102 protein-coding genes and 1 tRNA gene (2 of these 103 only partly in view) are annotated in these 115343 nt (G+C 58.0%); 46 read left to right on the top strand and 57 right to left on the bottom strand.

Annotated features, from left to right (window positions below):
* Both EYC79_RS19195 and EYC79_RS19190 read right to left on the bottom strand, forming a co-directional pair.
* Window positions 1–684: the beginning of a Na/Pi cotransporter family protein gene (locus EYC79_RS19195; protein ID WP_062440261.1), read on the bottom strand. It extends 969 nt beyond the left edge of the window; only the first 684 of its 1653 coding nucleotides appear in the window; the start codon lies at window positions 682–684; its stop codon lies off the left edge, out of view.
* Window positions 685–874: 190 nt separating this feature from the next.
* Window positions 875–1336 (bottom strand): tRNA (cytidine(34)-2'-O)-methyltransferase, encoded by a 462-nt coding sequence (locus EYC79_RS19190; RefSeq protein WP_130979138.1) that lies wholly within the window; start codon window positions 1334–1336, stop codon window positions 875–877.
* A gap of 415 nt (window positions 1337–1751) precedes the next feature.
* Here EYC79_RS19190 and EYC79_RS19185 point away from each other — a divergent pair, with 415 nt between their 5' ends.
* From EYC79_RS19185 to EYC79_RS19175, 3 genes are all read left to right on the top strand, one after another.
* Window positions 1752–3608, top strand: coding sequence for an ABC transporter ATP-binding protein (locus EYC79_RS19185; protein WP_062426380.1), 1857 nt, complete (start codon window positions 1752–1754; stop codon window positions 3606–3608).
* Between the two features lie 209 nt (window positions 3609–3817).
* A complete protein-coding gene (locus tag EYC79_RS19180; protein ID WP_245495320.1) occupies window positions 3818–5746 on the top strand; it encodes a methyl-accepting chemotaxis protein in 1929 nt (642 codons plus the stop codon).
* A 167-nt stretch (window positions 5747–5913) separates the two neighbouring features.
* Window positions 5914–7776, top strand: coding sequence for an ABC transporter ATP-binding protein (locus EYC79_RS19175; RefSeq protein ID WP_130979128.1), 1863 nt, complete (start codon window positions 5914–5916; stop codon window positions 7774–7776).
* A gap of 60 nt (window positions 7777–7836) precedes the next feature.
* Here the strand turns inward: EYC79_RS19175 and EYC79_RS19170 are convergent, their stop codons facing one another.
* Window positions 7837–8772, bottom strand: a complete 936-nt coding sequence (locus tag EYC79_RS19170) for an endonuclease/exonuclease/phosphatase family protein (RefSeq protein WP_130979126.1) — start codon at window positions 8770–8772, stop codon at window positions 7837–7839.
* 309 nt (window positions 8773–9081) lie between these two features.
* Here EYC79_RS19170 and petA point away from each other — a divergent pair, with 309 nt between their 5' ends.
* The 5 genes from petA (at window position 9082) to EYC79_RS19145 (ending at window position 12984) form a co-directional block, all read left to right on the top strand.
* Window positions 9082–9660, top strand: a complete 579-nt coding sequence (gene petA / locus EYC79_RS19165) for a ubiquinol-cytochrome c reductase iron-sulfur subunit (RefSeq protein WP_062426384.1) — start codon at window positions 9082–9084, stop codon at window positions 9658–9660.
* A 13-nt stretch (window positions 9661–9673) separates the two neighbouring features.
* Window positions 9674–10957: a cytochrome b gene (locus tag EYC79_RS19160; protein ID WP_062426385.1), complete on the top strand. Its 1284-nt coding sequence runs from the start codon at window positions 9674–9676 to the stop codon at window positions 10955–10957.
* A gap of 21 nt (window positions 10958–10978) precedes the next feature.
* The gene (locus EYC79_RS19155) at window positions 10979–11890 is read left to right on the top strand and encodes a cytochrome c1 (protein WP_062441072.1); all 912 of its coding nucleotides are present in this window, start codon (window positions 10979–10981) and stop codon (window positions 11888–11890) included.
* A gap of 73 nt (window positions 11891–11963) precedes the next feature.
* Complete coding sequence (locus EYC79_RS19150; RefSeq protein WP_130979124.1) at window positions 11964–12356, top strand: GFA family protein; 393 nt, start codon at window positions 11964–11966, stop codon at window positions 12354–12356.
* Between the two features lie 85 nt (window positions 12357–12441).
* Window positions 12442–12984 (top strand): adenine phosphoribosyltransferase, encoded by a 543-nt coding sequence (locus tag EYC79_RS19145; RefSeq protein ID WP_062598686.1) that lies wholly within the window; start codon window positions 12442–12444, stop codon window positions 12982–12984.
* An 18-nt stretch (window positions 12985–13002) separates the two neighbouring features.
* Here the strand turns inward: EYC79_RS19145 and EYC79_RS19140 are convergent, their stop codons facing one another.
* The 9 genes from EYC79_RS19140 to EYC79_RS19100 form a co-directional block, all read right to left on the bottom strand.
* Window positions 13003–13620 carry a class I SAM-dependent methyltransferase gene (locus tag EYC79_RS19140; protein ID WP_130979122.1) on the bottom strand — a complete coding sequence of 206 codons (618 nt, stop codon included), beginning with the start codon at window positions 13618–13620 and terminating at the stop codon, window positions 13003–13005.
* 30 nt (window positions 13621–13650) lie between these two features.
* Window positions 13651–14118, bottom strand: a complete 468-nt coding sequence (locus EYC79_RS19135) for a MaoC family dehydratase (RefSeq protein WP_130979121.1) — start codon at window positions 14116–14118, stop codon at window positions 13651–13653.
* Window positions 14115–14570, bottom strand: coding sequence for a MaoC family dehydratase (locus EYC79_RS19130; RefSeq protein WP_245495319.1), 456 nt, complete (start codon window positions 14568–14570; stop codon window positions 14115–14117). The genes EYC79_RS19135 and EYC79_RS19130 overlap by 4 nt, the downstream gene beginning before the upstream one ends.
* A gap of 367 nt (window positions 14571–14937) precedes the next feature.
* Window positions 14938–16041, bottom strand: coding sequence for a redox-regulated ATPase YchF (gene ychF / locus EYC79_RS19125; protein WP_062426390.1), 1104 nt, complete (start codon window positions 16039–16041; stop codon window positions 14938–14940).
* 118 nt (window positions 16042–16159) lie between these two features.
* Window positions 16160–16780 carry an exopolysaccharide biosynthesis protein gene (locus tag EYC79_RS19120; protein WP_062426391.1) on the bottom strand — a complete coding sequence of 207 codons (621 nt, stop codon included), beginning with the start codon at window positions 16778–16780 and terminating at the stop codon, window positions 16160–16162.
* 154 nt (window positions 16781–16934) lie between these two features.
* Window positions 16935–17651, bottom strand: coding sequence for an aminoacyl-tRNA hydrolase (pth, locus tag EYC79_RS19115; protein WP_130979119.1), 717 nt, complete (start codon window positions 17649–17651; stop codon window positions 16935–16937).
* Window positions 17652–17738: 87 nt separating this feature from the next.
* The gene (locus EYC79_RS19110; RefSeq protein WP_245495318.1) at window positions 17739–18467 is read right to left on the bottom strand and encodes a substrate-binding periplasmic protein; all 729 of its coding nucleotides are present in this window, start codon (window positions 18465–18467) and stop codon (window positions 17739–17741) included.
* Window positions 18468–18487: 20 nt separating this feature from the next.
* Entirely contained in the window at window positions 18488–20884 is a 2397-nt protein-coding gene (locus EYC79_RS19105) for a sensor domain-containing protein (protein ID WP_130979118.1), read from the bottom strand.
* Window positions 20885–21158: 274 nt separating this feature from the next.
* Complete coding sequence (locus tag EYC79_RS19100) at window positions 21159–21788, bottom strand: 50S ribosomal protein L25/general stress protein Ctc (RefSeq protein ID WP_113261775.1); 630 nt, start codon at window positions 21786–21788, stop codon at window positions 21159–21161.
* A gap of 281 nt (window positions 21789–22069) precedes the next feature.
* Between EYC79_RS19100 and EYC79_RS19095 the strand changes: the two genes are divergently transcribed.
* Window positions 22070–23029, top strand: a complete 960-nt coding sequence (locus EYC79_RS19095) for a helix-turn-helix domain-containing protein (RefSeq protein ID WP_130979116.1) — start codon at window positions 22070–22072, stop codon at window positions 23027–23029.
* A 159-nt stretch (window positions 23030–23188) separates the two neighbouring features.
* Window positions 23189–24706, top strand: a complete 1518-nt coding sequence (gene adh, locus EYC79_RS19090; protein WP_062440297.1) for an aldehyde dehydrogenase — start codon at window positions 23189–23191, stop codon at window positions 24704–24706.
* Here adh and EYC79_RS19085 read toward each other — a convergent pair.
* Entirely contained in the window at window positions 24676–24906 is a 231-nt protein-coding gene (locus tag EYC79_RS19085; RefSeq protein ID WP_112360300.1) for a hypothetical protein, read from the bottom strand. The genes adh and EYC79_RS19085 overlap by 31 nt on opposite strands.
* 29 nt (window positions 24907–24935) lie before the next feature.
* Between EYC79_RS19085 and EYC79_RS19080 the strand changes: the two genes are divergently transcribed.
* Both EYC79_RS19080 and EYC79_RS19075 read left to right on the top strand, forming a co-directional pair.
* Window positions 24936–26450, top strand: a complete 1515-nt coding sequence (locus EYC79_RS19080; RefSeq protein ID WP_112360299.1) for an ArnT family glycosyltransferase — start codon at window positions 24936–24938, stop codon at window positions 26448–26450.
* Window positions 26440–27318 carry a phosphatase PAP2 family protein gene (locus tag EYC79_RS19075; RefSeq protein WP_165457078.1) on the top strand — a complete coding sequence of 293 codons (879 nt, stop codon included), beginning with the start codon at window positions 26440–26442 and terminating at the stop codon, window positions 27316–27318. Before EYC79_RS19080 ends, EYC79_RS19075 begins: the two co-directional genes overlap by 11 nt.
* A gap of 7 nt (window positions 27319–27325) precedes the next feature.
* Here EYC79_RS19075 and EYC79_RS19070 read toward each other — a convergent pair whose 3' ends face one another.
* The 8 genes from EYC79_RS19070 to lgt all read right to left on the bottom strand — a co-directional run bounded on the left by EYC79_RS19070 (window position 27326) and on the right by lgt (window position 34065).
* On the bottom strand, window positions 27326–27634 hold the full coding sequence (locus EYC79_RS19070) for a type II toxin-antitoxin system RelE/ParE family toxin (RefSeq protein ID WP_130979113.1): 309 nt from the start codon (window positions 27632–27634) through the stop codon (window positions 27326–27328).
* Window positions 27635–27913, bottom strand: a complete 279-nt coding sequence (locus EYC79_RS19065; RefSeq protein WP_130979111.1) for a type II toxin-antitoxin system ParD family antitoxin — start codon at window positions 27911–27913, stop codon at window positions 27635–27637.
* Between the two features lie 98 nt (window positions 27914–28011).
* Window positions 28012–28944, bottom strand: coding sequence for a ribose-phosphate pyrophosphokinase (locus tag EYC79_RS19060; protein WP_062426401.1), 933 nt, complete (start codon window positions 28942–28944; stop codon window positions 28012–28014).
* 269 nt (window positions 28945–29213) lie between these two features.
* Complete coding sequence (locus tag EYC79_RS19055; protein ID WP_130979109.1) at window positions 29214–29918, bottom strand: hypothetical protein; 705 nt, start codon at window positions 29916–29918, stop codon at window positions 29214–29216.
* Between the two features lie 78 nt (window positions 29919–29996).
* Window positions 29997–31148, bottom strand: coding sequence for a M24 family metallopeptidase (locus EYC79_RS19050; RefSeq protein WP_062598675.1), 1152 nt, complete (start codon window positions 31146–31148; stop codon window positions 29997–29999).
* A 1-nt stretch (window position 31149) separates the two neighbouring features.
* Window positions 31150–31944 (bottom strand): peptidoglycan editing factor PgeF, encoded by a 795-nt coding sequence (pgeF, locus tag EYC79_RS19045; protein ID WP_130979107.1) that lies wholly within the window; start codon window positions 31942–31944, stop codon window positions 31150–31152.
* Window positions 31945–32137: 193 nt separating this feature from the next.
* Window positions 32138–33238, bottom strand: a complete 1101-nt coding sequence (locus tag EYC79_RS19040; RefSeq protein ID WP_130979106.1) for a class I SAM-dependent methyltransferase — start codon at window positions 33236–33238, stop codon at window positions 32138–32140.
* A 5-nt stretch (window positions 33239–33243) separates the two neighbouring features.
* The gene (lgt, locus tag EYC79_RS19035) at window positions 33244–34065 is read right to left on the bottom strand and encodes a prolipoprotein diacylglyceryl transferase (protein WP_112360350.1); all 822 of its coding nucleotides are present in this window, start codon (window positions 34063–34065) and stop codon (window positions 33244–33246) included.
* 300 nt (window positions 34066–34365) lie between these two features.
* Here lgt and EYC79_RS19030 point away from each other — a divergent pair, with 300 nt between their 5' ends.
* The 4 genes from EYC79_RS19030 (at window position 34366) to EYC79_RS19015 (ending at window position 36875) form a co-directional block, all read left to right on the top strand.
* Complete coding sequence (locus tag EYC79_RS19030; RefSeq protein WP_062426406.1) at window positions 34366–34629, top strand: accessory factor UbiK family protein; 264 nt, start codon at window positions 34366–34368, stop codon at window positions 34627–34629.
* Window positions 34630–35091: 462 nt separating this feature from the next.
* Window positions 35092–35592, top strand: a complete 501-nt coding sequence (locus EYC79_RS19025; protein WP_062440311.1) for a type III secretion system chaperone family protein — start codon at window positions 35092–35094, stop codon at window positions 35590–35592.
* Window positions 35593–35600: 8 nt separating this feature from the next.
* Window positions 35601–36416, top strand: a complete 816-nt coding sequence (gene proC / locus EYC79_RS19020; RefSeq protein WP_418123512.1) for a pyrroline-5-carboxylate reductase — start codon at window positions 35601–35603, stop codon at window positions 36414–36416.
* Window positions 36417–36533: 117 nt separating this feature from the next.
* Window positions 36534–36875 carry a tRNA-binding protein gene (locus tag EYC79_RS19015; RefSeq protein ID WP_111846840.1) on the top strand — a complete coding sequence of 114 codons (342 nt, stop codon included), beginning with the start codon at window positions 36534–36536 and terminating at the stop codon, window positions 36873–36875.
* A gap of 32 nt (window positions 36876–36907) precedes the next feature.
* Here the strand turns inward: EYC79_RS19015 and EYC79_RS19010 are convergent, their stop codons facing one another.
* The 4 genes from EYC79_RS19010 to EYC79_RS18995 form a co-directional block, all read right to left on the bottom strand.
* Window positions 36908–38287, bottom strand: a complete 1380-nt coding sequence (locus tag EYC79_RS19010) for an ATP-binding protein (protein ID WP_130979102.1) — start codon at window positions 38285–38287, stop codon at window positions 36908–36910.
* A gap of 50 nt (window positions 38288–38337) precedes the next feature.
* Entirely contained in the window at window positions 38338–39048 is a 711-nt protein-coding gene (locus tag EYC79_RS19005; RefSeq protein WP_062426411.1) for a response regulator, read from the bottom strand.
* A 2-nt stretch (window positions 39049–39050) separates the two neighbouring features.
* Window positions 39051–39548, bottom strand: a complete 498-nt coding sequence (locus EYC79_RS19000; RefSeq protein ID WP_062426412.1) for a MarR family winged helix-turn-helix transcriptional regulator — start codon at window positions 39546–39548, stop codon at window positions 39051–39053.
* A 227-nt stretch (window positions 39549–39775) separates the two neighbouring features.
* Complete coding sequence (locus tag EYC79_RS18995; RefSeq protein ID WP_113266872.1) at window positions 39776–40378, bottom strand: DUF1236 domain-containing protein; 603 nt, start codon at window positions 40376–40378, stop codon at window positions 39776–39778.
* A 234-nt stretch (window positions 40379–40612) separates the two neighbouring features.
* On the opposite strand from EYC79_RS18995, the gene EYC79_RS18990 reads away from it, so the two are divergent.
* The gene (locus EYC79_RS18990; RefSeq protein WP_130979100.1) at window positions 40613–41311 is read left to right on the top strand and encodes an MBL fold metallo-hydrolase; all 699 of its coding nucleotides are present in this window, start codon (window positions 40613–40615) and stop codon (window positions 41309–41311) included.
* Between the two features lie 89 nt (window positions 41312–41400).
* Here EYC79_RS18990 and EYC79_RS18985 read toward each other — a convergent pair whose 3' ends face one another.
* From EYC79_RS18985 to EYC79_RS18975, 3 genes are all read right to left on the bottom strand, one after another.
* Window positions 41401–41616 carry a cold-shock protein gene (locus EYC79_RS18985; protein ID WP_003494703.1) on the bottom strand — a complete coding sequence of 72 codons (216 nt, stop codon included), beginning with the start codon at window positions 41614–41616 and terminating at the stop codon, window positions 41401–41403.
* Between the two features lie 429 nt (window positions 41617–42045).
* On the bottom strand, window positions 42046–42948 hold the full coding sequence (locus EYC79_RS18980; protein WP_130979098.1) for a DMT family transporter: 903 nt from the start codon (window positions 42946–42948) through the stop codon (window positions 42046–42048).
* Between the two features lie 242 nt (window positions 42949–43190).
* Complete coding sequence (locus EYC79_RS18975; RefSeq protein WP_130979096.1) at window positions 43191–43454, bottom strand: hypothetical protein; 264 nt, start codon at window positions 43452–43454, stop codon at window positions 43191–43193.
* Window positions 43455–43901: 447 nt separating this feature from the next.
* Between EYC79_RS18975 and EYC79_RS18970 the strand changes: the two genes are divergently transcribed.
* Complete coding sequence (locus tag EYC79_RS18970) at window positions 43902–45104, top strand: pyridoxal phosphate-dependent aminotransferase (protein WP_062426417.1); 1203 nt, start codon at window positions 43902–43904, stop codon at window positions 45102–45104.
* Window positions 45105–45152: 48 nt separating this feature from the next.
* On the opposite strand, the gene EYC79_RS18965 is transcribed toward EYC79_RS18970, so the two are convergent.
* Window positions 45153–45656 carry a GNAT family N-acetyltransferase gene (locus EYC79_RS18965; protein ID WP_205654437.1) on the bottom strand — a complete coding sequence of 168 codons (504 nt, stop codon included), beginning with the start codon at window positions 45654–45656 and terminating at the stop codon, window positions 45153–45155.
* A 33-nt stretch (window positions 45657–45689) separates the two neighbouring features.
* On the bottom strand, window positions 45690–46802 hold the full coding sequence (locus tag EYC79_RS18960; protein WP_130979094.1) for a calcium:cation antiporter: 1113 nt from the start codon (window positions 46800–46802) through the stop codon (window positions 45690–45692).
* A 275-nt stretch (window positions 46803–47077) separates the two neighbouring features.
* Here EYC79_RS18960 and EYC79_RS18955 point away from each other — a divergent pair, with 275 nt between their 5' ends.
* Window positions 47078–47350 (top strand): DUF2188 domain-containing protein, encoded by a 273-nt coding sequence (locus EYC79_RS18955; protein WP_062426420.1) that lies wholly within the window; start codon window positions 47078–47080, stop codon window positions 47348–47350.
* A gap of 121 nt (window positions 47351–47471) precedes the next feature.
* On the opposite strand, the gene EYC79_RS18950 is transcribed toward EYC79_RS18955, so the two are convergent.
* A complete protein-coding gene (locus EYC79_RS18950) occupies window positions 47472–48416 on the bottom strand; it encodes a LysR family transcriptional regulator (protein WP_062440343.1) in 945 nt (314 codons plus the stop codon).
* A gap of 102 nt (window positions 48417–48518) precedes the next feature.
* Here EYC79_RS18950 and EYC79_RS18945 point away from each other — a divergent pair, with 102 nt between their 5' ends.
* On the top strand, window positions 48519–49544 hold the full coding sequence (locus tag EYC79_RS18945) for an NAD(P)H-binding protein (RefSeq protein ID WP_130979092.1): 1026 nt from the start codon (window positions 48519–48521) through the stop codon (window positions 49542–49544).
* A gap of 23 nt (window positions 49545–49567) precedes the next feature.
* On the opposite strand, the gene EYC79_RS18940 is transcribed toward EYC79_RS18945, so the two are convergent.
* From EYC79_RS18940 to trxB, 4 genes are all read right to left on the bottom strand, one after another.
* Complete coding sequence (locus tag EYC79_RS18940; RefSeq protein WP_111846848.1) at window positions 49568–50680, bottom strand: alkene reductase; 1113 nt, start codon at window positions 50678–50680, stop codon at window positions 49568–49570.
* A gap of 49 nt (window positions 50681–50729) precedes the next feature.
* The gene (locus EYC79_RS18935; RefSeq protein ID WP_062426423.1) at window positions 50730–51020 is read right to left on the bottom strand and encodes an ArsR/SmtB family transcription factor; all 291 of its coding nucleotides are present in this window, start codon (window positions 51018–51020) and stop codon (window positions 50730–50732) included.
* A gap of 568 nt (window positions 51021–51588) precedes the next feature.
* Window positions 51589–52485, bottom strand: a complete 897-nt coding sequence (locus EYC79_RS18930; RefSeq protein WP_062426425.1) for a LysR family transcriptional regulator VtlR — start codon at window positions 52483–52485, stop codon at window positions 51589–51591.
* Window positions 52486–52509: 24 nt separating this feature from the next.
* Window positions 52510–53484, bottom strand: coding sequence for a thioredoxin-disulfide reductase (gene trxB / locus EYC79_RS18925; RefSeq protein ID WP_113178051.1), 975 nt, complete (start codon window positions 53482–53484; stop codon window positions 52510–52512).
* A gap of 238 nt (window positions 53485–53722) precedes the next feature.
* On the opposite strand from trxB, the gene EYC79_RS18920 reads away from it, so the two are divergent.
* Complete coding sequence (locus EYC79_RS18920; protein ID WP_062426426.1) at window positions 53723–54190, top strand: Lrp/AsnC family transcriptional regulator; 468 nt, start codon at window positions 53723–53725, stop codon at window positions 54188–54190.
* 21 nt (window positions 54191–54211) lie between these two features.
* Here the strand turns inward: EYC79_RS18920 and EYC79_RS18915 are convergent, their stop codons facing one another.
* Window positions 54212–54952 (bottom strand): glycosyltransferase family 2 protein, encoded by a 741-nt coding sequence (locus EYC79_RS18915; protein WP_130979090.1) that lies wholly within the window; start codon window positions 54950–54952, stop codon window positions 54212–54214.
* 209 nt (window positions 54953–55161) lie between these two features.
* Here EYC79_RS18915 and EYC79_RS18910 point away from each other — a divergent pair, with 209 nt between their 5' ends.
* Together EYC79_RS18910 and EYC79_RS18905 are read left to right on the top strand one after the other, a co-directional pair.
* Window positions 55162–55923, top strand: coding sequence for a glycosyltransferase family 25 protein (locus tag EYC79_RS18910; protein ID WP_162693840.1), 762 nt, complete (start codon window positions 55162–55164; stop codon window positions 55921–55923).
* A gap of 47 nt (window positions 55924–55970) precedes the next feature.
* Window positions 55971–56834 (top strand): alpha-1,2-fucosyltransferase, encoded by an 864-nt coding sequence (locus EYC79_RS18905; RefSeq protein ID WP_111846853.1) that lies wholly within the window; start codon window positions 55971–55973, stop codon window positions 56832–56834.
* Between the two features lie 226 nt (window positions 56835–57060).
* Here the strand turns inward: EYC79_RS18905 and EYC79_RS18900 are convergent, their stop codons facing one another.
* From EYC79_RS18900 to gmd, 5 genes are all read right to left on the bottom strand, one after another.
* Complete coding sequence (locus EYC79_RS18900) at window positions 57061–57906, bottom strand: glycosyltransferase family 10 domain-containing protein (RefSeq protein ID WP_130979088.1); 846 nt, start codon at window positions 57904–57906, stop codon at window positions 57061–57063.
* A 72-nt stretch (window positions 57907–57978) separates the two neighbouring features.
* On the bottom strand, window positions 57979–58923 hold the full coding sequence (locus EYC79_RS18895; RefSeq protein ID WP_130979086.1) for a hypothetical protein: 945 nt from the start codon (window positions 58921–58923) through the stop codon (window positions 57979–57981).
* Between the two features lie 83 nt (window positions 58924–59006).
* On the bottom strand, window positions 59007–60185 hold the full coding sequence (locus EYC79_RS18890) for a DegT/DnrJ/EryC1/StrS family aminotransferase (RefSeq protein WP_130979085.1): 1179 nt from the start codon (window positions 60183–60185) through the stop codon (window positions 59007–59009).
* A complete protein-coding gene (locus EYC79_RS18885; RefSeq protein ID WP_130979083.1) occupies window positions 60166–61107 on the bottom strand; it encodes a GDP-L-fucose synthase family protein in 942 nt (313 codons plus the stop codon). Before EYC79_RS18885 ends, EYC79_RS18890 begins: the two co-directional genes overlap by 20 nt.
* A 31-nt stretch (window positions 61108–61138) precedes the next feature.
* Window positions 61139–62194, bottom strand: coding sequence for a GDP-mannose 4,6-dehydratase (gmd, locus tag EYC79_RS18880; protein WP_130979081.1), 1056 nt, complete (start codon window positions 62192–62194; stop codon window positions 61139–61141).
* Between the two features lie 234 nt (window positions 62195–62428).
* Between gmd and EYC79_RS18875 the strand changes: the two genes are divergently transcribed.
* The 4 genes from EYC79_RS18875 (at window position 62429) to EYC79_RS18860 (ending at window position 66322) form a co-directional block, all read left to right on the top strand.
* Window positions 62429–63241, top strand: coding sequence for a glycosyltransferase family 25 protein (locus EYC79_RS18875; RefSeq protein ID WP_165457077.1), 813 nt, complete (start codon window positions 62429–62431; stop codon window positions 63239–63241).
* A 149-nt stretch (window positions 63242–63390) separates the two neighbouring features.
* On the top strand, window positions 63391–64425 hold the full coding sequence (locus tag EYC79_RS18870) for a glycosyltransferase (RefSeq protein WP_130979078.1): 1035 nt from the start codon (window positions 63391–63393) through the stop codon (window positions 64423–64425).
* A gap of 9 nt (window positions 64426–64434) precedes the next feature.
* Entirely contained in the window at window positions 64435–65226 is a 792-nt protein-coding gene (locus tag EYC79_RS18865; protein ID WP_130979076.1) for a glycosyltransferase family 25 protein, read from the top strand.
* 52 nt (window positions 65227–65278) lie between these two features.
* The gene (locus EYC79_RS18860; protein ID WP_130979074.1) at window positions 65279–66322 is read left to right on the top strand and encodes a glycosyltransferase; all 1044 of its coding nucleotides are present in this window, start codon (window positions 65279–65281) and stop codon (window positions 66320–66322) included.
* A 75-nt stretch (window positions 66323–66397) separates the two neighbouring features.
* Here the strand turns inward: EYC79_RS18860 and EYC79_RS18855 are convergent, their stop codons facing one another.
* Entirely contained in the window at window positions 66398–67447 is a 1050-nt protein-coding gene (locus tag EYC79_RS18855; RefSeq protein WP_130979072.1) for a glycosyltransferase family 4 protein, read from the bottom strand.
* 32 nt (window positions 67448–67479) lie between these two features.
* Window positions 67480–67956, bottom strand: a complete 477-nt coding sequence (gene greA / locus EYC79_RS18850) for a transcription elongation factor GreA (RefSeq protein WP_062426441.1) — start codon at window positions 67954–67956, stop codon at window positions 67480–67482.
* A 221-nt stretch (window positions 67957–68177) separates the two neighbouring features.
* Here greA and EYC79_RS18845 point away from each other — a divergent pair, with 221 nt between their 5' ends.
* The 3 genes from EYC79_RS18845 to EYC79_RS18835 all read left to right on the top strand — a co-directional run bounded on the left by EYC79_RS18845 (window position 68178) and on the right by EYC79_RS18835 (window position 71846).
* Window positions 68178–69410: a putative DNA modification/repair radical SAM protein gene (locus EYC79_RS18845; protein ID WP_130979070.1), complete on the top strand. Its 1233-nt coding sequence runs from the start codon at window positions 68178–68180 to the stop codon at window positions 69408–69410.
* Entirely contained in the window at window positions 69410–70861 is a 1452-nt protein-coding gene (locus EYC79_RS18840) for a UdgX family uracil-DNA binding protein (RefSeq protein WP_113227142.1), read from the top strand. The genes EYC79_RS18845 and EYC79_RS18840 overlap by 1 nt, the downstream gene beginning before the upstream one ends.
* A 199-nt stretch (window positions 70862–71060) precedes the next feature.
* Window positions 71061–71846, top strand: coding sequence for a YfdX family protein (locus EYC79_RS18835; protein WP_130979068.1), 786 nt, complete (start codon window positions 71061–71063; stop codon window positions 71844–71846).
* 90 nt (window positions 71847–71936) lie between these two features.
* On the opposite strand, the gene carB is transcribed toward EYC79_RS18835, so the two are convergent.
* Window positions 71937–75422, bottom strand: a complete 3486-nt coding sequence (carB, locus tag EYC79_RS18830) for a carbamoyl-phosphate synthase large subunit (protein WP_130979066.1) — start codon at window positions 75420–75422, stop codon at window positions 71937–71939.
* A 259-nt stretch (window positions 75423–75681) separates the two neighbouring features.
* Here carB and EYC79_RS18825 point away from each other — a divergent pair, with 259 nt between their 5' ends.
* Window positions 75682–76350 carry a glutathione S-transferase gene (locus EYC79_RS18825; protein WP_130979065.1) on the top strand — a complete coding sequence of 223 codons (669 nt, stop codon included), beginning with the start codon at window positions 75682–75684 and terminating at the stop codon, window positions 76348–76350.
* A gap of 74 nt (window positions 76351–76424) precedes the next feature.
* Window positions 76425–77324: a KPN_02809 family neutral zinc metallopeptidase gene (gene ypfJ / locus EYC79_RS18820; protein WP_062426447.1), complete on the top strand. Its 900-nt coding sequence runs from the start codon at window positions 76425–76427 to the stop codon at window positions 77322–77324.
* A 66-nt stretch (window positions 77325–77390) separates the two neighbouring features.
* Here ypfJ and EYC79_RS18815 read toward each other — a convergent pair whose 3' ends face one another.
* Together EYC79_RS18815 and EYC79_RS18810 are read right to left on the bottom strand one after the other, a co-directional pair.
* Window positions 77391–79805 carry a YbcC family protein gene (locus EYC79_RS18815; RefSeq protein WP_130979063.1) on the bottom strand — a complete coding sequence of 805 codons (2415 nt, stop codon included), beginning with the start codon at window positions 79803–79805 and terminating at the stop codon, window positions 77391–77393.
* Between the two features lie 5 nt (window positions 79806–79810).
* Window positions 79811–81391: a proton-conducting transporter transmembrane domain-containing protein gene (locus tag EYC79_RS18810; RefSeq protein WP_205654444.1), complete on the bottom strand. Its 1581-nt coding sequence runs from the start codon at window positions 81389–81391 to the stop codon at window positions 79811–79813.
* 122 nt (window positions 81392–81513) lie between these two features.
* On the opposite strand from EYC79_RS18810, the gene EYC79_RS18805 reads away from it, so the two are divergent.
* Window positions 81514–82389 carry a LysR family transcriptional regulator gene (locus EYC79_RS18805; RefSeq protein WP_130979060.1) on the top strand — a complete coding sequence of 292 codons (876 nt, stop codon included), beginning with the start codon at window positions 81514–81516 and terminating at the stop codon, window positions 82387–82389.
* On the opposite strand, the gene EYC79_RS18800 is transcribed toward EYC79_RS18805, so the two are convergent.
* Together EYC79_RS18800 and mcpU are read right to left on the bottom strand one after the other, a co-directional pair.
* Complete coding sequence (locus tag EYC79_RS18800) at window positions 82386–82865, bottom strand: DUF2938 domain-containing protein (RefSeq protein ID WP_130979058.1); 480 nt, start codon at window positions 82863–82865, stop codon at window positions 82386–82388. The two genes, EYC79_RS18805 and EYC79_RS18800, sit on opposite strands and share 4 nt — an antisense overlap.
* 152 nt (window positions 82866–83017) lie before the next feature.
* Window positions 83018–85105: a methyl-accepting chemotaxis protein McpU gene (mcpU, locus tag EYC79_RS18795; protein WP_130979056.1), complete on the bottom strand. Its 2088-nt coding sequence runs from the start codon at window positions 85103–85105 to the stop codon at window positions 83018–83020.
* A gap of 318 nt (window positions 85106–85423) precedes the next feature.
* Between mcpU and EYC79_RS18790 the strand changes: the two genes are divergently transcribed.
* On the top strand, window positions 85424–86827 hold the full coding sequence (locus EYC79_RS18790) for an MATE family efflux transporter (RefSeq protein WP_130979054.1): 1404 nt from the start codon (window positions 85424–85426) through the stop codon (window positions 86825–86827).
* A gap of 59 nt (window positions 86828–86886) precedes the next feature.
* Here the strand turns inward: EYC79_RS18790 and carA are convergent, their stop codons facing one another.
* Window positions 86887–88092 carry a glutamine-hydrolyzing carbamoyl-phosphate synthase small subunit gene (carA, locus tag EYC79_RS18785; protein WP_062426631.1) on the bottom strand — a complete coding sequence of 402 codons (1206 nt, stop codon included), beginning with the start codon at window positions 88090–88092 and terminating at the stop codon, window positions 86887–86889.
* A 326-nt stretch (window positions 88093–88418) separates the two neighbouring features.
* Between carA and EYC79_RS18780 the strand changes: the two genes are divergently transcribed.
* The 4 genes from EYC79_RS18780 (at window position 88419) to EYC79_RS18765 (ending at window position 94930) form a co-directional block, all read left to right on the top strand.
* The gene (locus tag EYC79_RS18780; RefSeq protein ID WP_062440409.1) at window positions 88419–88871 is read left to right on the top strand and encodes a GatB/YqeY domain-containing protein; all 453 of its coding nucleotides are present in this window, start codon (window positions 88419–88421) and stop codon (window positions 88869–88871) included.
* A gap of 400 nt (window positions 88872–89271) precedes the next feature.
* Window positions 89272–91257: a DNA primase gene (dnaG, locus tag EYC79_RS18775; protein WP_130979052.1), complete on the top strand. Its 1986-nt coding sequence runs from the start codon at window positions 89272–89274 to the stop codon at window positions 91255–91257.
* A gap of 495 nt (window positions 91258–91752) precedes the next feature.
* Window positions 91753–93807 carry an RNA polymerase sigma factor RpoD gene (gene rpoD / locus EYC79_RS18770; protein ID WP_062426456.1) on the top strand — a complete coding sequence of 685 codons (2055 nt, stop codon included), beginning with the start codon at window positions 91753–91755 and terminating at the stop codon, window positions 93805–93807.
* Between the two features lie 115 nt (window positions 93808–93922).
* The gene (locus EYC79_RS18765) at window positions 93923–94930 is read left to right on the top strand and encodes a DUF930 domain-containing protein (RefSeq protein ID WP_130979050.1); all 1008 of its coding nucleotides are present in this window, start codon (window positions 93923–93925) and stop codon (window positions 94928–94930) included.
* A gap of 193 nt (window positions 94931–95123) precedes the next feature.
* On the opposite strand, the gene EYC79_RS18760 is transcribed toward EYC79_RS18765, so the two are convergent.
* Entirely contained in the window at window positions 95124–97676 is a 2553-nt protein-coding gene (locus EYC79_RS18760; protein WP_130979048.1) for an HWE histidine kinase domain-containing protein, read from the bottom strand.
* Between the two features lie 298 nt (window positions 97677–97974).
* Between EYC79_RS18760 and EYC79_RS18755 the strand changes: the two genes are divergently transcribed.
* Together EYC79_RS18755 and EYC79_RS18750 are read left to right on the top strand one after the other, a co-directional pair.
* Window positions 97975–98397: a secondary thiamine-phosphate synthase enzyme YjbQ gene (locus tag EYC79_RS18755; protein WP_113266843.1), complete on the top strand. Its 423-nt coding sequence runs from the start codon at window positions 97975–97977 to the stop codon at window positions 98395–98397.
* Window positions 98398–98525: 128 nt separating this feature from the next.
* A complete protein-coding gene (locus EYC79_RS18750; protein ID WP_062426460.1) occupies window positions 98526–98870 on the top strand; it encodes a hypothetical protein in 345 nt (114 codons plus the stop codon).
* Window positions 98871–98998: 128 nt separating this feature from the next.
* Here the strand turns inward: EYC79_RS18750 and EYC79_RS18745 are convergent, their stop codons facing one another.
* A complete protein-coding gene (locus EYC79_RS18745; RefSeq protein WP_111846876.1) occupies window positions 98999–99733 on the bottom strand; it encodes an SIMPL domain-containing protein in 735 nt (244 codons plus the stop codon).
* 180 nt (window positions 99734–99913) lie between these two features.
* On the opposite strand from EYC79_RS18745, the gene EYC79_RS18740 reads away from it, so the two are divergent.
* Window positions 99914–99989: transfer RNA gene (locus EYC79_RS18740), tRNA-Ile, on the top strand.
* 85 nt (window positions 99990–100074) lie between these two features.
* On the opposite strand, the gene EYC79_RS18735 is transcribed toward EYC79_RS18740, so the two are convergent.
* From EYC79_RS18735 to EYC79_RS18725, 3 genes are read right to left on the bottom strand one after another with little or no spacing between them, the layout of a single operon-like run.
* Entirely contained in the window at window positions 100075–102009 is a 1935-nt protein-coding gene (locus EYC79_RS18735; RefSeq protein ID WP_130979046.1) for a hypothetical protein, read from the bottom strand.
* Entirely contained in the window at window positions 102009–102527 is a 519-nt protein-coding gene (locus EYC79_RS23985) for an ABC-three component system middle component 2 (protein ID WP_205654435.1), read from the bottom strand. Before EYC79_RS23985 ends, EYC79_RS18735 begins: the two co-directional genes overlap by 1 nt.
* Complete coding sequence (locus EYC79_RS18725; protein ID WP_245495316.1) at window positions 102520–103641, bottom strand: ABC-three component system protein; 1122 nt, start codon at window positions 103639–103641, stop codon at window positions 102520–102522. The genes EYC79_RS23985 and EYC79_RS18725 overlap by 8 nt, the downstream gene beginning before the upstream one ends.
* Before the next feature lie 333 nt (window positions 103642–103974).
* Here EYC79_RS18725 and EYC79_RS18720 point away from each other — a divergent pair, with 333 nt between their 5' ends.
* The 4 genes from EYC79_RS18720 to EYC79_RS18705 all read left to right on the top strand — a co-directional run bounded on the left by EYC79_RS18720 (window position 103975) and on the right by EYC79_RS18705 (window position 107680).
* Complete coding sequence (locus EYC79_RS18720; protein WP_130979041.1) at window positions 103975–104268, top strand: hypothetical protein; 294 nt, start codon at window positions 103975–103977, stop codon at window positions 104266–104268.
* 4 nt (window positions 104269–104272) lie between these two features.
* Window positions 104273–105523 carry an RDD family protein gene (locus EYC79_RS18715; RefSeq protein WP_130979039.1) on the top strand — a complete coding sequence of 417 codons (1251 nt, stop codon included), beginning with the start codon at window positions 104273–104275 and terminating at the stop codon, window positions 105521–105523.
* A gap of 137 nt (window positions 105524–105660) precedes the next feature.
* Window positions 105661–106950 carry an RDD family protein gene (locus tag EYC79_RS18710; RefSeq protein WP_130979037.1) on the top strand — a complete coding sequence of 430 codons (1290 nt, stop codon included), beginning with the start codon at window positions 105661–105663 and terminating at the stop codon, window positions 106948–106950.
* A 277-nt stretch (window positions 106951–107227) separates the two neighbouring features.
* Window positions 107228–107680 carry a hypothetical protein gene (locus tag EYC79_RS18705; RefSeq protein WP_111846879.1) on the top strand — a complete coding sequence of 151 codons (453 nt, stop codon included), beginning with the start codon at window positions 107228–107230 and terminating at the stop codon, window positions 107678–107680.
* A gap of 164 nt (window positions 107681–107844) precedes the next feature.
* Here the strand turns inward: EYC79_RS18705 and EYC79_RS18700 are convergent, their stop codons facing one another.
* The gene (locus EYC79_RS18700) at window positions 107845–109092 is read right to left on the bottom strand and encodes an AGE family epimerase/isomerase (protein WP_113271487.1); all 1248 of its coding nucleotides are present in this window, start codon (window positions 109090–109092) and stop codon (window positions 107845–107847) included.
* A 189-nt stretch (window positions 109093–109281) separates the two neighbouring features.
* On the opposite strand from EYC79_RS18700, the gene metH reads away from it, so the two are divergent.
* Complete coding sequence (gene metH, locus EYC79_RS18695; protein ID WP_062426466.1) at window positions 109282–113055, top strand: methionine synthase; 3774 nt, start codon at window positions 109282–109284, stop codon at window positions 113053–113055.
* Window positions 113056–113233: 178 nt separating this feature from the next.
* Here metH and EYC79_RS18690 read toward each other — a convergent pair whose 3' ends face one another.
* Window positions 113234–114361, bottom strand: coding sequence for an S-(hydroxymethyl)glutathione dehydrogenase/class III alcohol dehydrogenase (locus EYC79_RS18690; RefSeq protein ID WP_112360256.1), 1128 nt, complete (start codon window positions 114359–114361; stop codon window positions 113234–113236).
* A gap of 88 nt (window positions 114362–114449) precedes the next feature.
* A protein-coding gene (locus EYC79_RS18685; protein WP_062426468.1) for a DMT family transporter crosses the window boundary here: on the bottom strand, window positions 114450–115343 show its 3' portion. Its footprint extends 45 nt past the window's final position; only the last 894 of its 939 coding nucleotides appear in the window; its start codon lies beyond the right edge, outside the window; its stop codon occupies window positions 114450–114452.

The raw sequence follows: 115343 nt of genomic DNA, 5'->3' as shown, positions 1-115343 counted from the left end.
AATGACCGGCGGGATCGCGCCGCCGAGATTGGCGCCAAGAACGAGAACGATGATGAGCCCCGTCGACAGAATGCCGGCCGAAGCCAGCGACAGGATCAGCACGACCATCGCAAGGCTGGAAGAGGAGAAGAAGGCCATGGCTGCCGACAGGAGCAGCGCAACCGGCCAGGCATCGTCGAGCAGGCCGATGAAGGCGCCGAGTGCCGGTGAAGCGCGCATCGGCTCGGTGGCGTTGCTTAAGAGATGCAGCGAGAGCAGCATCAGTCCGACACCGACGAGAGCCGTGCCGCCCCCCTGGCGGGCATTGGAGTTGCCCTTGCGCAGCACGATGCCGGACAGAATGAGGAGAGGCGACAGCCATGCCACACCGGTTGCGAAAATCCAGGCGGTGACGGCGGTGCCGACATTGGCGCCGAGGAGAACGATCTGCGCCATGCGCGGGCGGATCAGATCACGCTCGGCAAAGGAGGCGACGGTGAGTGCGGTCGCGGTCGAACTCTGGAGCGCGATGGTTGCGAAGAAGCCGGAGACGAAGGAGCGGGGCCCGTTGCGGGTGCTGGTGGCAAGGATGGTTCTAAGCTTCAGCCCGAATGCACGCGTGACGCCATCCTTGACCTGCGTCAGACCGAACAGCAGCAGCGCGACCGCTCCGAGCAAATTGACGATAACGATGGTGGATTCCATGAGCGGCCACTCCTTTCCGTCTATTCGGTCATGATCGAAGAATAGCCTTGCACGAGGTCTTCGTCGCCGAGCGCGTGCGGCGGGCAGGAAGAAATCGAGCGGGAAATCTTTCGTTGGCTAACCAACATAGGGACGAAAAGTTCAGTGGTACAGAGGTTTCTGAAACAATCTTTTCAGAATTTCCAGAAATTTATGGCCAAAATGTTTGACGAAGAACTTCGCCGGTGATCATTGCCGCCGACATGGCGACGTTGATCGAACGCTGGCCTTCGACCATCGGGATCAGAACCCGCTCATCCGCCTTGTCATGCACGTGGTCAGGCACCCCGGCGCTCTCCCGACCAAAGAGCAGGATATCGTCCGGTCGGTACTCCACCTTGGTATAGGGCAGGGCAGCCTTTGTGGACGCCAGGACCAGGCGCCGTCCGGTTGTGGCGCGCCATCCCTCGAACCGCTCCCAGTTGACATGGCGAACGAGTGCGGCCGAAGCGATGTAATCCATGCCCGCGCGTTTCAGGTTGCGGTCGGAGATATCGAAGCCTGCGGGCTCGATGATATCGACGCCGGCGCCGAGACAGGCCGCAAGCCGCAGGATCGTGCCGGTATTGCCAGGAATATCCGGTTGATAAAGAGCGATCCTGATGTTGGACATGATGGTGTTCCTGTTTTCGACGAGGTCGAGGCGGTGAGCATGGAGGGCTCTTGATGATCAGTCAAAGGGCGACCTTGATGTCACTGAAACGCCACAACCTGGCGATTGCACGACACAATCTTGGATGTGCAGCTGTTTACATCTGGTCAATGATTATATTTTGAGCTACAAGGCCTCATCTTCAACACCAGCCATAGGAGGTTCAGATGGATCAGCACAATCGATATCGCCTCCCGGCCTTTGTAGTGCCGCTTCAGGCCTAGGTGTGTCTTTGCGGGTCTCCCGCATTTTTCCGATTTAAAATTTCGTCATGTGGCTGTTACGGCCGCGTTCCATGTGTTTTCCCGTTCTGGCGGTGGCGCTTCATGTCCATTGCGCATGTTCTTTCGGGGTATTCTATTCGGAGCTTAGCCTCATGTTTGGCTGGTTTGAAAAACGACTCGATCCATTTCCTTCGTCCACGCCGTCAACGCCGCCGAAGACGCTGATTGCCTTCATGTGGCACTACGTGAAGCCGGCATGGCCATGGCTTCTTCTGCTCGGCCTGATGTCCATGGGCATCGCGATTGCCGAAGCCATGCTCTACAAGTTCCTTGGAAGCATCGTTGACTGGCTCTCCACCGCCAACCGCGAGACCTTCTTTGCGGATGAGGGCTGGCATCTTGTCGGCATGGGTGCGCTCGTTCTGATCGGCTTGCCATTGATGGGCTCGATCCACACCATGACCATGCACCAAACGCTGGCCGGCAATTTCGGCATGATCGCGCGCTGGCGGATGCACCGGTATCTGCTGCGCCACTCCATGACCTTCTTCGCCAATGAGTTTGCGGGGCGCGTTTCGACCAAGGTCATGCAGACGGCGCTCGCCATCCGCGAAGTGGCGTTGAAGATCATCGACGTTTTCGTCTACGCGATCAGCTTCGTCATTTCGATGCTGTTCATGGTGGCGGCCGCCGACTGGCGCCTGGTCATTCCCTTGCTCGCGTGGCTCGGCATCTATCTGTGCATCCTGACCTATTTCGTGCCAAAGCTTGGCCGGTTGGCGCAGGAACAGGCGGATGCGCGTTCGATGATGACGGGCCGCATCGTGGATAGCTACACGAACATCTCCACCATCAAGCTGTTCTCGCATGCGGGGCGCGAGGAGGTTTATGCGCGTGAGGGCATGGACGTGTTCCTTGGAACCGTTCACCGCCAGATGCGCAAGATTTCCGGCTTCAACATGCTGATCGACATCAACAATGCGATCGTCATGTTCTCGACGGCGAGCCTTGGTCTTTACTTCTGGATGCAGGGCTCGGTGACCGCCGGTTCGGTCGCCATTGCCATCAGCCTTGCCATGCGCGTCAACGGCATGTCGCAGTGGATCATGTGGGAAGTGACCGCGCTGTTTGAAAACATCGGCACCGTCTATGACGGCATGTCGATGATGACCAAGCCGCACGATATCGTCGATGCTGCAAACGCACCAAGCTTAAGCGCACACAAGGGCGCAATCCTGTTCGACGACATCCGTTTCCACTACGGAAAGAACAAGGGTGTCATCGATGGGCTGACGCTGGATATCAAGGCGGGTGAGAAGGTCGGTCTCGTCGGGCGCTCCGGTGCCGGCAAGACGACGCTGATGAACCTTCTGTTGCGCTTTTACGATCTGGAAGGCGGCAGGATCACCATTGACGGGCAGGACATCTCGCACGTATCGCAGGACAGCCTTCGCAGCCTGATCGGCGTGGTGACGCAGGATACCTCGCTTCTGCACCGCTCCATTCGCGACAACATCGCCTATGGTCATCCGGGTGCAAGCGACGAGGAGATCATCGCTGCGGCCAAGCGTGCCAATGCCTGGGACTTCATCGAAACGCTGGTGGACATGCATGGCCGCCACGCGCTCGATGCGCAGGTTGGCGAGCGCGGCGTCAAGCTTTCCGGCGGTCAGCGTCAGCGTATCGCGATTGCGCGTGTGTTCCTGAAGAATGCGCCAATCCTCATTCTCGACGAGGCGACCTCGGCGCTGGACTCGGAAGTCGAGCAGGCCATCCAGGAGAACCTGTTTGCGCTGATGGAAGGCAAGACGGTGATTGCGATCGCGCATCGGCTTTCGACACTGACCGAGATGGATCGATTGATCATTCTCGACAAGGGCAAGATCGTCGAGGCCGGAACGCATTCCGAACTGGTGGCCCATGGCGGCATCTATGCCGATCTGTGGCAGCGCCAGTCGGGCGGCTTCATTGCCGATGAGGAGCCGGAGATGAAAGCAGCGGGCGAATAGGAAGTCTCTATAACCTGAGTCCGGCATAATCAGTATACTGAAGTATTGGGTCCCCGCATCATCATGTGGGGACCTTATTTTTTGAAGTGTATTCTCGTTTCTTGATATTTATCAATAACATTATCTTTAAGAATCACTCGTAATAGTAGTGCAATGGTTGGTTTTCGGATGTCAATTCTACTATTGGGGGTGTCATGTGCTTGTTCAGAATGAAAATTAAACTACTTTTGCCTGCACTCTTCACGCTGTTGATTGTCTTGGGGGCGATACAGGGCGGACTGGCAATCTATTCCATGAGCGTCATGAAAGAGGAGGGCACACAGCTGGCGAACCGGCTTGCGCGCACACTTCTCATCGGCGATATGGATCGAAGCTTCGGCGACGTGCGCCGGGAATATGTCGTTCTTCTCAGTGCCAAAACGCCAGACGACGTCCAAAAGGCCTCCGTACCACTTCAGTCCGCGATCGCGGCGCGCCAGGCGGCCTTCGACGCTTATGGTTCGACCGTGGCCGTTCCCGAGATAAAGCATGTCTTCGAGGCGCTTTCAGCGGCTGTCGGCGAGTACGAGAAGGCGGGCAGCGAATTCGTCAGCCTTCTTGCCGCCTCCAAAGTGGATGAAGCGATGGAGCTCAGGACCGCGCGGATGACTCCGGCGGCGGATGCGTCGACCAAAGCCATCAATGCGCTGATTGCCGCGAACAAGGTTCTGACGGCTCAGTCCCATCAGCATCTGAAGGATGCCTCGGACTTTGCTCTGGAAGCCACGATGACGGCTCTCATTGCGGTGAGCATCATTGCGATTGGCGCGGCTCTTCTGTCGCTCTTCCGGATTGCGCGGCCGATCACCGACATTACCGAGGCGATGAATGCGCTTGCGGCGGGCGATACCGCAAGAGACATTCCCCATGGGGAGCGCAGCGACGAGATCGGTGAAATGGCTGCCGCCGTTTGTGTCTTCCGCGCCAATGCGCTGGAGCGTGAGCGACTTGAACGGCAAGCGGAAGCCAATCGCAGTCTCAGCGAACAGGAGCGGGTAGCGCGCGAGAAGCAGAAGGCGAAGGAGGCTGCGGACGTGACGTTGGCGGTGGATGGTCTAGCCGATGGTCTGAAGCACCTTGCCGATGGCGACATGACCTTCCGGCTCGAAACGCCCTTCGTCAGCCAGTTGGATGGTGTGCGGTTGAACTTCAACGAGTCGGTCGAAAAGCTGCAGGCAGCGCTTCGCTCGGTGGGTGAAAATGCGCGAATGATCGATGCTGGCGCCAATGAGATCCGCTCGGCAACCGACGATCTTTCCAGACGCACCGAACAGCAGGCCGCATCGGTGGAGGAAACCGCCGCAGCGCTTGAGCAGGTGACGACGGCGGTGAAGGATTCCGCCGTCAAGGCGGGTGATGCCGGTGAGCTGGTGGCGAAAACCAGAGCCGGTGCCGAACGATCCGGCGAGGTCGTGCGGAAAGCCGTGACCGCCATGACCGAAATCCAGAACTCGTCGAATGCGATCAGCAATATTATCGGCGTGATCGACGACATCGCCTTCCAGACCAATCTGCTGGCGCTCAACGCAGGGGTGGAGGCAGCACGTGCCGGCGAGGCGGGCAAGGGCTTTGCCGTCGTTGCTCAGGAAGTGCGCGAGCTTGCTCAACGCTCGGCAAGTGCGGCGAAGGAAATCAAGACGCTGATCACCAAATCCGGCGAGCAGGTGCGTGACGGCGTGACGCTGGTTGGCGAAACGGGGCAGGCGCTTGAAGCGATCGTGGCGGAGGTTCAGGAGATCAACCGGAACGTGGCAGCCGTCGTCGCCTCTGCCCGCGAACAGTCCACCGGTCTTTCTGAGATCAACTCGGCCGTCAACCAGATGGATCAGGGCACGCAGCAGAATGCGTCGATGGTGGAGCAGTCGAGTGCTGCGACCTATGGCCTTGCAACGCAGGCGGCTTCGCTGATGGCGCTTCTCTCCCAGTTCAAGCTGGAAGAGGGGGCTGTGGCCCGGTCCGTCTCTCAGCCGGTCCAGGCGTCCAACCAGCCGGCGCAACGATCGCCAGCCCGCGCGATGGGCCAGCGACTTGCCTCTGCCTTCACGGGGAGGGGTTCTGCGGCGGTGGCGGTTGCTGAGGACCACTGGACGGAGTTCTGACCTGATTGCGTGCCGATCAGTCCTATAGGCGGGAACATCTCCCGCCTTTTTTTCATTACAGGTGGTCTCCTCTGGCCCAACAACCGATCGATCTTGTGGGGCCGCATTACCGAAATATAATCTGCCCTGTTCTTTGCCCCTCTCAAGAATCCGCCTATACAATCAATATGATCATCACCCGTGTTTTCCACTATTTCGAAAACTGGATCGAGCCCTTCGCCCGCAAGGACGATCTGAGGCCGCCGGAAAGCACATTTGCTTTCATCTGGTTCTATCTCCGTCAGGCCGAGGCACCGTTCTTCGCCATGCTTGTGCTCGGTGGATTGACGGCTGCGATCGAAGCGGCGCTCTTCTGGTTCGTCGGGCGGCTCGTCGATATACTCTCGACCGTCAAGCCGGGCGATGGCTGGTCTGGCCTGCTGGCGAGCCACGGTTATGAGCTGGTCGGGATGCTGTTCCTGATCGCTGTGGTGCGCTTCGTCGTCACCATGCTGACGGCGCTCGTCGATCAGCAGATCATCACGCCGGGTTTCTACAACCTCGTGCGCTGGCAGTCCTATATGCATGTGGCACGGCAGTCGCTGAGCTTCTTCCAGAACGATTTCTCCGGTCGGATCGTCACCAAGGTCTGGTCGGGCGGGCAGGCGGCGGGCGATCTCGTCACATCGCTGATGGAAAGCGTCTGGTTCGTCGGCATCTATTCGGTATCGATGCTCTTCCTGATCGGCGGGCTGGACTGGCGGCTTGGACTGGTGGTGGTGCTCTGGGTCGGCATCTTCTCCATGCTGGCGCGCTATTTCGTGCCGCGCATTCGCTTCCATTCGCGCGAGACCGCGGAAGCTGCCTCCATGCTGAACGGGCGCATGGTGGATGCCTATAGCAATATCCAGACGCTGCGCCTCTTCGGTCGCGCTGATGCCAATGACCGCTATATGCGCCAGGGCTTCGATACCTTCCAGCGCACCACCATGACCTTTACCCGCTTCATCACGGGGGTCAGGGCGTCCATGGCGCTGCTATCGGGCATCATGATCACGTCGATGGCAGCCCTTTGCATCGATCTGTGGCTCTCCGGCAAGATCAGCTCCGGTGCGGTGGCCTTCACGCTTGCCTTGGTGCTGCGGCTCAACTTCCTGCTTGGACGGCTGATGACGCAGTTTAACGGCATCATGCGCAATTTCGGCACGGTGCAGAACGCCGCCGAACTGATCTCGCAGCCGATCGGCCTTGTCGATGCGGCGGATGCAAAGCCGCTCGAGGTGACGACGCCGAGCGTCCAGTTCGATGATGTTAGCTTCCACTATGGACGCGGCAAGGGTGTCATCGATCACCTCAACCTTACCATCGCGCCCGGCGAAAAGGTCGGTATCGTCGGACGCTCAGGCGCCGGCAAGTCGACACTCGTCAATCTGCTTTTGCGCTTCTATGACGTGGAGCAGGGGCGCATCCTGATCGATGGGCAGGATATTGCCCATGTGACACAGGAGACGTTGCGCGCCCATATCGGCATGGTGACGCAGGATACCTCGCTTCTGCACCGCTCCATTCGCGACAACATCATGTTTGGCCGGACGGACGCGACCGAGGAGGAGTTACTGGAAGCCGCACGTCGAGCGCAGGCCGACGATTTCATCGCGCGGCTTGAAGACCAGCGAGGCCGCAAGGGCTTCGATGCCCATGTGGGCGAACGCGGCGTCAAGCTTTCCGGTGGTCAGCGTCAGCGCATCGCGATTGCGCGTGTGATGCTGAAAGACGCGCCGATCCTCATTCTGGACGAGGCGACGTCGGCGCTCGACTCCGAGGTGGAAGCGGCGATCCAGAGCAATCTCGACGCGTTGATGAGGGGCAAGACGGTGCTGGCAATCGCGCATCGTCTGTCAACGATCGCCGCGCTCGACAGGCTGGTGGTGATGGATGCCGGGCGGATCGTCGAGCAGGGTACCCATAGCGAGCTGGTCGCGAGCGGCGGGCTCTACGCGGACCTCTGGGCGCGCCAGTCCGGCGGCTTTCTGGATGCGGAAGAGCTTTAAGCGCTTCCACCCGGTAGAGAAGAGGCGTACTTCAACTCATTGTTTCTATTTGCTGGGGACTTATTCTGCTGCAATCATGAAATCCGCAGTCAGCCCGTAATGGTTGGACCCCAGATTGTTGGGCATGCGCTGGACGCTGATGAGGGTCGCGGGCTTTCGAGCGAAGACATGATCGATAGCGATACCGAACCGTCCGGCCTTGATTGGCCATGTCGCGGGTTCCCAGCTGACTTTCTCCAGCTCTACATTTTCCATGAAGCGACGCATATCCGGAACAACGCTGGCGGAATTGAAATCTCCGCCGAGAATGACAGGGCCTTGCATGCTTCTCAGCACAGATGAGAGATTGAGCAGCTCCTCACCATGGTTCTCATCGAAATAGGGCTTTGTCAGATGCACCTGCGCGAGATTGAGCGTGACACCACCAAGGTCTATCTGGGCAAAACCGGCGCGCTCTGGGCTGACATAGCTGAGTGTCCCGATCCTGGCATCGCGCAAGGGTCGCTTGGACAGCATCAAAAGATCGCAGGATGCTGTGCCCGCACCACAGCCGAGGCGGTGGGGGTAGGTCTGCTGTAGACGCGGCAAAACGCTGCGGAGGGCTGCGGCCTCCATGATGTAAACGACATCGGCTTGAGAGGAGAGGATGGCGTCTGCGATTGATTCGGCGCTTCGTCGATTTTCGCGCAGCACATTGAAAGACATGAGGCGGAAAGGTTTGGCGTCCGCCGGATATTGCCTGTCCGTGACGAAATCATACTGCATGGAAACAGCGTGCGCGGCGAGAACCAACGACCATGCCAGAAGTGCCACGAAGAGGCGCGAGCGCAGGACAAGGAAGCAGATGATGCAGGCAAGAGCGGCCAGCACCGCGATATGTAGCTGGAAGCTGTTGACGAAGGCCAGAAGCCAAAAATCTCTTACATATCTGATGCTTATTGAAAAAAGAGCTGCGATGATCGCCATTGAGGCGATGCAGGTGAGCCGTGCTTTCACGCTTAAATTCCCGTCTTCTCGCGCTCCCGGAGGTCGCTTAGCACGGCCCATGCCCGCACACAATGTTGCTGGATGGACAGCCGGCTGAGAAAAACGGACGAAAAGATGCGGCTCAAGGCGAAATTACGGCAGCTTTGTGTGCTTTCCTCTTGCCAAGGTCGGGCATATTTTGCGATCACACATATAAGCGCGATTTTATCTTCGCGCATGCATGACCAAGACGCTGGGGATGGAGTTTGTCTTGGATCAAATCGGAGCGGGAGGACTCATGCGATTTTCAACGAAATTAGCGCAGAGGATGGTGTAGCGGTGAGCGAGCACGTAAATGACCATGACGCGTCGGGTGAACCCACCCGTCGCGATTTTCTTTACCTTGTGACGGGTATGGCCGGTGCCGTTGGCGCCGCCGCCGTTGCATGGCCTTTCATCGACCAGATGCGTCCCGATGCATCCACGCTCGCACTCGCTTCCATCGAAGTTAATGTTGCCAGCGTCGAGCCTGGCATGTCGCTGACCGTCAAGTGGCGCGGCAAGCCGATCTTCATCCGCAACCGCACTGAGAAGGAAATTCAGGAAGCCAATGCCGTTCAACTGGCTCAGCTGAAGGATCCGGTTGCCCGCAACGCCAACCTTGCGCCCGATGCACAGGCCACCGACATCGACCGCTCGGCCGGTCAGGGCAAGGAAAACTGGATCGTCATGATCGGCTCCTGTACCCACCTCGGCTGCGTTCCGCTTGGTCAGGCGGGCGATTTCGGCGGATGGTTCTGTCCCTGCCATGGCTCGCACTACGATACGGCGGGCCGCATTCGCAAAGGTCCGGCGCCGGAAAACCTGCATATTCCGACCTTCGCATTCACATCCGATACCGTGATCAGAATCGGATAAGGGGACAGATGAAATGAGTGGTCATTCCAGTTACCAGCCATCGACCGGTATCGAGAGATGGGTCGATTCCCGCCTTCCGCTGCCGCGTATGATCTATGACAGCTTCGTGGCCTATCCGGTTCCGCGCAATCTGAACTACGCATACACCTTCGGTGCCATGCTCGCCGTCATGCTGATCGTGCAGATCCTGACGGGCGTGGTGCTTGCCATGCATTATGCTGCTGATACGACGGTCGCCTTCACCTCCGTCGAGAAGATCATGCGCGACGTGAACCATGGCTGGCTGTTGCGCTACATGCACGCCAATGGCGCGTCCTTCTTCTTCATCGCGGTCTATCTGCATATTGCCCGCGGCCTCTATTACGGCTCCTACAAGGCGCCACGTGAAATTCTCTGGATCCTCGGCTGCGTCATCTTCCTTCTGATGATGGCAACCGGCTTCATGGGTTACGTTCTGCCTTGGGGCCAGATGTCCTTCTGGGGTGCGACCGTTATCACCGGCTTCTTCACCGCCTTCCCGCTGGTGGGTGAGTGGATCCAGCAATTCCTGCTCGGTGGCTTCGCTGTCGATCAGCCGACGCTGAACCGCTTCTTCGCGCTGCACTACCTGCTGCCCTTCATGATTGCCGGCGTCGTCATCCTGCATATCTGGGCGCTGCACGTGACCGGCCAGACAAACCCCACGGGCGTCGAGGTCAAGAGCAAGACGGACACCGTTCCCTTCACGCCCTATGCGACGCTGAAGGATGCGCTTGGCGTGTCGATTTTCCTGATCGCCTACGCCTGGTTCGTCTTCTACATGCCGAACTTCCTCGGCCATCCCGACAACTACATCATGGCGGACGCGCTGAAGACGCCGGCCCACATCGTGCCGGAATGGTACTTCCTTCCCTTCTACGCCATGCTGCGCGCCATCACCTTCAATGTCGGCCCGATCGATTCCAAGCTCGGTGGCGTTCTGGTGATGTTCGGTGCGATTGTCGTGCTGTTCTTCCTGCCATGGCTAGATACGTCCAAGGTTCGCTCTGCGGTCTATCGCCCCTGGTACAAGCTGTTCTTCTGGATCTTCGTCGCCAATGCCATCATGCTCGGTTGGCTTGGCTCGCGTCCCGCGGAAGGCCTCTATGTGACGATGTCGCAGTTGGGTACGCTCTACTACTTCGGCTTCTTCCTCCTCATCATGCCTCTTCTCGGCCTGTTCGAGACGCCAAGGCGAATCCCGAATTCGATCACCGAGGCCGTTCTTGAAAAGAACGCCAAGGCGACCACAGACGCGCCTGCCGGCGTGAAGATCTGAGTGCGGGAGAGAATGATGACAATGAAGAAGCTTGTAACGGGCATCGCGCTCATGGCCGCTCTCGGCGGGTTTACCGCCGCCATGGCAGCAGAAGAAGGCCATGACGACCTCGCGTCGAAGGCGACCCATGCGATTGCAGGCGGGCACTTCCCCATCCTGAAGCCGCATGAGGAGACGTGGTCCTTTGCTGGTCCCTTCGGCAAATATGACAAGGGTCAGTTGCAGCGCGGCCTGAAGATCTACAAGGAAGTCTGTTCCGCCTGCCACTCCATGAGCCTGGTTTCCTTCCGTACGCTTGAGGGCCTCGGCTACTCGGAAGATCAGGTCAAGGCTTTCGCTGCGGAATATGAAGTGCAGGACGGTCCGAATGCCGACGGTGAAATGTTCACCCGCAAGGCCGTACCATCCGATCACTTCCCGTCGCCATATCCGAACAAGGAAGCGGCTGCTGCCTCCAATGGCGGCGCTGCCCCTCCGGACATGTCGCTGCTCGCCAAGGCACGCGGTGTTGAACGCGGTTTCCCGCAGTTCATCATCGACATGATCCCGATCGTTGGCGGTTATCAGGAAGGTGGCCCGGACTACATCCACGCGCTGCTGACGGGATATCAGGAGCCGCCAGCCGGCATCAAGAACCCGGATGGTACGGACTATAAGGTTCCGGAAGGCACCCACTTCAATCCGTATTTCGGCAGCGCTACATCGTTGAAAATGGCTCCACCCATCAGCAACGATCAGGTGACCTACGATGATGGTACGCCGCAGACGCTGGAGCAATATTCCAGAGACATCTCGGCCTTCCTCATGTGGGCTGCCGAGCCCCATCTGGAACAGCGTAAGCGCACGGGTTTCATGGTGATGATATTCCTGTTCATCTTCACGGTGCTGATCTACCTCACGAAGAAGTCGGTTTATTCGCGAAAAGAGCACTGATAGCTTTCGCATGATCTGCGTAAGAGCCCCGCGGTCACCCGCGGGGCTTTTTTGTGACCTGTGGGAGCGCTCGATGACGAAAATTCGAACCGGAGGCTGTCTGTGTGGCTCGATCCGCTTTGAAACCAGGGCCGTGCCGCGCAATGCTCACACGTGCTCCTGCGAGGTCTGCCAGCGGCACTCCGGTGCGACCAGCCTCACCTGGGTGGAGTTCAACGCGGACGATGTTGTCAGGATCGGGTCCGGCGGTGCGCCATCGGCCTATCGTTCCTTCGATTATTCCAGCCGCGCCTTCTGCGCCGCTTGCGGCAGCACGCTTGGCGCAATCGACGATGAGCCTGTCGTTGCGCTTGTCTGGGCAAGTTTTGACAATCGTGAGGATCAGGCGTTGCGGCCTCACGCCCATTCCTTCGAGGATGTCTGCCCGGTATGGGCCAAAATACCGAGCATGACGACCGGCGAATAAGGGCCGTACCTTTTTCGTTGGTTCGCCGACATCAACTTGATAGGGTGCGGCAACCTTCCAACCTGCCACATCAACTGGACATATCATGACCGCTATTGCCTCGGAACTTGCTGCCGCCATCCGCTCGATCAACGACTATCCGAAGCCCGGCATCATCTTTCGCGACATCACCACGCTTCTCGGCAATCCGCGTGCCTTCCGCCGCGCCGTGGACGAACTCGTCAATCCCTATGCGGGCACCAAGGTCGACAAGATCGCCGGCATCGAAGCGCGTGGCTTCATTCTGGGCGGCGCCATGGCGCATCAGCTTTCCACCGGCTTCGTGCCGATCCGCAAGAAGGGCAAACTGCCGCACACGACGGTGCGTGTTGCCTACAGCCTCGAATATGGCGTCGACGAGATGGAGATGCATGTGGATGCGGTCCAGCCGGGCGAGAAAGTCATTCTGGTGGATGACCTGATTGCAACCGGCGGAACGGCCGAGGGTGCCGTGAAGCTATTGCGGCAGATGGGCGCCGAGATCGTCTCAGCCTGCTTCGTCATCGACCTTCCCGATCTCGGCGGTCGCAAGAAGCTGGAAGATCTTGGCGTTGAGGTGCGGACGCTCGTGGAGTTCTCGGGGCACTGATCCTGAAGAGGCGACTGCTTAAGTTTTGGTATGGATTTTTTTCAGGACGATCCAAGTCCAAGTAACACCTGAAGCTCGATTGCCTGCTTGAATCGAATCGGTTTCCAAGGCCCGGATTAGGCCGAGCCCTGCCTTCTTCGCCTGGGCGATGGCTTCGTCAGGACGGATTGGGTAGGATGGCCGTCCTGCCGGCGACGGCCCGTGCCGGAGAGACATGATCAGCAGCCCGCCCTCTTCCATCATGCGCGTCAGGACTTCCAAGGCAAGCTGGCGTTGTTCGATTTCGATGTGGTGCCATACCCCGCACAGCGTGATGAGATCAAAGGGCGCATGGGTGAGAGTTTTATCGAGCACTGGCAAGCTGTCACTAAGCCATCTGATTCTCTCGGAAGCATGCAGGCGCATGCCAGGCTCGCGGAGTTCACTGACAGGCTCCACCGCCAATACTTCGTGGCCTTGGCTCGCGAACCAAGCGGCATCGCGACCGGTTCCGGCACCGATATCAGCAATGCGGACAGGACGGATGGGCAGCAAATCCAAAACGGGCGCGTAGACCTCGCGGCAGTCCAAATTATCGAAGCGAGATATGAGTTCAGGGGTCGCTGCCTCTGCGTAGCCTTTCAGAACATCTGTCATCCGCCGGTGATCCTGCCTGCTGCGTTACCTTCACTCGAACTCCAGCACCTTGCTTTCAAACGTGACCACGAGCTCGCCATGCTGGTTGACGCCTTCGTTCAGCGTCGTGTTCAGCAGCAGACCGGGCCGCGAGGCAAGCGGGCGGGCAGCGAGAAGGGTGGCGAAATAGGTGACGTCGTCACCGGCATAGACCGGATGCAACCATTTGAGGTTGGCGATGCCCGGGGAGGGACCGAGCTTTGGCGGCTCGATACCTTCGCTCGTCAGCCGCTTCACTTCCTTCGTCCAGTAATTCAGGAAGCACTTCATCCAGGACGCGCTTGTCTGCCAGCCGGAGGCACACAGACCGTCGAAGACGGAGTTCTTTGCCCCTTCTTCACTCAGGTGGAATGGCTGCGGATCGAATTTTTCGGCATAGCGGATGATCGACTCGGCCGAGAAGTGGACCGTGCCAAGTTCGAGTTTATGGCCCACGGGGTAAAGTTCGGTGAACTTCATGGCTTCGCCTCCGCCGATGTCGCCAGCATGGCATTCAATTCGACAATGCAGACCGTGTCGCCGTGCTGATTTTGCAGTTCATGACGGAGCTTGACGACGCCCCGGTCTGGCCGGGATTTCGCCACGCGGCGTTCGACAACAGTCGAGGAGCCTATCAACGTGTCGCCCGCCAGAACCGGCTTTTTCCATTCGACAAAATCGACGCCAAGTCCGGCGTGGGCGCTCGATTGACCGATATAGCTGTCCACAGTCATGCGCATCAGCATGCCGCATGTGTGCCAGCCGGAGGCGGCGAGGCCGCCCAGAATGCTGGCCTTGCCGGCTTCTTCCGAAAGATGCATGGGCTGCGGATCGAATTCCATTGCGAATTCAATGATCTCTTCCGCCGTCACCGTCTTTGGCCCAAGCGGAAAGCTGCGCCCTGGCGCAAAATCGTCGAAACTATATTTCACGAGCTTACTCCTCCGTCCCTTGATGCTCAGAGCCGGTCCGGACAATCCGACAGGTCGATTTCGCGATGCATGTCGCGCACCTCTGTGTCAGGCTTCCAAACACGTTCCGACTGCAAGCTAACGCAAATGTTCCCTTTACGTAAAGGTCAGATCGGTCGCGGGTTGATGAAAATCGATGATGGGTAAGAGGAGCGGAGGTGCTTGGCATTTGAAGTTGTAAATGATGCTTCCTCTCACGGGGAAGCGCACTTATGTCGAGCGCTACCCACACAAGCCTCGATTAAAGCGCGGGTGACGCAGAGGACGGCAGGAACTTTTGCGGCCGTCCGAGCGCCGCAGGTGTTTCGCCACCTGCGGCGAGACTCGATCAGGTGTTGAAGCGGAAGTGGATAACGTCGCCGTCCTGAACGACATATTCCTTGCCTTCATCGCGGCCCTTGCCAGCTTCCTTGGCGCCGACTTCGCCCTTATAGGCGACGTAGTCGTCATAGCCGATGGTGAAGGCGCGGATGAAGCCGCGCTCGAAATCGGTGTGGATGACGCCTGCGGCCTGCGGTGCCTTGGTGCCGCGAACGATGGTCCAAGCGCGGCATTCCTTTGGGCCTACGGTGAAGTAGGTGATGAGATCGAGGAGGTGGTAACCGGCGCGGATCAGCCGGTCGAGGCCAGCCTCTTCGAGGCCGAGGGCTGACAGGAATTCCTTGGATTCGTCTTCCGGCAGCTGTGCGACTTCGGATTCGATTGCCGCGGAAATGATGACGCACTCGGCCCCTTGCGCCTTTGCCATTTCGGCAACGGCCTTGGTGTGTTCGTTGCCATCGACTGCATCGGCTTCCGCCACGTTGCAGACGTAGAGGACTGGATGCGAGGTCAGAAGGTTCAGGCCCTTGAGGACTTCGATCTCATCGGCTGCCAGCGTCTTCAGAAGAAGGCGGGCGGGCTTTCCTTCGTTGAGAAGCTTGATGACCGCTTCCATGACCGGCAACTGCGCGAGCGATTCCTTGTCCTTGGACGTGGCGCGCTTGCGGGTCTGTTCGACGCGGCGCTCCAGGCTTTCCAGATCAGCAAGCATCAGCTCGGTTTCGATCGTGTCGGCATCGCCGACCGGGTTGATACGGCCTTCGACATGGGTGATGTCGTCATCTTCAAAGCAGCGCAGCACGTGAACGACGGCGTCCACTTCACGGATGTTGGCCAGGAACTTGTTGCCGAGGCCTTCGCCCTTCGATGCCCCGCGCACGAGGCCGGCGATATCGACGAATGAGATGCGGGTCGGGATGATTTCCTTCGAGCCGGCAATGTCGGCCAGAACGCGCATGCGGGCATCCGGCACGGCGACTTCACCGGTGTTCGGCTCAATGGTGCAGAAGGGATAGTTTGCCGCCTGTGCTGCTGCCGTTTTCGTCAGCGCGTTGAAGAGGGTGGACTTGCCGACATTCGGCAGGCCGACGATACCGCATTTGAAGCCCATGGCTTAAACCTGTCTTTGACTTTTGAATTTCCGATTGCGAGCCTTTTGCGGAAACGCCGGAGCAAGGTCAAGTCTTGTTGCAGCAAAGGGCGAGAAATCCGCCCTTTTGCGAGTAGGCTTAAGGCTGTCCGAAGCCGAACCAAGCGGATATCAGCGCCCAGCCACCATAGACGATGCCGATGGAGAAGAGCACCGAGACGATGGCCAGAACCAGTCCGCCCAAGAGCGCGAGGTCATCGCGTTGCGCCAGCGCCAGGGCGATGATCAGCACCGTGATCCCGGGGAGCGTATTGCCGAACGGGATCGGGAGCGCGATGATCACGGCCATCAGAAAAATCACGATGCCGATGAAAGCCGGTCCGGCAAAGCGTGCCAGCATGTGGCCGCGTGGTTTCAAGAGCGCTTCCAGCTTCTCCAGCCGGGGTGCTGCCTTGTCTGCCGTTAGCTCGATGATCGAGCGCGAGACGGAGAGACGACCCAGGACACCAGGCAGAACAAGCCTGCGTGCTCGAAACATCATCTGCAGCGACAGGATCGCCAGTGCCGTGCCGAAGATCATGCCAGCCGGAATACCAGGCGTTGGAATGATCGCCGGAATGGCAAAGACCAGCAGCACGAAGGCGATCGCCTTGTCGCCCAGCCGATCCAGCAGACAGTCGAGCGTGACGCGTTCGGGGAGGTCATGCGGCAGGCGCTTCAGCGCTGCCGCCATGCTTTGATGTGGCGCTTCCTTATCCATGGCGCGCCCAATTCGGGAATGTCACAATCAAATGGCCGATATTGGTCATGCGCAAAGAGATGGGGAGGTCGCGCCGTGTTTCAAGGCGCCATGTCCCCAATCCTGCGTCGGCCTGCCGTCTGATCAGCGCTAAGCCCGGTGAGGACTTTTGTCGTCAGTCCTTCTTGCCGAACATCCTCTTCAGCATCTCGGCCATGGGGCCGGTCTCCGGCAGCTTCTTTGGCTGGGCGTGGTTTCGCGCCTGATGGATGTGCGACTGCGCCGCCGGTTTTGCCGCTTTGATGGGCTTTTCGACTTCGGCCTTCGCGCCGGTCGCAAGGGCCAACTTATTCATAAGCTGGGAGTCTTCACCCTTCACCAACATTGCGGCGTTGTCGGCGATGGCGTCGAGCAGCGGGTCGAGCCATGCCTTGTCGGCCTTGGCGAAATCGCCAAGCACATGACCATGCACGCGGCCCTTGTCTCCCGGATGGCCGATGCCGAGGCGCAGGCGGCGATATTCCTTGCCGCAATGGGCGTCGAGGGATTTCAGGCCGTTATGGCCCCCATGCCCGCCACCGGTCTTGATGCGGGCGCGGCCGGCCGGCAGGTCCAGCTCATCGTGAATGGCGATGATGTCGCCGGGCGCCAGCTTGTAGAAGCGCATGGCTTCGCCGACGGATTCACCCGACAGGTTCATGAAGGTCAGCGGTTTCATCAGCAGGATCTTCTCGCCGGCGATCTCACCTTCTGAGATCTCCGCCTTGAACTTTCTCGACCACGGCGTGAAGGAGGGCAGGCGTTGCAGGGCATCGACAGCCATGAAGCCGATGTTGTGACGGTTGCCCGCATATTGATTGCCGGGGTTGCCGAGGCCTGCAATGATGATCATGGACGAAATTCCGCTTCACTCAAAATCGATACACTTCACCAACGCGAAACGCGGCGGGTGTCAACTTTTTTGTGAGGGCGCGAGCTGTTAGTCGCTGATGATCAAACCGTATTTCTCGTAAATGCGTCTCTGGGTACCGTCGACAATCAGATCGTCCAGCACCTTCTGCATCTTCTCGATCAGGCTGTCCGGTACGCTCTTGTTGCAGGCCATACCAAGCCTCTGCCGGCTGAAGGTGATGACCTCCTCAAAGTCTTTCTGGGGGAGATTCTTTAGCGCGCTTTCCGACATGGGCATCAGGTCGATGCGGCCTGCGGCGAGCTTTGAGAGCGTGTTGTTGAAATCGGCGCTGATGTCGATCCGCGGGAAATTCATCGAGCGGAGCAGGCCTTCGGTGTAGTCGTTGCGCTGTGTTCCGACGGTATATTCCTTGGCATCCTCCAACGTCTTGATGTTCATGACGTGGCCCTGACGCGCAACCAGAACATTGCGATCCGTGTGAATGGGGGAAACCCATTTAAAGCGGGGCTCGCGCTCGGCGGTGCGGGCCGCGGCAAAGACGCAGTGCATGGGTGCGGTCTCTGCCAGCTTTATGGCGCGCGCCCAAGGCATGACCGTCGCTTCATACTGCGTGCCGGTTCGTTCCAGAATGATCTTCAACTGATCCCAGTAGACGCCGCTTGGCTGTCCATCGGCGTCGCGCAGATTGTAAGGCGGATAATATTCCGTCGATAAAAACAGTTTTTCGGCACTGGCCGATGTCGCGGCCAGCAAGCAGGTCGACAGACCGATCGATAAGAGTATTGCTCGTAACACTGCTACCCCTCCCACAGCGTTTATTGCGCGGCTTTCAGCCTTTTTCCATCCTCCAGCGGAACCTGATAGGTTTCGATCAGAGACTGTATCGCGCGCGGTCTGGAAAACAAATAGCCCTGCCCGCAATCCACGCCGATCTCTTGCAGCATCGTCTTCTGCTCTTCCGTCTCGATGCCTTCGGCAATGACGAGGCAGTTCATCTTGTGGGAGATCGCGCTGATGCCTTCCACCAGCATCCGGCTTTTCTTGCTGATGTCGGGCGCATCCTTGCTGATGGAGCGCGTAAAGGACTGGTCGATCTTGACGATATCCACGGGGAAGCGGTTGAGGTAGCTCAGCGACGAATAGCCCGTGCCGAAATCATCGAGCGCAATACGGCATCCAAGCAGGCTGATGGCATTCAGGACGGCGCGCACCTGCGGGTCGTCATGCATCATCACGGCTTCGGTGATCTCTACTACGAGCCGCTGCGGAACGATGCCGTGGTGGTGCAGCAGGCCAGCGATGCGCGTCGGTAGACCGGCCTCAAACTGCTGGGCGGAGAAGTTGACGGCGACATAGGCCTTTTCGAGACCGGGAACGGCCGAGATGTCCGCGAGGTTTCGGATGGAATGCTCAAGAACGCGGTTACCGAGGCGCTTGATGCTGCCATTTTCTTCAGCCACGCCGATGATCGGGCCGGGCGGCAGAATGCCCTTGCGCGGATGGTTCAAGCGCATCAGGGCTTCGAAGCCGCAGGTCACGCCAGTCTGCAAGTTGAGAATGGGCTGGAAGTGTGCCTCAAGCCAGTCTTTCTCGATGGCCTGCTCTATTTCCTGCTCGATCTCTGCCCGCTGGCGCGCTTCGTTCATGATCGTGGCGTCGAAGATCTGGGCGCCATTCTTTCCGGCCCGCTTCTTGGTATACATGGCAAGATCGGAGTGTTGCAGCAGTTCCGAGGCGCTGCGGGCATGTTCGGGATAGATGGCAAGACCGATGCTGGCGCTGAGACGAATGCTCTGACCATGGAAAATGAAGGGGTCGTTGAACATCGCGCCGATCTTCTCGCAGATTTGCAGCGATCGCTCTTCCGCGTCCGACCCCGCAAGCAACAAGGCAAACTCATCGCCACCAAGCCGCGACGCGGAGTCGAGCGGATTGAGAACGCCTTTAAGGCGACCAACGAATTGTTTCAGAACCGCATCGCCTGCGGCATGGCCGAAATTGTCGTTGATGCCCTTGAAGCGATCGAGATCGATGAACAGGCAGGCAAGCTTCGTCTGAGCCGCATCGGCATGCAGTATCTTTTGGTCCAGCATGGCTTCGAAACCCTGGCGGTTCAAAAGCCCGGTCAGGTGATCAGAAATGGCCTGGAGGCCGTTGCGCTGTTCCGACTGACGAAGTTCCGTGACGTCCGTCATCACGCTCAGCACATCTGCGCTGGTCTCCTCGATGCCGGTTTGCAGCGTCTTTTCGGCAATCAGCACATCCATCGAACGCCCATCGGCGCAGATGAAGCGCACAGTGAGCTCGGCCGCGTAGGACTCATCGGTATGGTCGGATGGGCGGTTTTGATGGCGCTGGCGGAAACTTTCGCGATCGTCCGGATGGAGGAAGGCTTCAAAGGCGCAGCCAAGGGAATCCTCGCGACTATAGCCGGTTGCCTTCACCCAATAATCGCTCACCGCTGCGACACGATTTTCGGGATCGAGTGAAAACAGCATGGCCGGGGTGCGGTTGTAGATTTCCGTCGTGCGTCGATGGGCACGCTTGAGCTCGTGCTCTTCCCGTTCGAGCTGCGTCTGCATTTCGTTGAAGCTGAGAGCGAGCCGTCCCATCTCGTCGCGCGAGCGCCAGTCGACATGGTGGCGCGAGCCCAGCCTGCGGGTTGCCTCAATGGCGGCCGTCAGCCGCAGAAGCGGGCGCATGATCATCATCCGGTTGCCGACGATGGCGGCGCCAAACACCGTCAAGATCGCCAGAATGAAGATCGACAGGAAGGATAGCTCGATGCCGTTCAGCGATGAGAACAGGCCGACATTGCGGAAGAAGATCTTGATCGTCCCGACCTTGGTCTCGCCGTCGAGGTTCTTGTAGTAGATGTCACGGCTAAGCGACGACATGTCGTCGCTTCTAGGGTCGCTTGATGTCTGAGTAACGTCGAGCTGGCCGAAACTGTCCCTGACCCGGACCATATAGATCGCAGGGTCGGTAATCAGCGTGCCGGTAATCTGGTTGATGCTTTCGTCATCCAGATCCCAAAGAGGGCGGCCGAGAGCCTGTGCGTTGGCGACGATGAGAATTTCGAGCCGGTCTGCCTGGCTGGAGATCGCGGCATTATAGGATAGGCTGAGCAAAATCGTAAAAAGCGGCGCGACGATAGCCAGCAACGCGCCGGATATGATCACCAGGAATCGCCTTTCTACCGAATGGGTCATCTGCCCTCTCTTGATCCTCAAAAACTCCCGTCCATGCGGTAAAGGCCCAAGCGCCGTGAGGGCGTTTTCGATTGCTCGAGAGCCTTTTCCAGCTGCGGTTGTAGAACCAAAGCTTTGAGGTATCGTTTCGCAGAATGCTTAATCATTCTTGAATTGAGTGGCGGCATTCGAAGCGCGTCAGATGGCGCTGGCGATGTTGTCGCGCGGATGAACTTGCATGCAAAAGGCCCCGCATCTTTCGATACGGGGCCTCTTCAAGAAAACCAAACAGGTCTTATTCGGACTTGTTTTCGCCTTCCGCTTCTTCAGCAGCAGGTGCTTCGTCTTCAACAACGTCGACAACCGGCGGAACGATCGTTGCAACGGTGAAGTCGCGATCGGTGATCGTCGGAACCACGCTCTTCGGCAGCTTGATCTGCGAGATGTGAACGCTGTCACCGACCTTCAGACCTTCGAGGTCGACGGTGATGGCGTCAGGGATCTGGTCCGCAGGAACGTTGGCTTCGATGGTGTGGCGAACGATGTTCAGAACGCCACCGGTCTTGATCTCGGACTTCTCTTCATTGATGAAGTGAACCGGGATTTCGACGGTTACGTTCGAGTTGGCCGAAACGCGCAGGAAGTCCACGTGCATCGTGAAGTCACGAACCGGGTCAAGCTGGTAGTCCTTCGGCAGAACCTTGTACTTCTGGCCGTTGACGTCGATCGTTGCGATCGTCGTCATGAAGCCGCCGCCGTGGATGCGCTTGGTGATTTCGTTGGTCGAAATCGCGATAGAAATCGGGGCCTGCTTGTCACCATAGATGACAGCGGGAATCAAACCGTTGCGGCGAAGTTCACGAGAGGACCCCTTACCAACTCGTTCGCGCGCCTCGGCCTTGAGCTCATAAGTTTCTTTGCTCATGGCATTTCCTTTTCGAGGTTATATGGAGAGTTCAAACCGGCGTGGCCGGGCGAGAACTGGGGCGGCGCTTGCGCCAACCCGACCGCGTTGCCTCCAAGGGTGTCTACACGGATGCGCGCGCTATAGTATAAAGCGGCCTTGAACGCAAGACCGCGGGGGTTTTACATCGGATCACACCCGCTCCACGCGTGGTGACGCTCAAGCGGCGTCGCATGCGACTATTTTACCGTTGAAAGATCGCCACAACCGGCGCACGATAACAGAAGCTTTGGGAGGAGCCTATGTCGAACGATGCCGCACATGCCAATCATGTCTATGAGAGCGCCAACCGTTCATCGGCTGCCGCAAGTTCCCCCATCGTCGCATCCTGGCGACGCTGCATGACGATGCATCATCTGACGCCGGAGGAAAACCGCAAGCCGATCTTCCTGTCGGAAGCGGAATTTCGCAGGGCGCGCGACGAGGCATCTGCTCTTCTGGCGGAAAGCACCGATGAAATCGACCGCATCTTTTCCACCGTCGGCAGGGCCGGGTGCTGCCTGCTGCTGACCGATGCCAAGGGCGTTGCCCTGGAACGGCGCGGTGCTGCGGGCGATGATGACGATTTTCGAAAGGCGGGGCTCTGGTCCGGCGCGCTGTGGAGCGAGGCGAGTGTCGGCACCAATGGCATAGGCACCGCACTTGCCGACGAGCGGCCGGCGGTGGTTTATCGCGACCAGCATTTCTTCAGCTCCAACATCAATCTCTCCTGCACCACAGCGCCGATCCGCGACCACCGGGGGCAGGTGACGGGCGCGCTCGACATTTCCACCTGCCGGGACGACATCAACGAACTGACCTTTTCCATGGTGACGCAGACCGTGCGCGATGCCGCGCAGCGCATCGAGGGCAATCTGTTCCGCCGCGCGTTCCCGGGCGCCCGCATCCTGATCGTGCCGCCTGGCCAATCGACGATGCTGTCGCTGCTGGCCGTCGATCAGGACGATATCATTCTGGGGGCGACCCGCGCTGCACGGCTGGCGCTGCGGCTCGATGATGCGCGGATAGCGCAAGGGATCCCCGCATCGGACGCACTCAAAGAAGAGCGGCATGACAAAGGCAGCGACCTGATGGAAGCCGAGCGCGCTGCTTTAAGACGGGTCCTGGCGCGCACCAATGGCAACGTGACTCAGGCGTCCGAATTGCTGGGGATCAGCCGCGCGACGCTTCACCGCAAGATGAAGAAGCTCTCCGTGCATTGAAACGGAGGCGCAAGCCTTGATTGGCCTGGCCGTTGTCGCAGATGTGAAACACTGTGCACTGCGGAACGGCCTGCCGCCCCTTTGATTTGCCCGATTGTAGGCACAACCTCTCTCCACGCGATCAACCAATGATCGTTGTTCATCAGGGAGGATGAAAACATGAACATCCAGGTTCAGCACAAAGCGGGAGAAACCCCGTTCAAACTGAAATACGGCAACTATGTCGGCGGCCAATGGGTGGAGCCGAAGTCCGGCCGCTACATGGACAATATCTCCCCCGTTACCGGGCAGAAGATCTGCGAAGTGCCGCGCTCCGATGCCAGTGATATCGAAGCAGCCCTCGATGCCGCGCATAAGGCGCGCGCAGCCTGGGGCCGCACGAGCGTCACCGAACGCTCCAATATTCTTCTCAAAATCGCTCAGCGTATCGAGGACAATCTCGATCTGATCGCCCGGGCAGAAACCTGGGATAACGGCAAGCCGCTTCGTGAAACCACCAATGCCGATATTCCGCTGACCATCGATCACTTCCGTTATTTCGCAGGCTGCATTCGCGCGCAGGAAGGGTCGATCGGCCAGATCGACAATGACACCGTCGCCTATCATTTCCATGAGCCGCTCGGTGTCGTCGGCCAGATCATTCCCTGGAATTTCCCGATCCTGATGGCTGCCTGGAAGCTTGCACCGGCACTTGCCGCCGGCAACTGCGTGGTGCTGAAGCCGGCCGAGCAGACACCTGCTTCCATCCTGCTTGTCATGGAATTGATCGAGGATCTTCTGCCGCCGGGCGTGCTCAACATCGTCAACGGGCTTGGCATGGAAGCCGGCAAGCCGCTGGCGCAGAGCAACCGCATCGCCAAGATTGCCTTCACCGGTTCGACCTCGGTCGGCAAGGAAATCATGCGCTATGCGGCGGATAACGTCACCAACATCACGCTGGAGCTCGGCGGCAAGTCGCCGAATGTCTTCTTTGCCGATGTGATGAACGAGGATGATGCCTTCCTCGATAAGGCGCTGGAAGGCTTTGCCATGTTCGCGCTGAACCAAGGCGAAGTCTGCACATGCCCATCCCGCGCGCTGGTGCATGAATCCATCTATGACCGCTTCATGGAAAAAGCCCTGAAGCGGGTGCAGGCGATCAGCCAGGACGATCCGCTGAATGCCTCCACCATGATCGGCGCGCAGGCATCTCAGGAACAGTTCGACAAGATCATGAGCTACCTCGAGATCGGCAAGAAGGAAGGCGCCAAGGTGCTGACCGGCGGCGACAAGAAATCGCTCTCAGGCAATCTGAAGGACGGCTTCTACATCCAGCCGACTGTGTTTGAAGGCAACAACAAGATGCGGGTCTTCCAGGAGGAAATCTTCGGCCCGGTTGTTTCCGTTACCACCTTCAAGACGGTGGAAGAGGCGATCGAAATCGCCAATGACACGGTCTATGGCCTGGGTGCCGGTGTCTGGAGCCGCGACACCAATCTGGCCTATCGCGCAGGTCGGGGTATCGAAGCCGGTCGCGTATGGACCAACTGCTACCATGCCTATCCGGCAGGTGCTGCGTTCGGTGGCTACAAGCAGTCGGGCATTGGTCGCGAGACCCACAAGATGATGCTCGATCACTACCAGCAGACCAAGAACCTGCTGGTCTCCTACAGCCCGAACAAGCTCGGCTTCTTCTGATACCGCGTGAACCCGGTGCCGGCGGCATTTCCGCCGGTGCCAACTCCGGCCATGGCTGGCATAAGGTCCTCAAAAAGTGCCGATGTCATTTGTATCAAGGCGATCTGAGTTGACGTAATAGTGTCATCAATCGGGCGCATATCCTCCTCGATATTGTTGCGTGGATCGATATGCGCCCTTTCTTTTTTTACTTTTTTCATTCCGCTCGCGCCGCCTGTTGGTGCCAATCATGAGCGGTGTTGCCGGACAATTTCACGGCACGGAACGCATCGGCGGGCTGGAAACGGAGCGTTCGCGCTGGGTTGCCATTGCTGTCTTCTCGGTCCTTGGCGTTACCCTGTTCCGCATCATCTGTCTTGCCTTCGACAGGACAGACCTCTTCGTCGATGAGGCGCAATATTGGCTGTGGAGCCGGGAGATGGCCTTCGGGGCCTATTCCAAGCCGCCGCTGATCGGCTGGGTCATTCGCTTGACCACCTGGATTATGGGCGGCGAGGGGACTTTCGACGTCCGTTTGGCGGCGCCAATCCTGCATGCGATGACCGCGGCTGCGATGTTCTATCTGGGGCGGATGATCTACGATGCACGGATCGGCGCGCTGGCGGCGATCATCTACATCACGCTGCCGGGCGTCTCGCTTTCCAGCCTGTTGATTTCCACCGATACGCCGATGCTGCTTTTCATCGTCGTCTCGCTGATCCTGTGGCGTAAACTTTCTGCCATAAGGACTGAAGGCGGGCCGCTGGCCTTGATACTGGCGATCGGGCTTGGCTTTGCTGTTGGCCTTGGATTTCTGTCGAAATACGCCATGGCCTTTCTGTTTCCCTTCGTGCCGCTGGCGGCCTATCTCGACAGGAACTGGCGGGTTCGGTGGTCACATGCTCTGTTCGCGGGAGCGGTCGCCACGCTCGTCGTCACGCCCAATCTGTGGTGGAACTATGCGCATGACTTCGCCACTGCCCGCCACACGGTCTCGATTGCCCACTGGAATGCTGCCGGGCTGAACTTCGGCTCGGCGCTGGGTTTCTTTGGCGCGCAGGCCGGTGTCGTCGGCCCCTTCGTTTTCATCGCCATGCTGATGGCCCTGCGGGATGTGAGAAACCCGACGGTGCGGTCTCTCTGCGCACTCAGCATTCCACTTCTCCTGTTGATGACCGCGCAGGCTCTGATCTCGCGCGCCTTCGCCAACTGGGCCGTCGGCGCCTATGCAGCAGGCCTCCTGCTTGCAACGCCGTGGCTTGCGGCACGACCGCATTGGCTGCGGGCGTCGCTCATTCTCAACACCGTCGCCGCCATCATCCTGCCGCTGCTGACCATCTTCGGTACGGAGTTGCGTCTTCCCAATGGCGATCTGGCGTTGAAGCGCTATCTCGGGCGGTTTGCTCTGGTATCGACAGCGATTGCAGATGCGAGAAGGCTTGACGCTCACGTTCTCGTTGCGTCCGACCGGTCCTTCCTGGCGGAAATGTTCTATCAGTTGAGAGACGACCACCACATTGTGCCACGGGCGTGGAACGAGGGTGTTGAGCCTCCCTCCAGTCACTATGCGCTGCTCTATCCGCTGCAGCCGGGCGAGACGGCCAACGCGCTTCTCCTATCGCGAGCCGACTCGCTTCCCGCCTGCATGAAGGATGAGCCGCCGCAGGCCGAATGGGCCGCGACCGCCGGCTTCATGGAACGCGCTACGGTGGGTCTTTGGAAAATCCCAGCCTCCTGCCTTGAGGGGGCGAACCATGGACCATGACATCCTCCATATGCGGCTCACCATCTGGCTGACGATCGCAACGCTTTGCGCCGTCATCGTCTTCGCGGCTTTCCCCTTCCTGGACCTCAGAATTTCCTCCCTGTTCTTTAACGGGCAGGCTGGTGACTGGGTGGGCCGCAGCCCGGACTTCATGTTCTGGAGAGATGTGTTGCGTCACGGCGGGGAGGCGTTTGCTGTCGTCACATTCCTCATCTTCCTGGGCAACGTCCTGATCGGAACCAAGCAGCAGACCGGCTGGCGGGTCTGGGCGTTCATCTGGGGCAATACGCTGGCCTGCGCCGGACTGCTGGTCAATGGTATCCTGAAGACATGGCTGGGCCGCGCCAGGCCTGACGGCGTGATTGAATTCGGCGGGTTTCAGACATTCACGCCGGCGTTTCAGCTGAGCAATCAGTGCTTCAAGAACTGTTCCTTTTCATCCGGCGAGGCGGCGCTGGTTGCAAGCGTCGTCCTGCCGGTCTGCGTCTTGCTCTGGCCGCAGCTGCCACGCAGCGGCAAGGTCGTCTGCACGGTAATCGCTGCTTTCCTGATCACAGCAACGGCCGCCATGCGCATGGCTGCGGGACGCCATTTCCTCAGTGACACGACGATGTCGATCCTCTTTGCCGCGCTGACGTCCCTTATCCTCTATCGTGTTCTCGCGATTGGGCAGCATCGGCAAGTCTTCACAGTCCGCCCGGTGGTGACGGACGTGCGCGCCATTCTGAACTACTCCCGAATCTACGCGAGACGGTGGCTGGTTATGCTGGTCAGGAAAGGTGTGAAGACGGTGATCGATCTGCGGGCATGGGCGGCGAAGGCAAAGATGTGGCCCTCGCAGCGACACTCAAACGTGGCAGTCGACTAACGCTGCTTCAATCTTTGTTGGCTTGGCGAAATTCTTGTCCTTTGCCAAGAATCCGAAGGATGATGACACTCTCGTCTTCAACGATGAACGCGACGCTGGCGTTTCGCTCAAAGCCGATAATCCGCAGTCCGTCACGAACGTCATCTCTAAGCGTGCCGCGCTCGGGAAACACGGTCAGACCACTCAAGAATTTACCGATGCAGTCAAGATATCTGTCAGCAACGCGGGATGAGCCTGACACGTCAACGATATAGTCGTAGATGCTGACAAGATCGTTTTGCGCCTCGGGAGTGAGACGCACCATATGACGTTTCACTCAACCGCGACCTTCACGCTTGGCGACGCGGGATCGGACGTTTGCTAAGCCTTCCTCGAGCGTAACCGTGCGTGTCGGATCTGATTTGTGAGCATCGTATGCCTCCACGACTTCATCCCGAAGCCAACGGTCCACTGCCGCGTCTTGCGCGGCGAGCGTTCTCAAACCATCGCGGATCACTTCGCTTTCGCTCGCATACTCACCAGACGCTACCTTGGCTTTGACCATTTCCGCCATGTCCAATGGTAGGGTAATGCTGAGGGACTGTGTTGTGCGCATGGTCATCACCTTCATATCGCCATCGGAGAATACACCAAGATAGGAGTGAGTCCTACTCGTTTCCAACGGCGGATGTAGAAGGCGAAGGAGCAGCTAGATCAATCGAAGAGACCCGAAACCGACTGTTCCATCGCCGTGCGGTTGATCGCTTCGCCCAGCAGAGTGGCGGTGGTGATCACGCGGATGTTGTGGGCGGACTGTACGCCGGTGGTCGGCTGGATGCTGTCGGTGATGACGAGTTCGCGCAACTTGGAGGATGCCACGCGGGCGACGGCGCCGCCGGAGAGAACGCCGTGGGTGATGTAGGCGGTGACGCTGGTTGCGCCGTTTTTCAGCAGCGCTTCGGCTGCGTTGCAGAGCGTACCACCGGAATCGACGATGTCGTCGATCAGAATGCAGTCTTTGCCGGAGACGTCACCGATGACGTTCATGACTTCCGACTCGCCTGGTCGATCGCGACGCTTGTCGACGATCGCGAGCAGACAGTCGAGACGTTTGGCAAGCGCGCGGGCGCGAACCACACCGCCGACGTCCGGCGAAACGACCATGACGTTATTGGTGTCGTAGTGTTCCTTGACGTCGCGGGCCAGAATTGGCGCGGCGAAAAGGTTGTCCGTCGGGATATCGAAGAAGCCCTGGATCTGGCCGGCGTGAAGATCGAGCGTCAGGACGCGATCGGCGCCGGCTTCGGTAATCAGATTGGCAACGAGCTTTGCCGAGATCGGCGTTCTTGGACCGGCCTTGCGGTCCTGTCGGGCGTAGCCGAAATAGGGGAGAACGGCGGTGATGCGCTTTGCCGAGGAACGACGCATCGCGTCGATCATGATCAGCAGTTCCATCAGGTGGTCGTTGGCGGGAAAGGATGTGGACTGGACGAGGAAAACGTCCTCGCCGCGTACATTTTCACCGATTTCTACAAAGATTTCCTGGTCCGCAAACCGTTTTACTGTGGCATTTCCCAGGGGAACATTGAGATACTTGCAGATCGCTTCGGCCAGATGCCGGTTCGAATTGCCTGCGAAAACCTTCATGGGTGCCGCCTGTTTTCCATGCCATCGCTTGAGCCCGGGATTTTTAAAGTCTGTTCCGCGGCCACTGCGTCGTTCAACGGGAAGGAATACCCGGCCCAGAAGGGCGCCGGACATGCCGTTTTGCCATGGGCGCCTTAATAGCGCTGTTGCCTGTGAATGCAATAGCCGGAACCGCGTTACCCATGATTTTCGTGAAAACTTTGTGACTCGGCTGTTTTCAATGTCGCTTCAATCGATTGGATCGGCGCAAGCGCCTTCGACCGACTGACTTATCCACGCCCGCTCTGCCGCCATGCCTGGTAATCATCCAGCGTCTTGGCTGCGATCTTCTGCATCACGCCATCGGTGACAGCCGACCATGGGTCGCTTCCGCGCGAGGCCACTGATTCCTGCCCCTGGAGGCGGTGAAGCCGCGCGCCATTGGCATCGAGAATATCCCAGACATAGACGATCGTAACCTTGCTGCCATCTTCGAAGGCGGACAGGTATCCCTTCAGGATGTTGTTGGCCGAGGTATCGGCGGAAGGCAGGATCGTCAGGCCCTTGGCGCGGGCTTCGGCGCCCAGTTGCCTGGAGAGCGGCGTGACGGCCTGGACCGGCGCGCCAATGATCGGCAGGAAGCGAATGCTGGCGCCACCCGACGGCGCAAGCGCTGCCGTCTGCTGCTGCGGTTGGGACGGTGGCTGCTGAGCCTGGCGGCTGACGGGCTGCCCATACTGAACGCCGCTCGTCATCGCCTGGGCTTGCGCCTGAAGCGTGTTCTGTGGCGCATAGGCCGGCACTTGCGAAGCGACGCCAGAACCGGAGCGATCAGCGGCTGCCGCCATCTGGTCGAGATCGCCCTGATTGACGGGGGTCGATGGCGTCTGATTGTGCCCGACATTGACTTGCGGGGTAAGCGCATCGCTGGTGTTGCATGCAGAAAGAGCCATCACGAGGCCCGGAACTGCAAGGAGCGCACCGAGCCTCTTCATGCCTTGTATCTTTTCATCATTGGCTCCGTCCTCCCCAGGATTGCTGTGATTTAAGGGTGGTTTGTGTTTGGAGTCAAATCAGGCGGTCAGCATATCGAGGCTGTGACGGGACAGCGATTGTGGGGCACCCTCGGTCGTCACATAGGTCTGACCGAGCGTCATGGCGATGCCGGCATCGCTGTCCATGATGATCATATGCACGAAGAGTGTCATGTTCGGCAGGATTTCCTGGGTGTTGCCGGCATAGAACATCTGATGCTCCATCCAGGAGGGGGAGAAGCGCGCGCCAAGCGAGTATCCGCAGGCGTTGAGGCGGTGGCGGGTCAAGCCGCGCTCATCCATGATCTTGGCATGCACGTCGAACACATCGCCGAAGGTGTAGCCGGGGCGAAGGACCTCTTCGATGGCCCGGATGTTTTCCGCGCAGGCGTTGTAGAGTTCCTTGTGGCGGAACTCCGGTTCGCCGATGACGACGGTGCGCATCATCGCCGCGTGGTAATGGGCGCTCGCACCTGCCCATTCGAGCGTGATCTGGTCCTTGGCATCGAGCTTGCGGCGGCCGGCCTTGTAGCGGCAAAGAAGCGCATCAGGGCCGGAGCCGATGATGAATTCGTTGGCGGGATAATCGCCGCCGCCGGAAAAGACCGCGCCCTGCATGGCGGCCAGAATGTCGGCTTCATCCGCGCCTGGCTTGATCAGGGCGATGGCCGCATCGAGCGCATCATCGGCAAGCTCTCCGGCGCGTTTGGCATAGGCAATTTCGGCTGGGCTTTTTACCAGGCGAAGCGTGCTGACGAGGTAGGAGGCATCGACGATCTGGCAGAAGCTTGCCAACTGGTTGTCCAGCAGGCGCGCCACGCGACCGGTCATGCCATGCGTATCGAACTCGATGCCGACGCGGCAACCGAGCAGATCCATCTCGCTCATCAGGTTCTTGAGATCGAGCGTCGGATCTGCGTTGAGACGATCCACCCAGATGACGATGTTCTCGATATTCGACGTATGACGGGCCTGACGCAGATCGGCGGAGCGCGTCAAAAGCGACACCGAGCCATCGGCCTTGACGATCAGCGTCTGGAAGAAGCAATAGCCGAAGGTGTCGTAGCCAGTCAGCCAGTACATGCTCTCCTGGGCGAAGAGCAGCACCGCATCCAGCTTTTCCTCTGCCATCTTCTCGATCAGGCGGGCGCGACGGGCCTCGAATTCGGCGGGTTCGAAGTGTAGAGCCATATTACGTCTCCAAAATTGCTATTGCTGAGATCTGCCGCCCGTAATCCGGCTCGGACAGATGCGTGGTCCTGCGGAAGGAAAAGAAACGCTTGTCATCCGGATAGGTGCAGAGATTGAGATTTTCGGCCCGGACGCCTGCCTTGGCGAGGCGATCCATGGTCAGTTGCTTGAGGTCGAAATAGGCATGGCCCTCGTTCTTCGAGGGGGCGAAGTATTGTTCGTAGGTGGGGTCGAGCCGCTTGAGGTCTTCCACACGCTCCGGGCCCACTTCGTAATTCTCCTGTGCGATGGAGGGGCCAAGTGCGGCAACGATGTTTTCGCGGCGTGCGCCAAGCGCGATCATGCTGTCGATGGTGTTTTCCAGAACGCCATGAACCGCGCCCTTCCACCCCGCATGGGCCGCACCGACGACGCTAGCCTGGCTGTCGGCAAAAAGGATCGGCCCGCAATCGGCGCTCAACACGCCAATGATGACGCCGGGCGTCGCCGTCACCATGCCGTCGGCCTGGGGCCTGTCGCCATCATAGGCTTCATCGATCACGACCACGTTAGGGGAGTGGATCTGGTGGACGGTTGCAAGCCGCTCTTCTGGAAGACCGAACCATCTGGCGACGCGGCTGCGATTTTCCAGTACCGACTGGCGCTCGTCTTGCGAGCCGAGACCGACATTCAGACCGCGATAGATGCCTTTCGAAACGCCGCCTTCACGGGTGAAGAAACCATGGCGTATGCCGTTTTCGGATGCCGCCTCAAGCAATGTGCTCTGAACGGGAAGCGGCAGCGTGTCGTCCTGCATGGGGTGTTCAATCCTTTGCGGTGTCGCCGATTTTTCAGTGATGATTCTGAGCGAGTGTTTCCGATGGGCGCATCTCAAAAAGATGCCGTGCGGCAGATGTGCTCTGCTTCGAATTGACCCAATGTTGGCCCAAGCGGACTGCCCGTGTCAATCTCCTCTCAGGCGTCCGGCGCGTTTCCACTTGTCAGCAGGCTCAATCCAGCGCGCGAAATGGCAGCAAATGAAGGGCAGGGCTGGAGACCGCAAGCACCTTGAAAAGCTCGCCCATCTTGCCGGCACCTTCGCCGGCGAGACGGTTGATGGCTTCGGCAATCGCCAGCGTCTGATCCGGCGTCGCGGTGGCCGCCAAAGCCTGTCCGCGTTCCTTGAGCCCGAGGCCATAGAGGAAATCGCCCTGGTGCAGGCAGCCGTTGACATGAACGCCGTTTGCCGTTGCCGTCTTCACCAGGCTTTCGAAATCCACATGGCTGGTCAGATCGGCTTCGCCTGGATGGGCAAGCACGGGATCATATTCATGCATTCTGAGCGCCTGCATGGTGTCGCCATAGCCGGCCACCATATGGCCGTAGTCGATGATCAGCGCGGTGCCGCTGTTGGCTTGCAGCCTTTCACAAAGTGCGGCCATGACGGCCTCGCGCGCAGGCGAATATTCGAAGATCGTGCCGAGCGCCTGACGCTCCGGCTGTGGAGGAAGAAGGTCCGGATCAATGCCTGCGACGCCTGCGGTGAAGATCAGTTCGTCATCCTCATCAAGGCTGACGACCCGTTCCCTGAACCCTTGGGGCGTCTTGACGAACTGGCGGATGGGAATGGCATCGAAGAGTTCGTTGGCTGCGATCAGCAGGAAGCCAGCCGGCACGTCGTCGAAGCTTTCGTGCCAGCTGATCTTGCCCTCATGCGCGGCAAGCGTCTTCTGCTGCGTTTCGGTCAGCAGCGGGCTCGTTTCGATGAGATGCACGCTCATGGCGTCATAGAGGGGGGCGGCGATCCTCTGGATGACCCGCAGCATATCCGCCATCATCGTCCCGCGGCCAGGGCCGATCTCGACAAGCCTGACATTGCCGGGCAGGCCATGACGCTGCCAGGCATGGACCATGAAGACGCCGAGCATTTCACCGAAAAGCTGGCTGACTTCCGGTGCGGTGACGAAGTCGCCCGTCCGGCCAAAGGGCTGGCGTGTCTTGTAATAGCCATGCTCGGGATCTGCCAGGCACAGCGAAAAGTAATCGGTAACGCTTAAGGGGCCGTTGAGCCGAATAAGAGACTTGATGCGACGAGCAAGGGGCGTTGGCATGTCACTTATCCGTTCTGGCGGGCACGGGCAGCAAAGCGTGCCCGCAGGATTGCCCAGACGCCGAGCGCGAACATGGGCGCGGAGAGAACCATTCCCATGGTCAGCCAGTTCCCTGCCAGATAGCCAATCTGCGCATCGGGTTCGCGGAAGAACTCCACGAAAATACGTGACAGCGCATATCCGGCAACGAAGGTGCCCGTCACGGTACCGGGTGTCTTCAGTGCCTTGAAGGCCCATATCAGTACGGAGAGAATGATCAGCAGCACGATGCCTTCCAGCCCGGCTTCGTAAAGCTGGCTTGGATGGCGGGCGAAAGGTCCGCCGGTCGGGAAGACGACGGCCCATGGAACATCCGTCAGACGACCCCACAATTCGCCATTGATGAAGTTGGCAATGCGGCCAAAGAACAGGCCGACGGGTGCAACAGCCGCGATGATGTCGAACATGCTCCAGACGGGAATGGCGTTGCGACGGGCAAAGAGGATCATCGCGATCGTGGTACCCAGGAGGCCGCCATGGAAGGACATGCCGCCATTCCAGATTTCGAAGGCGCGGACGGGGTTTGCCATGACCGCAGGCAGATCATAAAAAAGCACGTAGCCGATACGCCCGCCCAGCACGATGCCGGCTGCCGCCCAGATGATGAAGTCATCCAGATGGACCGGTGTCACGGGCGATTTGTCGCCCGGCCACAGTCGGTCCGTCATGCTCAGTTTGCGTGCGTAATACCAGCCAAGAAGAATGCCGACGACATAGGCGATGCCGTACCAATGAATCGAGATCGGGCCGATGGAAAAGGCGATCGGATCGATGTTGGGAAACGGCATGATCGAAAGCGAGGCAAGCGGTGAAAACAAGTCGCGTATTCCATTCTCTTGTTGTTGTCGAAAACACCGGGTTTTCGCACGGCAGGCAGTATTGGCACGATCTTTCCCGCCGGGCGAAAATGGCGGGTGAAAAGGGAGCGGTCAAGGCGATTCTTTGGCGCTTTCACGACTGTCACAAGTAAGGTTACTGCCCGTCATAATCCCGTTTTTGCTTGCAACGCGCCGAGGGAGTGCCTACCTGAAATGCATGAGCCGGATAGAGCAATATGTTTCTCCGGATGAAGACGAGGACACCGCGCCATGAGCACAACCGGAACGAACCGCATTTTCGATGAATTCGCGAAGCTGATGACTGATGCCGCAGGGGCGGCGCAGGGTGTACGCAAGGAAGTGGAACAGGCGTTTCACGCGCAGGCCGATCGCTGGCTGAACAGCCTCGACGTGGTCAAGCGTGAAGAGTTCGATGCCGTGCGCGAAATGGCGATCAAGGCGCGCGATGAGAACGACGCGCTGCGCGCCAGGATCGAAGCGCTTGAGGCAAAACTTTCCGGAAACGCTTCCTAAGCCAAATCCGATCTTCGATTTTGGACTTCTGTCAGACAGGCCGTGCCCTCAAAAAGGGCGCGGCCTTTTCAATTCGCGTGCTACCAACCGCCAACCTACGCGAGTGCGGATTCGTATAGAAAGAGCAAGCGTTTTCATCAGCATTTTTTTTCACTCTGTGGACACATCCAAAAAGCGCAATCGGCAGAGTCGGTTATGACTCCCAACTGATCCGACGCGCCAAGAGATATCCACGGTTCTCCCCGGAAAATGGGACGACGGGGGGTGGCGCTCGGACTCGCTCGTTATAGACTGATTTTAAATGATGATTCGAAACGAACTCGGTAAGCTCCAGACAGGTTCACTGCGTTAATCTGGCGGCGTCGGGCAATCGTCCTAAACTGATGTACCGGCATTTGTATGTGCGTTTTTGTGCTTTCGTGTGCGAAACAGAACATTCATCTCCGGCTGAAAAGGTGCCGTATGAGCCTAATAGAATTCGAAGTTGAACGTCTCTCCAACCCGGTCGATATGATCGAGTTCGTGGCGGCCGCCAACGATTGGTCTTTCGAGCGCTCGGGCGAGGACGAAATTGCCATGACGGTGGAAGGCCGATGGGCCGACTATCATATTTCGTTTTCCTGGATGGAACAGTTCGAAGCGCTGCATCTCGCCTGCGCCTTCGACATCCGGGTGCCCGACCATCGCGTCAATGAAGTGATCCGGCTTCTCTCGCATGTCAACGGCCAGACGCTCATGGGGCATTTTGACCTGTGGCGCCAGGAAGATGTCATCATCTTCCGTCAGTCGTTGCTTCTGGCAGGCGGTGCCGAGCCGACAAACCAGCAGGTCGAGGTTCTGCTGTCCAGTGCGCTTGAAGCCTGCGAGCAATATTACCAGGCGTTCCAGTTCGTCGTCTGGTCGGGAATGGATGCCAAGGCTGCGATGGATGCAGCCCTGTTCGAGACAGTGGGCGAGGCCTGATACGCGTGCTGTCCTTCGGTTCTAACCCTATCGTTCTCGTCGGCGCCGGCAACATGGGAGGCGCCATGCTTTCCGGCTGGCTGAAGAAGGGCGTTTCCGGCTCTTCGGTGATCGTCATCGATCCGCGCCCTTCCGACGCCATGTCCTCGACACTGAGCCAGGCTGGCGCTCGCCACTGCGAGAGCGCACCGGATGGCGTGACGGCCAGCATTCTGTTTCTGGCGGTCAAGCCGCAATTGATGGATGCGGTATTGCCGGGCTTGAAAGGTCTGGTCGGTGAAGAGACAGTCATCGTCTCGATCGCCGCAGGCAAGACGCTGTCGTCTATCGAGAGCCATCTCGGTGAGGCGGCGACCGTGCGTGCCATGCCCAACACACCCGCCATGGTGGGGCGCGGCGTGACCGGTGCTTATGCCAATGAGCGCGTTTCGTCCGACCAGCGTCAGCTGGTGGAAGAGCTTCTGGAAGTCAGCGGCCCGGTTGAATGGGTTGCGACCGAAGGTGATATCGATGCCGTCACTGCCGTTTCCGGCAGTGGCCCCGCTTATGTTTTCTATCTCGTGGAATGCATGGCAGAGGCAGGTCGCAAAGCCGGCCTGCAGGCGGACCTTGCCATGCGTCTCGCGCGAGAAACCGTCGCGGGGGCTGGTGAGCTTCTTTACCAGTCCTCCGACGATGCATCCAAGCTGCGCCAGAACGTGACGTCTCCCGGCGGCACGACGGCAGCCGCGCTTTCGGTGCTGATGGCCGAAGACGGCATGCAGCCCTTGTTCGACAAGGCGATTGCCGCAGCCAAGACGCGCGCGGAAGAACTGGCGAACTAAAGCATGTCGCGAAAAAGTGGTCACCGGTTTTGCGATAACGATATGCGACAAAACAAGGACTTAAAGCGTAAGGAGCGAATCTGAAAGATCGCGACATGCTTTAAAAGAGGGACGCGGATGAGCGCTGAGATCACCTATGCGGATTTCGAAAAGGTCGATATTCGCGTCGGCACCATTGTCGAAACCGAAGCTTTTCCCGAAGCGCGCAAGCCAGCCTTCAAGCTGAAGATCGATTTCGGTCCCGAGATCGGGATCAAGAAGTCGTCCGCCCAGATCACCGTTCACTACACGCTGGACAATCTGATCGGTCGACAGGTGCTTGCCGTCGTCAACTTCCCACCACGACAGATCGGGCCGTTTCGTTCGGAAGTTCTCACCCTCGGTTTTGCCGATGCCAATGGCGATATCGTGCTCGCTGCCGTCGAGCGCGATGTGCCGAACGGTGAGAAGATGTGCTGAGCGCGCATCGCGCTAAGGTGATTCTGACCCGGTCAGGCTGGAATTTTCACGATCACCCGCAGCCCACCCAGCGGGCTATCGTCCAGCGTCACGTCGCCACCATGGCTTCTGGCGATATCTCTCACGATCGAAAGACCAAGCCCGGTGCCGGATGCATTGAGGTTGCGCGCTTCATCCAGCCGGAAGAAGGGCTTGAAAACATCCTCTCGGGATTCCCGCGGAATGCCAGGGCCGTCATCATCGAAAACAAGGCTGACAGATCGGGGTGCGCGCCGCAGTTCAACGGAAAGCGTCTGCGCGTAACGTTGGGCATTGGCGGACAAATTGCCGATCAGCCGCGAAAAGGCGTTGGGGCGAACGGAAAGATGTGAGACGCCGTTGAGTTGAAACGTCATCGTCTTGCCGACCATGTGGAAATCACTTTGCAGTTTCTGCAGCAATGGCTCCACTTCCAGTGTGCCGACATCCTCTTCCGCATCATCGCGGGCAAAGGCGAGATAGGCTTCCAGCATCGACTGCATGTCATCGACATCCTTGTCGAGGCCTTCTAGATCCGGATTGTCGCTGGCAAGTGCGAGTTGAAGCTTGAAGCGGGTGAGGATGGTGCGCAGATCGTGGCTCACACCGTTCAGCATTGCGGTGCGCTGCTCCATCTGCCGCTCGATGCGTTCTCGCATGAGAATGAAGGCGAGGCCCGCGCGCCTGACCTCATCGGCCCCCTTGGGCGAATAGGCGGTGATCTTCTGGCCGCGTCCGAAGCTTTCAGCGGCTTTGGCCAGTGCCAGGATCGGTCGGATCTGGCCGCGCAGGAAGAGGATGGAAATACCCAGCAAAACAAGCGATGCGCCGACCATCCACACAAGGAAAATATGGGTGTTGGACGCATAGGTCTGGTTGCGACGCGTGAAGATGCGCAGCGTCTTATCGTTCAGCTGGATGCGGATTTCGACCAGCGATCCATTGCCATAGGTATCGATCCAGAAGGGCCTGCCGATCTGGGCTTTGATCTGATCGGCCAGGATGGAATCAAGGATGGAAAAGAAGGGTTGCGGCCGAGCAGGCGGCAGTTCCGTCTTCGGCTCGATATAGACGCTGAGATCCAGCTTCTCGCGTGCAATATTGATGACCCGCTGATAGTCGTCCTTTTCAGGATCCGTCTCGATCAGTTCGATGATGGCGGCAATATCGCGCGTGACGGCAGCAGAGAGGCGCTCTGTCACCAGCTGCCAGTGTCTTTCCATGAAGACAGCTGCGACGACCGCCTGCAATAGGACCATGGGCAGAATGATGATCAGCAGCGAGCGGGTATAGAGCCCGGTGGGTAGCCAGTGCCGCAGCCACCGCACGAAGAAGCGCCACCCTCGTGCCGGGGCGCTGTTTCGGGCGAAACTCATGAAATCGAGGCTTGCCATAAATCACCTGTCCATCCGGCTCTTTTCCGGACGCGCCAGAAGGGTGTGGTTCAATCCACGCTCAGACGGTAGCCGATGCCACGCACCGTCTGCAAATAGACCGGATTGGCCGGATCGTCCTCGATCTTGCGCCGCAGGCGGTTGATCTGCACGTCGATGGTGCGCTCCCCGACATCCGCGTCCGCATCCACCAGTTCATGCCGGGGAATGGTGTCGCCCGCGCGCAGCGCAAAGAGCATCATGATATCCAGTTCGCGGTCCGTCAGCCGGATCATCTCTGCACCGCGTCGAAGCTCCTTCTTGTGGAGGGAGAAGTTGAACGGCCCGAAGATGATCTGGTCGATTTTTGGCGTGTCCGGTGAGGTGTTGCGTCGCAGGATATTGTTGATGCGCAGCACGAGTTCGCGCGGATCGAAAGGCTTGGCAAGATAGTCGTCGGCACCCGCCTCAAGTCCGGCAATCCGCGAATCCGCTTCCGAGCGAGCAGTCAGAAGAATGACCGGCACGGTCTTGTTTTCGTTGAGGGATTTTGTCAACGACAGGCCGTTTTCACCCGGCATCATCACGTCGAGGATGAGAAGATCGAACTGGATGCCCTGCATCTTGCGGCGTGCTTCGGCGGCGTCTGCCGCAGCGGTAATGCGGTAGCCCTTATCGCTCAAGAAGCGCTGGAGAAGATCGCGGATACGCGCATCGTCATCGACGATGAGGAGATGGGGGGCGTCGTCATCCGCTGGCTGTTTTGGTGTGGCTGTGGCCATCGTCATTCTGCTCCCGTCTTTTCGGCGTCGCGCATTCTGGCGAGAAATTCAAGAACGCAGGTCCTTGCCTCCGTCGACATGCCCTCCAAGGCCCGCGCGATGCGGCGCGACTGCGGATCGCTCAAGGCAAGCGCCAGTTCGCGACCTGTCAATGTTGGGTAGAGCCTGCGCTGGCGACGGTCTTCGGGTCCCGCCATTTGGCGGATGTAGCCGTCGTCGATCAACTGCTTCAGCACGCGTGCGAGGCTCTGCTTGGTGATCTGCAGCGTATCGAGAAGATCGGCGACCGTCATGCCGGGGTTTCGGCAGACGAAATAGACCACACGGTGGTGGGCGCGCCCATAGCCTAGCTTCTCCAGAATAGCGTCCGGATCGGAGACGAAATCCCGATAGGCGAAGAAGAAGGCCTCAATCGTGTCGAAGTCGATCTTTGCATCATCGACATGGGGCAGGGCCGGAGCCTGTTTGACGGCAGCCTTTTTCAACGATTGGGCAGGCACTGTTCTTCCTTCACATTACCGAATGTGGACCATCATTATCACGAGATTGGCCCAAATGGTGTCCGACCCAGGCGTCTCTCGATCATTTTCTGTTGCGTTCGATAATATGCCGCAGGTTGAACATCAATGCCGAAGCTCGGCCAAGGCATAGGCAATTGCATGCAAGCAAAAGAGCGCGGGCATGCCGCGCTCTTCACTACTCATACACGGTGGTACTCTACGCGACTTTACTCGTACACATACACCACGCGGCGCGTGCTTGGTTCAACCAGAACGCGGCGATCGTTAACGCGGACGTAGCTGTACTCGTAGTCAGGAATGGTGACGAGTTCCGCGCTGGCAGGAACGGTCGTGCCGATGGCGACATCGCCCTCGACGCGCACGACGTTGCCCGGATGCTGATCGATATAGGTGATGACCTGTTCCGGCGGGTTCACCTCACCGACGCGACCGAGGTTCGGATCGCCTGGGTTCGGCTCTTCTTGCTGAACGCTGGCGGTCTTCTCGTAGGTCACGACCGGAACTTCGATGTCGGCGCGACGCTCGTGCAGAATGACGGGCGAGCCTTCATACATGACGTTCAGATAATCGGCATTGGCCCAGCCGCGAACGCCGTTGACTTCAATACGGCACCAGGCGCTGCCTTCGAGGCATCCGTCAAGAACCGCATTGCTGCCGCGCGTGGCAAGGCCCACTTCCGGGTAATCTTCGCCCGGGCCGGATCGCACGGAAATGTCAGATGCCGTGGTCGCAACCATGGCTGCATTGGCATAACCGGCGATCAAAGCGAAAGCGCCGCCAGCAATCATCAGTTTCAGCTTCTTGTCCATCTGTCTCTCTCCTTTGAAGACTGGGGCAAGAACGCAGCTTTTGCTTTTCCGTTCCCGGAATCGTGAACACTATGTTTGAAAAAGCACTATGCAGCCTGTTGTAAGATACTGATGTTATTGCCCATTTAACATTGTCGACAATGCTTTCGAAGCTTTGCTTTTTTTCACATTTCATTGTGCTATCGCGCATGGGAGTCTATAGGGAGGGCGGTTTTTTGAAAGCAGGAGGTCATCATGGGAAAGTTGCAGGCAGGGATCATTCCGGTCACGCCATTCGAGCAGAACTGCACCATTCTCTTCGATGAAGACACGAAGGAGGGCGTCGTTGTCGATCCGGGCGGAGATGTGGATGTCATCGTTCAGACCGTTGCCGAAAACGGCATCACGCTGAAGGAAATCTGGCTGACCCACGGTCATCTGGATCACGCAGGGGGTGCGAAGGAGTTGAAGGAACGTCTGTCGCTGACGATCACCGGCCCGCATGAGGACGATCGTCCGCTGCTCGAGCGGATTGAAACCCAGGCGCAGAAATATGGGATGACCGGCTTACAGAACGTGCTTCCCGATCGCTGGCTGAAGGATGGGGATGTGGTGTCCTTCGGCGACCACAGTTTCGAAGTCTATCATTGCCCAGGCCATGCGCCCGGCCACGTCATCTACTACAATCGCGCGCAGAGCTTTGCCCATGTCGGCGATGTGCTGTTCAATGGTTCTGTCGGTCGTACGGACCTGCCCGGCGGAAACCACGAGCAGTTGCTCGTCTCCATCCGCGACAAGGTGCTGCCTCTTGGCGACGATGTGGGGTTCATCTGCGGCCATGGTCCGGGCGGGCGTTTCGGTGAAGAGCGGCGCTCGAACCCCTACCTGCAAAATCTAGGACCGATCGGGGCTGCGCCTGCGGCTCCAGGCGGGATTGAGAAAAGTAAAAACTGATAGAGGCGAGGGCACCGCTTCTCAATCAGATCCATAAAAAAACCCGGCATTCCTGCCGGGCTTCAACTAGAAGAGAAAGTCGTTGTGGCTCAGCCAGCAATCTGAAGATTGACGGCCTTGGGGCCCTTGCCGCGACGATCCGGTTCCGTGTCGAAGCTCACTTTCTGGTTTTCTGAAAGACCGGACAGGCCGGAAGCCTGTACAGCAGAGATGTGAACAAAGATATCAGCGCCACCATTGTCTGGCTTGATGAAGCCGAAGCCCTTGTCGGTATTGAAGAATTTAACGGTGCCAGTCTCGGCCATGCATCAGGTCCTTTTCGCTCTGCCCGTGTTCAGCTCCAGGCAGCATTACAGTTTTGCCCGCTAGGGCGTACGGCAGGCAGTTCTTGATGTTTGAGAGATTGAACCATCGCCGTGGAAGTCTTGACGTTCTGATCAACGTTTTGTTGTTCCCACCGCTCGAAGTATTGTCTCCGATGCATCTATTTCTAGGTCTTCCCACGCTCGCAAATTGCCCGAACGGCGATAGAGTGATGTGTTTATTTAAAATTGGCAAGCAAAAGTTTTTAGGCGCCAACCGCGATCAATCGGGGGCGTTTAGACGCGTATAACGCGTGGCGCGGAATTTTTTCCCGTCAGGGCGTGGTTAAGAAAACAAAACCATCGTTAGCATTGGAATTTCCGGCAATTTTCGCTCACAGTGATGAAGACTTCATCAACGCATGGCTGAGTTCAGGCCATTTCGCCAAGTTTTCGTTGGCGTCTTTTCGTAAGTTCCGGCACCAGTTCCACCAGCAAAATGGCCGCAAAGATGATGGCGCAGCCAATGTAACCCGCCGTCGGGATGATCTCTCCCAGAAACAGGGACGCGAAAAGAGCACCGAACAGAGCCTCGGAGGACAGGAAGATCGCTGCTTGTGGCGCGGTGGTATAGCGCTGGCCGATGACCTGGAGAACGAAGGCAAGACCGGACGAGACGAGCCCGACATAGAGGATTTCGCGGATAGAAGCGGCGATCGCCTGGGTGTTGATCGGCTCGAAGAGAGCGCCGATGACCATGCTGAGAGTGGCGCAGACGGAAAACTGGGCGCAGGAGAGGGCAAGCGGTCGATTGCTGGCCATGACGGCACGCCCGGCAAGTGTGATCTGCACAGCCCAGAAGAAGGCGCAGGTGATGCTGAGGAAATCCCCTGTCGTCAAACCGCTGAAGGCGCCGCCCGAGAGCAGGAAGATGCCGATCAGCATCATCGTGGCGCCCGGCCACACCACCCAGTGCGGATAACGCCGATAGATCAGAACGGCGATCACCGGCACGAAGATGACGTAGAGCGCCGTCAGAAAACTGGAATTGGTGACGGAGGTGGTCAGCAATCCCACCTGCTGGGTGGTTGCACCCATGAACAGTGCCAACCCCACCAGACCGAAGGCGCGGTATTCCGCCTTGCTGGGTTTTGAGCCCATACGGCGTGCTTCCATGAGCGCGAAAGGCAGGACCGCAAGGGCCGCAACGGCGAAGCGCAAGCCGACGAACCAGAACGGACCGATGGATTCCATGGCTGTGGACTGGGCGACGAAACCGCCACCCCAGATCGCGGCAGCAAGAAGCAGTACGAGGTTTGCCTGAATGCGCGTCATTCTTCACCATCAAAGAAGCAACGCTCCGTTGCTTCATCGTCTTGTCGAAAAGGCGATCCGTTACCCCTGAGGCCCGGCGAGCAAAAGTGCTCCGTAAAACCGGCGGGGTTGCATGAAGCAGCAGATCTTGACCCTGAAGATGGCGGAGATATCGCTACGTATCGTAGCAGGTGCCTCGGACAGCCATTTCATCGGTGCTCTATCAGCAAGGGCGGGGTTCGGCAAGGCACGGGCAGGCGCGGTCAGTCGCGGTTGCGACGCAGACGGCTTTCGCGAATGCTGCTGAGCGTCAAGAGCACGCCGCCAACCGCCATGGTGCCAAAGCCGAGCACCACGAGGCCGGTGACGAAGATGCGATCCGATGCCTTTGAAATCGGTGCGCTGGCAATGGCCGATGTCGTCATGGGATCGACCGCTTCCGAAGCGTCGGAAGAGGTGGCAAGACCCGCTGCCATGGTGAGAATGACCATGATGGCCGCAAGCGCCATCCAAAGAGAGAACAGCATCTTTTGTATCTTCAGCCGATCTGCCAAATTCCGGTCATTCATAAGCATCGCCGTGGTCCTTGTCTCTTCTGCCCGCGTGCCAAAAAGAGGCTTGGAAGTGGACCCCTTGGAGACCGAATTTCGTCAGTCCGGCGTATTTATTGTGGCGAAAAAAAGACACCAGTTAACGAGAAGTTAAGGCTGGTAAATCTGCCGATTTTTTCGGCGTCTGCCCGTTTGTGGCGTGATGACCGGGCTTGCCTCGACACGATATCTTTCAGGCATGGACGCGGTTTCATGTGGGCGGGGCCAATCGCCCATTCTGCAACAAAGTAAATACGACTCATCGTATCTTTTGATGGGTTTTGACCTTGAAAGACTTTCGGTCTTTCGACATACCACTTGCCGCAGAGGGCGGCGTTCCGCCTGCAACTTCTGTCGATGTCAACTTCAATAGGACCGATAAAAATGGCCTTCCTTGCCGACATTCTCTCCCGCGTAAAGCCATCCGCCACCATCGCCGTTTCGCAGAAAGCTCGCGAACTTCAGGCACAGGGTCGCGATGTGATTGGCCTTGGCGCCGGCGAGCCGGATTTCGATACGCCCGACAATATCAAGGAAGCAGCCATTGCCGCTATCAAAGCGGGCAAGACGAAATACACGCCTGTCTCCGGTATTCCGGAACTGCGCAAGGCGATTGCCGAGAAGTTCAAGCGCGAGAACGGTCTGGACTACAAACCCGAGCAGACGATTGTCGGCACCGGTGGAAAGCAGATTCTTTTCAACGCCTTCATGGCAACCCTTAACCCGGGCGACGAAGTCGTTATTCCAGCACCTTACTGGGTGAGCTATCCGGAAATGGTGGCGATCTGCGGCGGCACGCCGGTTTTCGTCAACACCACGCTGGAAGACAACTTCAAACTGAAGCCGGAAGCGCTTGAAAAGGCGATCACGCCAAAGACCAAGTGGTTCATCTTTAACTCGCCATCCAACCCGTCGGGCGCGGCTTACAGCCACGACGAGCTGAAGGCGTTGACCGACGTTCTCGTCAAGCATCCGCATGTGTGGATCCTGACCGACGACATGTATGAGCACCTGACCTATGGCGACTTCAAGTTCGTGACGCCGGTGGAAGTGGAGCCTTCGCTCTATGACCGCACGCTGACGATGAACGGCGTTTCCAAGGCCTATGCCATGACCGGATGGCGTATCGGCTATGCAGCCGGTCCGCTGCAACTGATCAAGGCGATGGACATGATCCAGGGCCAGCAAACTTCGGGTGCCACGTCGATTGCCCAGTGGGCAGCCGTCGAGGCTCTGAACGGTAGCCAGGACTTCATTCCAGCCAACAAGAAGATCTTCGAAGGCCGTCGTGACCTCGTCGTCTCCATGCTGAACCAGGCCAAGGGCATCAATTGCCCGGTTCCGGAAGGCGCATTCTACGTTTACCCGTCCTGCGCCGGCCTGATCGGCAAGACGGCGCCGTCCGGCAAGGTGATCGAGACCGACGAAGATTTCGTCACCGAGCTTCTGGAAACGGAAGGTGTCGCGGTCGTTCACGGCTCTGCCTTCGGTCTCGGCCCGAACTTCCGCATTTCCTACGCGACGTCGGAGAAGCTTTTGGAAGAGGCGTGCAACCGCATTCAGCGTTTCTGCGCCAATTGCCGCTAAGCCTTGATGGCATTGATAAAAAGAAACCCGGCAGCGATGCCGGGTTTTTTATTGCTCGATGAGTTGGTCGATGTCGTCCCAGGCATAGACGATATTGTCCGAGCGCCAGATCGGTCCCGGGTCGCGAAACTCTGCGATCTTGCGCGCACGTAGCGCTTCGTAAAATCTGCAGGCGGGCTCATTGCCCTTGACGACGCTGAGGGCGACGGCGCCGTAGCCCATCGTTTTGGCGTGAATTGCCAGGTCCTTTAGAAGACGCCTGCCGATCCCTTGCCGTTGGAAGCTGGACAGGATGTAGAGGTTCTTGATCTCTGCACGGGATCCGAAGACCGGGTCCGATGGCTGGCCGATCGCGCCGATGCCGACGACCTCGCCCTTTACCTCCGCCATCAGAACCAGTTGGTGCGGCTCTGCCTCGGACAGTTTCTTCGTCCAGTAACGAAGCCGGTGCTCCTCATTGAGCGCTGCGATGACGGAAGGGGAGGCCAACTCCCGCATCGTCTCCCTCCAGACGTCGACATGGACGCGCGCGATGGCCTGCGCATTGCTCAACTGGGCCCTTCTAACATCGAACAACCTACGTCCTCACAGCCCAAGAAACAGCAGCATGATGAAGGTGGCAAAGAGGATCAGATGCGTCATGCCTTCGATGGCATTGGTTTCCCCGTCATTGAGATTGATGGCAGCAACGATGAGGGTGATGAAGACCATGACCGTCTGGACCGGCGTCATCGCCATGATGAAGGGCTGGCCGGAATAAAGTGCGATCGCTTCCATGACCGGAACGGTGAGGATGACGGTCGAGAGCGAGGCGCCCATGGCAATGTTGACGACAGGCTGCATGCGGTTGCGCAAGGCGGCACGCATGGCAGTGAGGATTTCCGGTGCTGCAGAAATGGTGGCAACGACAACAGCCATCAGGCCCTCAGGCGCGCCGCTTCCTTCCAGCCCATGGGTGAGGAAGGTGGCCATGAATTCCGCCAGAACGCCGATCAGCACCACGCCGACGAGAATGACGCCGATCGAATAGGCGGCCGAATTGTCCTCTTCACTGTCGTCATGCGCATTGCCTTCCGGGGCGGCCTTTTTACGATCTGCGCGTGGGTAGCTGTAGCTGAAGAAATAGCTGTGCGGGCCGACCTGCATTTTGAGGAAGAGGCCGTAGAGTGCGATCATCGCGACAATGGTGAAGGCGGAATAGAGGTGCCACTTCGCTTCTGGTACGAATTCCGGCACGATCATCGAAATGCCCATGGCCGTCAGGATCATCACGCCATAGGTGCGGCCCGAATCGTCATTGTAGGGCTGCTCGCCGTGACGAAGCCCGCCCAGTAGTGCGGCCAGACCAAGGATGCCGTTGATGTCGATCATCACCGCCGAGTAGATCGTATCACGCACCAGGGTAGGGGAGCTCGACTCGCTCATGATGATGGCGAGGATCAGCACCTCGACCGCGACAGCGGACAGGGTAAGGATCATCGTGCCGTAGGGGTCTCCGACCTTCGCCGCGAGGATTTCCGCGTGATGGGCAACCCGCATGGACACCGCGACGATCACGGCAATCAGCGCCGCCGCAACGACGAAGGAGAGTGCCTTGCTTGCTTCCAGCACGCTATGTTCTGCCAGATAGGCGACAATCGCGACTGGAACGGCCAGCAACAGCATGCGCTCCTGCTTCAAAGTGGTGGCGACGGACATCTTTCCTCCAGATCTCAGAGCCGTTCGGGCGAATACCGGCTCCGTTGCTGCAACTTTTCGGCCCTGCCCATTTTCACGCCTAACTGTGAGCAGGCGAAAATGCTTTGGGCCGATGATCTTTTCAGTGACAGGTCGAGAGGCGGGTTTGCACTCTTGGCCATTTGGTAGGATAGTGAGCGCGAGGACATGATAACGAAACCGCGATCTCAGTCCTGAAATGCCTGTTTGCGGTATTGGTTGTCAATCTTCTCCAAGCATAACAGGAGGACATGCGCATGACCAAGGTGTGTTATGAAATCGTCGAGCACGATGGCGGCTGGGCGTACCGAATGAACGGTGCCTATTCCGAAGCCTTCCCCACGCACTCCGACGCCGTCCAGGCTGCGAAGATCGCCGCTGCCGAACAGCAGGTTGGGGGTGAGGACGAGGAAATCAGCTACCAGGACGAACGCGGACGCTGGCACGAAGAGTTCAGTCAGGGCGGCGACAGGCCGGAAGCGGAGGTCGTCGATACCTATGCCCAACGACAGGCTGGCACCCCCGGTTGACTTCTCTCAGGGGGCTTAAAGCGTGTCGCGATCTTTCAGATTCGCTCCAAACGCTTCAAGCCCTTGTTTTGTCGCATGTCGTTATCGCAAAACCGGTGACCACTTTTGTGCGGACCATGCTTTAGCGCTTGGATGATGGCGCTTCGGGATCAGTTGCTTTCAGATGTGCTTTCAGCCCATCCACCAACGCAGTGAAGACCGCACGGCAACGTGGCGAGGTCCGAAGATTTTCGTGCATGGCAACCCAGGTGTGGAGTGCCACTTCGAATTCCGGCAGGATGTGCTTTAGCCTCTCATCACGTTTGGCCAGTCCGATCTGGCACATGCCGATACCCGCACCCGCGCGCACCAGCGCAAGCTGGGCCAGATTGCTATCGGCGCGCGTGGCGAAAGGAATTTGATCGGCGTCGGGGATCGCCGGATTTTCTTTCTTCATGTTCTGAAGAATGGCTCTGATAAAGGGCGTCTTGCGATCGAAGCCGACCAGCCGGTGCCCCTCCAGATCCTCTTTCTTCATCGGCGTTCCCATTTTTTGCAGGTAACTGCTTGTCGCGTGGAAGCCGACGCGAAAATTGCCGACATAGCGCATGACGATTGCATCCTGGACCGGCTCGGTCATGCGAATGGCGATGTCCGCCTCCCGCCGTAGCAGATCCTCGATAGTGTCGGAGAGCGAAAGCTCGATCTCGAGCTTTGGATAGGTGTCCTGCATCGCGGCGATGATGGGTGGCAGGACCTCCACCCCAATCACATCCGAGGCGCTGATGCGCACGGCACCTTCGATCTTGCCGACCTCGCCGGAGGCGGCACGCACAAGCGCCGCTGCGGTGGCAGACAGATTTTCCGCATAGGGCTTCAAGGCAATCGCCGCATCTGTGGGAACAAGGCCGTGGGGCGAGCGGATGAAGAGCTGATAGCCGATCGCTTCCTCAAGAGCACCAATATGGCGACCAACGGTTGGTTGTGTGATGCCGAGCTCTCTTGCAGCCGCTGACAGCGAGCCGTCACGCAGCACGCTGAGGAAGGTGCGGTAGTAATCCCAACTGATTTCGCGATCGACGATCATAATTTTTGTATGGCCGGTAAACGTGTTTAGCTAATACTGTATAGCAATCTTTTCGTCCATGCTCCAGTCCAGAACGGTTGCCTAAAAGGATTGGAGTTCATCATGGCCGAGGAAAAAGAGCGCGAGCAGCAAACAGCACTGGTTCTTGGCGCCCGCGGTGGCATTGGCGGGCACATTACCGAAGCTCTGCTTGGACGAGGCTGGAAGGTGCGGGCGCTCGTCAGGGATAAGGCGCCAACCTCTCACCACCCGATGATGGAATGGTGCGTCGGTGACGTGATGATGGCGGAAGATGTATTGCGAGCCGCGCAAGGCGTCTCGCTCATCGTTCATGCGGTCAACCCACCCGGTTATCGAAACTGGGAGACGCTAGTTCTCCCCATGCTCGATAATGCCATCAATGCGGCGGAGACAGTCGGTGCGCGCGTATTGCTGCCCGGCACCGTCTATAATTTCGGCCCCGATGCGTTTCCCTTGCTGAAGGAGGACAGCCCGCAGAGGCCGACGACGCGCAAGGGAAAGATCCGCGTGGAGATGGAAGACCGCTTGCGCGCGGCATCAACGCGCGGCGTGCCGGTGCTGATCGTTCGCGCCGGAGATTTCTTTGGACCGAAGGCGCGCAACAACTGGTTTAGCCAGGGTCTCATTCAGCCCGGAAAGCCTGTGCGCGCCGTCTCCAATCCGGGAAGACCCGGGATCGGCCACCAATGGGCCTATCTTCCGGATGTGGCGGAGACGATGATGCGTCTGCTCGCGCGTGCCGATGAGCTACCACCCTTCGCTGTCTTTCACATGGAAGGCTTCTGGGATGCGAATGGGCGCCACTTGCCTGCCGCCATCGAGCGCGTCGTTGGGCACCACGTTAAGATGAAGCGCGTTCCATGGTGGTTGTTTCGCATCTGCGCACCCTTCGTCCCGCTGTTCAAGGAAATCCTGGAGATGCGTTATCTCTGGCAAAAGGAAGTGAGGATGAGCAATGAGAAGCTTGTGGGGTTTCTTGGCGACGAGCCGCGCACGCCGATCGATGCGGCAGTCTTTGCGACGCTCGAGGATTTGGATTGCCTTGAGCCATATTCTGCCGGCTCAGGGATGGACCTAGCCCGCAACGAAAGCCGCGCACCCGTTTGAGGTGCGCGGCGTTCAATCTCTGATCAGGCAAGCGCCGGATAGTCGGTGTAGCCTTCCGCGCCGCCGCCGTAGAAGGTTTGCTGGTTCGGTTCATTCAGCGGCGCATTGTCCTTCAGGCGCTGAACGAGATCCGGATTGGCGATGAAGGCCTTGCCAAAGGCAATGGCATCGGCCTTGCCGCTGTCTACGGCTTCGATGGCGGATGCACGGTCGTAGCCATTATTGGCGATCCACAGTCCCTTGCCGCCAGCTTCAACGTAAGCAGCTTTCAGGGCAGCGTAATCGAAAGGCTTGTCGCCCTGCTTGAAATCACGCGGGCCACCGGTTGCGCCTTCGATCACGTGGATGAAAGCAAGGCCTCGGGAGCCAAGCTCTTTCACGACGTAGTTGAAGAGTGGCTGCGGGTCGGTCTCGACAATGTCGTTGGCAGGCGTGACGGGAGACAGGCGAATGCCGGTGCGGCCCGCACCAATCTCCTTGGCAACGATGTCCACCACCTCCAGCAGGAAGCGTGCACGGTTCTCAATCGAGCCGCCATAGTTATCGGTGCGCTGGTTGGTGCCGGACTTCAGGAACTGGTCGATCAGGTAGCCATTGGCGGCATGGATCTCGACGCCGTCGAAACCTGCCTCGATGGCAGCGCGTGCGCCCTTACGAAAATCTTCCAGGATGACCGGAATTTCAGCGGTACCAAGTTCGCGCGGCTCGGATGTTTCGGCGAAGGACCCGGTGCCGTCATCGTTGATGATGTAGGTCTTGGACTTTGCCTTGATGGCGGAGGGGGCGACGGGCTGGCCGCCATGCGGCTGCAGCGAGGTGTGCGAGATACGCCCAACATGCCAGATCTGCGCGACGATCTTGCCGCCCACTTTGTGAACGCCATCGGTGACCTTCTGCCAGCCTTCAATTGCTTCCTGCTTGTAGAGGCCTGGAACATCGGCATAGCCCTGGCCCTGCTGCGAGACGGGTGTGCCTTCGGTGATGATCAGGCCTGCGGTTGCCCGCTGCTCGTAATAGGTGGCGTTGAGGTTGTTCGGGATCGCACCCGGGGACCGATTGCGGGTCAGCGGCGCCATCACGACGCGGTTTGCCAGGGCGATATCGCCAGCCTGCGCGGGTTCGAACAGTTTGGTCATGGTGCTTTCTCTTCCTGTTGATAGGGAGCGCAGCGATTGCGCCAATACGTCAAAGGGTTTCGTTCAGATAGGCCAGAAACTTGGCGATGTTTTCTTCGTCACGTTCATAGAAATTCCACTGGCCAACCTTGCGCGAGCGGACGAGACCGGCCGCCTGCAAGGCTGCGAGATGGGACGAGACAGTGGACTGCGACAGACCACTGATTTCGAATTGATGTGCACATACGCCCATGCTGAAAGGGTGCGCCTGGTTGAAGTGGTTCTCAGGCTTTTTCAGCCAGTTGAGAAACTTCAGCCGCACCGGATGGGCGATGGCTTTCAATGCGTCTTCGGGGTTCATCTCATTCCTGCATATCTAAACATCATGATATTTATATCGAGAATTTTCGATATCAAGGAATGGTGGGAATTTATCTCAAAAAAAAGGCCGCTGGATTTCTCCGCGGCCGACAGTTTTGAAGGTAAAAACCTCCAGAGGGGAACAGCACCGGACAACTGGAAAGCGTCGGGTGCTGATCAAGATATGGAGGCGGAATACGCTGGAAACAAGGGCAATTTCCCTTAATAATGCATTCAAATCCAGAAAATTATTGCGGGTAAAAAAAGAGGGCCGCCGGATTGCTCCAGGGCCCTTGTAATTGTGAAGGTCAAAAAACCTCCAGAGGGGAACAGCTGATGCGGCGGAACTGGGAGGAAAAGCCGCCGTGTGCATCAGCTATGTGCGATATGATGCTTTTATGGGCAGGCTTCAACTCTTTTTTGTGCAAGACAGGCATGCGTGCTGTGCATTGCTTGCCTGTTTTGTCATATTTTCTTCGCAAGGCTGCCACTGCGCCGAGATGAAATTCGGCACTATGGTACCGCTCATCGCCTTGTATTGGTTCATCTTTCAGCCACTGAGTGACGCGTCAGAAGTTCCAGTTGCGGGCCTTTGCCACGATGAAGTCGCGGAAGGCTTTCAGCTTGGCGGCGTTCTTCATCTCGTCCGGGTAGCAGAAATAGGTATCGAAGGATGGAATATCGGCCGGAAGCGACAGCTGAATGAGACCTGGATCGCGTCCCACAATATAATCAGGAAGGCAGGCAATGCCGATTCCCAGCAGACAGGCGCGCTTGATCGAGGTCTGGCTGTTGATCTGCAGGTGGGCAAGCCGGGTGTTGTCGGATGAGCGCCCGGCATTTTCCAGCCAGTTCACGTCCAGAAGGTAGTTGGGTGCAGGCTCGCCAAACGAGATGATCTTGTGGTTGTCGAGATCCTCGATCGACTGCGGCTCTCCATATCGGTTGATATAGGAGGGCGCGGCATAGACGTGCATATGCACGGTGAAGAGCTTGCGCTGAATGAGATCCGACTGCTGTGGCTGGCGCAGGCGGATGGCGCAATCCGCATGACGCATGTTCACGTCCAACTCCTCATTGTCGAGGATGAGCTGGATCGCCATTTCCGGATAAAGCTGGAGAAACTCCTGCACCTTGTCCGTCAGCCAGCCTTGGCCGAGGCCGACGGTGGTGGTGACACGCAGTTTGCCGCTTGGCTTCTCGGTCGTCTCCGTCAGTTGCATCTTGACGGTTTCGAGCTTCAGCAAAACGTCATGCGCAGTTCGATAGAGCAATTCGCCCTGTTCGGTGAGGATCAGGCCGCGCGCGTGGCGGTGAAAGAGCTTGACGCCGACATCCTGCTCCAGCGCGCTGACCTGGCGGCTGATGGCGGACTGGGACAGATGCAGCTTGTCCGCTGCGTGGGTGAAGGATCCAGCTTCGGCAGCCGCATGAAATATGCGCAGTTTGTCCCAGTCCAATGGCATAGGCATGCGGTTTGGTGCCCTTCTTTATTCGGCTGCAACGGCCAGCGGCGCCTGTGCCGCGAGATAACGTTCGGCTTCGAGAGCCGCCATGCAACCCATTCCGGCCGCGGTGATGGCTTGGCGATAGGTATCGTCGGTAACGTCGCCTGCGGCGAAAATGCCTTCGACATCCGTTGCCGTCGAATCCGGTGCCGTCCACATGTAGCCGTTTGGCTTCAGCTTCAGCTTGTCCTTGAACAGTTCGACCGCCGGTGCATGACCGATCGCCACAAAGACGCCGTGGATCGGCATTTCAGTGATCTCACCGCTCTTGGTGTTGCGCAGACGTGCACCAGTGACAGACGGTGGCATGGGTGGCTTGGCCGGCGTGCCGGTGATTTCGGCAACCTCGGTGTTCCACAGGATCTTCACATTCTCCTTGGCGAAGAGGCGCTCCTGCAAAATCTTTTCCGAGCGGAAACTGTCGCGACGATGCACGACGGTGACCGACTTGGCGATATTGGCGAGATAAAGTGCTTCCTCCACGGCGGAGTTACCGCCGCCGACCACGATCACGTCCCTGTTGCGATAGAAGAAGCCATCGCAGGTGGCGCAGGCGGAAACGCCAAAGCCCTGAAAGTGCTGTTCGCTTTCGATGCCCAGCCACTTCGCCTTGGCGCCCGTGGAAATGATCAGCGTGTCGGCTGTCCAGACCGCGCCGGAGTCGGTCTTGACGGTGAAGGGGCGGACAGTGGTCTCGACCTCAGTGACCAGGTCGTTGACGATCTCAGCGCCGACATGCTGCGCCTGCTTCAGCATCTGATCCATCAGGAACGGGCCCTGGATCGGGTCGGCATAACCTGGATAATTTTCCACATCCGTGGTGATCATCAATTGGCCACCCTGCTCCATGCCGGCAATCAGCACAGGCTCCAGCATGGCGCGGGCAGCATAGATGGCTGCGGTGTAACCGGCGGGGCCGGAGCCGATGATCAAAACCTTTGTGTGGCGGGCGGACATGGGACGGTTCCTTTCAACAGGGTGCAGGCAGCCGGATTTGGAGGTGGCGCCAGGATAGATACCCTTCCTGCGCAGCATTTAAGGGTGTCCAGTGCCGATATTCAAGGGCAGCCTTGCATTACCAACAAGGCAGTTGCAACAGAACACGTAATTTTGTGTCGCGAGCACGACGGATTATTGCGAATCCCGTCGCGTGGAGTAGAAGGAAGCACACAACCGCTGACGAAGGAATGCATGCGTGGCCAGCGTCGAACTCGATGCCATCGATCTCAAAATCTTGCGTGAACTGCAGCGCGACGGCCGCATGACCAATGTCGAGCTCGCCGACCGCGTCGGCATCTCTGCGCCGCCCTGCCTTCGCCGCGTGCGCAAGCTGGAAGAGGCCGGCATCATCGAGGGCTACCACGCGATGCTGAATGCCCCCAAGCTCGGCTTCGATCTCGTGGCCTTCTGCATGGTCGGCCTGAAGCGCCAGTCCGAAGCCAACCTCAAAGCCTTCGCCGCCGCCACCGACGGGTGGCCGCTGGTGCGCCAGGCCTGGATGGTTTCCGGCGACAGCGACTTCCTGCTTCACTGCGTGGCCGAAAATCTCACGCAGTTTCAGGATTTCGTCATCGAGGTGCTGACCGCCGACGAGCATGTGGAGACGGTGCGGACGATGTTGACCATCCGGCAGGTGAAGCGGTTGGGATTGGTTGAGGTTTGAGGGGAGTGAACCCCTTCATCGTCAACTTTCAGTTGTTTCCCAGGACGACGTGCTGTTGACGAGCGTCTTTTTTATCTTCCGCTCGTCACGCCAGTTGCGTCCGGTATCCGTGATGACGTAAGGCTTGCGTTCGCCATAAATGAAGTTCTTATAAGGTTTGATAAACTTCTTGAGCGGGCGGTTGACGTCGTTATGAAACTGCTTCTCTGGGTCAAAGCGTTCATCCATCAATGCGCCTGCCTTACGCGCGAAATCTCCTCTGAGAAAGGATGGAGACGTAGTGAAGCAAGGAAATGAAAAGCCCAACTTGAATTTGATTCCTAGCACTTTCCACCGCGGCCACTGGCGATGGTAAGGGCCGTGCTTATAATTCCAGTTTTTGTAGAAGTGATTTAGCGACACCTGTGCGACATCCTTATTGCTAAAGATTTCGAGTATCTCGGCTGAGAAAATTTTCTCGTTTACCACCCAATCATCCTCAAGGTGGAACACAAACGGAGATTGCGTTGAAAGCCAGTTCCGCCTCACTGCAGTACAGAAGTTGGGATTTTCCGGTGTTGTGATATGGGCGTCAGGAAAAAATGAGCGGATAACGTCCTGCGTCCGTTTTTCGTCATCTGTACCACCGAAGATCGGGTCGATGTTTGCGTAAAAGTTCGCGACGTCAAAATTTTCGAACACGGACGCGCTGAAGCTCTGTAGCGTTGTTTTCAGCAGGTCAGGTCGACGGCCGGCAACGAGGCAAATATCGATTGTTGGCATAGCGAAATGTTGTCCTCAATTAGACTTGCTGATTTCGATACCGTTTTAAGTCCGCTTTTGCTGCCCGCGCAACCCGATAGTCGGCCTCGCGAATGGGCTTTGGGGTCGTTTCTGATAGCAAACGGGATAAATTCACAAGTTTTAGGAATACCAATTTTGTCGCTGACGTCTTTGTGCTAGTGGGCGGAATACTCGTTTCGGATTCCCGCATGGAAAAGCTTGATATCGTCGTAGTGAATTTAACTCGTTCCCACGAGCGTCGTACCGCGATGAGGGCACTGTTGGATCCATTAGGATTGCCCTACCGTTTTTTCGATGCCATCGACGGAAGGGCCAAGCCTCACCCGCTCTTCAGCCGTTTCGACCCCCTAAAGTCTGAGATGCGTCACGGATACATTCTGACTCCCGGTGAGTTGGGATGTTACGCAAGCCATTACTTACTTTGGGAACAATGTGTTGCTGAAGATAAACCACTGCTCATTTTCGAAGATGACGTGACACTGAACGACAATTTCCTGAGTGCCTATGAGGTTGCATGTGACAAGATAGAAAAGTACGGTGTCATCCGCTTTTCTCGTCACAAAAGACGGCGCTGGGTCAGGATAGAGAGCCTCTCCAAAGGGCTAGATATCATCCGACTCAAGATCGGGCCTCATGGGACATCATGCTATGCTGTATCTCCAGGCGCTGCGAAACAACTGATTGAGACAGCGAACGTCTGGTTCGAACCGGTTGATTGTCATCTCGATCGTTTTTGGCGTCATGGCATATATTGCTACAATATCGCGCCACCTCCGGTTATACATGCCGCTCAAACAGTGGAGAAGTCCGAGATTTGGGGCGGAACTGCCCGAGATGAGCCGTCGAGCAGATTTCGTTTCCGTCGCAAAGTTTACCGAATTTACGATAAGACACTCCGTTTCATGTGCAATGTTCGCTACTTTGGCCGCTGGCGCAGAATGCCGAAATAGTTCTTCTGCCAGCTTGGTTATATTACCAGAAAGATCGAGAAAAGAGAGTGATCATTACCCGTATCGTTGGTGGTCTCGGCAACCAGATGTTTCAATATGCTGTGGGGCGGGCGCTTTCTATCGAAACCGATCAGACCCTGAAGCTGGATCTGACCGAAATGGAGCGTTACGCGGTACACGCTTTTCAACTCGAGCAATTCGACATCATATATGAAGTCGCGGAACGTGGGGAAATTCCCTATCCGCCCAGAAAGAGTCTGTTCGGAAGACTTGTCACCAAACTAAAAAATAGGGGGCGAATTCCCCAGTTGTTTGAGAAGACCCAATCTTTTGATCCAAACGTTATGAATTGGCGGGGACCTGCTCACCTTTCCGGCTACTGGCAGAGCGAGAAATATTTCGTGCGGCATGCCGACGTTATCCGTCAGGACTTCTCACTGAATCAAAGCTATAGTCACCAGAGACAGAACGTTTTTTCTATGATCCGCAGTGTTGAGGAGCCAATATCCGTCCATGTAAGGAGAGGCGATTATGTCACAAATCAGAGGGCGAACGCTATCCACGGTACCTGCGAGCCGAGTTGGTATGAGAAAGCAATGGCGAGGATGGCCGCCAAGACTCCGAGTCCAACCTTTTTCATATTTTCCGACGACCCAGAATGGGCAAGAGCGAATCTTCCGAGATTTGATGGGGCTGTCTTCGTGGAGCCTCAGGCAGACGGCAGAGATGCAGAAGACATGCATCTTATGGCCGCGTGCCACTCCCACATTATCGCCAACAGCACCTTCAGCTGGTGGGGAGCTTGGCTGAACCCGCGTCAGGAAAAGCACGTGATAGCGCCCGCCCAATGGTTTCGTTCATCAGAGCGGGATAGCACGGATATTGTGCCTTCAAAGTGGGAAAGATTGTAGGCAAACTTCGCGCGCTGCACAAACGAACTCGATATTCTATGTCCGTTTAAGTCATGATATCTTCAGTCCAGTCTTTAAGAGTGAAAACATTCCATTTGCGGTGTACTTTTGGTGCGCGTCGCTTAGAAGGTATTGCCGCGCAGCCTCTATGAATGTTCTCCACTGCGATTCATCGACGCTTCTCAAGAATTCCAAGAGCTCTCCGTCGGAGGAGAATCTCCGGCGATCAATGAATGTATCGATTGGAATCATGTCCTCGATGTCTGGAGCACCCAAAATGGATCGGGACGCAGCCAGCGTGGAAAGCATCAAATATTTTCTCCGTCAAATAGCCGCGCAGATTTTGTGCATTTTCGTAGCATAGATTAAAACGATAATTTGACATTGTCGCCAGTTTGTTCTCAACTTTGCCGCGCCAAGACTTGTATTCCCCGGTCCATCTCGCGCCGTAGTGATCAAAGTCATCTATACAATGCTGTTCTAAGAATTTTATCGTCTCTATTCTAGCGGTGTAGAGTTCGTCAGGATGTGTGGATACCTTATTAGCGGAGAAGTTACAAATAAGCTTTCTATCTTGGAAGTGCGGACTTGGTTGTAGCGGCAAAGCATCGAGCTGTGGAAAGACAAACTCTTTATATCTGCCTCCTAATTCTAGGAGATCTTTGCTCCATGTAAATATAACCGTGAAATCACAGTGATTTTTTCTGTCGTAAGCAAATTCTTCTACGATAGGAGGTTCATATAGAGCAACCGCGATCCTATCTGCTAAGCCTGCTTTTATGCAGCACTGGTAGAATGTTCCCTTGCCCAGCATTTGATTGACGGCTCGTTTGACCCGTTTGGTAAGGCGCATAGGTTTGAAGTCTCTGGGCATGTTTTGAAAGATGACCCAGGCAACATCCTCTAATGCACCGTGATAATTCTCGGGAGTATACAACTCATAGCCGTGCTGTCGAAAACGGGTTTGAATTAGGTGCCATATATTTTGCTCATCGCCTCTAGTGCCAGGCTGGCAAAATATATTCGCCATGTTCTCTTGCTGGGGAGCATAAATAACTGGCCGCAACGTCATGTCCTTGCTCTCATTTCCACGCTACCGAACGCGATCGTATCGCGTAGCCTGCAGCGCCATTCTCATAAAAAACTAGTTTCTCACCGTGCCATGCCACTTGAGAGGCGAACAGGCAGCTTGGCAGATTTTATCTGCTGACAAAGTGAGTAGTGCTCGGGCATATAATTTCACCCGAGAACGACGAGATTTTGCTCTCGTGCGGTCTGCAGCGGAAAATTTTATCTCCGCCATCTCTTCTCGACTAAAGAGGGCATGCTTACGATTTTGCCAAAGTGTCTCGATGTCGCTTGGCGTTGCGTTCCATTTAAACTCATCGAAACGATAGAACTTGTACCGTGGATCTTCCAACGGGAGCAGATCTATGTCTGGACGCTGAACTGGGTTCAGCATGCCGGCGACAGGTAAATGGATGGTTGTTGCGTGCGACAACCAAGCGGCGAGCCACGCGAACGAACTGATCGATACTGCAATCTCGCGAGACCGTCGTAGGGTCTCAAAGTCCTCAACCGCTGTCTGTGGTTTAGAAAAGATAGATTTTGGATAGCGCTCGCGGAGTTTTTCTGCGTAGTAGCTGTTTTCTAACTGCCCGATGAAGACGGGTGCTGCATTGGTATTCTCCAGAACAGCGTCGATGTAGGAAAACGGAATAGGATAGTAATCTTGGTGCGCCGGGGTGAGAATGTCGCCACCACGAATGTGAAACACGACGTGTTCGGAGCCATATCCTTTTACATTGTCGAATCGTGAGCCAATGAGCGGCCGATAAAATTCTGGCGGGGCGTAATTCGACATTCTGAACGAGTGCCCCTTTAACAAAATATTCGACGCGAGCCCTCTGCGAATGATGTCAACGACGTCTTCGTGGTAGATGTAGTTGCCGGTCAGAGCCAGCTCTATCATTTTGTGAGGGTGATTATCTGCCGCTGCATGCAAACCCCATTCTGGGATATGGCAGCCGCTAACATTCACGTCGCCGACGACGCGCTCAATGTTTTTAGCGAGCATGAACTGCAACAATTGATTGGCAGTCCCACCTCTTGGCTGAATTCTCAGGCGACACGCCATAACGTTGGTCCGATCACAGAAGTTAGCCTAGGAATTTAGTTTTTTTGCATTGAAGCCCCAAGGGCGTCGTCAAGCGTCGAGAATTCACTGTCCAGCGGGTAATGATGGTTACCGATGAAGAAGCCTGCGTCGTCGATCCGCTCGGCATTTGTAAGGTCGCCTGCAATCGTATAGTCGAACCATTTCAGCACTTCGTTCTTGGCAAAATTGCCTGCGACGATGGGTCGGGTGTCGACCTTTGCAGCCGTCAGAGCTGAGATCAGATGTTCGCGGCTTACGTTGGCGTCTGGTTCGACAATCATGCTAAAGCCGAACCAGCTACTTTCGCCGATTTCCTTCTGGGTTCTGAGATAGGGAAATTGCTTCATGATCTGGAGGAAACGTTCCGCGTTGTTTCGTCTCTCGCGAACGATCATCGGTAGTTTGCGCAGTTGAGCCAGTCCCAAAGCACCGCTCATTTCGAGAGGGCGCAGATTGTAGCCGGGAAGAACGAAGCGGAAGGCCTCGGTGAAGGGGTCGTCGCTCTTGTCGGTCGTGATTCGGTTCTGCTTCGGCAGATTTCGAGTCCAGCCATGCGCGCGCAGAGCCAGCAGGATGTGATAGATTTCCTCGTCGTCGGTAACGACCATTCCACCTTCCATGGTGGAGATATGGTGGCTGAAGAAGGAGCTATAGGTTCCCATGAGGCCGAAGGTGCCCGTCTGCTTTCCTTCAAATGTTGCGCCCATGGACTCGCAGTTGTCTTCCAACAGAACGATGTCGCGATCGCCTATGATGGTCTTGATCTTGTTGAAGTCGTTGGGATTGCCGAGAAGGTTGACGGCTAATATCGCCCGCGTGTTAGGCGTGATCGCCTGTTCGAGCTTTTCCAGGTCGAAGTTCAAAGTGTCCTTGTCGATATCAACAAAGCGCAACTTCAGCCCATATTGATAGAGCGGATAGTAGGTAGTGCTCCACGATACGGCCGGAACGATCACCTCGGCTCCCGGCAAAAGCGGTGATTCCGATTTGTATCGGAGCGCGCCGATCATCACGAGATTTGCGGAGGACCCGGAATTGACCATGACGCAGTACCGGCTGCCGACATAGTCCGCAAAGGCCTTTTCGAATTCGGCAACCTTCTGTCCCATCGTGAACATGCCGGACTGGATGACCGATTGAATGGCTTCATATTCCTCATGGTCCCAGGCAGAATTAGCGAGCGGATAGGACATTCTGTACTTCCTTGGAAAGATAATAGTCGTAAGTCTTGCGAATGCCGTCATGCAACTTGGTGCGAGGCACCCATCCGAGCTCTGTCTGGCGGGTCACGTCCAGAAGCTTTCTCGCCATGCCGACCGGCTTGGAAAGATCATGGACGAAGCTGCCCTTGAAGCCTATGACCTCTGCGGCTGCGGCGTAGTATTCATTGATCGTATAATCGTATCCAAGGCCAATATTGGTCAGCGCGGGCAGCGCCTCGAAATGGTCGATGGCGAAGAAGATGGCCTCTGCCAAGTCCTCGGCAAACATGAATTCTCTGCGGGCGTTGCCATCGCCCCAAATATCAACTGCTTCTGCACCGCTTTCTTTGGCGGAATGCAGCTTGTGTATGACGGCGGGGATCATATGGGAGACGGCAGGATCGAACTTGTCGAAACGACCGTAAAGGTTGCAGGGAATGAGCGTCTTGTACTGATACTCGCCGTCCTCCCGCGTGACATAGTCGCAAAGTCGAGCGACCGCGCATTTGGCGATGGCGTAACCCTCGTTGGTGTGCTCGAGGGGTCCACCCAGCACCATATCTTCTTTCAGCGGGTCCATGTGGCCGCGCGGATACATGCACGAGCTTCCAAGATTGATCAGTCGCTTGACGCCTGCCGCTCTCGCTGCCCGGACGATATTCTCACCCATGCTCCAGTTTTCTGTCAGAAAACGAACAGGTTCACGAATATTGGCCTGAATTCCGCCGACCCGTCCCGCGGCGTGGACGATAATCGATGGCTGAAGCGATTGGACGAATTCCGCCGTTTTGGCAGCATTGGTAAGGTCAAGGACCTCACTTGTGGGAGCATGGACCTCAGCGCCTCTTTTTGCCGCCTGCTCCAGGATGTTGCGGCCAACCATCCCACGTCCGCCAGTCAGCAAAATCTTCATGTGCTTTCCTTAACAGCCTGGACTTCTCGCTTCACGGCGCACCCGCCATTACGACGAGGTCGCTCTCCACCATTTCACGCACAAGCTCCCGCACACTCGTCTCATGCTTCCAGCCCAGCTTCTCATGAGCCTTCGTTGGGTCGCCGATCAGGAGATCGACTTCCGTTGGGCGGAAGTAGCGGGGGTCGACTTCCACCAGAACCTTGCCGGTTGCGGTATCGATGCCCTTCTCGTTGACGCCTTCGCCTTCCCATCCCAGGGTGAAGCCGGCGTCGGCGAAGGCCCATTCCACGAAGGTGCGGACGGGGGTGGTTTCGCCGGTGGCGAGAACGTAGTCGTCTGGCTTGTTCTGCTGCATCATCAGCCACATGCCGCGCACATATTCTTTTGCATGGCCCCAGTCGCGCTTGGCGTCGAGGTTTCCGAGGTAGAGCTTTTCTTGGCGGCCGAGCTTGATGGCGGCGGCGGCGCGGGTGATTTTTCGGGTGACGAAGGTTTCGCCGCGCAGCGGGCTTTCATGGTTGAAAAGGATGCCGTTTGAGGCATGCAGGCCGTAGGCCTCGCGGTAATTCACCACGATCCAGTAGGCGTAGAGCTTGGCTGCAGCGTATGGGCTGCGGGGATAGAAGGGCGTGGTTTCTCGCTGAGGCACTTCCTGCACGAGGCCGTAAAGCTCGGAGGTGGACGCCTGGTAGAAGCGTGTCTTCTTTTCGAGACCGAGAATTCGGATCGCCTCCAGCAGGCGAAGCGTGCCTATGCCGTCGGCATTGGCGGTGTATTCCGGCGTTTCGAAGGAAACCTGAACGTGGCTTTGGGCGGCGAGATTGTAGATTTCGTCCGGCTGGGTTTCCTGAACGATGCGAATGAGGTTGGTTGCGTCCGTCATGTCGCCATAATGCAGGATGAAGCGTGGGTTTTCCTCGTGCGGATCCTGATAGATGTTTTCGATACGGCCCGTATTGAAGGACGAGGAGCGGCGCTTGATGCCATGGACGATGTAGCCCTTATCGAGCAGCAGTTGAGCCAGATAGGCACCATCCTGACCGGTGACGCCGGTAATGAGGGCTACTTTCACTTTTTCGGACATCGGCTTGCTTTCATCTTTTCTTCGCGCTGGCGCGTCGAGCAGAAGCAGGCGCGCGTTCACGCTGCGATACCGCAAGTCGTCGGCAAAATAAACCGGGAAGTTAATGCCGATGTCTTGAGAGTATCGAGACCGGACCTTGCCGGCGACACATCTTGTGCTGTGATCGTTGAAAAGCCTATAGAGTCGCTGAGCTGCGAAGGCCTTGTTGGACTTCAAGAGTTGGAAGAGTGCGACATGAACCAGGCCATTCCCGTTTTCGTCATCAACCTTGCGCGTCGCGAGGACAGGCTGCAGCGCGTGTCCCATCATCTGGAAGAACGTGGCGTGGCGTTTACCCGCGTCGATGCCTGCGATGCGACGAAGGTGGATGAGGCGGTTCTGGATGGCGTCATTACACCTGCGGGGCCACTCGGTGCGCTGGGCCTTGGCGACCGGTCCTGCACGGTGAGCCATACCTATGCCTGGGAAGCCTTTTTGCAGACAGGCGCGCGGTTCGGTTTGATGCTTGAGGACGATGTGTTTCTCTCGGGCGATGTCGCGAATGCCTTGAGGTCGGATGACTGGATTCCCTCCCATGTGGACGTGATCAAGCTGGAGAAGTTCGGCTCCGGCAGCTCCAAGGTTCTTTTGGGGGATGCCGAGATCAAGGTTCCGGGCACGGAGCGCGCTCTGCACCGTATGTATTCACGGCATGTCGGGGGCGGGGCCTATATTCTGTCACGCCGGGCTGCGCAGATAGCGCTGTCCTATCGCGGACGGATGAGGGTTCCTATCGATCATTTTCTCTTCAATGACACGGTGTCGCCGGTCTTCCGGCAGTTGAAGCCTTTCATCGTCCAGCCGGCAATGGCAACGCAGCGGCACTATGAGTACAACTCCGATATTGCCAAGTTCGGTAAGGCCGCTCGCCCCAAGGGCTGGCGGCTGAAACTGAGAAAGCTGCGTCGGGGCTGGAACGAGATCAGCCAGATCCACCGGCAGCTCGTGGTTTTCTTGACCAAGCGCGGCGCCATCAGAGAGATTTTCTGGAAAGATTCCGCGCCCTGACGGTCATTGGGTCTGTGTAAGCTTCAGTTTCTGGCTACCTTTATTGTGCGCAAGACCGCCAAGCACGCTTTTGCCCGATAAGTCACGTGGACTATTATCGGACGCGGTTATATAGCGCTTAAGCATTGGCCGGGTGCGGAGCGAATTGGATGAGTGCCGAAAGAATTCTTCATATGCATTTCGGCAAGGAGGGTGGTGCCGAGCGCTTTTTCGTCAATCTGGCAACAGCGTTTGGCGATCGTGGCATCGAGCAGCGCTTTATCGTGCGTCCGGGTCGCATCTGGCGCGACGAGATTGCAGCCCTTGGTCCTACCATTGAAAGCGAATATCGCCGCATCTCGCCGAAGGCGCTTTGGCTTCGCTGGCAGGTGAACAAAATCATGCGCGAATGGAAGCCGGATGTGGTCATGGCCTGGATGTCGCGCTCCTCGCGGCTTGTTCCAGCACACGGCAACAGCGTGCGGCTGACGCGGCTTGGCGACTATCCCCGTCATCTCAAGAATTTCCGTAACAACGATCTCATTGTCGCCAATGCGCCCGGCATTGCCGAGGCCTGCGTGCAATTGGGATGGACGAAGCCGGTCAAGGTCGTCTCCAATTTCGTTCGTGAAACCACCATCAAGCCGGTATCGCGTGCCAGCATGGGTACACCGGAAGATGCCTTCCTCGTCGTGGGCACCGGACGGTTCATCCGGCGCAAGGGGTTCGATGTTCTGATCAAGGCCGTGGCGCAAATTCCCGATGCCTGGCTGTGGCTGATCGGCGAAGGCGACAAGCGGGCCGAGATGGAGCAACTGGTGCAGGAACTGGGCATGGCAGACCGCACGCGCTTCACTGGCTGGGTCGAAGAGCCGATGAATTATGTTGCCGCGGGCTCGATCTTCGTTATGCCATCGCGCCATGAGCCGCTTGGCAATGTGGTGCTCGAAGCCTGGCAGGCGGATGTGCCGGTGGTCTCCACCCGTTCCGAAGGGCCGTCCTGGTTCATTCGAGATGGGGAAGATGCGCTCATGTGTGACATCGACGATGTGGATGGCACCCTTGCGGCGATCAATCGCATCCGCACAGATGATCAACTGGCGGTGAAACTGCGAGAGCAGGGCAGGGCGAGGCTCGACGCCGATTTCCGCAAGGATGCGGTGGTGGATGCCTATCTCGATCTGTTCAAGCAGATGAAACGGTAGGGCGTTTTGATGGTCTCCAACTCAAATGACATCCCGGCAAATGCCGATTTCTGCTGCTACGTCATCAATCTGGATGGCAGCACGGAGCGTTTCTCAAAGGTATCGGTGGCGCTTGAGAAAGCCGGTGTTGCATTCGAGCGTCTCTCGGCTTTCGATGGACGCAAGCTGTCCCTCGATACGGTCGCCGATTATGATGCCGCGGCTGCCAGACGCTATATGGGGCGCGAGTTGGTTGGTGGCGAAATCGGCTGCTATTACAGTCACTTGAATGCGGCGAAGGCGTTTCTTCGGACGGACAGATCCTACTGCCTCGTGATCGAAGATGACGCCGCACCGCATGAAGCCCTGCAGGCGATCGTGACGGAAACGATCGGTTTTCTCAATGCGCATGATCCCGAGTGGCGGATCGTGAACATGGGCAATGAGAAGCTCAAAATCTTCCGTCCACTGAAGACCATGAGCTTCGGGAAAAATATATTTACTCTTTGCTCCGCCCACTATTTTCCAATGACGACAGGCGCCATTCTGTGGTCGAGGAAAGGTGCGCAGGAGTTCGTCGATGGACACCGTGTGATCTTCGCGCCGGTTGATAACTTCTTTCGCCATTGGATCACCCGGGTTGGCGGCGGCTATTCTTTCTTTCCACGACCCGTCTCCACCACCGATGCGGTCAGCGATATCGCGCATCCCGGAAAGATATCGAGAAGCCGTAATGCCCGCAGCTTCCTTTATGGTCTGCGCAAACAGCGGCGGCTTATGGTGGACAAGCTGATCGCGACGAAGCGGAAGTATTTTTCGTGAGTTCGAGCCGTTACAATCACCTTACAGTCCAAGCCGGAGAAAGTGCGTTACGATGAGCGTGAAGCGGATCTTTCATCTGCAATTCGGCACGGATGGCGGCACCGAGCAGTTTTTCTTACGCCTCACCCGCGCTTTTCACGAGCGTGGCATAGATCAGCAATTCGCCATCCGGCCGGGCGTGACATGGCGTCACGAGCTTGACGATCGGGGGACGGTGCATGAGGGCTACTATCTTCGCCGCTGGCCCAACTGGTGGCTGCGCACGCAGTTGCTGAAGCGCTCGATGAAGCAGTGGCCAGCCGATGTGGTGATGGGGTGGCGTGCGCCGACGTCGCGGCTGATGCCGGGCACCGGTCATGCCATACGCGTTGTGCGTCTAGGCGATTATCCTCATCACGTCCGCTATTTCGGCAACACCGATGCCATCGTCGGCAATGCACCGAATGTCATCGAACACTGCCGTACACTCGGCTGGCAGGGTAAGACGACGATTATATCCAATTTTCCGGGCGAGGTTCGCACTTCCGTGGTCAAGCGGTCGGATTTTTCAACGCCGGACGATGTTCCTCTGGTTTGCGGTCTTGGCCGCTTCGTGCCGACCAAGGGTTTCGATACCTTGCTGCGCGCGGTCGCGGCGACGCCCCACCTGTGGCTGTGGCTGGTTGGAGATGGTCCGGATAGAGCCGATCTGGAGCGACTGTCGCAGGAACTTGGGATTGCCGATCGCGTCCGCTTCATCGGCTGGGTTTCGGAGCCGGCGGCCTACATCAAGGCGGCCGATATGTTCTGCGTGCCGAGCCGACAGGAGCCGCTTGGCAACGTGCTGCTTGAAGGGTGGAAGGCGGAAGTGGCGGTGGTGTCCACCAAGACCGAGGGGCCATCATGGGCAGCTGCGCATGATGAAAGCGCTCTCTTCACCGAGATCGACGATGTCGAGGGCATGGCGCAGGCGCTCTTGCGTCTGGAAGGGTCGCCCGAGCTTCGAGCGAAGCTGGTTCAAGGTGGGCGAGAGCAACTGGCCGCACGCTTTTCCGCAGAGCGGATCGTCGATCAATATCTGGAGTTTTTCGAGGAATTGCGCAGCAGCAGGCGATGAAGGCCGTCGCGCTGTTCAGCTTACGCTGAGACGGCGCTGTCCAGTATTGCGATCGGAAAAGCGATATTCGGCTGTCTAAACGCGCGCATAGATGTTGCCGAGAGACCGGGCTTCGCCTTCAAGCGCGAAATTTTCCACTGTCGTCTCGCGCGCAGCGGCACTGCTTCGCTGCATCATCTCTGGATCGCTTAAGAAGCCGTTCGTCGCTTCAACCATTGCATCAAGATTGTCGCGGCCAATGACGGTGCCGGTTTCGCCTTCGCGCACCAATTCCGGAAAGGCGCCAACATCCGTGGCGATTACGGGCACACCCGTCGACATGGCTTCCAGAGGGGTGAGGCCAAATCCTTCCCAGCGCTGGGGGGCAATGAAAAGATCGAGCGCGCGGTACCATTCGTTGATGTTGGTATGCTCTCCGACAAAGAGGATGCGGTCGGCAAGGCCTGCCGCTCGCACTCTTTCCTTTAGGCCATTTTCGAAATCCACATGCGGACCTGTCGCGCGTCCGGCAACGATGGCCGACCATTGCGGGTGATCTGGCAGAACGCGGATCATCGTGTCAACGAAGAGATCGGTGCCCTTCTGGTGCCGTATGCGGCCGAAGCAGCCGGCATATTTGCGCTGAGGATCGAGACCGCGAGCCGCCTTGGCCTCAGCCTTATCGGCGGGCGGGGAGAAGCGATCGGTGTCGATGCCGTGCATGATGACCGTGCTCGGCACCTCCAAATAGGAGGCCGTCTGGCTATTGGTGGCTATCACGCCATCCATTCTGGAAATCAGAAACTTGGTCCAGCCAGTGTGCTTACGCTGCGAGGCGGAGGTGAAGACGATCTGCAGCTTCATGCGCAGAATGTCGCGCATGATGATGGCCGGCAGCATTTCTATATTGCGGCGCGCATGCCAGACGCGCGGTCTGCCTGCCGGACCGTTTTGCCAGAGCCGCCACAGATCGCGGAAACGCACATATGGCAGGCTTTCGGGCAGGCCGGGGCCGATGACGGCGATCTTCTGCCCGAGCCGGTTCTGCACCGGCACGAGCTGAATGATCGTGGATGTCACGCCCGAGAGCCTGCGCTTGAAGTTCGGCGCAAGGACGCAGACATCTTTCAGATCGACATGGGGCAAGTGTAGAAGTCTCGCAACAGGAGCGGGGGATTTCAGTTCCAGTTGACGGACAGGATCTCGTAGCCGCGCGAGCCGCCAGGCGCATTCACTTCAATGCTATCACCCACTTCCTTGCCGATCAGGGCGCGGGCAATGGGGGAGGAAATCGAAATGCGACCTTCCTTTACGTCAGCTTCCTGATCGCCAACGATCTGGTAGGTCTTTTCTTCATCGGTGTCTTCATCGATGAGCTTGACGGTGGCGCCAAACTTGATCTTGGAACCGGACATCTTGGAGAGATCGATGATCTCGGCGCGCGCAGTCAGATCTTCGAGCTCGGAGATGCGGCCTTCATTGTGGCTCTGCGCTTCCTTGGCGGCGTGATACTCGGCATTTTCCGACAGGTCGCCATGGGCGCGCGCTTCGGCGATCGCCTCGATGATGCGCGGGCGCTCTTCCTGCTGACGCCAGCGAAGTTCTTCCTGCAACTTGACGTAACCACCCTGGGTCATCGGTACTTTTTCTACCATCTTTTTATTCCTTCACATTCGCACCGCGGTAGTCGCAGACACAAAAAGAAACAGGTTCCGGAGCAAAACTTCGGAACCATGTCAAAATCACAATTTGTCGGACTATATCAGAAGAGCATCCTGAAATGCCAGCAAATTAAAAAGCCCGTTAAAAACAAGCATTTTCAACGTGCTCCGCTTGTGATTTGACTTTTGTCATTGGAACATATAGAGAACATACTATGAAGAAGTCAATCAAAGAGCGGCTTGCAGTTCTCTCCGATGCAGCGAAGTATGACGCCTCCTGCGCGTCCAGCGGGACCTCGAAACGCAACTCGGCGCAAAGCGGCGGGCTTGGGTCGACGGAGGGCTCGGGCATCTGCCATGCCTATGCGCCGGATGGCCGTTGTATCTCGCTTTTAAAGATTCTTCTGACCAATTTCTGCATCTATGATTGTGCCTATTGCATCAACCGTTCGTCCAGCAATGTCGAACGCGCACGCTTTACCGTGGAAGAGGTCGTGTGGCTGACACTGGAATTTTACCGGCGAAACTACATCGAGGGTTTGTTCCTTTCTTCCGGCATCATTCGCTCTTCCGACCACACGATGGAGGAACTGGTGCGCGTAGCAAAGGAATTGCGCGTCACCCATGGCTTCCGGGGTTATATCCACCTGAAGTCCATCCCTGAAGCATCGCCGCGTCTGATTGAAGAAGCGGGGCTTTATGCCGATCGTCTCTCGATCAATATAGAACTTCCGACCGATAGCGGAATCGGCAAGTTCGCGCCGGAAAAGCAGCCCGGCAATATTCGCCGCTCCATGGCGGATATCCGACTGAAGATCGAGGAGGCGGGCGAGCCGACCCTGAAGACGAAGCGGGTGAAGACCTTTGCGCCGGCCGGGCAGAGCACGCAGATGATTGTCGGTGCCGACGGCGCCGACGACGGCACGATTCTCTCGACCAGCGCGCGGCTTTACGGAAGCTATGGCCTGCGGCGCGTCTATTACTCCGCCTTCAGCCCTATTCCGGATTCATCCAAGAACCTGCCGCTCATCAAGCCGCCCTTGATGCGCGAGCACAGGCTCTATCAAGCCGATTGGCTCTACCGGTTCTACGGCTTCGACATCGGCGAGATTACCTCGACGCAACAGAACGGCATGCTCGATCTCGATATCGATCCCAAGCTCGCCTGGGCGCTCGGCAACCGCCAGAAGTTTCCTGTCGATGTCAATTCGGGTGAGAGAGAGATGCTGCTGCGCGTGCCTGGGTTCGGCGTGAAGACGGTGAACTCCATTCTGTCCTCGCGCCGCTTTCGGAGACTGCGCTTGGAAGATCTGGCGCGCTTTGGCGTATCGCTGAAGAAGGTGAAGGCGTTTGTCGTCGCGGATGGCTGGACGCCGGGCAAGTTGACCGAGCGGCCCGACCTGCGCGCCATGTTCACACCGCCACCGGAACAGTTGTCGTTGCTGTGATGTATGCGGTCGAACTGGAGGGCAGGGGCAATTTTGGCGAATGGCGCGATGCCGCGCGTTCGCTTCTTGCGGCGAGTGTGGCACCGAGCGATGTGGACTGGCGGCTGAAGAGCGACCGCGGTACGCGTCTTGATTTCGAGCAGCAGGCCTCTCTACCGGTAGCGAAGACGCCAGCGCAGATCACGGTTCCATCGGCCTTTCTGCCGTTGGCGGAAGCCATCATCTGCCACAGCGATCCGGCGCGCTTTTCTTTGCTGTATCGTCTCCTGTGGCGGCTGCAGCAGGATCGGGCACTCTTGCAGATCAAGGCCGATCCGGATGTTCAAGCGGCCCGGCAAATGGAGAAATCCGTCCGTCGCGACAGCCACAAGATGACCGCCTTCGTCCGTTTCAAGGAAGTGCCGGGCGAGGGCGCGCAAGCACGGCGCTGCTTCATTGCGTGGTTCGAGCCGGATCATTTCATCGTCGAGCGAAAGGCGCCGTTCTTCCAGCGTCGCTTCAACGACATGGATTGGCTGATTGCAACCCCGAAAGGGTCTGCGCGGTGGAATGGTCAGTTGCTTGAGACGTCGCGAGAGCCGGCGGAGCGGCCGGATATTTCCGACGAGACGGACGAGTTGTGGCGCACCTACTATGCCAATATCTTCAATCCGGCGCGGCTGAAGATCAAAGCCATGACGGCGGAAATGCCGAAGAAGTATTGGAAGAACCTGCCAGAGGCCGATCTCATCCCGGAACTTGTCATTGGCGCGGAGGCGCGCGTGCTCGGCATGGCGGCCAAGGCTGCGACGGAGCCGCAGATGTTTCACCATCGCATCCAGGCGGCGGCCGCTGCCAAGCCACAGGAAGTGCTGCCGGATGCAAATACGCTCGCTGGCGTGAAGCGTGAAGCTCAAAGCTGTCAGATGTGCCCGCTCCATTGTGCCGCAACGCAAACCGTCTTTGGCGAGGGGCCTGAGAAGGCGCAGGTGATGATCGTCGGTGAGCAGCCGGGAGATCATGAAGATCTTGCCGGGCGACCCTTTATCGGTCCGGCGGGCAGGGTGTTCGATCAGGTCCTGGGGGAGACGGGGATTGAGCGTCAATCGCTTTATGTGACCAACGCGGTCAAGCATTTCAAATATGAGGCGCGGGGCAAGAAACGCATTCACCAAAGACCCAATGCCGGTGAGGTTGAGCGTTGCCGTTGGTGGTTGACGCGGGAGATCGATCTCGTTCAGCCCAAGCTTATCGTCGCGATGGGCGCAACGGCGGTTTACGCTTTGACGGGGATGAAAGAGACACTGTCGAGCGTTCGCAGCCGGCCGATCCCTATGGAGAATTCGCGCATCCTCTTTGCCACGGTGCATCCATCCTACCTGCTTAGAATTCCCGACCCGGCACGTCAGTCGCAGGAGAGGGCGCTCTTCGTCGAAGACCTGCGCGCCGTGCGGCGATTGTCCGAAGCGTGAGGTGAAGCGTACCCGCGTTGGGTTCTTGCTGCCGCAGTAGAACGGTTCGCCCTTTTCGAAAATGCGCTGTTTCTAAACATTAAAAGCCGTTCATGAAGTAATTGTAATGCGACTATCTCCGTTTTTGGGAGTTTAATCAGCATCAACATCCAACGGTGGTTAGGATGTTGTATGTGGAAGTTATAAAAGGATTTGTATCATGTCTATTCGTAATAATCTTGCTGTTATTCTTGTTGCCGGTACTATGCTCGGCGGAGTTGCTTACACTGCCGAAGCTGCATCGACAACTGCAGCGCAGACGGAAACCAAGGGCGCTGTTGTTCCGAATAAGGCCATCGACAAGGATGTTGGTCGTCTCTCCCAGGACGGCGCACAGGCCTTGGCCGATATTCAGGCGACACGCCTGGCAATCTTCAACGCGAAGCCGGATGAGGCCAAGACCTTCATCAACAAGGCGAAGGACGAGCTGCAGAAGGCCTCCAAGGACGAAGCAGTCTTCATGAAGGCTGAAGCGGATCTGACGAAACCGACCAAGGCACCCGTCGCAGGTGATGCGAAGGCGGATGCAAAGCCCGCATCTGCGACGCCCATCCAATGGCTGCCAGTCGACTCTCAGTTGACGCTCGGTGAAGACTTCAAGGCAACGCCTGAAAAGGTCGCGGCCATTACCGAAGCCAACAAGAGCCTGAAGACCTCCGATCGCCAGGGTGCGCTTGAAAAGCTTGCCGTCGCGGATGTCGATGTCGAGTTCATCACCGCCGCCCTACCGCTCAATCAGACGGTCACCGATGTTGGCAAGGCTGCCGACCTGATCAACCAGGGCAAGTTCTATGAAGCCAATGCGTTGCTGAAGGATGTGACGGATAACGCGATGCTCAACATCGTCGATATCTACGGTCAGCCTTACAAGGCAAAGGCAGAAAAGCCTGCCAATGCTGCAGCGGTCACGCCTTCGACAGACAAGGCCGCTGCTCCAAAGGGCTAATTGCCCTTCCACATACTGAAACGAAAATGGCCTCCCCGGTTGGGGAGGCCTTTGTTTTGAACACTTTACCTTTCGAACGGAAACGGTGCCTTAGAAATAGCTCTGCAGCGGCTTCACTTCGAGATTGCCGGCCTTCAGCGCCTTGATGGCAAGGGCTGCGGCTTCCGCACCGGCCATAGTGGTGTAGTAGGGCACCTTCTGCATCAGCGTTGCGCGACGTAGCGACTTGGAGTCGGAGATCGCTTTGTTGCTGTCGGTGGTGTTGATGACCAACTGGACCTGACGGTTGCGGATGCCATCCTCAATGTGAGGGCGACCTTCCTGCACCTTGTTGATCTTCTCGGCTGCGATGCCTTGCTCCGCGAGGAAACGCTGTGTGCCGCCGGTTGCCAGAACCTTGAAGCCTGCTTCCACCAGAATGCGGATCGCCGGCAGAACGCCTTCCTTATCCTGATCGCGAACCGAGACGAACACCGTGCCGGAGCGCGGCAGGTCGACGCCAGCACCCAACTGCGACTTGGCGAATGCCAGCGCGAAATCGGTGTCGAGACCGATGACTTCGCCGGTGGAGCGCATTTCCGGTCCGAGCAGAATATCGACGCCGGGGAAGCGGGCGAAGGGGAAGACGGCTTCCTTGACGGCGATGTGCTTCAGGTTGCGTGGATCGGGCTTCTCGCCGTAAGCGGCGATCGCCGCGTCGAGCTTCTCACCCGCCATGACGCGGGCTGCGATCTTGGCAATCGGCGCGCCGATGGTTTTGGCGACGAAGGGCACGGTGCGCGACGCGCGCGGGTTGACTTCCAGAACGTAGATGGTGCCGTCCTTGATGGCGTATTGCACGTTCATCAGGCCGCCGACCTTCAGCGCCTTGGCAAGTGCTGCCGTCTGGCGCTCCAGTTCGTCCAGCGTTTCGGGCGAGAGCGAGCGGGCAGGCAGCGAGCAGGCGGAGTCGCCCGAGTGAATGCCGGCCTCTTCGATATGCTCCATGATGCCGGAGACGAAGACGCTTTCGCCGTCGCACAGCGCATCCACATCCACTTCAACAGCATTGGTCAGGTAGCTATCGAAAAGCAGCGGGTTCTTGCCGAGCAGTGTGTTGATCTGGCCGGTCTTGTCGTTCGGATAGCGCTGCTTGATGTCTTCCGGCACGAGGCCTGGAACGGTATCGAGCAGATAGGTCTGCAACTGGCCTTCCGAATGGATGATCTGCATGGCGCGGCCACCCAGAACGTAGGAGGGGCGAACGACCAGCGGGAAGCCAATTTCGGAGGCGACGAGACGCGCCTGTTCGACAGAGTAGGCGATGCCGTTGTTTGGCTGCGCCAGATCGAGCTTCATCAGCAGCTTCTGGAAGCGGTCGCGGTCTTCGGCAAGGTCGATCATGTCCGGCGCGGTGCCGAGGATCGGAATGCCGTTCTTTTCCAGCGCTTCGGCAAGCTTCAGCGGTGTCTGACCACCGAACTGCACGATGACGCCGATGAGTTCGCCCTTTTCCTGTTCCGCGCGCATGATCTCTATCACGTCTTCGGCGGTCAGCGGCTCGAAATAGAGGCGGTCGGAGGTGTCGTAGTCGGTCGAAACCGTCTCCGGGTTACAGTTGATCATGATCGCTTCGAAGCCCGCATCCTTCAGCGCGAAGGCGGCATGGCAGCAGCAATAGTCGAATTCGATGCCCTGGCCGATACGGTTCGGACCGCCGCCGAGGATGACGACCTTCTTGCGGTCGGACACCTGCGCTTCGGAGCGCAGTGCACCGACGAAAGGCATCTCATAGGTGGAGTACATATAGGCGGTCGGCGAGGCGAACTCGGCAGCGCAGGTATCGATACGCTTGAAGACCGGACGCACATTCAGGCTGTTGCGCAGCTCGGCCACTTCCTTCGGGCGCTTGCCGGTCAGAGAAGCGAGGCGGGCGTCGGAGAAGCCCATGGCCTTCAGCATGCGCAGATTTTCGGCGTCGGTCGGCAGGCCGTGTTCACGCACACGCGCTTCCATGTCGACGATCGCCTTGAACTGGGCGATGAACCATGGATCGATCTTGGAGTTCTCGTGCACTTCGGCTTCGGACATGCCCGTGCGCAGTGCCTGGGCAACCATGCGCAGGCGATCCGGCGTCGGCGTGCCAATGGCAGCGCGGATGGCGTTCTTGGAGCCTTCGCCTTCTTCGTAACCGGGGATTTCGATCTCATCGAGACCGGTGAGGCCGGTTTCCATGCCGCGCAGCGCCTTCTGCAGCGATTCGGCGAAGGTACGGCCAATTGCCATCACTTCACCAACGGACTTCATGGCGGTGGTCAGGATCGGCGAAGCGCCGGGGAATTTTTCGAAGGCAAAGCGCGGGATCTTCGTCACGACATAGTCGATGGACGGTTCGAAGGAGGCAGGCGTTGCGCCGCCGGTAATATCGTTGTCGAGTTCGTCCAGCGTGTAGCCGATGGCAAGCTTGGCCGCGACCTTGGCGATCGGGAAGCCGGTTGCCTTGGAGGCAAGCGCGGACGAGCGCGAAACGCGCGGGTTCATTTCGATGACGACGAGGCGGCCATCCTTCGGGTTGACGGCGAACTGGACGTTCGAGCCGCCGGTTTCGACGCCGATCTCACGCAGAACCGCAATCGAGGCATTGCGCATGATCTGGTATTCTTTGTCCGTCAGCGTCAGCGCCGGAGCAACGGTGATCGAGTCGCCGGTGTGAACGCCCATCGGGTCGATGTTTTCGATGGAGCAGATGATGATGCAGTTGTCCGCCTTGTCGCGGACGACTTCCATCTCATATTCCTTCCAGCCGAGAACCGATTCTTCGACCAGAACTTCCGTCGTCGGCGAGGCATCGAGGCCGCCAGAGACGATATCGAAGAATTCCGAGCGGTTATAGGCAATGCCGCCGCCGGTGCCTCCAAGCGTAAAGGACGGGCGAATGATGGCTGGCAGGCCGACATGGTCGATCGCTTGGGCGGCAATTGCCATGGCATGCGCCATGTAGCGCTGCTTGCGGTCCGTCTCGCCGAGGTTCCACTGGTTTTCCAGCTCGTCCAGTGCCTTGTCGAGGTCGGCGCCGGAAAGCTTGCTCTTCACCTCTGCGCGGGCCGCCTCATGCTTCTTGCGGTCGGCGTCCTTGATCTCGGTGGCGTTTGCCAGCATCGAACGCGGGGTTTCGAGACCGATCTTCGCCATGGCTTCGCGGAAGAGGGCGCGGTCTTCGGCCTTGTCGATTGCTTCCGGCTTGGCGCCGATCATCTCGACATTGTAGCGGTCGAGGACGCCCATGCGCTTCAAGGAGAGCGCGGTGTTCAGCGCCGTCTGGCCGCCCATGGTGGGCAGCAGCGCATCGGGGCGTTCCTTGGCAATGATCTTGGCAACCACTTCCGGCGTGATCGGTTCGACGTAGGTCGCGTCCGCAAGGCCGGGGTCGGTCATGATGGTGGCGGGGTTGGAGTTGACCAGGATGACCCGGTAACCTTCTTCCTTCAGCGCCTTGCAGGCCTGGGTGCCGGAATAGTCGAATTCGCATGCCTGACCGATGACGATCGGTCCCGCGCCAATGATGAGGATGGATTTGATATCTTGGCGCTTTGGCATGGCTCTCGTTCCGCTTTCGTGTTGCGCAAAAAACGGCCATGGTGAAACTTCACCGGCCGGGGCGCGCAATTCCAAATCTTTTCAGGCTAGAAGCGGCTTATAGGCAAATGTTTTGGCGAACGGAACCCCGAATCTTCGCTTTCCGACAGGAAAGTTCTCGCGCCGCAAAAGGATCATGCCGGGTGATCCTTCGCGCGTTGTCAAACGTAAGCTTCTTCAACCGCTTAAATCGTCGCCTCCAACCGGATGCAGGATAATCATGATCATCGTTCATTACCTGGAAAATTCCCGCGCGCACCGCATTCTCTGGCTGCTGGAGGAACTTGAGCTTCCCTATGAGGTGAAGACCTACAAGCGCGGGTCGGATATGCGCGCGCCGAAGAGCCTCAAACAGGTCCACCCGCTCGGCAAGTCTCCAGTGATCGAGGATCGGGGCACGGTTTATGCAGAGAGCGGCGCGATCATCGAATATCTGCTCGATACCTATGGAGAGGGCAGGCTGCGGCCGGAGAAAGGCACGGATGGCTATCGGCGCTATCTCTACTGGCTGCATTATGCCGAAGGATCAGCCATGCCGCTTCTGTTGCTCAAGCTTCTCTTCTCGCGCCTGCCGAGCCAGATGCCGTTTTTCTTAAGACCCGTGGCGGGTATGATCTCCAAAGGGGTGGCGGCAAAGCTCATCGATCCGCAACTGATCGACCATGTGGCCTATTGGGAGGCCGAACTTTCCAGGGACGGCTATTTTGCCGGAGACATGCTGACCGGCGCGGATATTGCCATGAGCTTTCCGGTCGAGGCGGCGACGAGCCGAGCGGATGGCGTTGGCGAAACAAAGGCGATCAGGCGCTTTCTCGATACCATACGCGCACGGCCTGCCTACCAGCGCGCGCTTGAGAAAGGCGGAGCCTATATCTACGCGCGCAGCTGACACGAGTACTCCTCTTGCGGGAACGCTTTGCGGTAGTTAGCGTTTAGCGCAAGCATATTGAAGGGGAGATTGCCATGCAGTGGAGAGGGCGCCGCCAGTCGGACAACATCGAAGATAGACGCGGCATGTCGACCGGCGGCATGGGCGGCGGAGGTGGTTTTCGCTTACCGACCGGCGGCCGCGGTGGCGGGATCGGTATCGGTGGTCTTGTCGTTATTTTGCTGATCAGCTGGGCACTTGGCATCAACCCGCTGACTTTGCTCTCGGGCGGTGACACATACTCCGATAGCGGCAGTCAGCAGCAACAGACCGGCACGCGCCCGCAAGGCCAATCCAGTGATGAGACGACGGCGTTCGTCCGCACCATTTTGGCAGAGACAGAAGATACCTGGGGCAAGATTTTCCAGGCCTCCGGGGAAACCTATCAGAAGCCGACGCTGGTTCTGTTCTCCGGCCAGGTTCGCTCTGCTTGCGGCAACGCGACGTCGGCATCCGGCCCGTTCTACTGCCCGGTGGATCGCAAGGTCTATCTGGACACCGACTTCTTCCGCGAGCTTTCGCAGCGTTTCGGTGCCTCGGGCGACTTTGCTCAGGCCTATGTGATTGCGCATGAGGTGGGCCATCACGTCCAGAACCTCACCGGCGTGCTTCCGGAATTCAACCAGCGTCGCCAGTCCATGAGCGAGAGCCAGGCCAACGCGCTGTCGGTGAAGGTGGAACTGCAGGCCGATTGCTATGCCGGCATCTGGGGCAAGTCCACGCAGCAAAAGGGCATCCTCGAAGCTGGCGATCTGGAAGAGGCGCTGAACGCCGCCCACCAGATTGGCGACGATACGCTGCAGAAGAAAACGCAGGGCTATGTCGTTCCCGATAGCTTCAACCACGGCACATCGGCGCAGCGCGTCGAATGGTTCCGCCGCGGGTTTGAGAGCGGGCGGGTTGAGGATTGCGATACATTCTCGGCTGATATTTGAGGGGCTTTCGATAGCTCCACGTCCTCGGGCTCAGCCCGAGGAGGTGGGTGCAAACTTGACTGGCCTTCAGCTCGCCAGCCTCTGCGATGGAGCGTCATTTTCTCCGCCGTCCATCTTCTCCCAAGTTCCACCGTTCCTGTAACGCCATGCAAGCTGGCCTTGATCATCGATGGTGATGAGCGCGAGCCAGCCATTGTCAAACAGCGCGCTCACCTGCGGATGCCGTTGCAGGATGTCGGTGATCGCCTCCTTCGGGGCCTCTAGGGCGACAGTCAGCCGCAGCGGTTCATGGACCAGTTTTTCGCCATCATGCACCGATTGCCAGGGAAGCCCGGCGCGCAGATTGCCGCCATTGCCTTCGACTACGCCGATGCCGCCGACGACATTGTGCAGCAGCTTGTTGCCCGCACCGAAGAGGGAGGGCGCAACCGCCGAGCCGAAATATTGCAGGCTGATCCAGCTTGCGACGACCACAGGTGCGGTCAGGATGAGTTCGAGGATTTTGAAGTCCTCGTCCTTCTGCCAGACGTAGTCATGCAGGAAGGCTTGCCCCTCCAGCGATTTGCCCGCCGTGCGTGCCCGTGGGGCGGCGATGAAGGCGCGGCATCCGGCAAGGCCGAATTCCGGGCGGGTCTCCGACCAGTCGCGGCTTCGCGCATGCAGGTTGTCCCCTGTCGCCCGCGGGAGGTGGCGTGCACGCTCTGCTCTCGTCAGGCGACCAGCATCGGCCAGCCATTTGCGCAGCTGAGCCAGATCTTTCGAAGCGATGTTGCTGTCCAGATCATCTTCGAAGAGCGTGACGGCGTCCGTCGTCGTGTCGTGCAGGCCGGCAAGGAAGATGGTGTCGTCCGGAATGGTGATGCCCTTTGCAGTGAGGGCCTCACGCACCGCCCGATCGTTGATGAGATCGGCCAGCAGACGTGCATTGACATCACCCGCATGGCCGCCGCAGGCGCCGCAATGCAGCGCGCTGGCGTAAGGATTGTTGACGACATTGGCGCCGTGACCGCAGATCAGCACGAAGCGGCCGAAGCCCTCGGTCAGCGACATGGCTTTCAGCACCCTTTCCGCCATGGCTGCCTTCGTTTCCAGGTCGAGGTTTTGGACAAAGCGAGGCTTGGCCTTGTCGAGCTTCATACCCTTGGTGAAACGCAGACCGTCCCGGAGCAGCTTGCCGGCATAGACCGGCCCCATTGCCTCAACGAAAGCGAAGGAGGAGACGGCGGCGAGCTTGAACCGGCCCCAGGCGCGGATGGCCCGCGCACCGAAGCGGGCCTTCTGGTCAGCCCTATGATCGTCATCGACGGCGCTGCAGGTGAAGACGGATGGCTTCAGCAGCACCGGCAGCCGGTGTTCTGCGACATCGGAGGCAAAGCCGTGATGGCTGGCGCCAAGGCCGAAGAAGCCGGCAAAGCCGATCGTGCGGATGGACGGGTCCATGCTTTCGAGCGACCGCCGGAAGACTTCGGAACGGACATCGATGCAGAAGGCTGCCTGCAGTATCGGCCGCTGGTCTGCCACGGTGGCGGTCGAAGGCGCGGCGAGAGCGGCTGCGAGCTTTCTCTGGGCCGCGTGCTCGGCCGCAGACTGCAGAAGGCTGTCGATCTGGATGTCGCGATTGGCGACAACAGACGCTACATGGGCGGTGCGGACCTTCCGCCACTCGGCCTCGATATCCGTCTTGTGCTGCAGGTATAGCGCTTCTTCGAACACCAGCCGGATTGCGAGAAGCTCAAGCGCTGTTGTGTCGACGCCGCCGTCGATTTCGGCCTTGAACTGGATGTGGCGGGCATATTGCGCCCAGCCACCAAGCGTCAGCAGCAGCTGGTGGAAATAGGTGCCCGGCTCTGCGCCAAGCCCAAGCGAAACGGCAGCTCGCTCGATGGCGGCATGCGGCGTTTCGGGGGTGTCCGACACATGGATGCCGAAGCCCTTGAGACCGAGGATTTCCGGGGTGAGGTCATGCGTGGCAAAGGCCCGCCAGGCGGCGTAGAGGCCGTTGCGTCTCGATGCCGCCCAAAGGGCCTGGCCCTGATCGAAAAAGCCCGCAGCGAAAGTTTCGATCCGATCCGAGATCACGCCCGGCCAATCCTGATCCGTCGCCTTCGCCGCAATATCGGCAACGGTTGGCAGAGCCTGGATCGGTGACGCTTCCTTCGAGAGCGCAGCTTTGATCGCAGCCAGATCGATGCTCGGGTCTGCGGCGTTCGTCTGGAGTGCCGCGAGGATGTCCTCATCCGTCATGTCACCCGTGGCAATCTTGTCCGTAAAATGCCTGCGGGGCAAAGCAAGCCGCACACCGCCGATGCGGGCTAGCAGCGCCGCCGTCTGATCAAAGGTCTCGTTTGCCTGGCCGAGGAAAGGGTTGACGGCAACCGTCGCCGTCAAGGGCCAGGCTGGTGGAATGGCCCGCACGGCCTGATCTGCAGCTTTTGCCAGAGCATCGCCGTGAAGTGTATCGACTGGGGTTATGGTGGTCATGAGGCTTACTCCTTCACGGAAGCGGAGGTTGCGGAGCCGGGGAGTTTCCAGCCGCCGAGCAGGCGATCGAAGAGGGCGTTGACGTAAAGCCCATTTGCGAGGTGGACGCGCAGACCCGCTGCTGCCGGATGGTAGGCCCAGAGGGGAAAGAGCGACTGGGCAACCGCCACAAGGCCGAAGGTGACGACGGCGAGCAGCATCAGCGTCCATTCCAATGGGTCGGGCTGGGGCGGAGGCGGGAGCGTGCCGTGCATCAGCGTATCAGCGATCTTCTGCAGGGCGAAATAGGCAGTTGCGGCGAGGACAGCGTAGAGTGATGTCCGCCAGGTGAGCGCCCACGGAGCGGCATCCGCCAGGCCCTGGGCGATCAGATAGGCCACGCCGAAGATCAGGATCGCGCCGAGTGCCAGTGCCTGCGGTGGCTTGTCGGCAAAGCCGAAGAGGAGGCCGATCACCGCATAGATGGCAAGAGCGAGCAGGAAGGCGCGACCGACGGCCTTGGCATTGGGGATGGTGATCGGACCGGGGCGGCGGATCGAGGCAACGGTTTCGATGGCCGAGCCGGAGGCCAGAAAGGAATGAGCCTTGTAGAGCGAATGCGCGACGATGTGCAGCAGGGCAATCGGGAAGAGTGCCAGGCCGCATTGCAGGATCATGAAGCCCATCTGCGCCACTGTCGACCAGGCGAGCGAGGTCTTGACCGCAGACTGGGTCAGCATCACCACACTGCCGAAGATCGCGGTAAAGCCGCCGACCATGACCAGAGCCGCAAGGACGATGGGAGCCTGCAGCATGACATCGGCGAAGCGGATCAGCAGGAAGCCGCCGGCATTGACGACGCCCGCATGGAGAAGTGCAGAAACCGGTGTTGGCGTCTCCATGACCTCCGTCAGCCATCCATGGGTGGGGAACTGTGCGGACTTCAGGAGGGCAGCGACAGCCAGCAATGCTGCAGCGGCGATCGTCAGCGGCAGGCCCTGTCCCTGTTGTGCTTTGAAAAGGATGGTGGCGATGTCACCGGTCTTGAAGGTGACGGCAAGCAGGACAACGGCGCCGATCAGGGCGAGATCGCCAAGCCGCGAGACGAAGAACTTCTTGCGCGCAGCGCGCCTTGCAGCAATCCGCTCCGGATAGAAGATCAGCAACTGGTGGAGCAGAAGACTTGCCGCACACCAGCCGATGACGAGTTGCAGCAACGTGCCGGATTGAACGAGCAGCAAAACCGCGGCAAGCGTTGCCGTCATCCAGCCGGTAAAGGGTCCTTGCCGGGCTTCGCCATCGAGAAAGGTGCCGGCGTAGCGCAGCACCACCCAGCCGATGAAGGAGACGAGCAGAAGCATCACCAGGCTGACGAGGTCGAGCCTCGAGGCGAGCGCCACGTAGCTGTAGCCGATCATCGGGCTCGTGCCGGGTCCGTAGAGAGCGAGGACGAGGCCTGAGAGGAGAGCGACGAGAATGGATGCGAGCGCGGCCAGTTCGGCAAGGTGGATCGCCGCGCGCGGACGAAGACCCGGTGCCTTGAAGGCACTATACGATGCATAGGCGAGAAGAAGCGGCGCGAGGAGCGGTAGAGCGTAGATCACGATAGTTCTCCGGTCTGTGGGCTGCTTGGGGAGGATGAGCAGCGGCGTGTGATAGACCGATTATCAAGAACCGAAGCCCTATAAAAATTCATTGTTTCTCTTAAAACGTTCTATAAAATAGAACGATGTCCGATCTGAATTATCACCACCTCCGCTATTTCCGCGCTGTCGCTCATTACGGCAATCTGACGCGCACGGCAGAGCGGCTGAACCTGTCGCAGTCGGCATTGTCCATTCAGATCAAGCAGTTGGAGGAGCGGCTGGGTCACGCGCTCTTCGAGCGGCGAGGGCGGCAGCTTTACCTGACGGAGGCTGGTCGCATTGCGCTTGACCGCGCCGACACGATCTTTGCTGCTGGCGAGGAGCTGATCGAGACTTTGAAAGAGACCGGGCGCAGCCGTCGCGCCATCCGCATTGGCGCGCTCGCCACGCTATCACGCAACTTCCAGATCGAGTTTTTGCGCCCGATCCTGGGGCGTTCGGATGTCGATATGATTCTGCGCTCGGGTAGTACGAGCGAGCTTTTGGGCGCGCTGGAAACACTGAACCTCGATATCGTTCTCCTGAACCAGCCGCCGATGGCGGATTCCGTCACACCCTTCATCGCTCAACATATCTATCAGCAGCGGGTCAGCCTCGTGGGCAGGCCGTCCTTCGGTAAGCCGGGAGCGACGCTCGCTGATCTTTTGGCCGAACACCCGGTCATCCTGCCGACGCTCGAAAGTAGCGTGCGTACTCAGTTCGAGGCTCTGACCGCGCGGCTTGGCCTCAGTCCTCAGATCGCAGCCGAAGTCGATGACATGGCAATGATGCGTCTTCTGGCACGAGAGGGGGCAGGGCTTGCGGTTCTGCCACCCATCGTCGTCAAAGGAGAATTGGAGGCCGGTACGCTGGTGGAGTTCGATGCGCTGCCGGGCATGGTCGAATCGTTTTATGCGGTGACGATCAAGCGCCGTTTCCCCAACCCGCTGTTGAAGCCGCTTCTGCAGGGTGAGAGTTAGACGATCAGCAACGCAGTGACAAACATACCAAGCGCGAAGATCGTATGAGCAACGAGGTTGAGCGCGCGCACTTTGTTGGGGTTGGGCGTCTTGGAGGCAGCCCACCCGATGCCGAGACCGGGTTGGAGCAGGAACCAGCCGGCACCCACGGTAACGATGCCGACGACGAAGGGTAGCAGGAAGGTCGGGGCCGCAAACCAGCCCGGTGGCACGATCAACGCAAGGATAATGCCGTAGAGAATGCCGACTGCATAATGGGCAATCCAGCCAATCGCGACCTCATTGGCGTGCGGTTCGGCCTTTGCAATGCTGTCGTGGAAGACTTTGCCCTTGGGCAGGTGCCAGAACCAACGGCCGACGGGACCCCAATTGGCGGCCGATTGGCCGAAGGCGCGGTGGAGGATGATCGCCCAGATATCCATGAAGAGCGTACCGCCAATCCCCATTGCCGCGCCGCGCCAGAGAATCTCCCACATCCGTTATCCCTCCCGAATCGTGATGTGGAGAAGATGGCTCGCGCCTCACGGGGAGACAAGGGCAGGCAGACCCTCTGACGTCTGGGTAAAAGAAAAAGGCCCGAAAACCGCTCGCGGTTCTCGGGCCTCGTTTGTCTGGTCTGTGCCGACGATCAGGCGGCCTGGCCGTAGCTTCTGTACTGGCTTTCATTCTGGGAGAGCTTGAACTGTGCAAGCAGCGTCTTCAGGGCCGCGGCTTCTGTCGCGAGGCCGTGGCTCGCGGCCGTCTGTTCTTCCACCATCGCGGCATTCTGCTGCGTTCCCTGGTCGATCGTGTTGATTGCGGTGTTGATCTCCTGCAGACCGGTCGACTGTTCGCGGGTAGCAAGCACGATGGCGTCGATGTGCTTGTTGATCTCCTGTACTTCCGCAACGATGGTTTCCAGCGCCTTGCCGGCATTGCCGACCAGCGTCACGCCGGATTCAACCTGCGTGGTAGACGTGCTGATCAAGGTCTTGATTTCCTTGGCGGCATTGGCAGAGCGCTGAGCGAGTTCGCGCACTTCCTGGGCAACGACAGCAAAGCCCTTGCCTGCTTCACCGGCACGGGCGGCTTCCACGCCCGCATTGAGGGCCAGCAGGTTGGTCTGGAAGGCAATCTCGTCGATGACGCCGATGATCTTGGAGATTTCGTTGGAGGAGTGCTCGATGCCCTCCATGGCCTTTACCGCATCGCCGACGACGACACCGGATTGTTCTGCGTTCTGACGCGCGCGCTCCACCAGACGACCGACCTCTTCGGCCCGCTTGGCCGAATCCTTGACGGTTGTGGTGATTTCCTCAAGCGCTGCCGCGGTCTCTTCGACGGAGGCCGCCTGCTGCTCGGTGCGCTTGGAGAGATCGTCCGCCGAGTGACGGATTTCGCTCGCGCCGGCATCGATGGCATTGGCATTGTGGCCGACATTGACGAGGGCCGCATTGAGCTTGGCTATGGAGGCGTTGAAGTCGGACCGCAGGCGATCGACGCGCGCAACGAAGGGCGTGTTGATGCGATGGTTGAGGTTGCCGTTGGAGAGATGGGTCAGGCCCTCGGCCAGCGCATCGACTGCGAACTGGATATCGGCGCTGTCCTTGGCGGATTGGCGCTCGCGTTCAGCCCGCTCCTGTTCCGTAATGGTGCGGTTACGCTCGGCATCGCCCTCCAGACGCTGGCGCTCCAGCGCATTGGTGCGGAAGACGGCAACGGCGCTGGCCATCGAGCCGATCTGGTCGGTGCGCTCCTGGCCGGGAATGGCGATGTTGAGATTGCCGGCGGCAAGCTGCTCCATAGCGAAGGTCATGCGCGTCACCGGTGTGATGACCACGCGGCTCAAAAGCAGAACCAGGCAGCCGATCATGCCGGCAACGGCGAGAGCCGTGGCGATGATCGCGGCAACACGGAATGTCGAAACGGAGGCGAAAGCGGCCTTGCTGTCGACGACGAAGCCGAGGTGCCAGCTGACCGAGGGCAGACCCTGCACCGGAATGAAGCTGATGATCTTATCGGCACCGTTCAACTGCGTCTGGCTGAGCGCCGTGCTGATCTTCGGCGTGTCTGTCGGGAAGAGATCTGCAAGCGTCTTGGAAATCACGCCCGCGTCCGGGTGGATCAGGATCGTCCCGTCATTATTGACGAGGAAGGCGTAGCCATCCGGGCCGGCATCGATCTTCTTGATCATGTCGACAAGGCTCGTCAGCGTGAAGTCGCTTGCGGCGACGCCTGCGAGCTTGCCGTTGCGCTTTACCGGAATGGCGGCGCTGACGACCAGTTCGCTGGTGGAGGAATCGATATAGGGCTCGGTCAGGATCGGCGCGTTGACCGCAACAGCCGCCTGGTACCAGGGGCGTTTGCGTGGATCGTAGCCTTCCGGCATCTTCTCGTTTGGCCAAGTGGTAAACACACCGGCCTCATCGCCGAAATAGGTGGACTTGAATTCGCGCACCAGAACGTCGTTCTCGAGCGCCTTGTCGAGCGTGACCTGGTCGGCGCCCTTGCTCAGCGCCGAAGCAACCATCTCGGTCATGATGACGCGACCGTTCAGCCAGTTGGCAATGCTGAGTGCCGCTTCTTCACCGGTAGAGCTCACCTTGTCGGAGACAAAGCTGTTGGCGGCGCCGCGCTGGAGGCTGTCGATATAGAGGGAGAAGCCGGCAAAGGCAGCAACGACAAGGCAGGATGCGGAAATGACGATCCGCGTCATCAAGTTCGATTTCGTGGACAAGAGATGGTCCCTCGGATGGCCCGGCGTGACGCCGGATTGACTGTAAACATGCCACTGGCAATTGCGGCGCGCGTCATGCACCCGAGAATTGATTTTCGTCAGTTAAGAAGCGTTAGAGTGAAAACTGTAAACATAAGCTTAAGCTGATGTTTTCCATAGTGCTTCGCGGATCGATCGACTTGATCTTCCGTAACGGCAACGGAAAGCTTGATTTTGAGGCAGTGCGCCTTTTTGTTGCGCAGTTCTGCCAAGTCTTTTATGCATGGCATCGACCGCTTCCAGCATACTCTGGAAGCGGTTTCAGTTTGAGGTGAGATCATGTCTTCGTCGGTAGCTGTCGGGAACGCGTCGCAGGGCGGCAGTTCATGGGCCGCGCATTTGCGCGCTACGCTTGCATTGGGTATTCCGCTCATCGGAGCGCAACTGGCGCAGCTTGGCATCCATACCACCGACATGATCATCGTCGGTCAGCTTGGTGCGGAAAAACTTGCCGCCATGGTGCTGGCCGGTCAGTTCTTCTTTGTCGTCTTCATCTTCGGCTCCGGCTTTTCGGTCGCGGTCGTCCCCATGGTTGCCAATGCCTACGGGCAGGGGGATGCGACGTCTGCCCGGCGCGCGCTTCGGATGGGCATGTGGGTGGCGATTGTCTATTGGCTGCTGGCGCTCGGGATTTTCCACAATGCGGAGCGCATTCTGGTGGCGCTTGGGCAAAATCCGAATGTGGCGAAGCTGACGGGCGATTATCTTGCTATTTCCAAGTTCGGCATGCTTCCGGGCCTGCTTTTCTATGTGATGCGCGGTCTGGTCAGCGCTATCGGGCGTGCGAGCATTGTTCTCTATGCGACGATCGCCATGCTGCTGATCAACGGCGTTCTGGCCTACGCCCTCGTTCTCGGCCATTTCGGCCTGCCCGCCATGGGCATGAATGGCGCTGCCGTGGTGGCCGTCATCGTCAATCTTTTCAGTCTTGTGTTCATCGTCGTCTATATTCAGACCCAGGAGGAAACACGCCAGTACGAGCTCTTCGTACGCTTCTGGAAGCCGGATTGGAAGGCGCTTGGCGAGGTGTTACGTCTCGGTCTTCCCATCAGCATCACCATTCTGGCGGAAGTCACGCTGTTTTCGGCCGCTTCCATTCTGATCGGCCAGATCGGCACGATCGAACTTGCGGCCCATGGTATTGCGCTGCAATTGGCATCGCTTGCCTTCATGATCCCGCTTGGGCTGTCTCAGGCCGCAACGGTGCGTGTTGGCGTTGCCCATGGCAGAGGCGATTATCCCAACCTGATCCGTGCGGCGATCACCGTCTATGCGGTTGCCTGCGTCATTGCGATTTGCGGCGGGATACTGTTCGCGGCGGTGCCTGAAAGGCTCGGCAGCCTGTTTCTCGATGAGCGGCTGCCAGAGGCGCCACAGGTGCTGGCTTATGCGTCGACGCTGATTATCATGGCAGGTCTATTCCAGCTTGTGGACGGTATCCAGGCCGTGGCCGCGGGCCTGTTGCGCGGATTGAAGGATGCACGCGTGCCAGCCCTTCTGGCTCTGATTTCCTATTGGCCGATCGGCTTTGGCCTTGCCTGGACCATGGCCTTTCCACTCGGCTTCGGGGGCGTGGGCGTCTGGTCTGGCTTTGTTGTGGGGCTGAGTGCTGCGGCGATCATGCTGACCACGCGCTTCTATCTGCTGGTGAAGCGTGAGATGAAAGCGGCTGGTAAAGTCTGAAACGAAAACGGCCCGCGTCAAAGCGGGCCGAGCATTATCTGGAGTAAAGCCGAGTCTTATCAGCGCTCTGCGAGGGCCGGTTCGCCCTTCTTCTCACGCAGCAGATTGACGAAGCGGCGGAAGAGGTAGTGGCTGTCCTGCGGGCCGGGCGATGCTTCCGGGTGGTGCTGCACCGAGAAGACCGGCTTGCCGGTGATGCGCAGGCCGCAATTGGTGCCGTCGAACAGTGACGTGTGAGTCTCTTCAACGCCTTCCGGCAGAGACTTCGCATCCACCGCAAAGCCATGGTTCATGGACACGATTTCCACCTTGCCGGTGGTGAAGTCCTTAACCGGGTGGTTTGCGCCATGGTGGCCCTGGTGCATCTTCTCGGTCTTGGCGCCAACGGCAAGGCCGAGCATCTGGTGGCCGAGGCAGATACCGAAGATCGGCAGGTCCGTCTTGATCAGGTTCTGGATGACCGGAACGGCATAGGTGCCCGTTGCAGCAGGGTCTCCCGGGCCGTTGGAGAGGAATACGCCATCCGGCTTCAGCGCCATGATGTCTTCGGCAGAGGTCTGTGCCGGAACGACGGTGACCTTGCAATCCAGACCGGCGAAGAGACGCAGGATGTTGCGCTTGACGCCGAAGTCGACGCAGACGACATGGTACTTGGCGTCCTGCTCACCGAGCGTGCCGTAACCTTCGCCCCAAACCCACGGCGTTTCGCTCCAGACGGAGGACTGACCGGAGGTGGCTTCAATGGCGAGATCGAGACCGACGAGGCCGCTCCAGGCCTTGGCTTCAACCTTCAGCGCTTCGATGTCGAAAACGCCGTTCGGGTCATGGGCGATCACTGCGTTCGGAGCCCCGTTTTCGCGGATCCAAGCGGTCAGTGCGCGCGTGTCGATGCCGCACAGTCCGATGATGCCGCGGCTCTTCAGCCAGTCGTCGAGGTGCTTGGCGGCGCGGTAGTTGGACGGGTCGGTGATGTCGGCCTTGAAGATAACGCCAACCGCGCCGTGGCGTGCTGCCGGCGTCAGGTCTTCGATGTCTTCGTCATTGGTGCCGATATTGCCGATATGCGGGAAGGTGAAGGTGACGATCTGGCCGAGATAGGACGGATCGGTCAGGATTTCTTCGTAACCCGTCAGCGCGGTATTGAAGCAGACTTCCGCCTGAACCTTGCCTGTCGCGCCGATGCCGGTTCCCTCGATCACGGTGCCATCTGCAAGAACGAGCATGGCGGTCGGTTTGCGTGTTGTCCAGGGAGCTGTCTCGGTCATCTCGTTTTCCGTTTCTGCCGGTCCGGCCCGCCTCTTGAAAGGCAGGACGAAAGCGGTCATGTTTTCTCGCGGAGCAAGGACGCGCGAAAGCCTTCGCGTCGTAACCTTCGTTAAATTCTCGTGCAGGTGCCGGAAAATAACGGAAGCGGTCCGTGCGGTCAACCGCGGGGCCGGTGAATCCGCAGGAATTAAAAGCAAGCTTCTTCAAAGACTTGAGCAAAGAGTTTGCCGATTGACGCCTGCTCGTTTATGTCACCCGCACAATTGTTAAGGAAAGTCCTGGGCTGGAAATATCTTCACGTCCGGCTTTCCAAGGAGAAACTGAGATGATCCGCGATACATTCGCAAGCGCCCTGAAAGAAGCCATGAAGGCCAAGGATGCCCTTCGCCTGTCGACGATCCGTCTGGTGCAGACGGCCATCAAGGATCGCGATATCGCCAATCGCGGCGTTGGCAAGGAGCCTGTTTCGGATGAGGAAATCCTACAGATTCTCGCCAAGATGATCAAGCAACGCGAAGAGTCCTCCTCCATCTATGAGAAGGCCGGACGCGAAGAGCTTGCCAAGCAGGAGCGTGACGAAATCGCCATCATCAAGTCCTTCATGCCGGAAGAAATTCCAGAGGCGGAGGTTCGTGGCATCATCGAAGGCGTGATTGCCGAAACCGGCGCGTCGGGCCTGCGGGACATGGGCAAGGTGATGGCTGTTCTGAAGGAACGCTATCCGGGCCGTATCGATTTTGGCAAGGCATCGGGACAGATCAAGGATTTGCTGAAGTAAATCCAGCCACCTGTGTAAGACGATGAAAATAAGAAAGGCAGGGCCTATGTGGGAGCCCTGCCTTTCTTTTATCGGAAGGTGCGCCTGCGGACTGGCGACCTCTTATCGGGCGAGCGGTGGGGGGATTTCGCCCGGGCCTTCCGATGGTACTCATCACTCTCGACCTCATGTCGATGATGAGAGATTGCCACGCGTCTCGCTCCTCTTCAAATTACAAATAGGTAATTTGGGGCGGTTGGTTTCTGCCGCAATTTCGCCCGAAGTTTCGATAGAGCCCCTGCTTTGTGTTCAATGACGGACGCTGTGAATAACGTGTACGAGGACGCGTCAGGCTTGGTATTTGGCAGCCGACAGGCTTATATAGAAGATCGCCGGATGGCCGGCAGAGATTTCAGGTACAATGCGCTTTTCAAACTCCTTCCTCGACGAGATACGCGACCGGGTGAACATCTCCGATGTCATCGGCAAACGCGTGACGTGGGACAGGAAGAAGAGCAACGCCTCGAAGGGCGACTTCTGGGCATGCTGCCCCTTCCATGGCGAAAAGAGCCCGAGCTTTCACTGCGAGGATCGCAAGGGTCGTTACCATTGCTTCGGCTGTGGCGTTTCCGGCGATCATTTTCGCTTCCTGACGGACCTCGACGGCATGGCCTTCCCGGAGGCCGTGCAGCAGATTGCCGATATGGCGGGCGTTGCCATGCCACAGCCGGATGTGCAGGCCGAACGGCGCGAGCGGGAACGGGCTTCGCTTCAGGACGTCATGGAAATGGCGACCCTGTTTTTCCAGGATCAGTTGCAGACGGCGGCAGGGGCGAGAGCGCGCGCCTATCTGCGGGATCGAGGGCTTAGCGGACGCACCATCGAGACCTTCCGGCTGGGTTATGCGCCGGAAAGCCGCAATGCGCTGAAAGAGCATCTTGCGGCCAAGGGGATCACCAAGGAGCAGATGGAGGCCTGTGGCCTTGTCGTGCATGAGAACGTGCCGGTCTCCTATGACCGTTTCCGCGACCGCATCATGTTTCCCATCCTGTCGTCGCGCGAAAAGGTCATCGCCTTTGGCGGTCGTGCCATGGCGGCAGATGCGCTGGCGAAATATCTGAATTCGAACGAAACCGAACTCTTCCACAAGGGCAGCGTCCTTTACAATTTCGCCCGTGCGCGCCGCGCCACGCAATCCGCCGGCACGGTGATTGCGGTGGAAGGCTATATGGATGTGATCGCGCTTTATCAGGCGGGCGTCGAAAATGTCGTGGCGCCACTTGGTACGGCGCTGACCGAAAACCAGCTTGAGCTTTTATGGAAGATGGCGTCGCAGCCGGTACTCTGCTTCGATGGTGACGGCGCCGGTATTCGCGCCGCCAACCGTGCGGCGGATCTGGCGCTGCCTTATATCAAGCCCGGACGCTCGGTCAGCTTCGCGCTGCTTCCCGACGGCAAGGACCCGGACGATCTCGTGCGCCACGAGGGCAGGGCGCCTTTTGATCGCGTGCTTGCCGAGGCGAAGCCGCTGGCTGCGATGATCTGGAGCCGTGAGACGAGCTCGACCGCTTTCGATACGCCGGAAAAACGCGCCGAGCTGGAAAACCGTCTGCGCCAGATCGTGTCGGTGATTGGTGACGAAAGCGTGCGCCGCTTTTACCAGCAGGATATGCGCGACCGGCTGAATGCATTCTTCCAGCCGCAGTTTCAGCGCGGCGGCAACAACATGCCGAACCGCAACTTCGGTCGCGGTGCGCAGCCGAATGGCAGGAATGGACAACGCGGGCAGGGTGCAGCCTATCCAGGCGGCGGCGGGCGGATATCCGATCGGCTTAGCCAGTCCGGTCTGGTCAAGGGCTATCTGACGGCGCCGGCGCTTCGCGAAAGCGTTCTGGCGCTGACCATCGTCAACCATCCGCAACTCTTGCTGGAGGAATATGACGAGATTGCCGCGATCGACTACGAAAACCGCGATCTTCAGCGGCTGTGGTCGCAGGTGCTGACCTATGCGGCGGAGAATGCGGCGGAGCTGTCTCGTACTGGCCTCATGGAGCGGTTGGAGGCACATGGCTTCGACGCGATGGTGAAGGCGATGAACCAGCAGGTGCGCAATGCACGGCTCTGGACCGCGACCGAGCAGGCAGCACCGGAGGATGCGCGTGAGTGTTATATTCAGGCGCTCTCGCTGCACAAGCGTACCAAGGCTCTGCGCTGGCAGATGGTCGATCTCGAACGGGAAATTGCCGAGGCTATCGAGGCTGGAGATAGCGAACGCGTCACTCTGCTGATGCGCGCCCTTTCCGAGGTACAGCTTGAAATCGGCCGGATGGAAAACCAGGAGGCGATCATCGATGGCTTCGGTGTGATGTCGGGCAGGGTGAAGGGTCCAGCTTACGGGCATGGATGAAGCGTGTTTCGATGGTGGAGATCGGCCGCTCAGGCGCTAGCGTCTTGGGTTGTTGCCCACCGTTACCGCAAAATCGCGTGACGCTTTTCGTGCAGCGTGCATTCGTTGTTTCGACGCGCTCAGGCTTGCCTTTTGTAATTATTGCCCTAAATAGGGGATAAGTTGGTGAAGGCCCGCAAAATGTTGCCGCTATGACGGCTTTTTCGGTTTTTAACCCTAGGTCTGGCCGGAAAGGCTTGACGTAACGGGAAATAGCGGGAATCACCATTTCAGGAAAAGTAAGGTGGAATGGACCTTGGCGGATCGAAACTGCATGAGCATGTATTTCCGAATGCACTGTCTTAAGGTTCCTCCGGTAAGTGCCGCGTTTAATCGGCAGTTAAAGATCATTCCGTTAGGTGTTTGACGTGATTCGGGGCTGTCGCCGGAAACCTTTCCAAGGTGGACGGCGTTGGCCCAAGGCGGATGTGAGCGTCAGGGAAAGCGACGAGATAGATGGCAACCAAAGTCAAAGAAAACGAAGAAGCTGAAAACGAACGCGATGGCGCGACGGATGGGCCGCTTCTCGATCTTTCGGATGACGCGGTCAAGAAAATGATCAAGGCCGCCAAGAAGCGCGGCTACGTCACCATGGATGAACTCAACGAAGTTCTGCCATCCGATCAGGTCGATCCCGATCGCATCGAAGACATCATGGCGATGCTCAGCGAAATGGGCATCAACGTGGTCGAGGACGAAGACGCCGAGGAAGCTTCCCCCGAGGCTGACAACGACGATTCCGACAGTGACGAGTCCGAAGGTGGCGAACTTGCGCCTTCGAGCGGCACGGCACTTGCGGCCGCCAAGAAGAAAGAGCCGACCGACCGCACCGACGACCCGGTGCGCATGTATCTGCGCGAAATGGGCTCGGTGGAGCTTCTGTCGCGCGAAGGCGAAATTGCGATCGCCAAGCGCATCGAGGCCGGCCGCGAGACGATGATCTCGGGCCTGTGCGAAAGCCCGCTGACCTTCCAGGCGCTGATCATCTGGCGCGACGAGCTCAACGAAGGCACGACGCTGCTGCGCGAGATCATCGATCTCGAAACCACCTATTCCGGTCCCGAAGCCAAGGCTGCACCGCAGTTCCAGAGCCCGGAAAAGATCGAGGCCGACCGCAAGGCTGCCGAAGAGAAGGAAAAGACCCGCCGCGCCCGTAATCCGGGTGGCGACGACGACGTGACCAATGTCGGCGGCGAAGGCCTGCCGCCGGAAGAGGAAGAAGAGGACGACGACGAGTCGAACCTGTCTCTTGCCGCCATGGAAGCGGAACTGCGTCCGCAGGTCATGGAAACGCTGGACACGATTGCCGATACCTACAAGAAGCTGCGCAAGCTTCAGGATCAGCAGGTCGAGGCGCGTCTGGCCTGCACGGGCACGCTGTCCACCGGCCAGGAGCGTCGCTACAAGGAACTGAAGGATCAGCTGATCACGGCGGTGAAGTCGCTGTCGCTGAACCAGAACCGTATCGACAGCCTTGTCGAGCAGCTCTACGACATTTCCAAGCGCCTGATGCAGAACGAAGGCCGTCTGTTGCGTCTTGCAGAATCCTACGGCGTGAAGCGCGACAGCTTCCTCGAGCAGTATCATGGTGCGGAGCTCGATCCGAACTGGATGAAGTCGATCGCCAACCTTGCAGCCAAGGGCTGGAAGGAATTCGCGCGCGAAGAGAACAACACGATCCGCGACATTCGTCAGGAAATTCAGAACCTGGCGCAGGAAACGGGTATTTCGATTGCCGAATTCCGCCGCATCGTTTCGATGGTGCAGAAGGGTGAGCGCGAGGCCCGCATCGCCAAGAAGGAAATGGTGGAAGCCAATCTTCGTCTGGTGATCTCGATTGCCAAGAAGTACACCAACCGCGGCCTGCAGTTCCTCGATCTCATTCAGGAAGGCAATATCGGCCTGATGAAGGCGGTCGACAAGTTCGAATATCGTCGCGGCTACAAGTTCTCGACCTACGCCACATGGTGGATTCGTCAGGCGATCACCCGCTCGATCGCCGACCAGGCGCGCACGATCCGTATTCCGGTGCACATGATCGAAACGATCAACAAGATCGTTCGGACATCACGCCAGATGCTGCATGAGATCGGTCGCGAACCGACACCGGAAGAGCTGGCTGAAAAGCTGGCGATGCCTCTCGAAAAGGTCCGCAAGGTTCTGAAAATCGCCAAGGAGCCGATCTCGCTTGAAACGCCCGTGGGTGACGAAGAAGATTCGCATCTCGGCGACTTCATCGAGGATAAGAACGCGCTTCTGCCGATCGACGCCGCCATCCAGGCGAACCTTCGTGAAACCACGACCCGCGTTCTCGCATCGCTGACGCCACGCGAAGAGCGTGTGCTGCGCATGCGCTTCGGTATCGGCATGAACACCGACCACACGCTGGAAGAAGTCGGCCAGCAGTTCTCGGTTACGCGCGAACGTATCCGCCAGATCGAGGCGAAGGCACTGCGCAAGCTGAAGCATCCGAGCCGCTCGCGCAAGCTGCGCTCGTTCCTCGACAGCTGATCGGCAGTCGCACAAGATTTAAAACCCGGTCAGACGATGGCCGGGTTTTTTGCTTTCATGCGGTCAAAGTTTTCACGCCGGGGCCGATTTTCGGTCGCTTGAGATGTCAACGCCTATGGAAACACCCCTGAAACAGAACATGCGGCGACCAAGAAACTGGATCATCCCAGCGTCTGTGCTGCTGCATGTTGTGCTCATCGGGGCACTGTATTTCTACGGCGACTATGAGGCTTCTATGCCCGTTGAGCCGGAGAGCGTGAGCGTGGAACTGGTGGACCCTCCGAAGGAGGAGCCGCCACCGCCACCAGAGGAGAAGAAGGCGGAAGAAGCGAAGACGCCGGAACCACCACCACCGCCGCCGCCGCCGGATAATCAGCGCGCGGCCAGCCTTCCCAGCGTTGCCATTCGTCCCGACAAGACGCAGCTTGATGCGCGTGATGAACCAAGGGAACAAACGGACCAAGGCGGGCAGGAACAGAGACAGCCGGGTCAAGGAGCGGCTCCAGAAGCGCAGAACGAAGAGATGGTTGCCAAGCAGGAGCCGCCGGCAACTCCGGTCGCACCTTCACCATCAACGCCAGTGTCTTCCGAAGCTTCTGCAATCCCTGCCAATGCCGCAAATGGTGAGATCGCGGCCTCTCAGAACCCGCCTGTTCAGGATCAGGTTACCACTGTGGTGCCTGTGCCAAGGCCAGATCCAAAAGAACTTAAGCCCTCGCAAGCGGATGCCCCGGCCTCCGGTGAGGGTAATCCAGAGCTGAAGCCCGCAAAAAAGATACTGGCAAGCGGTAAGCGCCCGAAACCGATGCTTAGACAAATCATGGGGAAGTTGCCTCCGCAAGAGCGCGTCGCGCAACTATGTATTGCGGAGACAATGGCTCAAATCAGAGTAAATAAGGGTAGTTTCATCGGATTGCAGCCGCATACGGGCAAAGACTATCCAATCGCTGGCAACCTCATGAACGCCAAGGGTGCGTTCAATGTCGGCAACAATACATGGTTCGCTGTCGACTACCGATGCGAAGTCGACATCGACAAATACATCGTTACGGATTTCCGTTTTCACATCGGTGGCCAGTTTGCACCAGAAGACGTCAAGCGCCTCAAGCTTCCAGAGGGTTGATAGCGTGCAGAGTATTGGTCGGAAGATCCTCAGCGACCCCTGTGAACGGGGCTTGAAGCGAGAATACTACCCTAAAAGTGCCCTATAGCACTGGCCCGAAAATCGGAATCGATTCCTGAAAAGTGCGTTACGCAGATTTTAACAGTGGGACGCGTCCTTCGTGCGTCTAATAGGACGCACGGCACTCTGCGTTTTACGCCTCGACCTTTTTGCCAACAAGCTTGCCGATAGACGACAGCAAGGAATCCTCGTCATAGGGCTTGCGGATGATCGGCACGTGCGCCAGTTCGCCCGGTACCATGATGCCGTCGGCGTAGCCGGTGGCGAACATGAAGGGGATTTCGCGTCTCAGCAACTCGTAGGCCACCGGGATTGAGGTATCGCTGCCAAGATTGATGTCCAGTATGGCAATGTCCGGCTTGGCCGTCTTGAGCTTTTCCAGCGCCATTGCGGACGATGTCGCGGTTTCGATGTCGGTAATGCCATGCTGTTCCAGCATGTACTCCACGTCCATGGCGATCAGCATCTGATCTTCAACGAGAAATACGTTCAACTTTTCCTCCGGGGAATAGGATGCGAAATCGACTTTTCCGCCGATCTGCGTGTCGTTGGTCGTTTCCACGACGCTGACCGAGGCATGGCGCGCGGGGATGAGAATTTGTGCTTCCAAGCCATGGGGCAGATAATCGATGCGGCTCTTGCCGCCGAGGTCGTAGGGAACGCTGCGGCTGATGAGTGCCGTTCCGAAGCCGGTTTTTGCTGGCGGCGTTATTCTGGTGCGGGCTTTTTCCTGCCAGTCGAGCACGACGTCACGCCGCTCGTTGAGGCGCCAAGAAACAGACAACTCCCCGCCGGCATGGGCAAGCGCGCCGTATTTGGCGGCATTGGTGGCCAGTTCATGCAGGACGAGTGCCATGACCGAAAAGGCGCGCGAATCCAGCACCACGGCCGGTCCATCGAGCGTAATCACAGTTTCCGGCGAGCGATGAGGAGAAAGCTCTGCCTCCAGCAGATCCTTCAACATGCCACCACCTTCGCCGCGGACGACCTGATCATGGGCAAAGGAGAGCGCCTGGATGCGTCCCTTGAGCGCCGTCACATATTCCTGCAGGGTGCGGCCTTCCTGGGTGGGGTTGCCCACGAGGGATTTGATAATGGCCAGCACGTTCTTGACGCGGTGGTTCAGCTCTTCGTTCAGCATGCGTTGGCGTACTTCTGCCTGCGCTCTCTCGTCTGCCATCAACTCGCTATGGCGGAATGCCACTTCCACCAGCGCAACGCGGGCCGCTTCTGCAATCTGCCGGTCTTCATCCGTCCAGGGCTGGGCCTGTTTGTGAACGGTTTCCTTCCAGATGGCAAAGCTCTTGCGCGGTGTCAGACGGTCACCCATCGGGCCTGTCTGATAGGATTTTTCCGGATTGCCACCCCAGTTCAGCGTCTGGATCAACTCCTTGCGGAAGAACAGAAGATAATCGTTCTTCACCTGCGAGAGCGAAACGGCCATCAGGCCGGCCGTCACGCCGCTATACTCCTCAGCCTCGGGCAAGTGGTTGAAGAGCGCATGGGTCGCCCACACCTTGCCCTCTGCCACGGAGTGCAGAAGCCTGCCGATGTGCGGAATGGCGGTGTCCGGCGGCGTGCTGCCGACGCTATACCAATTGTCGTTCATCAACAGACCGACGCCGTCGCAGGGCATCAGTGTCTTGAAGTCGTGCAAGTTGTCCGCCAGAAGCTCTTCGATATTCGTCTGGTGGGTGGCAAGACGCAGGAATCGATCGAGTGCTGCGTGCGCGTCCTGCGCGGTCATCAGCTTTTTCTGCTGCTTGAGTGCCTGCAGGTGGAGGGAAAAGAACTCGCCGAACATTTCCGCCGCAATGCGCACCGGCATGGGCAGGATTCGCGGAGAATAATGGTGACAGGCAATCAGCCCCCACAGCTCGCCCTCGACAATGATGGAAATCGACATGGAGGCCGACACACCCATATTGCGAAGATATTCCAAGTGAATGGGCGAGACGCTGCGCAGATGAGCGTAGGAGAGATCGAGATGCTCTCCTGATGCGTCGAGACGCGGGATGACTGGGACCGTTTCACCCTCTGTGTTGGAAATGATGCGCAGCGTGTTCTTGAGATACAGCGCGCGCGCCTGCTGAGGAATGTCGCTTGCCGGAAAGTACTGGCCGAGGAAGCTCTCGAGCGCGGGCTGCTTTGCTTCCGATATGACCTTGCCCGCGCCATCCTGCTCGAAGCGGTAGATCATCACCCGGTCATAGCCGAGCATTGCCTTGATCAGACGGGATGTACGGGAAATCAGACTGTCGACATTGTCGGCTTCGCGAATGCGATCGATCATCAACTGAGCCGTGTGAAGAGGCTGTGCCTCATCGGTCGCTGTTTCCAGCTCTATGATCGTGACGGACTTATAGCGATGGATCGCAACATCATAGGCTCTGCCATTGCCCATGCGAACATTGGGCAGAAGGGCGGCACGGTTGCTGTTTGCCGTCACCGTCAAGGCATTGCGCAGATCGTGCACGGCCGTATTGCCGAAGATTTCTTCGGTCTGGCGCCCGGTCAGGTCGCCTGCTATGCCAAGGAAGGCCTTGCAGTTCTCTGAATAGCGAAGGACTGTGCGCATTGCGTTATCGCACACGATCAAACATCCATGCGGCTGAATGCTGCCTGGAATGTGAATCGGTTCTCTATCGCAGTTTGTGAGATCGACCTTCTCGTCTAAAGGCATCATGGGTCAGTGTTCCAAGCGCAGTGTTATGCTGGACTGCAGGTGGGCCGCTCTTTGAAGGGAAGAGTTGGGCCAGTGGAAATCCCTTGTTATCTCTCTCCCTAAAGGAGAGGGTGCAAAGGTCCCAGAGCCGTTGTCTTGCATTTCGTCAAAAGTGCATATTCCAAGTTCTTCTGCGCTTGCAAGGCAATTCATAGATCGTCTCGTCCGTGGGGTGTGCGTCCAGTACGCACCGACTTTGCCCATAGTGAGCAATAACGGCCAGCTTTTACTTTGGTTCCAGCAGTAGGAAAGAATAATTATGCCGCAAAAGACGATTGAACTGAGCACACGGGGACAGGGTCTTTACGAGTTTACCGATGAAGCTGCCGCGTTCGTCAGGAATGCCGGGATGGAGGAGGGGCTTTTGACGGTGTTCGTGCGGCACACCTCCTGCTCGCTGATCATTCAGGAGAACGCCGACCCGGATGTGCAACGTGATCTCAAGACATTCTTCTCGCGCCTCGTGCCGCCCTCCAGCGATCCGACGATGCGCTGGGTCGTCCATACGATGGAAGGACCGGATGATATGCCGGCGCATATCAAGGCGGCGCTGACGCAGGTCTCGATCGGCATTCCCGTGTCCGCGGGCCGGATGATGCTTGGCACGTGGCAGGGCATCTATCTTTTCGAGCATCGGGATCGTCCGCACCGGCGCGACGTGGTGCTGCATCTTTCCGTTTGAGAGTTTTCCTTGCCTGAACGATGGGTGAATGGCCGGTTCTGATCATGTTCAGCAGGCCTTGATTAGTGTCTGCTCAATCGGTCGGGCGCAAATGCTAGGCCACGGTTTTTAGAAACGGAGCAAGACCCATGATTGGCAACTTTGTAAAAGCAGGTTTGGCAGCCCTTATTGCACTCGGCGGCGTTTCCGCCACAGCCACCAGCGCCTCTGCCGATGGTTTCCGGTACGGCATGTATGTTCAGGATGGCTATCGCCATGGCGGCCACGGTGGTCCGGGTTGGGGCCGTCCGGATCGCGGTCGTGATCGCTGCTCGCCTTGGCTTGCAGAAGAGAAAGCAAGCCGCATGGGCATTCGTCGCGCTCGCGTTGTCGATGTTTCGCCGCGCCGCGTCGTTGTCGCCGGCTTCGATCGCTACGGCCGTGACCGCGTTGTGTTCGCCAATGTTCGTGGCTGCCCGGTCATCCGCCGCTAATTCCTGATCGCTGATCCGATCAGAACAATGCCTCCGTCATGAGAATGGCGGGGGCATTTTTGTTTTGGCCGACGTTTCAGCATCGAGATTAAAGAAGGGGCGCGCTTGGGAGGCGCGCCCTTTCTGATTTATTGCTCGATGGCGAATGTCACATTGACGTTGATGACATAGGTATTTTCGCCTGCGGCAATCGGCACGCTGTCTTCCTTTTGCATGGTGGCGCGCATCATCGGTGCGGGAACCGGCAGTGGGCGAGGGCTGTTCTCGCTGATCTCAAGAACGCGTCCGACCTTCACACCGGCTGCTTCGGCCAGCGTCTTTGCCTTGGCAACGGCGTTCTCCACCGCCTTCTTGCGTGCATCGGTGAAGACCGCTTCCGGATTGTCGTTGGTAAAGGTGATATCGCCACCCTGGTTGATGCCGAGCTTCACCGACGTATCGAGGATCCCGCCGAGCTTGGTCAGGTCGCGCACCCGCACTGTCAGTCCGTTGGTCACCTGATATCCGGTAATTTCGGGCGGAATATAGACACCATCCTTCGGCTCGAACTGCTTATAGACGGGCTGTACCGAAAAATTGGAAGTCTGCAGATCGCGGTCGGCAATGCCGGCCTTCTTCAAAGCTGCCTGAACTTCCGTCATCGCCTTGTTGTTTTCGCTCAAGGCCTCGGCGGCCGTTGGCGCCTGCTTCAGGACACTGAAGGAAAGAACGGCCATATCGGGAGCGGTAGAGGCGTTGCCTTCGCCCGAAACCGTAATCGTCGCTTCGCGCGGCTTGGCGTCTTGCGCAAGGGCTGCGAATGGCGCGAGCGCGGCAAGCGTGACGGAGCCAATAGCGATCGAACGAGCCAGTCTGGATACCATGAAAAAGTCCTCTGTTGATGTCCCTCTACATCCTATGGCTTTAGATTATGAGACTATTACGGCATAGATTGTGTCAGCCGATTTTCAACGGCTTGTCGCACCGGAAAAATTGCGTTAGAGCGAGACCCACGCACCGGCTGGACCATTGCAGCCCTGCGCATCGACGCGTTTTGCTTCGAAGGGCCTGTAGCTCAATGGTTAGAGCCGGCGGCTCATAACCGCTTGGTTGGGGGTTCGAGTCCCTCCGGGCCCACCATTTTTTTCAAACTGATCGGCGGTAATATCGACAATCACCGTTCCAGCCTGAAGCCAGGCGTGAGACCTGCCGTCACGGTATTCTTTTATAACTTGTTTGGGGGACGATCGGGAATGAATCCCCTCCGTTCGCCTGGCTTAGCCCCAAGGCCGGCGAAAATCTGTAGGTTCAGTTTTTCGGCCAGTTCAGGTGGCGGCTCCTTGTTGTCGAGGACGATTATTTGCATAGACGGATCGACAGACGCTAAGCTCTCCCAGAACTTGGGCTCAATCGTGGGCTCAATCCGGCCATCGTCAGCTTCGATGTTCGTTTGACCGCGACCTTGCTTCACAGTCGTCAGCGGAGAGTCGAGAACAATAAATCCCGGATGCGGCTTTCCGCGGCTGCGGCAATATCTCAACAATGCCACCGAAATAGCCGCATGCATTACTGCTCGGAATCCCTTTCCGTGAGCGCGACGGACTTTCCCATTGACCTTTATGTCATATTGGCTCTCCTCGAATTCGACTCTGACGTCGTCTTTCCAAGACCAATCCTTGAGGACCGCTTCGATCTCCTTGCACAGTTCGGTCGTGGCCATGGGATCGAGAGGAGCCCATTTCAGCTTCTTCAGCGGCTCCTCCATAGCCTTTTCAAGTTCCGCCTTCATTCTCTCGAGCTTCGCGGCTTCGGAGCGGTCGGCGCGAGCTGACTGTAGATCAAGCCGTTTATTCACTACGTCGTCCAGCGATGCTTTGGTCTGTTGACGGGCCGGGGCTAAGACGGCGTCTTGTAGTCTGTCGATCTCCTGTAGCCGGGCGGCATCTTCACTTGCGCCATGCTTCCAGTCATCGCGCCTTTGTCGCAGGTCGGAAATCGCGTTCTGCAGATCAGCTTGCAATCCACGTATCTTGGCAGCCTCCGCCGAAGCCGATCCGTAAACCTCTTCAGAGCTGAATTTAGGTCCAAGGTCATCTGGGTGGTCGTGCTCCGCTCCTTCGAGCGATTGTCCGCATAAGGGGCAAGCGTTGGTCTGCAGTCCATCAAGGTAGTAGGAGCCTTCCGCAATGAAATCGAGACGCTGGAGGTCGGACAAATATCTTTCGTCAAGCAGCCTATAACGGGTCAGCATGGCATCGAGGGCGACAACCTGCGTCTCGGACTTCACAAGCGATTGGTAGACAGTTCCCCTCTCGGACTGAAGCCGCGAGCGCTCGGCCGCGTTTCTTTCGAGAGCTTCCGACAATCTGGTGATGGTATCTTCCAGGCGGTTGATACTCTCCTCTTCTTCATCCGCCTTCCGTTCCTTCAAACGAGCGTTCAAAGGCGCAATCAAGTCCGCCAGGAGATCGCGTTGCGCTTGAAGCCGCGCCGAAACAATTTCTCGCTTTTCCTGGGCGACGATGCTGACGTCGTCTTTTCCGGTCAAGAGATAAGAGAACATGCGCTTCTCTGCCGTGTCGCCGAACCCGCCCCGCAAGATGGGGGAGCCTTCCGTGATGATGTCGTTTTCATCGACAAGGAATATCGGTAGCATGGTACGGATTGACAGTCGCTGGGTCTCGCCGCCTGCATTCTTCCGCAGCGTCACTGTCTCAGGCAGTCCGAAGAACGGAAACACCCTCGAAGTGACATCGGGCACAACTGACCGCCCTTGGCGCTTCGAGGCGAGGATTTCCACCTGATTGTCATCCCTGCGAACCCGTTCTTTGTCGGGGCGAGGCGCTTCGAAATTGTCGTCCCCTATCAGGTCGCAGATGGAATGGGAATACGCGAGGACCTCGCCACCCTGGAGACTTCGCTCCAGAGTAAGAACCTCATCCTCAGCATTCCTGAATTCGAGCCAAACTGTCTCGTAGTCGGCAGCTTCATCAATTGTCTTTTTTAGCTCATCTGCACCGAGGACATAGTCAACGAGCCTCGCGAGGTAGCTCTTCCCGGTATCGGAGTCGCCAGAAACCACGTTTGGACCACGATTGAAGCGTATCATCGCGTCAAGCTGGCCCCTCCCGGTCATCCGTATCTCAGCTATTCGCGACATCAGAGAACAATATCCTTCAAGGCTGCAAGGGCATCGAATTCCGCTCCCCACTTTCCCACCTGGTTCGCCATGTAGGCCTGCAGACGGTCATCGGTGTAAGGGTCAAACCTCTCGGCTACCCATTTGGCACGATCCCGCAAACCTTCTGCGTAACTTGTCTTCAGAAGTCCGACAAAAGCGGATGTGAGGTCGGAGCCGGAATAATAGATTCCCCGATCAGTCATGTGCCGGACGACAAGCTCTCTCGCGTACATCAGGGATAGACCGGTATAGACGATCTGCCGCTTTATAATCCATTCCGCTCCGCGGTTCGGCACCGCAGGATGTAGGCTCGGACGCGACCCGTCGACGTCGCCGGAGTGAACGAGGAGGTAGTCATAGCTGATGAGGCGTTGAACATCGAATAGAGCCGGCCTAGATGCCGACAATATGAACAGCAACCGAAAACCGCATTCGACCGGAGTGTTGAACAAGCGCGGTGGTTGCGGTCTTGTTTCAGCGTGCGCGGCGTTAATCATTCTGGCACCATTTCGCTATGCCGTCGTTCGCAAGATGATGGCATATGCCTTCACGATCCAATGGTTCCATGTGAGGCTTGAGAACGTGTGCGTCGATCTCCTGATGTTGGGCGGCTTTGACCGTCGCAGTTAGACGCTCATGACCGCTGGCCGCCTGACCATTGTATGTATGATATAGGCCGTCCCCGAACTTCTTCACCAGATCATGAAAGAATTCGACGTGTTGCATCTGGTCATGAGCGAGGCGTTTGAGTCCCTCAGCGCTGTAAAACGTGATGCGCGAGCGCTCGAACAATGTCGCGGATTTGCGGTGGGTCGCGAAATCAGCTTGTTTTGTCACCGGCGCGGAAATCATCTCGCTAATCACCTCATAAAGCTGCTGAATATACCCGCGCTCCTCCTCCGCGATGGAGGAAGGCGGGGTTGGAGGAGGACCTCTATCACTCAGTTGTTTGCCAAACACTATTTCATGGAAATTAGTGTTGGAGTGTTCTTTGAGTATATCAAGTGGTTGCTTGATCATGACTATCGAGAGGTCGATGCCCTCCACAAACTTCAGTAAGTCGCCTTCAAGCTTGATGACCGATTTACCGACTATCTCCTTAGAGCAATAACTGTCCCAGTTCGCGATCAGCTCGGCCTTCAGATTTTCAGGCTGATCTACTAGGTCTTGGAAATCATTCGTAACCCCTTTGTGGGTTACGAACCAATACTCCTTCGGCATGGAAAATTTGCCGATAGACGCAAAATACAGAACCTTGCCTATTTCAGTTAGGCCGATCTTGGCACCGATCTTTCCTTTATAACGCTTGCATTGGTACAGATGCCAAAACCGATCCGGAGCTCCCGATGCGCCAAACCACACGACGATGTCACGGCCCTTGTCGCCTGCGCCGCCGCGTTGCTGGACATCAGTTACCCCCGCAAGCTTTTCCTTCAGATAACCATGGGCCCATTCGAGTACAAACCGCTCGAACTCATCTGGGCTAAACAGTCCGAGCCTGTCGAGTGGCTTGACTGGAAGACCATAACCGACGCCAACGCCGAGCAACCGGGCGTTAGCACCTGGCCATTTTGTAGGAGCATCAACAGCTTGAAGATCGTCTTTTTGCAAGATTATCCCGCCCGGTATTCTTGATTCGCAACATACCGGCGCTATTCAGTAGGCACAAGCCAGAGATGTGTTGGCGGCGATCTGCAAGTAACCTAATCTCTACGGTCACTTTGAAATAAATCCACACCGCTGTAGTACCCGCGAGCCTTGAGTCCTATTGCAGGATGGTCGTATTTCAGCTGTGACCACTGCCCGTGAGCCTTTTCGTATTCGAGGCCAGCATCAGCTTACTTCCTAAGCTCCTCAAAGGTCCTGACAACCGTTGGGTCGCCCTAGTTCGCCTACGCATTCACCGACAATCATTGGGCCGTCTTTCATCGGAGGCAACTCCTCTTGGGGGTGCTTGGCTCGGAAGTCAGCGGTAAGGATTATCGATTGTGGGAAAAGGGCGTCGCAGGAGCAACGAATGTGACGGCAGAGTCAATCGTTGGTGACGATGGCCCTGAAGAAAATCAATGTTCTCAGGAGGCGCGAAAATCGTCGAATGTGACGAACTACATTTTTCTTTTACTTCAACTGGATAGCGCAAGCATCCTCTCAAGGGATGAGAGCTTTGCCGTAGTTATTCTCGCAGCTTTACGGGTTGCTACCGCCTTGCTAAAGCTTGCTCGGGGAAGCGGGGCATAGCAGCATGACGATCTGGTACTACACTGTTGGGCAGGAACGCGAAGGGCCTGTCAGCAAAGAGCAAGTCCGCGCGTTGATTGCAAGCGGCAAGATTGTCCGCGATGCCTATGTCTGGCGGGAGGGGATGGCGGACTGGGAGATTGTTGGGACGCATCCCGAGTTTGCAGACGCTTTTGTTACGCCGCCTCCGGTTCCAGTCGTGACACCTCCGCCGGTTCCGTCGAAGTCTCAGCCCCTTGGTTCAGGCTTTACTGCCTCGGAGCCAGTTCAGCCAGAGATGGATGCTGCTCCTCGCTTGCGCCCGTGGCCCCGATTCTGGGCGCGAATATTTGATATGTTGCTGATCGGGCCGTTGCTGTCCGTCTGTATCGTCGTCGCTTCAGCCCTGTACGCCCCGCGTCTCTACATGACCATCTTCACCTATGATATGCTCTTCGGCTTCATCATTCTCCCACTTGTCGGCGTCGTGCTGGCGATTTGTATGGCTCTGTTCGGTAACACGCCGGGTAAGGCCATCTTAGGTGTGCGGGTTCCGGTGACGCCGGAAGCCAATCGATTTTCGTTCTATCTCAAGCGCGAGTTCAAGGTGTGGTTCTGGGGCTTTGCCCTTGGCATTCCGGTTGTGTTTTTGATCACCTTCATCGTTCAATATTGGCGCCTGGCCACAGGTCGTCCCGCTGTCTATGACAAGCACAATCTGCCTGTCGTCGCCAATCCGAGCAAACTGCGTCTAACCCTCGGCATTGCACTCGTCGCAGGTCTTTTAGCCGCGAACGTCGCAGGGTGGCGAATGGAGGACAAAGCAGAGGCCGATCTCACGGCTACTCACTATTGGGTCAATCCGGTTACGGGGAACACGGCCACGATCAAAAAACACTGGGAGCTTTTGCCTGACGATCCTGAAGTCCCGAATGCTTTTATCTTCGTTGCCCGCAGGCTGCTGATGGAGGGTCTTTTCAGCTATTTGGAGCTTCCTGCTGAAAACGTCGACCTGCGCGCATATGCTGCCTTTTACGCGGCGCGACTGAAAAACGTCACCTTGACGTCGGATTGGCAGCCGGTTGCGGTGAATCGTGTGCGGGGACTTCGGGCAAGTGGCGTCAGCACCAAGGATGCAAACCAACTGGTAGAGGTGACCGTTGTTGTGGATGGGCGTAATGCGTGGCGGTTATTGATGTTCACCGAGGGCGGCTCGGACTTGCAAACAAGCGAGCGGGAAGACTTTGTCCATGAGCTGTTCGGAACGGCTCGATAGCCCTTCCGATGTGCCCTCCAAGCCCTCACATTCGACCGCATCTTGGCGAAACCCGCCGATCCGAGTTCCGTCATACAAAATTATCGTCCTGCTATGGTCTGCTAAAACGCAGCCGGGAAAACGAGGCGTGAAACGGTATGGCTGACTGGTATTACACCATCGGGCCGAAGCGCGCAGGACCCGTCGACGAGGAGATTATTCGCAGGCTGATCGAGACTGGTCATGTCACCCGCGACGACTACCTCTGGCACGAACAGATGACGGACTGGGAGAAGGCCGGTCTCAATCGCGTTTTTGCCGATAGTTTTGCATCACTGGCCCTCGGGTCTGAGGAACAGCGTGTCGCGCCGAAACCGTTCTTTTTGCCCGCGCGTCCTTGGCGCCGCCTATGGGCAAGGCTTTTCGATCTATTGATGATGTCACCTTTGTTCACGATCGTCGGACACGACATCTTGGTTGCTGCTTACCTCTATTTCCATGGGAACCGACCCGGTCTTCTCCTCGCTGCACTCGTCCTGTATCTAATGCTGATCTCTCTCGCAGCTATGATACCCGCAATAGGCATGGCTTTATTTGGCACCACGCCAGGCAAGGCCATATTCGGCGTATGGGTGTTTGCGCCTCACGAGAGTTTTTGGCCACGTTTCAGATTTTATTTCGGTCGCGAGTACAGGGTGTGGTTTTGGGGGTGTGCGATGGGCATCCCGCCGTTGTTCATTCTCACATTCCTTTTTCAGTACAGGCGACTGAAGGTCGATCTGAACGCGAGCTATGACAGGGAACGCTCGAGTGTGTTGGTGCTTCGGCCAAGCCGCATTGCAGCCTTGATCATGGTGCCGGTTATGCTGCTTCTCATCGGTTGCGCTATTGTAAATGTGAGCGACTATCGCTCCGACGAAAGGATCACTGCGAGCCATGGCGCTCTTCCCGTGCCATCTTACGAAAGTGTCCCCTTCGATCGGATGGTCGTACCGAATTTGACACCGACCGACTCAACCAAAACATGGGTGAATCCCAGGTCGGGCAGGGGCGCCAGGATCAGCAAAATCTGGGAGCACCCTTATAATGACTCCTCTAAAGACACCTTCGTCTTCCGGGCGCCGACGCTGGGGATGACAGCACTGGTTTCCCACGAGCTTATTGGGAATGACGGCGCCGATCCGACGGCTTATCTGAAGGATCTGGAAAGACGCGTCGACCATATTATGAAACCGACCTCCGATTGGGGGGCAGCATATGTCAACGGAGTGCAGATCATGCGGGTATCCGGAATTGCCACGACTGCATCGGAAACACGCGCAGAACTCACGGTTTTCATGAGGGGTGGAAATGCCTGGCTGGCCTTGATAGTGACGCCAGGAAATTCCGAACTGCAGTCGATCGAAAGAAAGAATTTTTTGAGTGCGATATTCGGAACAGTCAATTGAGTGGACGTCCGTTCCCGTTGGCTCCTGGTCGCCCGATCCTGTATGGCGAAGGAAATCCGCCAGTTGTCGCGGATTCAGGCAAGTTACGCCTCATCGTGGCGATCAAGAGCTCAATGGTCTTTTCGGTTCGGAGTGCTCTTGTCACGCCGACTTTACTGCGTCTGCCTGTGCGGCTTCGCGTTTAGGGCTATAAGGGGAGCTTCGTATGCGTTTTGTCGACGGCCTTGGGAGAAAAAACACTGACTGACATCATGTCGTATATCGCGGAGCGTCGTTCATGATCGTCGGCATCGTTCTGACGGTCGCCTTGCTGTTGTTTCTGATCGCTTTCCCGCGACATCTGAAACCTGTTGTGGCGGCACTTGCCGTGGTGTGGGCCTGCCTCGGAGGCTGGGTTTTGTTTGATTGGGTCCGCTCTGGCGAAAGGCTGGAGAAGATCATTGCCACGGCGGCCTATGATCCAACCTGTCGGGATGAGAATGCGCCGATCCGGGTGAGCTTTCAGAATACCAATGATGTGGCGGTCGAGCGGTTGACCTATACGCTGGAAGGTTTTGAGCCTGCCTTCCGTGCGCCGATTTCGCTCGAAGCCTATCAGCCGAACGAAAGGCGGTTGGGGCCGCATGAGAGCTATGCTGCGTGCCGGCCATTTCGGTTGCGCAGCAATGAGCAGGCCGACCCCGCGCGGCTGGAATGGCGTGTGACGGTCAACTCAGCAGATTTCGAGTGAGCTTCCTGATGGCGCGGCGATACGGCATCGGCCCGAGAATCGGACTCGATTTTCGGAAAGCACGATGCGTAGATTCAAAAAGGTAAAGCGTCCTTTGTGCGTCCAATAGGACGCACGGCGCTTTAGAGTCTCTGCGCTTCGCCGTGCGATTTGTCATGCTTCGATCAGAAGCGCGCGCCTTTTTCGGCGATCATCTTCGTCAGGCTGCCATCCGCCGGAAAAAGCGGGATGAGGCAGGCTTGAAGGGCGTGGTAGATGTCTCCCTTGCCGGGGAAGAGAGTGTTGGCCGGAACGAGGTCTTCCGTCAGTTCCTCATGCCAGCCACCGAACTGATGGTCGAGGAATGTGTTGGCGATCGTGCTCCAGATGCGGCGATAGCTATCTTCGTAGAATTCGTCGGCGGGCAGATGCTCGTTGAGGAAGTGTGCCGCACCGGCGGCTTCGCACATCGGCCACCAGAGCTTTTCCGTCTTGGCAGGCGTGTTGTCCCAATCGAGCGTATAGAAGAAACCGCCTTTTTCGCGGTCCCAGCCGAGCGCCATGGACTGGACGAAGAGTGACTTGGCGGCGGTCGGCATCCAGTCGTGCTTGCGCTCACCCAGGATCCAGAGCTGCAGGATGAGGCGCGACCATTCCAGCCAGTGGCCGGGCGTGGAGCCTGAGGGGCGGAACATTTCGTTGCCGCGATAATCCTTGTCCAGCACCCAGTTCTCGTCGAAATGCTCCGGCACGCGGAAGTCGAGCGCGCCAGCGGCGCGGCGGATGATGAGGTCGGCAATGCGTTCGGCCTTGATGAGGTAGGACGTGTCGCCCGTGGCTTCGAAGGCGGCCATCAGGGCTTCGGTGAGGTGCATGTTGGAATTCTGGCCGCGGTAATTCTCGATCGGCGACCAGTCGCGGTGGAACTCCTCATTGATGGCGCCGTGCTTCTCTTCCCAGAATCGGGTTTCGAGAACCTCGGTCACATCGGCCAGCATCGCATCGGCCAGCGGATGACCGACGACCTTGGCGGAGGAGGCGGCGAGCAGCACGAAGGCGTGGCCGTACCCCTGCTTGGTGGCGTCGGCAGGGCCGTTGTCGTCCACCTGCCAGAAATAGCCGCCATGCTCCTGGTCGCGGTGCTTGTCCCAAAGATAGGTCATGCCATGGTCGACAATATCGCCGCAGCCGGGGCGACCGAGCAGGTGTCCGATGGAGAAGCAATGGACCATGCGGGCAGAAGCGTGGATGCCGCGCACCGGATTGTCGGAGGAGAGGGGAGCGCCTTTCCGGTCGAGATCGAAGAAGCCGCCTTTGGGATTGACCGCGCGATACTGGAAGAAGTCGAAGAGGCCTTCCGCCTGCTTTACCAGCCATTGGCGATGCCAGGGCAGCGTGCTCCAATAGGCTTTCGTGCTTTCCGTCTCGGTCATCCGTTCCTCCTTTGATGCGCCGTTGGAGCATACCTATATCTTTGAGGCGCAAGGGTGTCATCCACGGTCGGAATTTCGTAGCTTCCTTTTTAGTCCAGAACCGCGAATGCCGGATGATATGTTGACATAAAGATATCTTTATGTGACTTGATATCTTGCTGATTTGCAAAGAATGAGGAGTGAGTGCCGATGTTGGACGATCTGTTTGGCCCCCTGGGCGGCAAACGCGACGGCGCGGAAATTCTGAAGGCGCTGAAACAGGCGGCTGAAGAGCGCATCCTCATTCTCGATGGCGCCATGGGCACGCAGATCCAGGGCCTTGGATTTGACGAGGACCACTTCCGCGGTGATCGTTTCATTGGCTGTGCCTGTCACCAGAAGGGCAATAACGACCTTCTGATCCTGACGCAGCCGGATGCGATCGAGGATATCCATTTCCGCTACGCCATGGCGGGGGCGGATATTCTGGAGACCAACACGTTTTCGTCCACGCGCATCGCGCAGGCCGATTACGAGATGGAAGGCGCGGTCTATGACCTCAACCGCGAGGGCGCCTTCATCGTGCGTCGCGCCGCCCAACGCGCCGAGCGCGAGGATGGCCGCCGCCGTTTCGTCGCCGGTGCCATTGGCCCGACCAACCGCACCGCGTCGATCTCGCCGGATGTAAACAATCCCGGATACCGCGCCGTCAGCTTCGATGATCTGCGTCTCGCCTATGGTGAGCAGATCGACGGCCTGATCGATGGTGGTGCCGACCTCATCCTTATTGAAACCATCTTCGACACGCTGAACGCCAAGGCCGCGATCTTCGCCTGCGAGGAGCGCTTTGCTGCCAAGGGCATTCATCTGCCAGTGATGATCTCCGGCACGATCACCGACCTTTCCGGTCGCACGCTGTCGGGCCAGACGCCGTCGGCCTTCTGGAACTCGGTGCGTCACGCCAACCCGTTTACCATCGGCCTGAACTGTGCGCTTGGCGCAAACGCTATGCGTCCGCATTTGCAGGAACTGTCGGATGTGGCCGATACCTTCATCTGCGCCTATCCGAATGCCGGCCTGCCGAACGAGTTCGGCCAGTATGACGAAACGCCGGAGATGATGGCGGCACAGGTTGCCGAGTTTGCCCGCGAAGGACTGGTCAATGTGGTGGGCGGTTGCTGCGGCTCGACGCCGGAGCATATTCGCGCCATTGCGGACGCCGTGAAGGGTTTTGAGCCGCGCAAGGTGCCGGAACACAAGTCCTTCATGTCGCTGTCCGGCCTCGAGCCTTTCGTGCTGACCAAGGACATTCCCTTCGTCAATGTCGGTGAGCGCACGAACGTGACGGGCTCTGCCAAGTTTCGCAAGCTGATCACCGCTGGTGATTATACGGCTGCACTTGCCGTCGCCCGCGATCAGGTCGAAAACGGCGCGCAGATCATCGACATCAACATGGATGAGGGCCTGATCGACAGCCAGAAGGCCATGGTCGAGTTCCTCAACCTGATTGCCGCCGAGCCGGATATTGCTCGCGTGCCGGTGATGATCGACAGCTCCAAATGGGAGATCATCGAGGCTGGCCTGAAATGCGTTCAGGGCAAGTCGATCGTCAACTCCATCTCGCTGAAGGAAGGCGAGGAGAAGTTTCTCGAGCAGGCGCGTCTGGTGCGCAATTACGGCGCTGCTGTCGTCGTCATGGCTTTTGACGAAGTGGGGCAGGCCGATACTTACCAGCGCAAGGTTGAAATCTGCACGCGCGCCTACAAGCTCCTGACGGAGAAGGCCGGGATTTTACCCGAAGACATTATCTTCGACCCGAATGTGTTTGCTGTCGCAACAGGTATCGAAGAGCACAATAATTACGGCGTGGACTTCATCCAGGCCACCAAGACCATCCGTGAAACCATGCCGCTCGTGCATATTTCCGGCGGTGTCTCGAACCTGTCCTTCTCCTTCCGCGGCAACGAGCCGGTGCGTGAGGCGATGCATGCCGTGTTCCTGTATCATGCGATCCAGGTCGGCATGGATATGGGCATCGTCAATGCGGGCCAGCTTGCGGTCTATGAGAGCATCGATGCGGAACTGCGCGAGGCCTGCGAGGATGTGGTGCTGAACCGCAACCCCAACGCGACCGAGCGGCTGCTGGAGATTGCCGAACGTTACCGGGGTACGGGTGCCAAGGAAGGCAAGGTTCAGGATCTGTCGTGGCGTGAACTCCCCGTTGAGAAGCGGTTGGAGCATGCGCTGGTCAATGGCATCACCGAATACATCGATGCCGATACGGAAGAGGCGCGCCAGCAGGCGGCCCGTCCGCTGCATGTCATCGAAGGTCCGCTGATGGCGGGCATGAATGTGGTCGGCGATCTCTTCGGTTCGGGCAAGATGTTCCTGCCGCAGGTGGTCAAATCCGCCCGCGTGATGAAGCAGGCTGTTGCCGTTCTTCTTCCCTACATGGAAGAGGAAAAGCGCCTGAATGGCGGCGATCAGCGCAAGTCGGCCGGCAAGGTGCTGATGGCGACGGTGAAGGGCGATGTCCACGATATCGGCAAGAACATCGTCGGCGTTGTTCTCGCCTGCAACAATTACGAGATCATCGATCTCGGCGTCATGGTGCCGACCACCAAGATTCTCGAAACGGCTGTTGCGGAGAAGGTCGATGTCATCGGTCTTTCCGGCCTCATCACGCCGTCGCTGGATGAAATGGTGCATGTGGCCTCCGAGATGGAGCGCATGGGGCTCGACCTGCCGCTTCTGATCGGTGGGGCGACGACGAGCCGCGTTCATACGGCGGTGAAGATCCATCCGCGTTACGAGAAGGGCCAGGCGATCTATGTGACCGACGCCTCGCGCGCGGTCGGCGTGGTTTCTGCACTGCTGTCGGAAGACCAGAAGCCAGCCTATATTGACGGCATTCGCGCCGAATATGCCAAGGTTGCCGATGCGCATGCGCGCAATGAACGCGAAAAGCAGCGCCTGCCGCTGTCGCGTGCGCGCGAAAACGCGCAGAAGGTCGACTGGACGGGCTACCAGCCGGTCAAGCCGCAATTCATCGGTACAAAGACCTTCGAGGGTTACGATCTCGAAGAGTTGTCGCGCTATATCGACTGGACGCCTTTCTTCCAGACCTGGGAATTAAAGGGTCGTTTCCCGGCCATCCTCGAGGATGAGAAGCAGGGAGAGGCAGCGCGTCATCTTTATGCCGACGCACAGGCCATGCTGAAGAAGATCATCGAGGAAAAGTGGTTCCGCCCGCGCGCCGTGATCGGCTTCTGGCCGGCCAATGCGGTGGGAGACGATATTCGTCTGTTTACCGATGAGAGCCGCACCTCGGAGCTTGAGACCTTCTACACGCTGCGTCAGCAGCTTTCCAAGCGCGATGGACGGCCCAATGTCGCACTGTCGGATTTCGTCGCGCCGAAAGACAGCGGCATTGCCGACTATGTCGGCGGCTTCGTGGTGACGGCGGGTATCGAGGAAGTGGCCATTGCCGAACGTTTCGAACGGGCCAATGACGACTATTCATCCATTCTGGTGAAGGCGCTGGCTGACCGTTTCGCAGAAGCCTTTGCCGAGCGCATGCATGAACGGGTGCGCAAGGAGTTCTGGGGCTATGCGCCGGATGAGCGCTTCAGCAGTGAAGACCTTGTTGGAGAGGCCTATGCCGGTATTCGCCCGGCGCCCGGCTATCCGGCCCAGCCCGATCATACGGAGAAGGACACGCTCTTCCGCCTTCTGGATGCGACAAACCAGACGGGCGTGGTGCTGACGGAGAGCTATGCCATGTGGCCTGGATCGTCTGTCTCCGGTCTCTATATCGGCCATCCCGAGAGCTATTACTTTGGCGTTGCCAAGGTGGAGCGGGATCAGGTGGAAGACTATGCTCGGCGCAAGGGCATGCCCGTGAAGGATATTGAGCGCTGGCTTGGACCAGTGCTGAACTATGTGCCGGTGGATGCGGCGAAGGATGTTGAGACGGCGGCTTGATGGGGTGGGTTTGGGTCTTACGTAAAGCGTGAGACGCGACACCCCCCTCTGTCCTGCCGGACAGAGGGCGTATCGTTCCGCCATTTCTGACGTCGAAAAGAAAGAGGGGCCTCGCAGCCCCTCCAAAACCTTCCAGCGCGAAAACCCTTAGCCGACCCCGCGCCAGCCATTTCTCACATCAATAGACGACGACGCCGCGGATGCTTTCGCCCTTGTGCATCAGGTCGAAACCCTTGTTGATGTCTTCAAGCGGCATGGTGTGGGTGATCATCGGGTCGATCTGGATCTTTCCTTCCATGTACCAGTCAACGATCTTCGGAACGTCGGTACGGCCGCGGGCGCCGCCGAAGGCCGTGCCCATCCAGTTGCGGCCGGTGACCAGCTGGAAGGGGCGGGTGGAGATTTCCTGACCGGCGCCTGCAACGCCGATGATGACCGATTTGCCCCAGCCGCGATGCGAGGCTTCGAGCGCCTGACGCATGACCTTGGTGTTGCCGGTGCAATCGAAGGTGTAATCTGCGCCGCCGATCAGGTCGCCATTGCGCTTCGTCATGTTGACGAGATAGGGCACGATGTCACCATCGACTTCCTTCGGGTTGACGAAGTGCGTCATGCCGAACTTTTCGCCCCAGGCCTTGCGCTCAGGGTTGATATCGACGCCGATGATCATATCCGCACCGGCAAGACGCAGGCCCTGAAGCACGTTGAGGCCAATGCCGCCGAGGCCGAAGACGATCGCCGTCGAGCCGATCTCGACCTTGGCCGTATTGATGACCGCACCGATGCCGGTCGTCACGCCGCAACCGATGTAGCAGACCTTGTCGAAAGGCGCGTCAGGGTTGATCTTGGCAACGGCAATTTCCGGCAGGACCGTGTAATTGGCGAAGGTGGAGCAGCCCATATAGTGGTGGATCTTGTCCTTGCCGATGGAAAAACGGCTGGTGCCGTCCGGCATCACGCCCTGGCCCTGCGTGGAGCGGATGGCCGTGCAGAGGTTGGTCTTGCGCGAGGTACAGGAATAGCATTCGCGGCATTCCGGCGTGTAGAGCGGAATAACATGGTCGCCCTTCTTGACCGAGGTGACGCCGGGGCCGACGTCGACGACGATACCGGCACCTTCATGGCCGAGGATCGCGGGAAAGAGACCTTCCGGATCGGCGCCGGAGAGGGTGAAATCGTCCGTGTGGCAGATGCCAGTCGCCTTGACCTCGATCAGCACTTCACCGGTGCGCGGGCCTTCCAGCTGAACGGTCATAACTTCCAATGGCTTGCCTGCCTGAACGGCGACTGCGGCGCGAACGTCCATCGTCTCGTCTCCTTCGTGTTTTTGTCATTCGTGGAAGCACTTTTTGCCCGACGCGGGCCTCATGAACAAGTGCAGTTGCGGCAATTCCTCAAACTTCCGCGACCTCTGTCATCTTGAGGCGGCGGGCGCTCAGCCTTTCGCGCCAGATGATGAAGAGGCCGGATGCAACGATGATGACGATGCCGAGCCATTTGGACGGTGTCGGAAAATCGGAAAACAGCAGGTATCCCAGAATGGTGGCGGAGATGATCTCGAAATACTGAAAGGGGGCAAGCAGCGACACCGGCGCCAGCCGAAAGGCCTTGACCACAAGCAGGTGCATGTAGCCGGAAATCGAGCCGAGAAGGATCAGGAGAACAAGGCCGTGATCCCAGCCGGGGAGGGACATTTCGAAATTAGCATCCCCTAAGCCAGTGCCGATCAAAAGAGCGCCGCCCATGAAGATCGTTCCGGCAATGCCGGCCATGGTCTGCATCACCAGCGGGCTGTCGCCATCACCGATCGCGCGGTTGAGGAAGAGATAGAGGGTGAAGAGGAAAGCGCAGGCGACCGGCAGAAGCGAGGTGAGGCCGAAAAGCTCGAAGCTTGGCTGGATGACGATCATCGCGCCGATGAAACCCACGGCGATGGCGCTCCAGCGCATCCAGCCGACCCGCTCGCCTAGAAACAGCGCCGACATGATGGTGAGCAGGAAGGGCTCGACGAAATAGATGGCGAAGACATCGGCCAGCGGCATGTATTTGACGGCGGCAAAAAATGTCAGGCTCGCGGCGGCATGTAGCACGCCGCGCAGCAGGTTGAGCCAGGGGCGCTTGGCATGGATCAGCGACTTCGGCGACATGAAGAGCAGCAGCGGCAGGGTGCAGACCAGCTGAAAGAAGAAGCGATAGAAGGTGACCTGGCCGGGAGACATGCCGGCATGGGCCATATATTTCGCAATCGCATCCATCACCGGCAGCACGATCATGCAGGCTGCCATGAT

Origin of the sequence: Agrobacterium cavarae (assembly GCF_004310285.1) — a bacterium.
Classification (GTDB): Bacteria; Pseudomonadota; Alphaproteobacteria; order Rhizobiales; family Rhizobiaceae; genus Agrobacterium; species Agrobacterium cavarae.
The sequence above is the reverse complement of the archived record's forward strand: the minus strand, read 5'-3'. Positions and strand labels throughout refer to the sequence as shown.

What these genes read in the sequence shown, in the direction of transcription:
- EYC79_RS19190 (WP_130979138.1), bottom strand. Translation starts at nt 1,336, where the DNA reads ATGTCCAACATCAGGATCGCTCTTTATCAACCGGATATTCCTGGCAAT.
- EYC79_RS19185 (WP_062426380.1), top strand. Translation starts at nt 1,752, where the DNA reads ATGTTTGGCTGGTTTGAAAAACGACTCGATCCATTTCCTTCGTCCACG.
- EYC79_RS19180 (WP_245495320.1), top strand. Translation starts at nt 3,818, where the DNA reads ATGAAAATTAAACTACTTTTGCCTGCACTCTTCACGCTGTTGATTGTC.
- EYC79_RS19175 (WP_130979128.1), top strand. Translation starts at nt 5,914, where the DNA reads ATGATCATCACCCGTGTTTTCCACTATTTCGAAAACTGGATCGAGCCC.
- EYC79_RS19160 (WP_062426385.1), top strand. Translation starts at nt 9,674, where the DNA reads ATGAGTGGTCATTCCAGTTACCAGCCATCGACCGGTATCGAGAGATGG.
- EYC79_RS19155 (WP_062441072.1), top strand. Translation starts at nt 10,979, where the DNA reads ATGAAGAAGCTTGTAACGGGCATCGCGCTCATGGCCGCTCTCGGCGGG.
- EYC79_RS19150 (WP_130979124.1), top strand. Translation starts at nt 11,964, where the DNA reads ATGACGAAAATTCGAACCGGAGGCTGTCTGTGTGGCTCGATCCGCTTT.
- EYC79_RS19145 (WP_062598686.1), top strand. Translation starts at nt 12,442, where the DNA reads ATGACCGCTATTGCCTCGGAACTTGCTGCCGCCATCCGCTCGATCAAC.
- EYC79_RS19140 (WP_130979122.1), bottom strand. Translation starts at nt 13,620, where the DNA reads ATGACAGATGTTCTGAAAGGCTACGCAGAGGCAGCGACCCCTGAACTC.
- EYC79_RS19135 (WP_130979121.1), bottom strand. Translation starts at nt 14,118, where the DNA reads ATGAAGTTCACCGAACTTTACCCCGTGGGCCATAAACTCGAACTTGGC.
- ychF (WP_062426390.1), bottom strand. Translation starts at nt 16,041, where the DNA reads ATGGGCTTCAAATGCGGTATCGTCGGCCTGCCGAATGTCGGCAAGTCC.
- EYC79_RS19120 (WP_062426391.1), bottom strand. Translation starts at nt 16,780, where the DNA reads ATGGATAAGGAAGCGCCACATCAAAGCATGGCGGCAGCGCTGAAGCGC.
- pth (WP_130979119.1), bottom strand. Translation starts at nt 17,651, where the DNA reads ATGATCATCATTGCAGGCCTCGGCAACCCCGGCAATCAATATGCGGGC.
- EYC79_RS19105 (WP_130979118.1), bottom strand. Translation starts at nt 20,884, where the DNA reads ATGACCCATTCGGTAGAAAGGCGATTCCTGGTGATCATATCCGGCGCG.
- EYC79_RS19100 (WP_113261775.1), bottom strand. Translation starts at nt 21,788, where the DNA reads ATGAGCAAAGAAACTTATGAGCTCAAGGCCGAGGCGCGCGAACGAGTT.
- EYC79_RS19095 (WP_130979116.1), top strand. Translation starts at nt 22,070, where the DNA reads ATGTCGAACGATGCCGCACATGCCAATCATGTCTATGAGAGCGCCAAC.
- adh (WP_062440297.1), top strand. Translation starts at nt 23,189, where the DNA reads ATGAACATCCAGGTTCAGCACAAAGCGGGAGAAACCCCGTTCAAACTG.
- EYC79_RS19085 (WP_112360300.1), bottom strand. Translation starts at nt 24,906, where the DNA reads ATGAAAAAAGTAAAAAAAGAAAGGGCGCATATCGATCCACGCAACAAT.
- EYC79_RS19080 (WP_112360299.1), top strand. Translation starts at nt 24,936, where the DNA reads ATGAGCGGTGTTGCCGGACAATTTCACGGCACGGAACGCATCGGCGGG.
- EYC79_RS19075 (WP_165457078.1), top strand. Translation starts at nt 26,440, where the DNA reads ATGGACCATGACATCCTCCATATGCGGCTCACCATCTGGCTGACGATC.
- EYC79_RS19065 (WP_130979111.1), bottom strand. Translation starts at nt 27,913, where the DNA reads ATGCGCACAACACAGTCCCTCAGCATTACCCTACCATTGGACATGGCG.
- EYC79_RS19060 (WP_062426401.1), bottom strand. Translation starts at nt 28,944, where the DNA reads ATGAAGGTTTTCGCAGGCAATTCGAACCGGCATCTGGCCGAAGCGATC.
- EYC79_RS19055 (WP_130979109.1), bottom strand. Translation starts at nt 29,918, where the DNA reads ATGAAGAGGCTCGGTGCGCTCCTTGCAGTTCCGGGCCTCGTGATGGCT.
- EYC79_RS19050 (WP_062598675.1), bottom strand. Translation starts at nt 31,148, where the DNA reads ATGGCTCTACACTTCGAACCCGCCGAATTCGAGGCCCGTCGCGCCCGC.
- pgeF (WP_130979107.1), bottom strand. Translation starts at nt 31,944, where the DNA reads ATGCAGGACGACACGCTGCCGCTTCCCGTTCAGAGCACATTGCTTGAG.
- EYC79_RS19040 (WP_130979106.1), bottom strand. Translation starts at nt 33,238, where the DNA reads ATGCCAACGCCCCTTGCTCGTCGCATCAAGTCTCTTATTCGGCTCAAC.
- lgt (WP_112360350.1), bottom strand. Translation starts at nt 34,065, where the DNA reads ATGCCGTTTCCCAACATCGATCCGATCGCCTTTTCCATCGGCCCGATC.
- EYC79_RS19030 (WP_062426406.1), top strand. Translation starts at nt 34,366, where the DNA reads ATGAGCACAACCGGAACGAACCGCATTTTCGATGAATTCGCGAAGCTG.
- EYC79_RS19025 (WP_062440311.1), top strand. Translation starts at nt 35,092, where the DNA reads ATGAGCCTAATAGAATTCGAAGTTGAACGTCTCTCCAACCCGGTCGAT.
- EYC79_RS19015 (WP_111846840.1), top strand. Translation starts at nt 36,534, where the DNA reads ATGAGCGCTGAGATCACCTATGCGGATTTCGAAAAGGTCGATATTCGC.
- EYC79_RS19010 (WP_130979102.1), bottom strand. Translation starts at nt 38,287, where the DNA reads ATGGCAAGCCTCGATTTCATGAGTTTCGCCCGAAACAGCGCCCCGGCA.
- EYC79_RS19005 (WP_062426411.1), bottom strand. Translation starts at nt 39,048, where the DNA reads ATGGCCACAGCCACACCAAAACAGCCAGCGGATGACGACGCCCCCCAT.
- EYC79_RS18995 (WP_113266872.1), bottom strand. Translation starts at nt 40,378, where the DNA reads ATGGACAAGAAGCTGAAACTGATGATTGCTGGCGGCGCTTTCGCTTTG.
- EYC79_RS18990 (WP_130979100.1), top strand. Translation starts at nt 40,613, where the DNA reads ATGGGAAAGTTGCAGGCAGGGATCATTCCGGTCACGCCATTCGAGCAG.
- EYC79_RS18985 (WP_003494703.1), bottom strand. Translation starts at nt 41,616, where the DNA reads ATGGCCGAGACTGGCACCGTTAAATTCTTCAATACCGACAAGGGCTTC.
- EYC79_RS18980 (WP_130979098.1), bottom strand. Translation starts at nt 42,948, where the DNA reads ATGACGCGCATTCAGGCAAACCTCGTACTGCTTCTTGCTGCCGCGATC.
- EYC79_RS18975 (WP_130979096.1), bottom strand. Translation starts at nt 43,454, where the DNA reads ATGCTGTTCTCTCTTTGGATGGCGCTTGCGGCCATCATGGTCATTCTC.
- EYC79_RS18970 (WP_062426417.1), top strand. Translation starts at nt 43,902, where the DNA reads ATGGCCTTCCTTGCCGACATTCTCTCCCGCGTAAAGCCATCCGCCACC.
- EYC79_RS18960 (WP_130979094.1), bottom strand. Translation starts at nt 46,802, where the DNA reads ATGTCCGTCGCCACCACTTTGAAGCAGGAGCGCATGCTGTTGCTGGCC.
- EYC79_RS18955 (WP_062426420.1), top strand. Translation starts at nt 47,078, where the DNA reads ATGACCAAGGTGTGTTATGAAATCGTCGAGCACGATGGCGGCTGGGCG.
- EYC79_RS18950 (WP_062440343.1), bottom strand. Translation starts at nt 48,416, where the DNA reads ATGATCGTCGATCGCGAAATCAGTTGGGATTACTACCGCACCTTCCTC.
- EYC79_RS18945 (WP_130979092.1), top strand. Translation starts at nt 48,519, where the DNA reads ATGGCCGAGGAAAAAGAGCGCGAGCAGCAAACAGCACTGGTTCTTGGC.
- EYC79_RS18940 (WP_111846848.1), bottom strand. Translation starts at nt 50,680, where the DNA reads ATGACCAAACTGTTCGAACCCGCGCAGGCTGGCGATATCGCCCTGGCA.
- EYC79_RS18935 (WP_062426423.1), bottom strand. Translation starts at nt 51,020, where the DNA reads ATGAACCCCGAAGACGCATTGAAAGCCATCGCCCATCCGGTGCGGCTG.
- EYC79_RS18930 (WP_062426425.1), bottom strand. Translation starts at nt 52,485, where the DNA reads ATGCCATTGGACTGGGACAAACTGCGCATATTTCATGCGGCTGCCGAA.
- trxB (WP_113178051.1), bottom strand. Translation starts at nt 53,484, where the DNA reads ATGTCCGCCCGCCACACAAAGGTTTTGATCATCGGCTCCGGCCCCGCC.
- EYC79_RS18915 (WP_130979090.1), bottom strand. Translation starts at nt 54,952, where the DNA reads ATGCCAACAATCGATATTTGCCTCGTTGCCGGCCGTCGACCTGACCTG.
- EYC79_RS18910 (WP_162693840.1), top strand. Translation starts at nt 55,162, where the DNA reads ATGGAAAAGCTTGATATCGTCGTAGTGAATTTAACTCGTTCCCACGAG.
- EYC79_RS18900 (WP_130979088.1), bottom strand. Translation starts at nt 57,906, where the DNA reads ATGACGTTGCGGCCAGTTATTTATGCTCCCCAGCAAGAGAACATGGCG.
- EYC79_RS18890 (WP_130979085.1), bottom strand. Translation starts at nt 60,185, where the DNA reads ATGTCCTATCCGCTCGCTAATTCTGCCTGGGACCATGAGGAATATGAA.
- EYC79_RS18885 (WP_130979083.1), bottom strand. Translation starts at nt 61,107, where the DNA reads ATGAAGATTTTGCTGACTGGCGGACGTGGGATGGTTGGCCGCAACATC.
- gmd (WP_130979081.1), bottom strand. Translation starts at nt 62,194, where the DNA reads ATGTCCGAAAAAGTGAAAGTAGCCCTCATTACCGGCGTCACCGGTCAG.
- EYC79_RS18875 (WP_165457077.1), top strand. Translation starts at nt 62,429, where the DNA reads ATGAACCAGGCCATTCCCGTTTTCGTCATCAACCTTGCGCGTCGCGAG.
- EYC79_RS18870 (WP_130979078.1), top strand. Translation starts at nt 63,391, where the DNA reads ATGAGTGCCGAAAGAATTCTTCATATGCATTTCGGCAAGGAGGGTGGT.
- EYC79_RS18865 (WP_130979076.1), top strand. Translation starts at nt 64,435, where the DNA reads ATGGTCTCCAACTCAAATGACATCCCGGCAAATGCCGATTTCTGCTGC.
- EYC79_RS18860 (WP_130979074.1), top strand. Translation starts at nt 65,279, where the DNA reads ATGAGCGTGAAGCGGATCTTTCATCTGCAATTCGGCACGGATGGCGGC.
- greA (WP_062426441.1), bottom strand. Translation starts at nt 67,956, where the DNA reads ATGGTAGAAAAAGTACCGATGACCCAGGGTGGTTACGTCAAGTTGCAG.
- EYC79_RS18845 (WP_130979070.1), top strand. Translation starts at nt 68,178, where the DNA reads ATGAAGAAGTCAATCAAAGAGCGGCTTGCAGTTCTCTCCGATGCAGCG.
- EYC79_RS18840 (WP_113227142.1), top strand. Translation starts at nt 69,410, where the DNA reads ATGTATGCGGTCGAACTGGAGGGCAGGGGCAATTTTGGCGAATGGCGC.
- EYC79_RS18835 (WP_130979068.1), top strand. Translation starts at nt 71,061, where the DNA reads ATGTCTATTCGTAATAATCTTGCTGTTATTCTTGTTGCCGGTACTATG.
- carB (WP_130979066.1), bottom strand. Translation starts at nt 75,422, where the DNA reads ATGCCAAAGCGCCAAGATATCAAATCCATCCTCATCATTGGCGCGGGA.
- EYC79_RS18825 (WP_130979065.1), top strand. Translation starts at nt 75,682, where the DNA reads ATGATCATCGTTCATTACCTGGAAAATTCCCGCGCGCACCGCATTCTC.
- ypfJ (WP_062426447.1), top strand. Translation starts at nt 76,425, where the DNA reads ATGCAGTGGAGAGGGCGCCGCCAGTCGGACAACATCGAAGATAGACGC.
- EYC79_RS18815 (WP_130979063.1), bottom strand. Translation starts at nt 79,805, where the DNA reads ATGACCACCATAACCCCAGTCGATACACTTCACGGCGATGCTCTGGCA.
- EYC79_RS18805 (WP_130979060.1), top strand. Translation starts at nt 81,514, where the DNA reads ATGTCCGATCTGAATTATCACCACCTCCGCTATTTCCGCGCTGTCGCT.
- EYC79_RS18800 (WP_130979058.1), bottom strand. Translation starts at nt 82,865, where the DNA reads ATGTGGGAGATTCTCTGGCGCGGCGCGGCAATGGGGATTGGCGGTACG.
- EYC79_RS18790 (WP_130979054.1), top strand. Translation starts at nt 85,424, where the DNA reads ATGTCTTCGTCGGTAGCTGTCGGGAACGCGTCGCAGGGCGGCAGTTCA.
- carA (WP_062426631.1), bottom strand. Translation starts at nt 88,092, where the DNA reads ATGACCGAGACAGCTCCCTGGACAACACGCAAACCGACCGCCATGCTC.
- EYC79_RS18780 (WP_062440409.1), top strand. Translation starts at nt 88,419, where the DNA reads ATGATCCGCGATACATTCGCAAGCGCCCTGAAAGAAGCCATGAAGGCC.
- dnaG (WP_130979052.1), top strand. Translation starts at nt 89,272, where the DNA reads ATGCGCTTTTCAAACTCCTTCCTCGACGAGATACGCGACCGGGTGAAC.
- rpoD (WP_062426456.1), top strand. Translation starts at nt 91,753, where the DNA reads ATGGCAACCAAAGTCAAAGAAAACGAAGAAGCTGAAAACGAACGCGAT.
- EYC79_RS18765 (WP_130979050.1), top strand. Translation starts at nt 93,923, where the DNA reads ATGGAAACACCCCTGAAACAGAACATGCGGCGACCAAGAAACTGGATC.
- EYC79_RS18760 (WP_130979048.1), bottom strand. Translation starts at nt 97,676, where the DNA reads ATGATGCCTTTAGACGAGAAGGTCGATCTCACAAACTGCGATAGAGAA.
- EYC79_RS18755 (WP_113266843.1), top strand. Translation starts at nt 97,975, where the DNA reads ATGCCGCAAAAGACGATTGAACTGAGCACACGGGGACAGGGTCTTTAC.
- EYC79_RS18750 (WP_062426460.1), top strand. Translation starts at nt 98,526, where the DNA reads ATGATTGGCAACTTTGTAAAAGCAGGTTTGGCAGCCCTTATTGCACTC.
- EYC79_RS18745 (WP_111846876.1), bottom strand. Translation starts at nt 99,733, where the DNA reads ATGGTATCCAGACTGGCTCGTTCGATCGCTATTGGCTCCGTCACGCTT.
- EYC79_RS18735 (WP_130979046.1), bottom strand. Translation starts at nt 102,009, where the DNA reads ATGTCGCGAATAGCTGAGATACGGATGACCGGGAGGGGCCAGCTTGAC.
- EYC79_RS23985 (WP_205654435.1), bottom strand. Translation starts at nt 102,527, where the DNA reads ATGATTAACGCCGCGCACGCTGAAACAAGACCGCAACCACCGCGCTTG.
- EYC79_RS18715 (WP_130979039.1), top strand. Translation starts at nt 104,273, where the DNA reads ATGACGATCTGGTACTACACTGTTGGGCAGGAACGCGAAGGGCCTGTC.
- EYC79_RS18710 (WP_130979037.1), top strand. Translation starts at nt 105,661, where the DNA reads ATGGCTGACTGGTATTACACCATCGGGCCGAAGCGCGCAGGACCCGTC.
- EYC79_RS18705 (WP_111846879.1), top strand. Translation starts at nt 107,228, where the DNA reads ATGATCGTCGGCATCGTTCTGACGGTCGCCTTGCTGTTGTTTCTGATC.
- EYC79_RS18700 (WP_113271487.1), bottom strand. Translation starts at nt 109,092, where the DNA reads ATGACCGAGACGGAAAGCACGAAAGCCTATTGGAGCACGCTGCCCTGG.
- metH (WP_062426466.1), top strand. Translation starts at nt 109,282, where the DNA reads ATGTTGGACGATCTGTTTGGCCCCCTGGGCGGCAAACGCGACGGCGCG.
- EYC79_RS18690 (WP_112360256.1), bottom strand. Translation starts at nt 114,361, where the DNA reads ATGGACGTTCGCGCCGCAGTCGCCGTTCAGGCAGGCAAGCCATTGGAA.